Below are 80828 nucleotides of genomic sequence, written 5' to 3'. Positions count from 1 at the left end.
CAAAAAAAATTGAAAAGACCTGCAAGTAGATTTTGCAGGTCTTTTTTTTTCAATATAAAACGAATATATCTATAAGTTTGATCCTTGATTTAGTTCAACTATTGTATCTGCTTGAAAAATAGGTTTTTATGGTTTAAATTGAAGGTAATCTTTTTACTTTCAATCCATTTTTATGATACGATATTCTTTAGTTTTCTTATTCTTATTTGTAGGTTCTATAGAGTCTAATGGCCAATATTTACAATACCTTACAACTTGTAATTGTGCGAAAAAAGTGGATAATCCTGATTATTGGGATAAATCTATGGAGCTTATTTCTTCAAGCCTTCAATCCTTAAAGGAGAATGGAGATTTATACAATTACGAATTGGCGGCAATGCCCATGGAAAGCAAAGATTCTGTAGAACTGGGTATGGTGATATTTGCAAAAGATCGTGATGAATTCATGAAAGCTACCAATCATTGGGAAAGCGAGTATCCAGAAATCCTCATAAATATATCAGAGTTGTGTGTAAATCGAATGGATATTTTAATGAATTCTAGACCTAGTTATTATCCAGAGATCACATTATTTGGCTCTAATGTATATACTATCGAAGAGGTTGAATACATCCCTGATACTACAATAGAGTATAAGATAGTTTTTGATATGACTTCTTATACAACACAAAGAGTCAGAGGTGAGAAAACGGATAATTTTGATCCCTTTCCACCGAATCTTGGTTTAATGGAAATAGGAAGGATTTACAATCTACATGTGGGATCAGGTATTCCTTCAGACAAACTGAATATAGTAGTTGCAGTACATGGTAACGCGATCTACGCATTTTTAACGGAGGAGGCTTATTTTAGAAAATACGCTCACCATAATATGAACATTGAATACATACAAGAATTAAGTGTGGCAGGAGTACAATTTTTCCTTTGTGGTCAATCAAATTCAAGGCATTCTAGATCAGACTTTGTTTCGGAAGTTCAATTTGCCTTTTCTGCACAACCTATTTTAAATGAATATCAGATGAAAGGCTATGCACTTAAGTTTCTAAAAAATGAATAAATATAATTTCTGAGTTTTCTCAGGTATTTTTTGACCTAAAAGTCCACTTTCTATAAGAGAAATACAATTATCTAATTCTTATGATAGTAGTATATGTTTGAGAATCATTTTATAGATGATTTTTTATCAAATTCTGGAATTGGACAAACCCCTCTTTTGATAATCTGTTGGTATATAAAAACTATTTCACATGCTAAAAAAACTAACGGCCATCATTTTTATCCTTGCCAGTAATTACATTTTTGTTCCTGCTGTTTTAGCTCAGAAGTTCAGTGATGGTATAGGGGCAATGACAACTTTTTTTGACTTCACTTCTAATGGGAAGGAAAGAATTATTCATGATCAAATTATACTCAAGAGAGGAAATAGAACCTTGTTTCTTACTCATGATAATGGAGCGGGGCTAGGATATGAATCTTTTCATTTGGAATTAACAGTTGACAAGAAGTTTGAATCTGTGGTTTCAGAAGAAAAAAAAACTAGAAATCACTGGGAACTCATATTTTATAAAAAAAAGGGAGAAGTACTTTCAATAATTCATATTCCTGAAGATCAGGTGAAATACCTGAGTAATCCAGACAATTCAATGAGTTTTTACAGCATTGATTTGACTGATGTTCCAATTGTTATTTTCAATAGAACCAGTAGTATCGATATCAAACATCTCAGGAAAGAGTAGACAGTGATGCGGACCTTTTAAGGTTTATATCCAAAAAGGAAAAGGATTAAAGCCATTGGTTTTTTTCCAATAAAGTCTTTATATAAATTATTTAACCCTCATTCCTTGTTACCGTAGGAATAGATAAAACTTTAGTATGCTCAAAAAACTTACTGCAATTATTATTATCCTAAGTAGCAATTACATTTATTTTTCAAACGCCCTTGCTCAAAATCTCAGTGAAAAACTTGGTGCTATAGAAACAGGTTTTACCATGACATCTTATGGACAGGATAAGGAAATAGTTGAGCAGTTTATTATTAAACGAGCTGAAAAAATAGAAAATATGGGCACTTCACCTTTTTATGATAATGCCTATGGCCTTGCCTTGGGCTATGAATCTTTTCACTTGGAAGTGGTGGTCACGAAGAAACTTGAAACCGTAGAGTCTGACAATAAAGAAGACCTTTGGAGTTGGGAGTTGAGCCTATTCGACAAAGATGGGCAAAAAATATACACTACATTATTACCAAATAGGCAAGTTACATTTTCGAGCAATCCTGATGAATCGTTGACCTATTATAATATTGATTTGCAAGGCTTTCCGCTAGCTCCTTTAAATCAAGCTCATCATTTGGATTTGTTTTATTATGGAAAAATTGATTAGCAATGCCTGAAATCATTGATCTAAGTCAGGAGATTTTTGAAGGGATGCCTGTTTTTAAATCTCTTCCTCAAGTAAAAATGGAAATTCATGTCAGCCATGAAGATTGGGAAGGAATCGAAAATCCTGAAAACCCAACACCTAGTGTCCATCGATTGGAATTGGGAGAACATACAGGAACTCATGTGGATGCTAGAAATCATATGGCGAAGGAGTATGTTGGGCACTCTATCGATAAAATGCCTTTAACCATGTTTTATACTTCAGGTTTCTGTGTTGATTTTAGAAGAAAAGATCTTCAACAATTGATTACGAAAGATGAATTGAGATCTACCATTCAATCAACGGGTGAAAGTTTGAATAAGGGAGACACTTTATTGATTTGTACAGATCATTACAAAAAGCATTTCCAGACAGAAAACTGGTCAAATGGTCCAGGAATTGATGCTGAGGCAGCAGAATGGCTCGGGCAAATGGAAATTGCTGCGTTTGGGGTGGAAACCATGAACCCCGGCGTCAGTGGTGTTTCTAACCGCCAGGTTCATGAAATCTGTGGCAAATACAATTTTACCCATTATGAAAACCTGATCAACCTAGACCAATTGCTCGGTAGGGGTAGGTTTAGATTCATAGGGCTTCCATTGAAAATAAGAGGAGGTACGGGCTCTCCGGTTCGAGCTGTAGCAGTTTTTGAATGATCAGTCCACAAATTTTGGTGGATGCTTTTCATCAAAATCTGTCAATTCCTGGTAGACTTTCGCAAAAGCAATAATTGAACCTTCATCATACAAATTTCCAATCAATGTAATACTGGTAGGTCTACCATCCTTGTCAAACCCATTGGGAACCGAAACTACTGGATGTCCTGTCAAATTGGTCAAGAACAACTGACGTCCTCGGTTGGATGGAGCAATAATCACATCGTATTGCTGAAACAACTTGTTGGTTTCTTCAATCATTTGTCTTCGTTGACGATTGGCTTGAAGGTATTCCACTGCTGGAATAAATCGAGATTGTCTTAATGAATTAGCTCTCGATCCTCCATGCTGCTCAACCATAGTATCAACTTCACCAGATCTCACTAAGTCATCGAAGAATGTGCCTGCTTCTGCTCTTAAAATGATGTCAAATACGGAATAAGGATAGTTTGTAGGCAATTCAATAGAGTCCATTTGAACTCCCAAATCTTGATAAACTTTTAATGCGGCTCTGGTATTATCTCCATATTCAGTTGTGTCTGAATCAATGTCCTTTTTGAGGTAAGCTACTTTAAAGTCTTTCACATTTTTCTTTTGCATACTAAAGCCCACTTCATTGGTGGATGGATCTTGCCAATCTTTCCCATATATAGCTTCAAAAACGATAGCACAATCTTCGGCATTTCTCGCTAATGGTCCCACCTTGTCCATAGACCAGCTCAAAGCCATGACGCCATACCTGCTGACTCTTCCGTAGGTTGGTCTTAAGCCCGTTACACCATTTCTGGTAGCCGGAGCCGTGATGGACCCTAAGGTTTCTGTGCCCAAAGCAAATGGAACTAAACCAGCTGATGTAGCTGAACCTGAACCTGCAGATGAGCCACTTGCTCCCTGCGTCAAATCCCATGGGTTTTTAGTCTTACCACCAAACCAAACATCACCTCTAGCCAAGGATCCTGAAACTAATTTTGCAACCAAAACAGCACCTTGAGCCTCCAGTTTTTTAACTACCGTGGAAGTGTAATCAATCATCTGATCTTTGTAGGGTTCTGCTCCCCATGTCGTTGGATAGCCTTCCACTGCCATCAAATCTTTCACTCCATAGGGAATGCCATGAAGGATTCCTCTATAATTTCCAGATGCGATTTCCTGATCGGCTTTCTTGGCTTGAGCCATTGCCAGGTCTTCAGTCAGAGTAATTACTGCTTCCAATTGTGCATCGTATTTCTTGATTCTTTCAATAAAAAGTTGGGTTAAATCCTCTGAGCTAATCTTTTGATTTTTGATCAATGAAGCCAATTTGGGAATTGGATAGAATGCCAAATCTTGAAGGTTTTCTGGCAATTCTACATCTCCAGGTATTTCAAAAACTGGACTTGGACCTTTTTCTGGAAAAGTAAATCCGAGAGGATGGGGGTCAAAAGTAACTGCTGGAAATGTCTCATTGGAAGTTTCATAGGATCTCAAACTATCGTATCCACTTTTATTCCTTTCCAGATACCCATGCATGGTTTTAATGTTCTCCTTAGAAAACTCTAACCCAATTAACTTTTCACTTCTTTTGATATCCTTATCGCTAAATGTAGACTCCTTGGTTTTACAGGAGTCCGTGGCCCAAATGAGAGTAAATAAGCCAACTATGGGGTATATTTTCTTCATGATTAAGGAATAATAGTGTTTGTTTCTTAGCAATGCATTAAATTTTCGACCTCTGGAATTCAATCAACAAATTACTCCATTTCACTAGACTGGGAAATTATTTGGGGATGATTGCATTCATTTTTATATGAATAGAAAAAGGGATACTGTATCAGCATCCCTTTCAATTTATTGGTTTTCTAATTGGTCTTTTTTTAGTTCCAACCACCGCCAAGGGCTTTATATAGTCTTACATTGGCTTGAAGTCGAGAGGCCTTCAAATCCGCTAATTCAATCGCGGATTCCAAGGTTCTGCTTTGGGCATTGATTACCTCGAGATAGTTTGCATAACCTACCGAGAAGAGGGTATTGGAGTGCTCAATTGCTCTTTCAAGAACTGAAACCTCATATTGCTTCATCTTTAGCTGCTGATCGTAGGTGTCCATTTGATTGATCAAATCCAGCACTTCTAAATAAGCATTCAAGGTCTTCTTCTCGTATTCCAATAGAGCAATTTGCTGATCAGTTTTTGCAACTTCATAAAGAGATCTGATTTCTCTTCTGTTGAAAATTGGAGCTGTCAATCCAGCACCAAACTGATAGATTCCTGAACCAGGACTCAAGAAGAGTTTGCTGAAATCAAATGCATTGAACCCTGCCATTCCAAACAAGTTGAAAGAAGGGTAGAAGGCAGCTTTAGCGGCATGAACATCAGCTTTACTTGCTTCCAGTTGCATTTCTGCTTCCTTCAAATCAGGTCGGTTTTGAATCAATTCAGAAGGAAGTCCAGTTTCCAATTCATTCTGAATGGTAATTGCTTCATCCAGATCCATTCTCTGCAGAGAGAAATCCAAGGAACCTACTAGTCTTGCTAAATCGTATTCAGCACTTTTCAACTCCCTGTTTTTGGCCTGTAATTGAGCTTTTGTATTCAGCACCAAAGCTTCAAATTGATCAATCGCCAACTGATTGGCTTTTCCACCTTCTTTGAGTTCGGTAATCAATTGCAGAGCCAATTCCTGAAGGCTGATGTTTTCTTCCAATACTTCGATTTCCTGATCCAATGCCAAAAGGTGATAGTAATTAGATGCAACTTCGGATATCAACCAAGTCTGGATATTTCGACTCATTTCCTCAGAAGCCATCAATCTAGCTACTGCTGCTTTTTTGCGACTTCTTAATTTCCCCCAAACATCAATTTCCCAAGAAAACTCAGCTCCAACTAAGAAATCTTTGTAAGGTGACGGGATCTTTTTATCCGCAGGTACATTGTCAGAAAGATTGGTATCATCATTACCAACTCCATCCATGGTATATTCTCCAAACTTTCTTTTTGCCGCTCCAGCATTTAGTGAAAAAGCAGGAAGAATTCCTCTTTTAGCATTGAGCATGGAAGCTCTAGCAGCATTGATTTTCAATAAAGTCTGTTGATTGTCCTGATTGTTGGTTAGAGCTGCCTGAATGAGTGACTTCAGCTCCTCGTCTTGGAAAAACTCAGTCCAAATTATCTGGGAACTATTTGATGCACTATCTAAAACTGCTGTTTCATAGGTTTCTGGCAAATTTAAACTTGATTCAGGTAATGAATCTTGTTGTACTTTACATCCGGCCAGAAGGACGAAAGACAAGGCGATTTTTAAAGTCTTGGATCTCATAGTTCTAGTACCGGTTCTTGTTTTACTGTATTTTGTCTCTGTGCCTTTTTGGATTTCATTTTAGTATCAATGGTTTCAAAAACCACATACAATCCAGGAATCAAGAATACTCCGATCAAAGTCCCGATAAACATCCCACCAGCTGCAGCAGTACCAATGGTTCTGTTACCAATTGCACCTGCTCCAGAAGCGATGGTCAAAGGAATCAAACCACAGATAAAGGCGAATGATGTCATCAAAATAGGTCTTAGTCGCTCGACACCACCCTTGATGGCACTTTCCAATATGCCAAGTCCTTTATTTCTGTTTTGAATCGCGATCTCAATGATTAGGATGGCATTTTTACCCAATAAACCAATCAACATGACCAGGGAAACCTGAGCGTAGATATCATTTTGCAAGCCCACTAAATTCAAGAAGAAGTAGGAACCGAAAATCCCTGCAGGAAGAGAAAGGATTACAGAAAGAGGTAGCATATAACTCTCGTACTGTGCAGCCAAAAGCAAATACACAAATACTAAACAGATCAAGAAAATATAGACTGCCTGATTTCCAGAGGCGATTTGCTCTCTGGTAATACCGGACCAGTCAATCGAGAACCCTCTAGGCAAGGTTTGCAAAGCAACTTCCTCTACAGCTTTGATGGCATCCCCAGAAGAATAGCCTTCCGCTGCTTCACCGGAAACCATTGCCGAGCTAAACATATTATATCTCGTCAACTGCTCAGGCCCATAGACTCTTTCCAAACTTACGAAGTTGGAGTAAGGAACCATCTCGCCATCCTTGTTTTTGGCAAACATGGTCAAGAGTGATTCTGGTGATGTTCTGTATTCTGGAGAAGCCTGAATCATCACTTTATACATTTGGCCGTATCGAATGAAGTTGGAGGCATAAAAACTACCAATGTAGCTTTGCAAAGTTGCCATTGCATCTTGAACAGACACTCCAAGCTTGGCCGCTTTATCATGATCCACACTGATCATAAACTGAGGGAAAGTTGGGTCAAAGTTGGTGAAAACAGCATCCAATTCTGGTCTGTCATTCAATGCCTGAACAAACTCTTCAGTCACCAAGGCCATATTGTCCAAATCACCTCCAGACTTGTCCTGAAGTCTCATTTCAAAACCAGAAGCATTACCAAATCCAGGTACTGGGGGAGGAGCAAAGAATTGAATATCAGCTCCTTTGATATGGGCAGTTCTTTCAGAGTAATCAAGGATCAATTCATTGACACTCATTTCTCTCTGATCCCATGATTTCAAATTGATCATACCCATTCCGTAGGAAGCACCAGCAGTTTCTGTCAAAAGCGAATATCCAGCTAGGGTAGAAACTGTCTCTACTTCGTCCAAAGGTAAAAGAGCTGCCTGAACCTGATCCATGATTTCTGTTGTTCGATCTACCGTTGCTCCTGGAGGTGTGGTGACATTCACATAAATCATCCCTTGGTCTTCATTCGGGATAAAGCCGGTAGGTACGATTGAAATCATGCCATATGTCAAAGCAAAGAAGATAAACAATGCACCAAAAGTTACCGCTCTTCTTCCCGCAGTACCTGAGATGATATTAGTGTATTTGCCTGCCAAAGCATCGTATTTCGCATTGAATCCATCAAAGAAACGTTGCATGGCACCTTTCTTCTTGTTTGGATCATGGGACATTGGCTTCAGCATCATCGCACACAGGGCAGGTGATAAAGTCAAAGCATTGATACCTGAAATCACAATGGCTATAGCAAGAGTTAAAGAGAACTGCCTATAGAAAATCCCAACCGGTCCAGAAAGGAAACTTACTGGGATAAATACTGCAGACATTACCAAAGTAATTGCGACGATTGCACCACCGATTTCCTTCATTGCTTCGATCGTTGCATCAAAAGCATTGAGGTGGAGATCATGCATTTTCACGTGCACTGCTTCCACAACAACGATTGCATTATCCACTACAATACCAATCGCCAATACCAATGCAAATAGCGTCAACAAGTTGATAGAGAAGCCAAACATCTGCATGAAAAACAGGGTTCCGACCAAGGAAACTGGCACTGCAATCGCAGGAATCAAAGTAGATCTAAAGTCCTGAAGGAATAGGAAAACGACAATAAATACGAGGATAAATGCTTCGATCAAAGTCTTGATTACCTCATGAATCGAAGCATCTAGGAAACGACTGACATCATAGGAAACATTGTAAGACATTCCTGGAGGGAAGGATGTGCCTTCCAATTCCTCCATTTTGATTTTGATGTTTTCAATCACCTCACTTGCATTGGAGCCAGGTCTTTGCTTTAGCATGATGGATGCTGAAGGTCTACCATCAGTCATAGACATCATGTTATAGTCTAATGCATCAAATTCGATGTCGGCAACATCCTTCAATTTCAATAAGGAACCATCAGGCAGGGCTTTTAAAGTAATATTTTCAAACTCACTTTCTTGGTTAAACTTACCGGTGTATTTCAAGACATATTGCAAAGCTTGAGGATCCCGATCAGATGAGATCCCTGATTTACCAGGAGCTGCTTCCACATTTTGGTTTTGGATCGCATCAGTCACATCCTGAGGGGAAATATCATAGGCAGCTAAACGATCTGGCTTCAGCCAAACTCGCATTGCATAATCCTTCATACCCATGATTTCAGCGAAACCAACTCCATCAATACGCTTCAATTCAGGAAGAATATTGATATCAGCAAAGTTGTAAACGAACTTCTCATCCTGCGCAGGATCGGAGGTGATCAGGTTGAGGTAAAGCAACATACTGTTTACCTCTTTTTCGGTCATAACACCTGCACGGATTACTTCTTCTGGTAATTCATCGACTACAGTCGCGACTCTGTTTTGGACGTTTACAGCAGCCTGATCTGGATCAGTTCCTACCTGGAAAATAATAGTGATCAATGTGATCCCTTCATTGGTATTCACCGAATACATATACTCCATACCCGGCACCCCGTTTATCGCTCGTTCTAGTGGGGTTGCTACTGCTTTTGCCAAAACTTCAGCGTTCGCTCCAGTGTATTTTGCAGTTACTGTTACGGATGGAGGAACGATGTCTGGGAACTGTGTGATTGGCAATGAGGTCAGCGCCAGTATTCCCAAAAGGGTAATAAAAACCGAGATGACCGTCGATAAAATCGGTCTTCTGATAAATAATTCAAACATAGTGGGTACTAAATGTGGTTTGGCCTAATCAGCGAACAGTTACAAAATCTTGGTAAACATCAGCAGCCGCAATGGATTTTGGTTCAACCAAACTTCCGTCTTGAACCTGCTGGATACCCTCATAGACAATCTTATCACCTGGGTTGAATCCTTCAGCCAAGTAATAATTGCCATATCGCTGGATTGGCTTAAAGCTTCTCACTTTTACCACATTTTCCTCATCCACCATGTACACATAGGTAAAGTCTTGAATTTCAAAAGTTGACTTTTGAGGAATCAAATACACATCTTCTAGCTTGGAAAGCATCTGGATTTTACCGGAAGCACCATGCTTGATCAACTGATTTGGATTGGGGAATCTCACTCGGAAACCAATGGAGCCGGTACCTGATTCAATATCACCTTCGGTAGTTTCTAAAATACCTTTATCAGGATAAATCTGTCCATCGGAAAGAATCAGAGTCAATTGCTCATTCAAATCATCAGCTGAACCATCTTCAATTTTGGTTCTCATGAAGTTCAAATATTCGTTCTCATTGACTTTGTAGTAAGCGAAAACGGAAGAAATATCAGTGATAGATGTCAATAAATCGTTTTCAGCCACCAAGCTTCCGATTTTATGAGGGATTCTATCCACGATTCCATCAAAAGGAGCTTTGACAGTAGTATAAGAAAGCCCAGTTCTTGCTGCTTTTAGCTGAGATTCAGCCTGAGCAATTTCCGAATCAGTCACTGCCTTTTTGGATTTTGCCAATTCCAATTCAGAAGGGGAGATGATTTTTTTGTCTACTAGGATTTGAAGTCTTTCGACTTCAACCAATGCTGCTTTTTGCTCAGCTTTTGCTCTCATCAGATTGGCACGAGCAGAATTGACCATTTCATTAAATTCCTCACTGGAAAGCTGAAAAAGAGACTGGCCTTTTTTTACGAACTGACCTTCATCGACATAGATGTTGTCAACAAATCCTGAAACTTTAGAGCGGACATCCACAAACTGAACAGCTTGAATATCACAGATATATGTTTGAGGAACTTCTACATCGGTTGGCTCCAAGGCCAGCACTGGGATTTCCAATGCCTTCTTATTTTTTTTGGACTTATTGGGATTGGATTGACAAGAAACAACTGTCAAAAAAGCCAATACTAAGATTGGGATAGATAAATAGGATTCAAGGCTTTTCCTACTGGAAAAACCAAGGGGCTTACTAGTTTTCATTTATAGGGTATTTAAGATAGAATTTGAATTAATCGCGGGCTGAAAAACCCGGTTAATCAAGGAGCATTTGCCTTAATGGCAGTTTTTATCCTTTTGGAAAACTCATCAATTTCTTCTACAGGAGAGTAGCTTGAACTGATTTTGCACTGAAAGAATGTGAGACCCAAATCTTTGAATGTATCCAAAGGATCTTGGAATCGCTCACTTGATCTGTTCTTTTGAGTCGCCCTAAAAATTTTGACTAGAGCAGAAATGCTTTCTGAAGATGGTTGGAGAACTTCTATCACGTTCTCCTGAACGCATGGTTCAAATACGAACTCTGTCGATAACTCATCGGCAGATAATGGGGTGATCCCTACTGTAAAAAGAAAAATCAGAAAGAGAAACCTCATAATTATTACTCCGAATTTGTGTCTTGTAATCTGAACGTTTAATGGAGGGTTTTTTGTCTATTGAATGCTTTAAATTAATACAGGATGTTTAAATTCTTTTTATAAAAATTCAAAAAAGTGTCTATTTTTTTGTTGAGTGGTAGGAAGATTGAGTCATTGGTTAACGAATAGATAAATAACTGGCCAAATGTTTACATTTTGTCATTTTGAAAAAATAGCTTTTTACAGCGAAACCTGTTTCTTTATTCATATTTATTCTTCCTTAAAATTTAAGTAAAATTGATTCAATATACTTATAATGATTAATCTGGATTTTTATTGAATAAGATTATCCGCAATCTCACCTGTTTAATCAGGTATCGGCTAAAAAGTAGCTTTGAAGTACTAGTCTTGCAAACTTCGGTCACCCGTCATCCCCGCCTGCAGCTGGGCTGGGGTCATCCGTCACTTGTAAACAAAGGGAATTTAACCAGTTGTGCAAAAACGGATATTCATATTATTGAAAATGAAAAATTAGATATCTATAATCTTAAGAGAAAATTAAGAGAAATGATTTAGTTCGCTAATTTTGAATAGCTACTTTTCAAATTGTTTCTCTAAGAGCATCATGTCAGATTTAACAATTCTAATCCCTATTTTCAATGAGGAAGAGGGAATAGATAGAATACCCCAAGCATTCGAATCCTATCTCAATGAAACTGATCTTGAGGTTGAAATTTTATTGGTCAATGATGGTTCGACTGATAATAGCCTAGAAAAAATTATCGAAATCTGTAGAGATAATCCACAGTTTAATTTTATTTCTTTTTCCAAAAATTGTGGCTTAAGTGCAGCATTGTATACTGGTTTTCAATATGTAAATTCCAAATGGGTAGGCTATATTGATGGAGATTTGCAGACAGATCCTATGGATTTTTTGAAATTGGAAGCTTTTAGGTTGGACTATGAATTGGTGACAGGTTATCGAGCTAATCGAAAGGACACTTGGGTAAAAAGGCAAACATCTTCCTTTGCAAATGGCTTTCGAAATTGGGTTTTGAAGGACGGAGTAAGAGATTCTGGATGTCCACTCAAGATCCTTCAAACAAAGTCAGCTAAAAAATTAAGTCCTTTTAAAGGAATGCACCGCTTTTTTCCGGCTTTAATCCAGATCCAGGGTGGAAAAGTCAAAGAAATTGCTGTTAATCATTTTCCTAGGATTTCTGGCGAGAGTAAGTTTGGTTTCAATAATCGTCTATTTGGACCTATTATGGATATGTTTGCAGTCAGGTGGATGAAAAAACGGAGACTTTCTCTTCCTAAAAGCTCTGAAATTAGTCATGAACAAAGGCCCCTTATTTCATGAATCCAATGGTATTATTGGGACTTGGTTTTTTGGCTCAGGGAATGTTCTCTGCCAGATTCTTGATCCAATTTGTCAAAACCGAGAAGTCAGGAAAAGTAGCCAACCCGCTTATTTTTTGGCAACTGAGTTTATTTGCATCCTTGCTTTTGATGGTTTATGGGACTTTCAGACATGATATGATTATTGTTGTTGGTCAGCTCATAGGTTACTATATCTACATCAGGAATCTACAGCTGAAAAACTCATGGAAACTCTTCCCAAGTCCCTTTAGAGTTTTGTTTTTGATTCTTCCGGTGTTCTTTTTCACCTATTTGATTGGCTTCAGGGAAAATGATTTTTTCAGACTATTAAACAATCCGGAAATGGATGTAATCCTGCTGACTTGGGGAAGCATTGGGCAGGTGATATTTACAGCTAGATTTGTGATTCAATGGCTTGTTTCAGAAAAGGAAAAAGAGTCTGTCTTCCCAAATTCATTTTGGATCGTTTCAATAATCGGAGCTTTGATCATTGCGATCTATGCAATCGTAAGAAAGGATGCAGTTTTATTTATAGGTCAATCATTTGGTTTGGTAGTATACTTAAGAAACTTGTGGCTAGCTTACCTGCCAGGAAAAAAAGAGAAGGGAGATTTGATATTGAAACTAAAAGATAGCGGAATTTACATTCTTTTGATTTTAATGGCCATGGTCTTATTTTTTAATTTGGGAGCTTGGTCCGTTACTGAAAGTAGTGAGGCCAGATACGCTCAAATTGGCAAGGAAATGTTTGAATCCGGAGACTGGATTCATCCAAAATTGATGGAGATTCATCATTATCATAAACCTCCTTTTACTTATTGGCTGACTGCATTATCCTATAAAATCTTCGGGATTTCTCCTTTTTCAGCCAGATTTTTCTTACAGATATCTGCTCTGATTCAGATCGTATTGGCTTATTTTTTGGCTCAGCTTGCCTTTAAAGACAAACGAAAGGCTCTCTTGTCTGCTATACTGTATGCAGCTTGTCCATTGCTAATAATTGGAGCACGTGGATTGACCACAGATATGTTTTTGACCACTTGGGTATTGGCAGGTATTTATTTCAATTGGAAATATCGCGATGAAAAAAGACCACTTTTTGCTCTGTTAAGTTTCATTTGCTACGGCTTTGGTTTTTTGACCAAAGGACCTGTAGTTTGGATTGTTCCTTTCACCTTAGAATTAGCTTGGTGGATCAGGGCGAGGAAAAAGCCTCAATTCAAGTGGCCACAAATAATTGGCTGGCTAGTTATGCTAGGTATCGGCTTCAGTTGGTTTATTTATCTCTATATCGAGGATCAAAGATTTTTGGATTACTTCCTGTTTAAACACACTGTGCAGAGATTTGCTTCTGATACATTTAAGAGAGGACAGCCTTTTTATTTCTATTGGGTGATCCTTTTGATTTTGAGTTTCCCTTGGTTTTTGTTGATTTTGACTCGGGTAAAAAAGCTTTGGAAATCCAATACAGAAACCGCCGTTTTAATGTTTGGCTTTTTGGTTTCTTTGGTTTTCTTTTCGATAAGTCAATCAAAATTGATCTTGTATATTCTTCCATTGATGGCTGGGATGATTCTGGTTGCCGTGGACTCTTGGGAAGAGCTTTCTACCAACTCTAAGATGAAATGGGAAAAAGCACAATTAATACTTCATTTGTTGATTTGGGGAGGTTTCTGTTTGGTTCCTTGGATCGAACCAAGAGCAGTTTTGTCTATGAAGTTTTGGTTGATTTGGTTTTTGACGATCTCGATTTTGTTGGCTTTATGGAAAACAGGAATCCAGGTTAAAAACCGGGCTATTTTTTCCTCATTGGTATTTACTGTTGGCTTGACCCTGATTGCCTCCTATTTTTTCTCTGCTAACCCAGGCTTGGTCAATGATACCAAAAGGGTAGTAGAGCTAATCGATGAAGTATCTCCTTCAGATGAGAGAGTTGTCATCTTTGACAAAAGACTTCCATCCATTTTGTTCAATTCTGATAGGGATGTTATATCTATTTACGATGGGGATGATGGCTTGAATCGAGAAGTTCAATTTGAACCGGATGAAAGATGGAAAGAGTACTTGATCAATCTCAAAGAAGATCCTAATTGGATTCAAGATCCAAGTCATCAAAAAGGAATTTGGCTTGCGAAAGAAAGGAGGGAAATGCCTGAATTACAGAGTGGAAAAATTTGGAAAGAGCTGGGAAGAATTGATGGTTATAAGCTGTTGAGGATAGAATAAAAAACGCAGACCTAGACCTGCGTTTTTTACTCTTATTCGAATGACTCTAATCAATCCACTCTAAAGGACACTTTACAAATAGCTCCATAGGAAATTACTTTTCCATCCTTTACATGGGCTTTGATATCTTTGACATATACTGAATCAATATTTCTGACAGTTTTGGAAACCTCAGTTACTGCTTTTTGAATAGAATCCTCAATGCTTTTTTCCGATGAGGCAATTACCTCGATTACTTTTACAATTGACATAAAATTTTGGGTTGTTAGTGAAACATAATCCTAACAATTCAAATCCGAAGCCAATTGAAGAAACTTCAATTAGCGGATGTTTTAAAGAATTAGGATTACTAAAAAGTAAGAAAATTTACCCAAAATGTGGAATATGTTGCCGATAAATACTTAAAGGAAAGGATATTAGTATATAAGTTCTTATTATTCCAAAACATCTATTGTATAGCATTTAACCTCTGTTTGGTTTGGAGAAAGCTTTCTGATTCCGTCTTTTTCTGATAGGATTCCAGAATGATCAGCAGCATCACCAACGCCAAGCCAGGGTTCAATACATACAAAAGCCGCTCCAGGCTTTGCCCAAATTCCCAAATAGTCAAAGTCATTGAATTCCATGGCTACTAAAGGTCCTCGATCTTTATGGTTCAGGGTAATGCTTCTGGATTTTAGATGTTTGAATATCAAAGCATCTCCATCAAAAATATGTTCGTGAAGCTGAATTGTCGAACTATTGTCCAAGACTTTGTCGCTTTTATCTCCAATCAATCCTCCTGGAAGAATATGATAAGTGCAATCATTTTCCACCTCCGGAAACCCCAGGGAATATTCGCTTAAAGTGGTTTCACCCTCGATAGGACAAATGAATGCCGGATGTGCTCCAATTGAATAATACATATCCTCACTTCCGGAATTTGTGACAGAATGGGATACTTTCAGGCATTTATGCTTCAGCTCAAAACTTACTTCAAAAATGAATTCGAAAGGATAAACAGCTAAGGTTTCATTATCTGATTTCAATTGGAAAACAATGGAATTCTTATCCTGCTTGACAACTTTCGCTTTTTCATTGTTTCGGATAAATCCATGTTTGTCAAGATGATATTCTTTACCCAAATGGCTGGTTTTACCATCTTTTAGAGCTCCGACTATCGGAAAAAGTATTGGGGCTTGACCAGCCCAAACTGCAGGATCTCCCTGCCATAGATACTCGAATTCGTTTTCTTTGTTTTTGATGGAGCTTATCTCCATTCCGCGATGATTGATTTGTATTTGAAGAGAATCTGATTCTAGTGTATAGGTCATAGGTTAATTAATAAAGCCCCGAAAATAATGGAGAATTGAGAAATTCGAAAAGAGAAATTAGAATTTGGAAAACGATCAATCCCGATGATTATCGTGGATCAGGATTCAATATTGAAGGAGATAAGTAAGTCTTGGTTTATGTCAGGCCTTTTTCGCATTTATATTCGAAATTTTATATCTTGATTCTCAGATATTTTTAGAACAGGTTTCGTTCAAAATCTTGATATATGCGATCATTTTTAATTCTTAAAAACCTACTATTTCTATTAGCGCCTTTTTCAATATTCTCTTGTGTCAATTTGAAAACAGTTCAGGGTTTCTCAAACACCTCATCCACGGGTCTTCAGCAGTTTGAAGAAATTCACTATACCTTTTTGGATCACTGTCAGGATAGATGCTTTGAAATTGCCGTACATGAATTTCAGTTAGAACGTGAATTGGAATGCGAGTGTGGAGATTTCATTTCAGCGGATAGTGTGACTCAGGTGATTTATTCTACCATCAATGGCTACCTATTGGGTTTAGGTGAATTGGCTCAGAATAATCTGACCACTTATCGAACCAATGATTTGACTGGGGCCCTGACAGCTCAACAGCTAGGGCCTGTATCCATTGATGAATCTGTTGTAGGCGCTTTTTCAGCCCTTTCAAACACACTACTTCGCTCCACAACGGACTTTTACCGTCGTCGGAAAATTGCCTCCTATATTGAGAAGGCCAATGATCCTCTTCAAGTTTTATTGAAGAAGTTTGAACAGATTGTTCAGGCTAATTTGAAAGGAGAACTGCAGTTCAAAAAAGAGCGACTTTATGGAAATTTCATTGAGTTGAAATTGAACAATACCCTGGAATCAGACTTTGAAAAGCGAAAAGCAGGGGAGGATTATTACAATGCTCTTTTGGAAATAAACCGACTAGAAAAGATGATTGATATCTACGCAAAAAGCCTTCATGAAATAGCTGATGGTCATCAGGTTTTGTATGATAAAAGAGATAAACTTTCTCTCAAAGACCTTGCGGTAGATCTGATGGATTATTCCTCAGAAATTCAAGTTTTGAACACTGAGTTTAATAAACTAAATCAATGAAAGTATGGCTAATTTGACATCAGAACAGGCTAAACAACTTTCGGATAACTTTTTCATGCTTTCCACGGCTTTGCTGGATTTTAGAGTTGCCAATTGGGATTCTTTAAGTAAGGAAAATCACCAGGTTTTAAGTGATGCAAGGTCCAAAAGTTTGGAGTTCGGGGAGCAAATCCTGGCCTTTGCCACAAGTCTGATCATGAATGAAGTTACCGAATCGTTAGATACCATCAATCAGGTAACAAGTGATATAAAGGGGACGATCAAAAACCTCAAGAATATCCAGAAAGGCCTCAATATTGCTGCAGCTATTTTGGTTTTGGGAATAGCGGTCTTGGAAAAGGATCCTGGAAAAATAGGAGAATCCATCAAAGGAATGGTAGTTACTTGGGGAGAAGGGTGAAATGATCAATGACCAATGATCAATAGACAATCCCGATGAATATCGTGGATCAATCATGAATATCTCTAGGGTCTCTGCGGCAAAAACGGATTTAGGATTTACGATATCCGATCTACGAGCAAGAATACCTTTGTGAAACCTCCGAGTTCTCTGTGGCTCTGTGGTAAAAATGGATTTACGTTTTGCAAATTCCGATTTAAGGGCATCAAATCTCCTGACTACAATAAAATTATCAGAATCTCTAATCCTTAGATTTAAAGATCCGTGAGGACAGGGATCGGGCGGGAAATTATCAGAATCTCGAATCTCTCCCGGTATTCTTATCGGGATCTCTATTCACTGTTATTCGCATATTTGAATTTGGGGCAGAATTCCTTCTTGCTAAAAATTTGGACTAACCATCAATCCAAATGATATTAGCTTCCCATTTGAAAATTAAAGTCCATGAACCCAACTTTTACTGTTAAGTCCTTTTCTGAATTGAGCAATGTGGAACTATATGAATTGCTTCGATTGAGATCAGAAGTCTTTGTGGTGGAACAAAACTGCGTTTTCCTGGATCAGGATAATAAGGACCAGAAATGCCATCATTTGATGCTTTGGGAAGGAGAAGAAATGGTCGGTTATACCCGTTTGGTGCCAACAGGTTTATCTTATCAAGAAATTGCGATAGGAAGAGTAGTGACTTCTCCGGCTGCAAGAGGAAAAGGGTATGGTAGAGTTTTGATGGAAAAATCCATTGAACAATGTCAAGCTATTTTTGGATCTGGCCCCATTCGAATTGGAGCTCAAACCTATGCCTTAGGCTTTTATTCTTCCTTGGGTTTTGTGGCAGAGGGAGACACATATGATGAGGATGGGATTGAGCATATTGAGATGGTCTGGAAGCCTTAAAACTCTTTCAAATAGCCTGCAAAAATGAATACTCAGGCAATTCATCTAGTAGATTGTAGATATATCCCTTTCCTGTAGAAGTCAGGTAATATTCGGAATCATAAAGGGAAGCGAGACGGACAGGAATTTCTAGTTGATTTTCTACGATAAAGAAATTCCAATTATCATTTTGGATCTTTTCAATTGCTTGGTCTAAGGACAAATTCCAAATCTCGCCTGAAGGAGTTACTCCCCCAAAGGATTTCAGCTCACCATGATTCTTTCCTCCTTTATATCTCATTGCCCAAAAAATCTGATATCTTTTCATAGCTTGGTTTAGTTTTATTTTTAACTCTTAAAACAATATTTTATTGTGAAATTGGATAAATCACAAAATAAATTCTGAACTGAATATCTACAAAGGTTAAGTAACTTCAAATTTCGTTAAGAAGATTTAAGGAAAGGAGAATGTTGGAAGTGGGATGTCTGGCAGTAGGATGATATAGAGATTGAGAGAACGAAGATTTAGAGATTTGGCGGAAGACGAAAATCTGAAATCAGAAAGCTAAAGTCAGAATGTCAATCCCTAATATCAAATCTCCAATTCCGACCATCATAAACAGCCGAAAGAAAACTATTTTCGAAGACCTCCTGTTTTAAAATCATTAAATCAACTTTTCTAATCAAAAACAACCCTAAAAATGAAGTACAATTATGTTGGAGATACGGGGCTTCGTGTTTCCGAGCTTTGCTTTGGTACCATGACTTTTGGAGGCCAAAATGGTGGCATCTGGGAAAACATTGGAAAACTGCAGCAGCAAGAAGTCAATGAGATGCTTTCCGCCGTAATAGAATCCGGGATCAACTTTATAGATACGGCAAATGTCTATTCCTTTGGACAATCTGAAATGCTGTTGGGACAAGGACTTCAAGATTTGCAAGTCCCAAGAGATGAACTAGTCATTGCAACCAAAGTCTTGGCGAAGATGAATGATAAACCCAATAGTACAGGCCTCTCTCGATATCATATTTTCAATTCCGTAGAAGCTAGTTTAAAGCGTCTTCAGCTCGATTACATCGATATTCTGTATGTGCATGGAGTAGATCCTGCAACTTCCCTGGAGGAGATCGTCCGTTCGCTAAATGATATAGTGGAGTCCGGAAAGGTTCGCTATATCTCTATTTGCAACTGGCCTGCTTGGATGGTGGCAAAGGCTCAGGCGATTGCACAATACAAAGGCTATCATAAGTTTATCGGCCTGCAATATTACTACTCTGCAGTAAGCCGAGATATCGAGCATGAGCTCGTTCCTATGGCACAGGATCACAAATTGGCTATCTTCCCATGGAGTCCATTGGCAGGAGGATTTTTGACAGGTAAGTTTACCAGAGAAGGAGAGGATTCTGGTTCCAGGAGAGCCAATTTCGATTTCCCACCGATCAATAAGGACAAGGCTTATGATCTAGTAGAGGAGATGGGTAGAATGGCCAAAGATCATGATGCCACAATCGCTCAGGTGGCATTGGCATGGGTGAGGCAGCAGCCGGGAGTTACAAGTACGATTATCGGTGCGAAAAACCTGGATCAGCTACATGCCAATATTGCTTCTACTGAACTGGTATTAAATCCTCATGATCTGGCTATGATCGATGATATCAGCCCTTTGCCTAAACAATATCCAGGCTGGATGGTCGAGAGACAGGCTTTGTATAGGAAATAAATTATTCGATAACGATTGGAATAGCCTTTAGCTTTAGCTAGAGGCTTTTTTGTTTTTTAATTCCCTCCAATGGGCTAGCTTGTAATGAGTAGCGATAATATACCTGGACTCCCCACTAAACTGCTCGTTAATCTGGTTGAACTTTTTATACTTTAAACAAAGTATATTATTAATCTAAAAGCTCCTTTATTAAATTATCCAGAACTTTAACTTCTTCAATTCTATCTTCCATATTTTCTTTTGAATCTGTTTCCCTAAGCCAACTCCCTTAAATCCACAGGAACTACTCTAGAAACTCCTGCTTCGATCATGGTAATACCATAGATAATATCGGTGCTGGCCATGGTTCGCTTGTTATGGGTCACGATAATAAACTGGGACTCTCCACTAAAGCGCTGGATAATTGTATTGAACTTATCAATATTGGCATCATCCAAAGGTGCATCCACCTCATCAAAAATACAGAATGGGGCAGGCTTCAGCAGGTAGATGGAGAAGAGTAGGGAAGTGGCTGTCAAGGTCTTCTCACCACCGGAAAGCTGATTGATCGTCAAAGGTCTTTTGCCCTTCGGCTTGGCCATAATCTCAATGGTAGATTCCAAAGGATTGTCCGGATCGGTCAGTTTGAGATCACAATCATCCTGCTCGGTAAAGAGGGAACGGAATACCTTCACAAAATTCTCCTTAATCTGATCGAATGCCGATAGGAAGGTCTCCTTAGCCACATCATCGATCTCCTGAATCGTAGTCAATAGAGATTGCTTGGCCTTTTCCAGGTCTTCTTTCTGTCCCTGGATAAAGTCATGTCTCTCCTTTATCTCATCGTAGGCTTCCATAGCCATCGGATTGATCGGGCCGATCTTTTCCAGTTTCTCCTTCTGCTTATTGACCATATGGCGAAGATCCTCTTCGGAGAACTCCAAGAATGGTTCGTCCAGCCCCGGATTTTCCTCCATCAGCTGATCCAGATCCAATTCAAACTCCACACTAAGGCGTTCCTTCATGGAAGTCATCTTCAGCTTGATCTCATTGATCGCATTCTGGAGCTCATGCACCAAGGTATCATGGCTTTCTTTGGATTTTTGAAGGGAACGGATCTTCTGATCAGTCTCATCGATTAGCCCACGACTTCCATAATAATCCTTTTCCGCCTCTGTAACGCCTACTTCTATGGTTTCCTTCTCCGAATACAACTCAATCAATTCATCATCCTTGACCTCATTGTTTTCTAACAAAGACTTGATCTCCGAATCCAGAGAAGCTAATTCTGCTTGGGATTTTTCAATTCTCTCTTTGGAACCCTCATATGCATTCTGCTTGAATTCAATTTCCTGCTCCAGGCTATTGACCCTGTTGAGCTGCTGATGATATAGAATGTTTTCCTGATTGAAGGCCTGGGATTTCTCTGTTAAAAGTGCCGATTCCGTTTCCAAAACCTCATTCAATACTTCCAAATCCTGAGCTGCGGATTCATACTCTCCACGATTGTCCAAGAGTTCCGGCTGGATATAAGCCAGGCTTTCTTCCAGCTCTGCAATTCGATCCAGAATATCCTCCCGCTTATTGGCATTGGAGGAAAGCAATTCTGCCAGCTGCTCCTTTTTGGTTCGGATGGAAACGTATTGTTGATTGATCTCAGAAATCTGTGCCTGCTTTTCTTCCAGAGATTTTTTGTAGGAAATCTCCCTCAGCTTCATCAGGTCAGAAAGCTTCTGATCCAAGTTGGAACGAGTAGCTGAAACCTTCTTGTTTAAGTCTTTAATTTCCTTATCAAGCTTTTCCAGGTTTTTGGCTCTACCGATTCTTTTTCCTTCGAAAAGCCCCACAGAACCCCCGGAAATAGAGAATTTACGCTTGGTATACTTTCCACTTTCAGAAATAAAGATGGCATCGGTATCCTCTGGAAACTCCTTGTAATCTCCCTGCACGATGTAGACATTGTCCAGGATATGATTGATCAGTCGGGAGTATTTGACATCAAATTCGATGATCTCCGTTGCCGCAATGGCATTGGCAAATAACTTGGATTGACTGGATTTGAAGCGCTCAAAATGCTCCAACACGAAGAAATTGGCCTTGCCTCGGGAAGCATCAGAAAGCAGAGAAATAGCAGCGATGGCCTGGGCTTCTGTTTCTACCACATAGTAGTTCATATATCCCTCCAGATAATTCTCAATTGTCACCCGGTATTTCTCATCCGTAGTCAAAAGATCCGAAAGGAGAGGAGTGTCCTTTCCCCAGGAATTATTCTTTTTCAGGAATTTGATAGCCTCTGGGAAACCTTCCAGATTCTCCACCAAAGACTTGGTTAGGTTGTATTCGTTTTGCTTGGAATCCAACTTTCTGGCAGACTGAGTCAGTTCCTCCCGGATCATCTCAATCACCCGGTTGGATTCTTCGATCTTTTGATCCAAGTCTTCCTGTTTCTTTTTCAGGTTTTCATATTCAGCGGTCGCATCATCCAGCTCTGTTTTGAAATCAATAATCTTCGCCTCAAAATCCACCAAAGAAGCTTCCTGATGGGAATCATCAGAGGAGGTTCTTTCCAGTTCCTGTTTCAAAGTAGAAAGCTGAATCTGCTTCACTTCCAGATCTTTGGTCAATTGATAGACCTTTTCTTTCAGGGATTCAAAAGCCTGATGCTGGCTTTTTTGTTGAAGCTGCTTATCGGATTGGATTTGTTTTTGGGATTCATAAGCTTCCCTCAAATCAGTGATGATATGTTCCTTTTCTGCCAAAATCTTGGCGGCTGATTCCATTTCCTGTTGAAGGGAACGAATGGAAAAACCAGCCCTATCATTGGATTTGCGGTCTGCATCGATCTGCTCCCTTAGTTTTTGGGAACGGTCCTCCAAAAAGCGAAGGCGCTCGTTTTTTATCTTTTTCTCCGATTCAAAAGATCGGATTTTATTCACATGTTCGTTGAGAGTCTTCTGACGGGATGCCAGGAGTTTTTCCTTCGAAATCAAATCCGTCTTCAGCTGAGTCAACAAAGCCTCTTGGTCGGTAATCTGAGTTTGGAAGGAAAGCTTTCGATCCGATTCATCCTGGATTTTCTGGTTGGTTTGCAGGAGAGAATTGGTGTATTTCTCTATGCTTTTCTTCGCCAAATTGATGGAAGCGGCCTTGTATTCCTTTTTGATATCAAAATATTTGGCTGCCTGCTTGGCTTGCTTTTCCAGCGATTTAAGGTTTTTCTCGATCTCAAAAAGCAAGTCTTCCACACGATCCAGATCTGCATCGGTATCTTCCAGCTTTCGAAGGGTTTCTTTCTTTCGGGTCTTGAACTTGGAGATCCCCGCAGCTTCCTCAAATAGATCTCTTCTGGAGTTATTTTTATCATTGAGCAACTCATCGATCATCTTCAACTCAATGATGGCGTAGGAATTGGAATTAATCCCCGTGTCCATAAAGAGGTTGGTGATGTCTTTTAGCCGACATGTCACACCATTGATCTGATATTCACTTTCCCCGGAACGATAATACCGGCGAGTGATGGTCACATGGGTGTATTCGGTAGGAAGGAGGTTTTTAGTGTTTTCAAAGGTCAGGGAAACCTCAGCAAGGTTGGAAGGCTTCCGGTTTTTGGTACCATTGAAGATCACATTCTCCATCTTGTCGGAGCGCAGCATACGGGTTTTTTGCTCTCCCAGCACCCATCGGATGGCATCGACTACATTTGACTTTCCACAACCATTTGGCCCAACTACTCCGGTAATCCCCTTGTCAAAGTTGATCACCATTTTATCTCCAAAACTCTTAAAGCCCTTGATCTCCAGTTTACTAAGCAGCATGCGTTTTTATCTCCTTCTAAAAGGAAACAAAATAGTACCATTATTGGAAAATTGAAAGATTTGGAAGATTGAAAAATTGCTCACCTTGAATTATTAACTCCCCATTACCCCCTTTTAGAAAGGGAGATTTGTAGCAATCTAATATTCAATTTTCTATTTCAAATTTGATTTCCACGGATTCGAAAAATATGATTCTTAGGTGAGGTTTGAATATTTCAAGAGACAATTCCCCCTTGGTCCGCGTGGTTATCGGGAGGGGGGGGAGGGGGATTGAATTAATTAATTCAACATTCGTTATTCAAAATATTTCCTACTTAATTCTCTTTTTTCCCTTAACTTAAAGTCATGGATATCGGAAATATCATTTACATCGTCGCATTGATCGCCTATTTCATTTATCAGGCAACTAAGAAGAAGAAAGGTGCAGAGGATATGGATATGCCTGATTCTGAACCGTCTCAACCTGAGAAAGGGGTGTCTTTTGAAGATCTATTGAAGGAAATACGAGATGCTCAACAAGGTAAAAGAAGACCTTCACAACCTGTTCCAGCTCCTCCTGTTCAGGAGAAAAGAAGAGAAGAACAATTTGAGCCAGTAAAAGCTGAGCCCATCAAAAGAACTCGGTATAGAAGCCTAGAAGAGCAAGATGATGAGATCAGCTATTACGAAGGAGCATTTGAAAAGACCGAATCTGAACTTCTGAAAACCTCCAAAGGAATGCCGGCTATTCCATCTGTGGTGGAGAAGGAATATGAAAAAAAGCCAAAAGCAAAGAATCCCTATGCCTCCTTACTCAAAGATCCCAAAACCGTCAAAGACGCGGTAGTTTTGAAGGAGATCTTGGATAGGAAACATTTTTAAAAATAGGAAATACGAGTTTCGAAATACGCCTTTGGAGAAATACTTTTTGATTATAAAATTCAATAAATCTGTGTTAATCTGTGGGAAAAATTTAATGGATATAAGCCTTCGGAGAAATAGATCAAATAGATGAGTAAGTTTTCTGAATATTTCACGACCGAAGGGAGTGTATTTCAAATTATTTCCACTGTATTTCAATTTCTAATTGAATGTATTTCTCATATGGTAGAAAAGAAATATTGATTCTACTTTTTCCTAAACTCCCTTATCATCACCAATCCCTTTTCTCTTTCCTCTTCCAACTCATATTTGCTCTTTAACAAACCTTCCATGTTATCAATATCTTCTTGTTCTTGAGGATAGGCATGTTGGTAATAGTTGTAGATCAGAACTCGGATTTTGTTTGGATTAGACTGTAGAATAGAATCAGCTTTCTCAATGGGAATCAATAAGTTCTTGGTATTCTGACTTTCATTCAAAAGCACATCCTTGCTGAAATAAACAAAGTTATTGACCAGAATAGGAGAGTCCGCAGCTTCTTCCACTTCTGTTTCTAGGCTATGAGTAAAAGAACTGTATCGCTTCGTTTCCAAATGGTATATAGCTGAAGCAATGGCCGGAATGAACAGCAGGATTGCAAAGTATTTTAACTGGTGATTTCTCTGGAAATTCGACCAAATCAAGTAAATAAATGCCACTGAAAAGCTAACCATTTTTCTATCCCCTATAACCAGGGAATATATGGCTCCTATGCCCAAAAGAATGCTTAATATCCATTTCCAATTTTTTGATTCATTCCAGGTTTTCCAGCCCTTTGCTATCAAACATGCCATTATCGGAACCAAGATGATCAAATGTCTTGGATTCAGATAAATAGGGTTGTAAAACTCCAATGTCGAAGTCATAAACCAAAAGCCAATCAATAGGCATAAGAAGGAGATGGAAAACTCAAAAATAACATCCTCCCTCTTCTTAAATCCACGGTAAATCCCCGGTAATGCAAAAACCAACCAAGGCCAATAGGCTCTTTCAATAAAAGTCAAAATAGGGGTGATCGTAATCCTTTTTAGAATAGATGAGATTCCTTTATCCGCATAGGTGAATTCTGAAACATAATGTCCTGCATTGATGCTGGATATGCGGTATAGAGGATCTCCAAACTTTGCCCAGAAATATCCCAAATAGAGCAATCCTGCCAAAATGGAGAATATGAAAAATGTGAGGTAAAATGACTTTTGGAGTTTGTTTGACTTCCAGTCAATCCACATCAGAATGAAAGGTAAAGGAAATAGGAAAATGATTGTTTCCTTGGTGATAAAGCCCAAAGTAAGCCCGACCATCATTAGTTTTCCTCCTCCAACTGGATGGGTTTTTCTAATACTTGCCCCAAATACTCCCAAGACCACACAAAAGACCAAGAGGCTATCCGGGTAAACTTTGGTCAAGAAGTGAAGGAGATAAACCTGCGTCAAAAACCATAAAGAGAAAATGATCTTTTGCTTTTGATCTGTAATTAATTTGAGAATCAATAAATAGGAGCCAATGTAGGCTAGCAGAGAAATCAAAGAAAACCATCGGGCGTCAAACCCGAAAATCATACCCATCAAACCTGCTGGAATATAAGCTCCCCAACGACTGGAAAAATGATAGGAATTGACTTCCATTTCACCATTCCAAAAATCCCTTCCTGCTAAAATATAATAGACATCATCGCTAAAAGTTATCCCATCAAATGCGAATAGCCAGAATAGAACCAAAAACAGGATTCCAAATAGTGGGATATGTTGATTGAATTTAGAGTTGGCTTGAAAAATCTCAGTCATGGGCTGGATAAAAATAGGGAATTAATCAGGACCTATTGTTACCAAATTGATATGAATGGTTAGGGAAATAAATTCATGGATTTTTTTTTTACCTACTTCCTGATTTGAGACTTCACTTAGGCTAGTTTCATCGCATAAAAAGAGGTTTAAGTCGCCCTAAACCTCCTTCAATTATTTTCAAATTGATTAGAATACCTCATTTACGCTAAGGTAGAAGCCGCTTGCTCCATAGTTGCCCCAAGCATAATCCAGTGCCAGATTTTGTCTTTTTTGCTTATCCAACATAAATCTAACTCCAAGTCCAACTCCTGTGTTGATATAGTCCAGCATTTTTATCTCGGCATCTTTGTTGGTTGCTGAGGTGAAGTTTGCAAAAACTACGCCTCCCCAGCGATCATTATTTTGTTGTAAAGGAAATCTCCATTCCAATTCAGAATAGACCATGGACTGACCTCTGAATCTTCCTTGAGGATATGCTCTTCCAGATCTACCGAATTGGTCCCAACCCAATGCCGGCAAATCCAAATAAGGAAGAGCTCCGCCTGTTTGGAAATTTCCATAAGCCCAAAAAGCGATCAAATTTCTAGGACGATTAGGATTGAGAGTGAAGTAATCTCTGTATTCTGCCCATAGTGAAGAAGAACCTACCGTACTTCCCAACCAAGTTGGATTTCCTTTCAATGAAAGAAAAGCATAGCGGCCGTGATAGGCATTGACTGTATTGTCACGCGTATCGTAGATTACATTTCCGGATATTCCCGATAAAGTATATTTCTCAGGGTTTATATCGTATTTAGTACTGTATGCATAGTGGCTTGTGATCACAGCTGGTTCGGCTTCCAAATCAAACAATTGATCTTCGATCTTGGAATGAATATCTAAATGGTAACCGATACCGGCATAAAGCCCATTAGAATTCACTTTTTTCAATAAGGTCTGATGCAATCTCAGAAAATTGAATTTCATGAATTGAGCCTCATCAATGGACTGGCTAGTCAATCCATCCTCATATTCGATCCCTGTACTAACCAATCTTGCTGATTGAGGCCCAGTACCCAATCCAAATGTCGGCTGGGAAGTGATAAAATATCTCCAATCATTCATCAATAGCCATTCATTGTTTTCAAAGAAAAGGTTTCCCTTAAAAGTCAATAAAAGTTGCTTTTGGGTAGTATATACTGCTGATCCTAAGTATGATGAAATTGCCGTTGTTTTAGGGTCTCCTTGGATAAAAGTAATCGCAGGAGCAACTCCAAACATAAAACCTGTTGCAGGAGAAGAGGCCAATACAGGGATGAGTAGCAACTTCATGTTTTTCTCTTCTTTCACTTTTACGCTATCAGAATCCTGAGCAAAAAGTGAAATGGATAAAAAGCAGATCAATCCCAAACTCAATATGATCTTTTTCATAATCTTTAGTTTTAAAAACTGAGGTTTAGTAATTAGAATAAATAAATCTACTATATAATTCATTAATCAATTTATGTTTTAGATAAATTTAAGCCAAACCTGATTTTATTCCTGTGACAAATAGTGTCATAAGAGTACGTTTTGTAAGGGATTGTCTCTATTTTTGAACTGTTATAAATTTTGAAATCATGGCTCAGGCAGGTAAAGTAGAACAGCAAAAAATCCTTCGCGTATTTAAATTGATTAACCTTCTTCAGGGAAATATCGGGAAGCCTGTGCACCGACTGGCCGAGCTATTAGAAACAGATGAACGCACGATCTACCGCTATTTCAAATTGCTGGAAGCATTGGGATTTGAGGTCATCAAAGAGTTTAGCAAGTACAAGCTGAAAGAACCTGCTGGTCAAGATCCAACGATGAATTACAGTACTTTTTCTGCAGAGGAAAGTCAGTGGCTTCAGTCAATGATTGAATCTCAAGGGAAAAAGAACTTGTTGAAGGACTCAGTATTGCAAAAGCTTCAGCTTCGATCCGAATTGAAGCAGGGAACTGCTGAGTTGTTTAAAGCTAATTTAGGAAGATTGGTGGATGAGATTGGAAAGGCTATCCAAGACCGGAAGCAAATTTTGCTCAGAGACTATTATTCTTTGAGTAGTGATACGACTAGCGATCGCTTGGTTGAGCCCGTGGCTTTTTCAAGTAATTACGAGTCTATCCATGCTTTTGAAGTGGAAAGCAAATCCATGAAGATTTTTAAAATCGAACGAATTGGTGAGGTTTTGATTACTTCTGATTCCTGGAAATATGCTAGCAAACATGAATTGCCACAAGAATCACTTTTTGGATTTACTGGTAAGAATCGTTTCAAGATAAAATTGAAATTGAGTAAGAAGGCTTATCAATTGATGTTGGAGGAGCATCCTAATGCGAAGCCTTTCCTTTTCATTAAAAATAGAAATCAATACTTTTTTGAAGGAGAGGTACCACATCTCCCAGGGATAGGAAGGTTTATCATGGGACTACCAGGCGAAATCAAAGTGGAAGAAGGAGAGGAGATCAAAGCCTATTTGCAGGAGCAATTGGAGAAGGCAGTGTTTTGATTATAGGTTTGAAATACGATTGAATTACAATAGGAATACGGGAAATATAGTAGAAACACTCCCCCCTTCGTTCCTGAAATTTTCTAATTCTCATCACCTTTTAAATCCATTTATTTAGCGAAGCAAATTTCTCTTTTTTATTTCGACGAAGTGTATATCCAACTTATTTAATCAGGCACTGTCCTCCTGAATTTTTAATTAATTGTATTTTTTAAGGAAATCACGTAAATTCCTCATTATCATTAACCTAAACCCATTTTTACGATGAAGATTACTTTTAAAGTTCTTTCAATGCTATTTTTTCTAGCGTTGATATTTCAAGCTTGTAAAGAAGACGAGCAGCCAATGGTATCTGATCAGGATCAGATGAAGACTCAAGATTCCATCATTCCCCAGGATGAAATCAACCAATTGATTTTGAAGTCTCTTAATGAAACAGGAGATTTTATCTGGGCAGATCAATCTGACCGCTTGGTTTGGTCAGCTCTGATGCATTCTGACTCAACTTTGACAATCGGGTATCAACCTTCGGATGAAACCTCCGCAAGTTCAAGGATTGGATTAGAGGAAGTTTCTGATCCACGTTGGCAAAATGCTGCTAGCAAAGTTTTGGAGATGGTGGAGCAAATCCAAACGCAAAATCAGAGTCCTAGATTTAGGATAGCAGGAGAAGCAGCTGTGGTACATGAAGATTTGCCATTCATTGAAGTCAAAATCACAGATATAGAAGTATTGGCCAATCTCCGTCAGATGGGAGAGGTGAGATATCTTGAGCCTAGAGCTTATGAATTTAATTATGCCTTATTGGATACAGCGGATCCTGATGCTCGGTATCTCAGTGATTCTGGTTGTGAAAATGCCCCGGAAAATGTTTCCTCTTCTGATTATGTTGTGATTAATCCTTCCGCTAAGTCATCTTGGAACTATGAGGATATGGGAATCCAAAATGCTTGGTCCCAAAGTACTGGACAAGGAATCACTGTAGGCTTGATTGATACAGGTCTGTCACCAGATCAGCCATTATTGAATGCTTCATTTAATTCAGGTTATTCTTCAGGAAGAACTGTTCAAAAATATGGCACTTATCAAACTGGTTATTGGTGGTGGAAGAAATATGATGGTCCCAATGATCAATGCGGTCATGGAACAGCTATGGCAGGTGTAATTGCCTCTCCACGAAATGCCGTGGGCAATGCTGTAGGGGTGGCATACAACTCTAATTTGGTTTCAGTACGTGGCACAAGCGATGTGATCGTGAATAGTGGGAATGAAAAAGATGGTGTTTCTGAGGCATTGGTATTATTAGGAAAGAGATCAGATGTTAAAATTATTTCCATGTCTATTGGAGATGTGTTTTCCAACTCCAAAGTTGCTGATGCAGTACGCTATGCTTATAACCGTGGAAAATTGATTTTTGCAGCAGCAGGTACATCCACTTCCTTTACCAATTGGTTTGGAGTGATTTTTCCTGCAACAATGGCTGAAACAGTCGCTGTAACAGGGGTGAAAGAAGGAACTGGATATCAGAGATGTGATACTTGTCATTCTGGTTCCAAAGTTGAGTTTACTGTGGTGATGGAACGGTCTGGTACAAATACCAAACCTTTGACAACGGCCTTGTATAGCAATACTCCATCAACCGTGGGAGGTTCTTCGGTAGCTACTTCTACAGCCTCCGGGATTGCTGCTTTGGTTTGGTCTAAAAATCCCGGTTGGAGCAGGGATCAGGTTTTGCAAAAGATGAAAGAAACCTCAGATTTATATCCTTCTAAAAGTTCTGAATATGGCTATGGAAATCTAAATGCAGCTGCAGCTGTGAATTGAGAAATTTCTCCTAATAAATAAAAGAGGTCCAATTCTGCATTGAATTGGACCTCTTTTTCAATTTCTTCTAGCCTTTGTTCGTGTCTTCACGAACAAAACATTCCTTACATAAATCTGGGAGTGAAGACACTCATAGATCTCACCTGCTAATACAAAAAAAATGCCCATTTGAATAATTCAACTGGGCTTTTTTTGTTCTCTGAAGAATCAGGCTTCGACTTCGCTCAGCCTGACACTAAAAGAATTTTTTTAAAGTTGCTTTGTGATTTGTTCGATTTTCTTTGCTAAAGAAGAAATAGCTTTAGCATATCTGCCATCCCATTCTTCTAGTTTTTCTGTTCGATTGATTGCCACTTCATATTGGATACCAGGAAGGATCCAAGATGCATATCCTGAGAATGGATCATTACAAACGTAAAGTGATTTGTACCATTCTCCATAATACATTCCCTTCGGATCGATCCAGCTTTTTTCCAATCCAATCAATTCTTCATTGATCTTCTTCAAGGTTTTATCAGAGATGGAACCACTCTTCAATGCCGCATCCAAAGCTGTTTGGTAAGCTGTAGAGCTTGCTTCTAGTTGAGCCAAAGCGGCATTTGATTGATCAAACTCCGTGAAACCTGGAGCAATTGTTTTTACATTCTTCACAGCGTTTTCAAAGTGACCTTTCAAATCTTGAGCATAGCGAGGAACATCGTATGGAATCACGTCACCATTGGCCATTCGCAAAGCTACCAAACCAAATACCTGAGCAACCATTCCGCCCATTTTGAAGCTTGGGTCAACGAATTTGCTGTAATAATGGAAGTTGTCATAGTTGGAATGATACGGCGTCAAACCGCCTGTTCCACCACCTAAACTTGGTACACCTACATGCATATAGAATGCAATGTGATCAGATCCACCACCTAGATTTCCCATTCTTGGCTCAGCATTTTTACCTGCCCAAACTTGATAAACAGATTTAGCAGAATCAGGATAGGAAACATCCTTAGCAGCATCCATGATGATTTTTTTCAAGGAAGGAGCAGCAGAAGCACCAAAGTTTCTACCATTCACACCACCGTCAAAGTTCATATAAGCTATGGCATTGGCTTTCAATTGATCTCTCATTTCTTCTACCCATTCAGTAGAACCAATTACACCTTGCTCTTCAGCATCCCAATGTCCAATCATAATGGATCTTTCTGGTCCTTTTCCGTCTTTCACCAATTCTCCTATTGCTTCAGCCAATGTTAAAAGCATGGCAGTTCCTGAGTTAGGATCAGTTGCACCAAAGCTCCAGGCATCAAAGTGAGCTCCCAAAATGATCCACTCATCAGGGTATTTCGAGCCTTTAAAAGTACCCACCACATTGTTTGCACGGATGAAGTCAACCGGCTGCTCCACCATTACACGAACTTTCAAATCCGCTCCTCCTTCGATTTTGTAATCGAAAGGAAGGCCTCCTTGCCAAGCTTCAGGAACAGCCTGTCCAGTCATTCTAGAAAGGATTTCTTTTGCAGCTCCATATCCAACAGGAGTCACTGGAATTTTGTGTAGAGCTACATCTTTTGGATCTAGTCTTTTTACCTTTTTATCCCCATCTAGTGGCAAAGCAGGTTCATTTGGAGTCAATGGGTCACCAGTCCAATCCAAGGTCAACATAGAGCCTCTTTGGATGGTGGTTTCATTGTAGTATGGTCCATCAGGATAAACATCTCCTTTTGTGAATCCATTGTCTTTAGGATCTGTATAAACTACCAAGCCAATCGCTCCTGCTTGTTCTGCATATTTTGCTTTGTAGCCTCTGAAATTTCCTCCATATCTGGCAATAACTACTTTTCCTGTCAAGTCAATGCCCATTTCTTTGAGCTTCGCAAAGTCTTCACGAGTTCCATAGTTCGCATAAACCACTTCTGCAGTGACATCTCCAGAACCAGAGAAAGCATTAAAGCCAAGGTACAATCGATCATCAGCTGTAAATGGATCTTCATCCAAAATCGCCTCTTGTTGGGAAAGGGTCATTTTAACAGGAGAAACGATCTCTAAATGTGACTCACCTGGGTGATTAGGAAGGAACACATCGTAAGGATACAATTTCACATCCATTCCTGCATCGGACATGACTTTTGCCATGTATTGCTGTACCAATTCGTTTTCTGGAGTACCAGCAATGTGTGGGTTTTTGGTGATTTCTTTCAAATGAACTTTGAAACTTCCAAAGTCTACGGCATCAAGGTATTCTTTCTCAATAGCCTTTTGTTTTGCGAGATGGCTTTGGAAGAAACCATCCTGAGCCTGGGCAGATAATGCCAAAGCCAAAGTCCCTAAAACAAGGGATTTCCTGGGATTGAAATTTAGTTTACTCATTTGTTAAAAGTTCGGAGACGGAAATTACTCCGTCAGATTGTTTGTTGATGATTCGTTTGGTTCTTAGGTATCGATTGAGTTCATACTCATCGAAATTAGGGCTATCCGGGTCAAAACTTGATATTCTTACTCTTCCTCTGGAGTGGATAAATTCATTGTTTCCGATCCACATTCCAACATGGACTACACGCTCTTTTTTCTCATCCGTGGCTTTTTCACCAAAGAAAAGAAGATCTCCAACTTCCAGGTTGTCCCAGTTTTTATCTACATCCACTTGTTCTCCTTCATTGATTTGCTGAGAGGCATCCCGAGGAATTACTTTTCCATTGAGATAATAGATGGTTTTGGTAAATCCGCTACAGTCCACACCTTTGATAGATGTGCCTCCCCATAAATAGGGGATTCCCATCATGGATTTGGCGGTGGTGATTAATTTATCTGCACTGGTTTCTCTGGTAGCTATCCATTGTTCCCAAGGCATTAGGGTTTCATCCTCAACCCATCCTGTTCTGCCATCTGGAAGACTTACTTTCACCCATTTTCCATTGCTTTCTTCAGCTACAAGGATATTTCCAGCTACCAAGTCAGAAACCATCATTTCTTCTTTAGGGCTATCCCAAATATGGCCAGAAAGGGAAGTGAAGACTACCTTTGGTTTGGTAAACCAAGAAGCCAATTCCTCATCGGTCATCAACTGGATTCCAGCTGCATCTACCCATGAAAGGTAGCCATCTGGTGTTTGTACCAAGAACCATGAGCCTTCTTTTTTCAAAACTTTCAATGGGGTGCCCAAAAGAGCTTGGGTAGCTAATTCTGCTGAATGTCTTGGATTGCTTCTGATGTTTGCTACTGAAATGGTTACCAAAGCACGGGTTTGATCTCCTAAGGAGGCCTGAGGTAATTCTTCGACTGCATTGATATAGTCAATTCCATCAGCTTTTAAACTTGAAGTTAAAGTCTCTAAAGCTTGAGGCTGGTCAGTTTCACCTTTTAATGAATCATTTTCGAAGGAAATATTCCAAAGTGCTACTCTTTTATCAGGAGCAACTTCCAGTCTTAATTCTTCGATTTTTTGAGTAATCCGTGGATCCTCAGATTTTTCTGAGCATCCAAAAATCAGAGGTAGTAATAGGAGAGGGTAATAGTTAAATCTGAGTTTCATGTTCTCAATATAATCAAGACAAAAACCACAAGAAACCCTTCCCGAGAGAAGGATTTACTTGTGGTCATTTTAATTTGGGTTAGGAAAGATTAGTTTTTGTTTAATCCAGGAGATCTTTCCAAAAATTCCTGATACAATCTGATATGTCTGTTACTCAAAGGTATTCTGTATCCATTGATGAATACATGCATTACCTGAGAACTAGTTTCAAATGGATCTTTTGTAGCTACGATCAAATTGGCAACTTTTCCTTGCTCAACAGATCCCAATTGATCAGCTAAACCAAAGATTTCAGCAGGAGTGATAGTTACTGCTTTCCATGCTTCTTCTTTACCCATTCCATAAGCCGCAGCAAATGCAGCATGGAAAGGAAGGTTTCTTACGTTTTCTTGGTCATCTGTACGGATTGCTACTTTCACACCAGCTTTGGACATTTTACCAGCATTGGAATAGGCTGCATCATAGCGGTCAGATTGACGAGTTGGAAGGGCCTGAACAGGTCCAGTGATCACTGGTACACCTGCTTTGGCAATCTCATCAGCAACTCTCCAGCCTTCAGAAACTCCACTCAAAATGAATTTGGCATTTTTACCTTCAATCCATTTCAGAGCTCCTTGAATATCAGAAGCAGTATTTACTTCGATCATCAAAGGAAGTTCACCTGAGATTACTTTAGCCAATTGAGCCATTTCTGGATAGTACTCCAATTCTGCTCCTTTTTCAGTTAGTTCGTAATAGGATTTTGCATTGTCCCAAAGCTCATTCGCTTCTTTCAAAGCTTTTTCACTTTCCTTTTTGATGTCATCATCACTACGGCGATCCCATCTTCCTCTTCTTCCAGAGCTAGGAAAGTTCATTACCACAGCTTTGGCACCTGCATACATTTGATCAGGAGTATAACCGACCAAATTAATCAATGCGGCCGTTCCGGGGAAAAGTCCTCCCTGAGGAACTGTAAGTACTGTTGTCACACCAGATACTCTTGTTACAGGCACTGCTTCCGAATTAGGATTCACCGCAGTCAATGCCTGCATGTTAGGAGTGAAGTTTCCGATTTCCTGAGAATCAACAGTTTCTGGAACAGAATTCACTTCTACCAGACCCAGGGTAGTTCCTCCATCAATCATTCCTGGATAGATTACTAGTCCAGTGCAATCAAAAACTTCTGCATCTCCTGCAGAAATACCAGAACCGATCTGAGCGATTTTACCATTTTCAATCAATACAGAAGTGTTTTCCAACACTCCTTTGGTGATCGTATGTACTGTTGCATTTTGCAACAAAAACTTTCCTGAACGAGGTTTAACAAATTCCCCGTCGATCTGAGCCATTGCAAACATAGGTAGCAAAGTCAGTAGGAAGGCGAAAAAGCTTTTATTCAATCTTTTCATGTCTTCTTTTTTTCGGGGTTATTAATGTTGGTTCAAAGAGAATAATGCCTCTGCAGTTTCGAACAAATATTCGGTATCCTGCATACACTTATGAGCTGTCTCTTCATGTAAATAAATTGGCTCTACCATTTCAGTTGCAGAAACCAATTGCCTTTGATCATCTTCGTCGGAATTGATATCAAAGTACTTTACTCCATCCACAAAAGTCATCTGTGGGATAGCATAGGAGGAGAGAGGATGACCTTCGAAAATCACCAAATCAGCCTGTTTGCCTTCTTCAATAGATCCAACTTTGTCAGATACCCCCAATTGTTTAGCTGGATTGATAGTGATCATAGCCAAAGCTTCATCATCAGTCATTCCACCATATCTCTGAGTCTTAGCGGCTTCATGATACAAGTGTCTGATCAATTCTGCATCATCAGAATTGATGGAAGTGATTACACCATTTTTCTGAAGAATTGCTGCGTTGAAGGCTGTTGAATAATATACTTCAAACTTGTATGCCCACCAGTCAGCAAAAACAGATGCACCCATAGTGTATTCTGCGATTTCTGGAGCTACTTTGAAACCTTCATTGGTATGTTGGAATACCAATTTTTTGATTCCAAAATCTTTAGCAACATTGATCAGCATGTAAATTTCATCTGCCCTGTAAGAGTGACAATGGATGATGATCTTTCCATCCAAAATATCCGCCAAAGTCTGTAGCCTTTCATTGTATTGAGGAGCTACAGCTGTGCTTCCTTTTTGAGAGCTAGCAGCATTGAAATCAGCCCAAGCTTTTTTGTATTGAAGAGCTTCATTGAACCCATTTCTCAAAATAGCCTCAACACCCATTCTACTTCTAGGCTGGATACCGCGACCACGACCATGAACACGAGTAGGGTTTTCACCCAAAGCGAATTTGATGGTACGAGGTGCATCTTGCATAATGATGTCAGCAGGATCAGTAGATCCCCATCTGTGTTTCAGTGTCGCATTTTGTCCACCCACCACGTTTGCAGAACCGTGCATTGCATGAGACATGGTCACTCCACCAGCCAATGCTCTGTAGATTCCGATTTCGTATGGATTAACCACATCTTTCATCCTCACTTCAGCAACAATAGGAGCAGTCGCTTCATTGACAACATCCAATGCAATGTGAGAGTGAGCATCGATGATGCCCGGCATTAGATATTTGCCACTAGCATCGATAGTTTCCACTCCATTTGGAGCCTTTATATCCGGTGCGATTTTCTTAACGATACCATCCTGAACCAAAACATCGGTGTTTTCATGAGTTCCGTTGGTAACCGTAATCACAGTCGCATTTTTTATCAAAACACTGCCCTTAGGGGTCTGAGCCATAGCATATTGCATACTCAGTCCTACCAGTGCAGCAAGAAAATAGCTTAATTTTTTCATGGCTTACTTGTTTGCGATTAAGGATGGATTGAGTGTGCCTGAGATAGGGAATGATCCAAAATCTCCTATGACCATGCTACCATCCATGGTATTGCCTGAAATCTCAGTATTCACATTTACTTTTAAATTCATTCCACCGGCACTAACACCAAATGAAAATGTCAAGGAAGAGCCCTCATAAGAAATTTCTTCCAAATCAGATGCAGCAGAACCGGATCCTGATGGATCGTCATAGGTGATAGTTCCGTTATATGAACTGCCATCTTTTGCGATAGTAATTTTTCCGCCTGAAGAGCCTGCAGGAGTTTCAGAAGTGTAATCCCAAGTTCCAGCTATTGCTCCACCTGATCCTTCAGTACCTTCTTTTTTCTTTTTAGTTTTTGTCTCGTATTCGAAGATTTTTCCATCTACAACTACATGTTTGATTTGACTGTCTTCTTCGAAAATAGGTCCTGTTGCAAGTACCAAATTTGCCATTTTACCAGATTCTATAGAGCCAGCAAATTTTGAAACTCCAAGAATGTCAGCTGCATTGGTAGTCAAAGCCGCTAGCGCTGCTTCTTCGCTTAATCCAGCTTCAATCATCGTTTTCAATGATTTCATCAAATCATTTGGTTTTGCACCTATAGTTGTAAATGCGAAAGGAACACCGGCAGCTTCTAGTTTTCCAGCTTGAGCTATAGCTTTATCATAAGATGCTTTTACTCTAGCTTTCAAAGCTTTTACCTCTTCACTTTCATCTTCACCTTCTTTGGCTTTGATTGCTTTGTCATCTGGAACAGCCAATTGAATAAGGACTTTAGTTCCGCTTGACTTTAGAAGATCGATTACATTTTCATACTCTTCCAATCCTGTCAAAATCAATTGGAAACCCAATTCATTTTTAAGGCTTAGAGCTCTTCTAACTTCTAGATCATTACCAACTTCAAATAGAACTGGTACTTGTCCACTGATCACATCCATCATCGCTTGATAGGTAGGAGTGATTTCAGGTCTCACTACTCCATTATTGGAGGCAAAAGTTGCTGTTCTATTTTTGGTTAATTCGGTGTTCTTATATACATCTCTGAATTTGGCCATGACACCAACTGTGGTGCCAGGGTACATACCTCTTGCTCCATTTAGATTTGAAGAAAGAGAAGTGTTTTCCTTAACCACATTGGTAGACTTATCATCTCCAAGAATTACCAATGCAGATTTTCCAGCAATCATTCCACCTTCAGGAACAATTTGGATCAATGTGAATCCAGCCTGTCTCATGGCATCGACTTGAGATCCATCTATACTAAACTGATCTACAGCAGATCTCCAGGGAGTAATTCCAGCTATTTCATCAGATGGCTTTGATGAATCAAAATTGTCAGGTCTTTTAGGATCTTCAGGTCTGGTGATACCTGCTTGGCTGGCGCCGTCGATAAATCCTGGGTAGATAAACAAGGAATCACCAGCAATAACTTTCGCTTCAACTGGAAGAGACAAATTGGAGCCAACTCCTTTGATCACTCCATCTTTGATCAAAATAGTAGCCTTACTTCCTTCACTTCCTGGTTTTGCGAATACTGTGGCATTGGTAATTGCAAATGTTGAAGTAATTGGTTTTTTACCAGTAGGATCACTTTGTGCAAATAGACTCGCTCTACTAATAAACCCACTCAACAATAAGCAAAGAACACTTGCCTTCAGAAGTGTTTTTCTCATAGGGTTTGATGGTTTGTTATGATTGAGCAAGCTAATAAAAGCTTCTTCGGAATCCATTTAGATTTATTTTTTGAATATTTTTTTTTGATCAGTGGCAAAGTATTAACTATGAAATGCGATTTTCCTTGATCAATCAGCACAGTAAAAAAAACAGATTTCCTTGAATGGCTTTTTACTAACAATTTATTATTTGATACTGTTATATTTAAAGCCAGAATCACCCACATTATGAAAAAAATCCTGATTATCGAGGATGATTTATTAATCTCTAGTCTTGTCCAGTTCCGTCTAAAAAAGGATGGTTATGAGACAGTTCTGGTAAAAGATGGCAATGAAGGTATTGATGCAATAGATCATCAAAATCCAGATTTGATCATTACAGATGTTATGATGCCTTTCAGAAGTGGAATTGAGATTATCCACCATGCAAAAAAGAATCATCCAGATGTTCCGATTATTGTTTTGAGCTCATTGGGAGAAGAGGAGGAAGTGGTTTTAGAGGCGTTTAATTTAGGAGTGGTGGACTTCATTCCTAAACCCTTTAACCCCAACGAGCTAGCCATTCGGGTGAAGCGCGTTCTCCGTTAATTTTATGCTCAAAAAAACAATTATTTCCTGGTGCATTTGTCTTCTAGTTTTTGAAGGTTTCGGCCAAGGAATTTCTGTACGGTTTCAGGATTCAACATCTTTGATTAATGAAATCAAAGAGCAGGAGTCCATCCCTAATTTGTTCTTTCGATTCGAATTTCCTTTTACTGAAGCAAGAGGTTTATTTCTTAGTGATTCTTCTTTCTCTTGGAGCAAAACCGATAGTAGTTATATATCTAAACCATTTACAAATGGGAAGGAAATTGATTCTTTGTTTTTGACACTTCCTGCGGATAGTATTGATCTTAAGTTTTTTGTTTTTGAAGAAAAGTCTGATATCAAGGGAGTAGCTTCCTATTTGGAAACATTACATGATACAGGTGATTTTATTTTGTCAGAAGATCAACAAAGACCTGAAAAGGATTTGGTCTTGATGGCGTCGAGAAATCATTATGAGCCTCTGGATGAATATCGAAATAAATTAATGTCTGATAAGGGATTATTTAGCGTGACATTAATTAATATCTTATTTATCATCCTCTCTATTTTCATGATCATTTTTATGGTGATCTTCAAAAAGAAGAGAAACCAAAGAGAGTACAATATTAAAGCTTTTGAGAATGAAATAATTGAACCATTAACCACTATTTTATTTGAGAAATCATTGGATGAAATCAAAGAAATGACCCCTGAAATGATTTCTTCGATTTACCCAAAACAGATTTTCCAAAAGAGACTTTTTAAGAAAGTCCTGATTGATAAAATCATCGGCCTCAACAAGAAGATGAAGGGTGACTTTAAGGATAAATTGAAAGTTTTATATAAAAAGTTTGGCCTAGTTGAAATCACCAAATCCAATTTGAAACATAGACATTGGGACAATGTTGTTTCGGGGTTGGTACAGGTTAATGAAATGGATTTGACGGACTTACTTCCATTAGTTAAAGAACATTCTCAATCATCCAATTTTCATGTTCGTTCTCAGGCTGGTGCCACCTTATTAAATCTTTCTGAAAAGGTTGATTTGAAGTTTTTGAGAGATCAATCTTATCCGCTATCGGATTGGCAACAGATGCATTATTTGAGGATAATCAAGTTCGTTTCTTCTAGTAAGTCTCTGAATATTCCAATTTTATTTTCCTCAGAAAACCAATCTGTTAGAGAATTTGGGATAAAGCTTGTTCGAATGCTTGGGAGAGTGGATTTGATTGAAGAGTTACATAAAATAAATAAGCAGGTTTTAGAGGAGGAAAAGGCTGAATTAATTAAGACCTATGATGTCCTTGGGGCTCATATGGAGGTTGATTTTATCAATCAATGTATGACTTCTGATAATTCTGAATTGCAAAAAGAAGCTATAAAATCTGCTGGTAATTTAGGAAACGAAGAGTCAGAGAAAATAATCTTGGATTTACTCAATCAAGATCCAGATTTCCCAACGAGAAAGATTCTATTGAGGAGTCTTTTTAAGTTGAACAAGCAAACGTTTGAAGAGTATATTTTGACTCATGCTAGCCATGAAAACCTAAGCATTCAAGCTCACCTTTTAGACCCGGTATTGAATCATGTATAATTTTCTGTTTTACTTTCTGATTGAGCTTTTCGGAGTCGCATTTATGATTCTGAGTTTTTCTGTGGTGATCATTTACCTCACTATCATGGTGCTTAGTGCTTTGGAAATGAGAGATTTTCGGAAGAAAAACCAATATGCTGACTATCAGGACATCATTACTTCTCCTATAGCACCGGGGGTTTCGATTATCGCCCCAGCTTTTAATGAAGGATCCAACATTGTTCAGAATGCCAAAAGTTTACTTTCACTGCATTATGGGAGGTTTGAGGTGATCATTGTCAATGATGGATCTAAAGATGATACTCTCCAAAAGTTGATTGATGCATTTGAGCTCAAGAAAACTGATTATGCTTTTCATCCAGAAATCGAAAGTCAGCCAGTAAGGGGCATCTATAAGTCTCCAAATAAATCTTATAGAAGGTTAGTGGTAGTAGATAAGGAAAATGGAGGAAAAGCAGATGCGTTGAATGCGGGAATAAATATTTCTCAAATGGAAATATTGGCTTGTATTGATGTGGATTGTATTCTTTCTAGTGATTCCATTACACGAATGGTTCGCCCATTTATGGAGGAAACCAATCGTAAAGTGATTGCGGTTGGCGGTGCTATTGGTATTGCCAATAACTGCGATGTAAAAGATGGAACAGTTACCAAATATCGTGCTCCAGAAACAACCCTTGGGAGATTTCAGGTAATAGAGTATTGTCGGGCTTTTCTTATGGGGAGAATGGCTTGGAGCAGAATCAACGGTTTAATGCTAATATCAGGAGCTTTTGGGTTCTTTAAAAGAGACTTAGTAATGGCCGTGGGTGGATATTTCCCCAAAACAGTAGGAGAGGATATGGAACTGGTAGTAAGAATGAGGCGATATATGGAAGAGAAAAGGATTCCATATAAAGTAAGTTTTATTCCAGATCCCCTTTGTTGGACGGAGGTACCGGAAGATCAGGATGTCTTGGCAAGGCAGAGAAACCGATGGATGCGAGGAACAATAGAAACGCTTCAACTCCATCGAAAAATCGGATTTAATCCTCGTTATGGGATTTTAGGAATGATCTCTTATCCATTTTGGGCACTTTTCGAAAAATTTGCTCCAATTATAGAAATCATTGGTCTCATATATACTTTGATCTTGATGATAATAGGAGATTTCTCTGCGATTTATTTCTTAGGGCTATTGCTGATGGTTTACCTATTATCCCTCATGGTTTCATCATTTAGTTTGCTATATGAGCAAATAGCTTTTAATAATTACAAGGATAAAAAAGATCTCAATCGACTGATTTGGATTATCCTTTTAGAACCTATTTTGATTCACCCTAAAGTCGTTTTATGGGCCATCAAAGGTCATATTGACTTCATCATTGGAAAAGGTGGCTGGGGTAAAATGATCCGCACTGGTTTTAAAACTGCTGAGGATCGAAAAAACATTGAAACTCAATCCAATAGTATATGAGAAAGTCTTTGTTCATTCTTTTATTTTCTGCAATTACCATTGGAAAATTGGCTGCCCAGGACAATTTCGATCCCGATGAATTGTTTTATGAAGCTCGAGAATTGATTTTGGATGGAAAATATCAACAAGGTAGAAAAATAGCCTTTCGAGCTTTGGATAAATACCCAGAGTATGCGGATATCCTGATTTTGGTTGGAAGAAGCTATGCTTGGGAAGGCAAAAATGATTCTGCTAGTATATATTTGGACCGCGCGATCTTAGCATCTCCAACTTATGCGGATGCTTATTCTGCAAACTTGGACAACCTTTTTTGGTCTGAACAATATTCAAAAGCAGGAGAAGTTTTGGCCAAAGCAAAAGCAAATTTTGAGGATCAGCTTCCACCAGTTATAAAATATAAAGAGTCAAGGCTGCTGTATTATCAAGAATCCTATGACGAAGCTTATGAAATTGCAGAGAAGCTATTCGACAATGGATATAAGCAAGAAGGCTTTTTAGGCTATTTGCAGAACCTTCAACGATTGAGGAGGAATTCGGCAGTAGGAGTTACCTATGATTACGATAATTTCCGTGGAGAAATAGATCCCTGGCATACTTGGTCATTCTACGGAAGAACTCGAACCAATTTAACAGGCTCTTTAATTGCCAGAGTCACTCAAAGTTCAAGATTTGACAGTTTTGGAACCTTGTATGAATTGGATGCCTATCCTTCTTTGGGGAAAAATTCATATGCCTATCTTAATATTGGTGGTTCAGGAGCATCATTTTTCCCTAAACTAAGAATGGGAGCTTCGGTCTATTTCAACTTACCTAAAGCCTGGGAAATCGAAGGAGGATATCGCTATCTCGGATTTACTGAAGTCACACACATAGCCACTGCTTCTTTGGGAAAATATGTGGGAAATTGGTGGTTTAATTTCAGGCTGAATTTCATTCCTTCGGCAAATGATGGAACAAGTACTTCGGGAAATATTCAGGCTAGATACTATTTTAAAACTGCTGAGGATTTCTTCTCTTTTCAGTTGAGTTCAGGAGTTTCTCCTGATGAAGAAAACCGGGATCAATCCCAATTATTGAATTCCTACAGATTTAGATTGGGCTATCAGCAATTGGTAAGTCCTCGGTTTATGATTTATGGTTATACTGGATACAGCTGGGACGAACTGTCCTCAACCAATACAAGAAATGATCTGAATATTTCAATTGGTACAGAATACCGCTTTTGAAGACTATGGGACAAGAATTAAAAGTTTTCATCAGCAAATTATGGCCTTTATTGGTTGTGCTTTTTGTGATTCCTGCCTTAAGTTTTGGGATCTGGTGGATTTCACCTGATCAGTCTTTGGATGTTCTGATATTGGATAAAACTGTTCCAAGAACTAATTATAGGGAGCATTCAGGGATTTTTTGGGCATTGGATTATGATAAGTTTATCAAAACAAATGGGGAAGAATATTTTAAGGAAAAAGATTATTTAGGCTTCTTCCCCTCAGAAGACAAAAAAGAAAATGGAACGATTGATGATTTTTCGACTTTAGATCCAAAAGATCTGGATCAGTTAGCTTCAGGAGCCGATCTTATTTATGTTGCTGACACCTACGGTGTATATGAAAGGGATTTCACAGGAGGGGAAAATGAAATAGAGATCAATGAGAAAATTTATGGAGGACTAAGTCAAACGGATATTGATTTTCTCACTTTGGCAAAAGAAAAAGAGAAAACTATCATCGCCGAATACAATACTATGGCTTCCCCAACACCTAAATCAATTCGTACCCAATTTGAGATGTTGATGGGTTTGAAATGGACTGGATGGATTGCTCGCTTTTTTGATGAGCTGGATCCTGTGAAAAATGGTGACTTACCTCAGTGGCTAATTCAGAATTATCTATCACAAAATCCTGGAGAATGGGCTTTTTGGGGTCCAGGCTTGGTTTTCATTCATGAATCAGGAGAGATTCAAATCATGAAATATGATGAAGATTTCAATAATGAAACGCCATTAATCAGGACTCCCAGATTCAATAAATTAGGCTATGATCTGCCAGAAGTAGTACCCTATCCCGATTGGTTTGATATAGTTCTAATCGAGCGAGAATATGAAGTTATATCCTATTTTGATATAGGAGTCACCAGCCAAGGTTTAGAACGCCTTCGGGCAATGGGATTACCTAGATTTTTCCCTGCTGCTGTTGTTAAAAATAATGGAGATGGTAAAATGTTCTATTTTTCTGGAGATTTCTCCGATATGAGAGGCAATCTAGGTTCAGCAAAATTCAAAGGTTTACCATTTCTTTATCGAGGGCTTTATGTTCCTTCAAATTATCGAGATAGACAAAGCTTTTTCTGGAACTATTACCTTCCATTGACTAGACAGCTTCTGGCAAATACTTATCAGGAAAAAAATTAATCTATCTTGGATTTGGGTTCAGGGTATAGTTTCCTCGTTTGCACCATGTAGTTGTTTTTGTTTTTAAAGTCTTCGAATTCTCCTTTCAATTGAGTCAAATCATCAGGTGAATTGATTGGGTCAATACTCAAATTATCAGAAACTTTAAAAAGCTGACCATCAGAATAAAATAAATCACCATGGATATAATCAATCAATTGATTTTTGTTTCTCATTAAAGGCATTGCAATCCTAGACTGAAAAGTTCTCGCAGTATCCAAAACCTGCCCTAACCAAGTCTTTTGTTCAGGTAGCTGGATTCCTGCCTGATTTTTCAAAAATGACAAAAGACTAGGAGTGATTTCAAAGTGGCTGCTTACACCTCTGAAATATTCCTGCTTTTTCAATAAAGGAGAATAAATAATAAGAGGTACATGAAAACGATCTAACCTGTCTGACATTGGTATTTCGGGAAGTCTATGATCGCCGGTTATTATGAAAATTGTATTCTCAAATTCTGGCCTTTCCTTGTATTTGGTTATGAATTCTTTGACAGCATCATCTGCATACAAGACCGTCATATAGATATCCTCATAGGCCATGTAATCTGGAATTTCAGAACTTGGAATTTTGAGTGTTTGCTCCAAATGGTTCTTTAATTTTTCCTCATAAAAAGGCCTTTCAGGTACAATATAAGGGTCATGAGAGGTTTGAGTCTGAAAAGTAATTACCTGTGGCTTTGAATAACTCTGAGGCAATTTTTCTAGTCCATTTCTAAAAAGCTCTTTATCTGCAAATCCCCAAGTAAAATTGCCAGAAGCTGAAGGAGCCTTGGAATATTTGGAGTCAAAATCTTTTTCATCCACCAATTGAACAGGATTCTGATATTCAATAAAATCCCCAACATGGTCAAAGTTTTTATCTGAACCAATGAAATAACGGATCTCATACTCATTATCTCTGAGAATACTTAAAAAGGACTTATGATAGGGGAAGTTTTGATATAATTCCAGAAATCCCTTTTCACCAAAAGGGAATCCTCCAAATACTCCTGGTTGAAGACCAAAAGTTCTACCAGTAGATGAGATAGCATTCAACCAAACGAGGCTGTGCTGCTCTAATGAATCCAAAAAAGGCGTAAAGCTTCCTAAATAAGCATCTTTCCCAGAATAGGCTTTCCCAAAACTTTCCAAGAAGATGAAAACAATATCTGGAGCCTGTTGAAGACTGTCAAAATAGGGGCTTAAAACATCTGGATATTCGGCAGTATGGAGAAAGGGATATGCATCACTGGTGTAAGTTTTCTGCACCACCATATCATCATTTCCGGATCGTAAGTAAAAATCAAAATAATACTCTCCTCCATACATGAAATAATCAAAGGATTGCTCAGTTAGAAACCTTGATTTATTGGTGATAATATTTTCTTCAGTTTCATTAAGAACTCTTGGTTTTCCCCATCCAAAATATGAAAAAGACAAAATTCCAATGACTAAGAAACCTGACATAATTCCATAGGTGGTCAATGAAAATCGAAAAAGTCTTGTTCCAAGATGAAGAAGAAAATTAAGGAGAATAAACAAAAATATTACACCCATTAAATTGAAAATATTCCATTGACCTGAGGCTTTTACTGTCAATAATAAGTCATCTACACTGTAGGCAAATAGGTCTTTACCTAAGGGTAATAATGTTTTGTAAAAATAAAATACCAGACCAGTATGAATGAGAATCAAAATTGTTAAAACAGCCTGAAAAGTGATTTTAGCAACTTTTCTCGATAGGAGAGATATTAAAATAAAAAGGATTAATAATATGCCCAAAAGATATAAATGCCATCCAAAGTCCGACAAAAAACTATCCCAAAGAATCTCCTTGAAAGAGAAATTTAAGGCGTGATTTTTAAAGACTAAATATATCTCCACCAATCTAATGCAACTCATTAAAATCATAAAAATCAGGGATATACCCCAGAAGCTATTGAGTAAAGAGCGTAATCTAAATGGTAATGTGGAGCGTATCGCTGCCTTTTGGGACATAATTTATTAGTAAGTTTTAAGGATGAAGCGGAAAATATAGGTTAAAATCGGGTATCTTCAAGTATCAAAGATTGATATATGAGTAAATCCAACCTGTTGATCGAGTTGTATTCGAATTTAAGTACAACCGGAGCACTGACTTTTAGTTCAAAAGCCCTTGTTAAAAAAATGATATCCCAAGCTGATCTTTCTCACGCCAAATTGTTGGTGGAAATGGGAGGAGGAGATGGAAGTATTACACAGGGAATTATTAACAAAATGCAACCTGATGCTGAATTGTTAGTTTTTGAAATCAATGAATCTTTCTGCGAAGCCATGAGACTTCAATTCTCCCAAAAAAACATTAAAATAATCAACGATTCCGCAGGAAATTTGGAGAATTATTTAGAGGGCAGAAAGGTAGATTATATATTCTCCTCATTACCTTTTTCTTTCCTCTCTAAAGAAGTGACTGATGCCATTCTTTCACAGTCTAAGAAGGCTTTGGGAACCAGTGGGGCTTTTATCCAAATCTGCTATTCCTACCTTTTGAAAAATCTATTTAAAAAGTATTTTGCTCAGGTAGACGCCAGTTTTACCCTTAAAAACCTACCACCCGCATTCGTAATGGTTTGTAAATAAGGGTTCACAAAAATATCGGGATAAATCGAATCTTTTTTCCGTGACTTTTGGTTTCTAATTCATATTAAAACCTATTCTCTTGGATATTTTAGAAACAGCCATTTTAGAGATGTGTAGAAAATATCAAGCAAAAAGATTTTCTCCTTCAGAGGTAGTCCAATCGATGTATCCTGTGGATTGGAAATACTTTATTGAGGATGTGAATCAAAAAGCTTGGGAACTATACCAAAAAGGGGTTGTTTGTCTAACTCAAGATGGCAAGGCTGTGGATAAAAACCATTTCCCAAAAGCTGAGTTTTTGATTTACAAACCCAAGGATTCGAAGAAATGAATGAATTGAAATTTCCCAAGACAAAGGTGGAAATCCCACAAGGATTGGATTTGATCACTTTAGGTGCAGGATGCTTTTGGTGTACTGAAGCTGTTTTTCAGAGATTGAAAGGAGTGGAGAAAGTAGTTTCCGGATATGCAGGTGGTCATATTGATTATCCAAGCTACGAGGCTATTTGTACAGGTACTACTGGACATGCAGAGGTCATTCAAGTGTATTATGATCCTAAAAGGATCAATTTGGTAGAGCTATTGGAAGTGTTTTGGATGACTCATGATCCTACTACCATCAATAGACAGGGAGCTGATGTAGGACCACAATACAGATCAGTGATATTTTATAATTCTGATATCCAGAAAGAAATTTCATCTGATCTCAAGAAAAAATTAAATGATGCTCAAGTATTTCCCAATCCAATCGTGACGGAAATTACTGAGTTCAGCAATTTCTATCCTGCTGAGAATTTCCATCAAGATTACTACAATTTGAATGGTCACCAACCCTATTGTCAAATAGTAATCAAACCGAAAGTAGATAAGCTTAAGAAATTTTTTGGGGAGAAATTAAAATAAAATACGATAAAAATAGTTCTAAGTTTTAAAATGTAATTTTTCTAAAATTTTATTTTAAAACTCATGAAAAAATTTTGTAGGCTTTTCACTGTAATTGCAACGGTTCTTTTTGTTTTTACTTTCCGATTGGAAACCATAGCCCAATCAGCCCCAGTAAATAAACTTGGGCTTAGTTTGTTAGGGGAATCATTTTCATATAAAAATGGAATTTCACCCTCGATTGGATTTATATGGGATAGAAAAGTGAAGGGACACAATGGATTCGAGACTGGTTTGTTTTTCAGGACTTCATTAGATAGAGAAAGGTTATTTACCAATTGGGATTATAACAATACTACAATCTATGATGTAAGAGAGAATTATATTACCATTCCAATTTTGTATAAATATTCTTCAGATATCCTCAATGTTTCTGGAGGGTTGAGTATGGAGTATTATCTAGGTTGGAAACAAACTGGTGGTGAGCCTATTGGATTTATGAGATTTTCGGATGCTATTTTTGATTTGGGTCCTATAATCAAAATAGGTAGAACCATTTCGATGGGAGGTAATTTGGTAATAGAACCTGAAATTCGATTAGGAAATTACGCTGTAGATGGAGGGTTTTTCTATGGAGCTGGTCTCCAAATAAAAAATATTCTGACCAATTAATCCAAATCTATTTACATTTTCAAAATCCACAATAGTCCACTCCAATGTGGACTTTTTTTATTGGTTTATAGGCTATAATTCATGTTTTGATATTGATTCTATAACTATAATCTGAATATTTTTTAGAAACTTTCGACGAGAATATAGTTTCAGATCCAGAGAAAAGAGGTAATTTTGCTGAATTTAACCTATTCCAAATAGCATGATAAGAACCAGAGCACAAGAGTCCAGAGCAGCGATTGAACGCTTGTACATCACCATGAGACACCTATTTACCAGAGGTAGTTATAAGCCAATGGGAGTCTCAGGAGAGAGTCTAGTACAGGCATTGATGGTATTGAGCCCAGAGATTTATGGGACGATCACAGATACTGAAAAAGTAGAATTGGATGGACTGTTGTATGTGATGGAAAGATTGCCAAAAGGGATTGAAGAATGCCGGTTTGTAAGGCTAATCAGTCGAGAAGGCTATGAAACCTCACATTTGACTCCATTGGTTCCACCGAAGAGAAAGAGGAACTGCTACCGATTGGATGAGCAAGTGATGTATGTGGAGATGACAAGAGGAAGATCTGATATCTATGATATTTTGACTCACTTGACATTTTTGTACATTGAATCAAACAAAATCTACCACAATAGTACCGACCCAAAAAGCAAGATTTCTTTGAATTGGACCATGCTGGAAGAAGTTGTGCTGAAAGAAGCTCGAGGTGAAGAATTTGACAAAGAAGCTGCATCAGCTTATTTGAGCCACCTTATCGGCAGAACTTATGAAGAAACAATTCGTGCTGTAGACAAATTCGAAAAAAGCAGTAATTCCAATAGCTTGTTTTCAATTGTTTACAACATGGGGAAATTGGCTCTAGAAGAAGCCAAACACCATATGGATCGGGAGATTTCATTTTCAGCCACCTTGCGAGAGAGGATAGGCCACCACGTTTATGGGGAACTTTGGGCCAAAAGAATCAAATCAACTTTGGATGAATTGGGACTGATCAAACGACCAATTCATATCATTTCGGCTAATCTCCACTCTGTCCTGAACACGATTTACGCGCCTCAAAAATTAGGTTCAAATACCTATGAAGAAATTGAGCAAGTGGCCATGGATATATCTGTAAAGTCCAAAGGAAATCATGGAAAAGGAATTTATGATTATGCCTTGAAACATGGCTTTGTGGATCTTCCGGATGAGTCCGGGACCAATATTGGAGCACAGATCATTGATACCGCCAAATTGGAAAAGAATGAAATTCTCCCTGGAATGATCCTTCCAAAAGAAGATGAAAAGAAGCCAGTTTTTGTGGTAATGGATTATGCATTTGGGGAGCAAGCATACGAATGCTTTGACGAGTTGCTAAAGCCTTATAAAAAAGATGGCAAATCAATTCCATTGAATGTGGTATCTACTTCCATTATGGGGAAAGCAGGGATTCTTTATGGTGGAAAAGGAGATTTGATGATTCCGGATGCCCATGTCTTTGAAGGAACAGCAGATAATTATCCTTTCAAAAATGAACTGAAGAAATCTGACTTCGAAGGGTTTGGATTAGGAGTTTATTCGGGAAGTATGGTGACCGTTTTGGGTACCTCACTTCAAAATAAAGACATCCTGAGTTATTTCATGGAATCTTCCTGGAACGCAATAGGGTTGGAAATGGAGGGGGCTCATTATCAAAAAGCCATCCAATCTGCTTCAAAAATCAGAAAGAGCATCAGATCCAATGTAAAAGTCTTATATGCTTACTATGCTTCCGATAATCCACTGGAAACAGGAAGCACTCTTGCTTCTGGTGCTTTGGGAATGGATGGAGTAAGACCTACTTACCTAATTACCTATAAAATTCTGGAGAAGCTCTTCAAAAAAGCCTAATTCAAGATGAAAAAGACTGGTTGTAGCAGCCGGTCTTTTTTTTTCGTTTTCGGAGAAAGTTGTTTTATGAAAAAGAAGTTAATTCTCGGTCTTTCTCTGTTGGTGATTGGATTTATTTGGTCTTGCCAAGACAATGAAAACCCTAATGTTATTGAATTCTATTGGGAGCAAACTGGATGTGCTGACCCTTGGGCTGTCAATTCAAACCTTTCTAATAAAACCTTGAAATCGGCGGTTGAAGAATACCTTCGAAATGAAGGAGTGGTTGGTGCTAGATTTACATCCATTGATGTTGAATGGTCAGGTGCCGTTTGTTTAGCTTGTCATTGTAAAACAGGGCGCTGGATCTATATATCCGCACCATTGAGCCAGAAAGAGAAGTTGTTGGAACTTGGATTTCAGCAAAAGTAAAATCCAAGTTCAATTTATTCTTTCACAATCCGTGTGGAATGAAGCATATCCAATCTCCATCCAACTGGAGTTTTGATAGCGGTGGCACTTTCAAGCCAATGAATTTCTCGAATTACTTCACCATTTCTTGATATGGTAGCAAAGTTATGATAGGCCACCCATCCTCGATTTCCTTCTACTTTCGTTTCAATAAATTCAAATCTATTCGTTCTGGTTGGCCTGTTTTCATTTTGTAAAGCCTTTTCGAAATACCCTCGGATAATTTCATTGTCCCAGACCTCTCCGTTTTCTAAAAGGATAAAATCTTCAGTATAAAAATCTGATAATTTTCCAGAATCAAAATTGGAAAAAAGGTGATCAAATGAGTTTTGTATAAGTTCCTGAATAGCTTTTTCATCAGATTTGTTTTGGGAAAAAGCACCAAAAGAAATCGACATCAAGATTGTAAGAAAAAAGGTTGATTTAATTGGGTTCATATTTTCTAGTTTATTAAAAAAGCGCATGGTTAAAGATACCATGCGCTTCCAGTTTATTGCAAATTAGATTTCAATGGGGGAGGTCCATCAGGAACCATTCCTTCATAGACATAATCACCCAAATGTTCTTTAAAGTCAGCTTTTACTGCTTCAACCAATTCTGGATTTTTAAATAGATCAACCATGGTCATGGATAATGCTTTTGCTGCATAAGCCATTCCTTTATGTCCAATTGACATACCACCGGCAGCAACTACCGCCCAGGAGTGCCAAGGAGTACCATTTGGAGCAGTTGTGGCAGAAAGTCTAATAGTAGGAACGACATAACTTACATCACCCACATCGGTACTTCCACCCATACTGTGCTCAGCAGTTTCTTCCATTGGCTCGATTACTGAAACCAGTCCAATTTGAGGTTTTCCAGTAGCTTCTTGGATCTTTTTAGCAAAATCTTGCTCTTCCTCTGTGTAGGAAATGGCTCCTAAAGTTTCTAGGTTTTTCTGAAGGGCAGCGGAGCCGGTTCTATTCACCAATACTTCATGAATCCCTGAAATCAAGCTTACCTTATAATCTACATTGGCCAAAATAGCAGCTCCTTCTGCCATCGCTTTGACTCTTTCATATACTGGCATCAAGCCTTCACGACTACTATCTCTTACTCGAACCCAAATTCTACTGTAATCAGGAACTACGTTTACAACTTGCCCAGCATCTTGGATATGATAGTGAATCCTAACAGTTGGTTTGATATGTTCTCTGTAGTAGTTGATCCCATTAGAATACAATTCCAAAGCATCACTAGCGCTTCTACCGTTCCAAGGATCAGCAGCCGCATGCGCAGCCTGACCAAAGAATTCAACTTGGAAATCAACCAAAGCCAATCCTTTTTGAACCGCAGCTTTGGTTTCAGCAGCTGGATGCCAGTCCATCACCACATCCACATCATCAAATAATCCTGCACGAATCATCCAAAGCTTTCCAAAGAACTTCTCTTCAGCTGGTGTGCCATAAAAACGAACTGTTCCTTGAATTTTACCTTCATCGATTAAGTCTTTGATAGAAGCTGCCGCTCCTAAAGAAGCTACACCAAATAGGTTGTGACCGCATCCGTGGCCAGGTGAACCTTCATGTAGTGGGCTTTTGAAAGGCACTTTATTTTGTGAAAGACCTGGCAATGCATCAAACTCGCCTAATATCCCGATTACGGGTTTTCCGGATCCATATTCAGCTACAAAGGCAGTAGGGATTTCGCCAACTCCTCTAGTCACTTTGAAACCCAAAGATTCAGCATAATCAGATAATGCAGCTGCAGATTGAGTTTCTTGGAATGCAATTTCTTCAAAAGACCAGATTTGATCACTCAAATTGGTCAGTTCAGCAAAGCGTTTATCAACCGATGCTTGAACCACTTCCTTAAGTGGATCAGGTTTTGATTTTTTTTGAGCATGTAGGGGCAATACAGCTCCAAGTCCTAGGGCCATTCCTAGGATAGATAAGTAAATTTTTCTCATTTGGTTGGTTGTTTTTACTGCCTTTAAAGTAAGAAAAAGACTTGGGTTTTGTCGAAGGAATTTGAAGTATTGGTTCTAAATCAAACAGTATCTTTTGAAAATTCATAGGAAATCAAAAAAGGCAGCTCTAAAGCTGCCTTTTATATAGATTTCTTCGTCTTGATTTCGAAAATTGGTTTTACCAAGCTATTCCGTAATCATCTCCATAATCGCTGGATCCACCCCAGAAACTTCCATGCTTCCAGTCAAACCAAATGGCATTCAAGGGGCCAGATGTTTTGTTCCATAACTCAATTTTATAGCCTCTTCCTGCCAATTCCTTGGAGATCCAAGATGGTGTATCCTCTCTCAAAACGATAGCACCTGGACGAATTTCATGGTCACCAAATGAACTTTGCATTTGATATGAATTGAAATTGGCTGCTTCAGTAGCTTCTTGAATATCCATCCCAAATTCTACCACATTTAAGAATAATTGCAATAGATTCTGATCTTGGGAATCCCCACCCTGTACAGCGAATGCCAAGAATGGTTTTCCATCTTTCATCGCTAAGCTTGGAGTTAATGTCACTCTAGGTCTTTTTCCAGGTTCAGGTAAGTTGTAAGGGTTTAGGTTTTCGTCCAAAACGAAACTTTGCATTCTTTGAGAAAGTCCAACTCCGGTATTTCCCGCAACAACAGCTGGGGTCCATCCTCCGCTTGGAGTCACAGATACCACCCAACCTTCTGCATCTGCAGTTTCCACTGAAGTAGTTCCACTCTGAAAGTCTTGAATGAATTTTGGATCCAATGTTTGATTGAAATCTTCAGGATTTAAAGCTGCGATTTCCTGTTGATTCTTTTTTAGAATATCCAAATAAGGGTTGGTTCCATTTTGATAGGGATAGGGATCACCTGGACCGATTTTGGGATCATTCTTTTCACTGATCAGTTTTGCCCTGTCTTTCGCATAGGCTTTTGAAAGCAATCCTTCCATGGGTGAATCAACGTAGGCAGGATCACCATAATAAAAATCCCTGTCTGCAAATGCCAAACTCATGGCTTGATAGACAGTATGGATATAATTGGCAGAATTGTAACCCATTGACTTAAGGTCAAAATTTTCAAGAATATTCAGAGACTGTAAAAGGGCAGGACCTTGAGTCCATTCCTGAAGTTTATATACATCAATCCCTTTGTAGTTGACATGAAGTGGTTCTTCGATCTTCACTTTCCAGTTAGCCAAATCTGATTCCGTAAATAATCCCCCTTGTTCACGGGTTCCTCTTACTATTTCTTTTGCAATATCACCTTTGTAGAAGCGATCATATGCTGCATAAATGGCCTCTTTTCTAGTTTTTCCAGCTGCTAAAGCATCCTTTTCAGCTTGTACCATTTTGGAAAGTGTCTGATACAAATCTTCCTGAACAAAGATTTCACCAGCCTCAGGAGCTTCTCTTTCCTCTCCTAAATGCGGTAGAAATATTTTTTTGGAATAGGGCCACTGTTTGATTCTAGCCTTTTGAGCTTCCATTGCATTGGCCGTTTGGGCCTCCATGGGATAACCTTTCGCCAAATCCATAGATGGCTTCAGAACTTGCTCTAAGCTTAAGGTTCCATACTCTGCAAGCATGGTCATTATCCCTCCTGGTGTTCCTGGAGTGGTCGCTGCCAAAGGTCCAAATTGAGGAGGATAATCCATTCCTTCCGACTTGTAGAATTCCACTGTGGCACCGGTAGGAGCATAGCCCAAAGCATTGATCGCGATGACCTTTTTAGTATGTGGGTTATATATCAATGCTTGTGTTTCACCTCCCCAAGAAAGGACGTCCCACATGGTACTTGTAGCTGCTATCATGGCACAAGCTGCATCGACTGCATTGCCTCCCTGTTGGAATATTGCTGCTCCTGCGGTGGCGGCTAATGGTTTTCCTGTGATGGCAACCCAATTTTTACCATGGAGAATAGGTTTGTTGTTGGGGGTTGTTCCTGCTCCTAATCCTGGTAAACCTTGGCCATATAAATTCCAGGAAACGAAAAAGGTAGCAATCAAGTAAAGTTTTTTCATAATGGGGTAATGGTTTAATTGGTGGTTTCATCAAGTAATTGGCTCATGATAGGTTCAAAGCCCGGAAACTGTGAATTATAATAGGTGAAAACCTTGAAGATATCGCTGGGTTGTTTGACATCTAGGTTATTATTATCAGCATAATCCTCCATTTCTTGGGCTTTTTCTCCAAAAATCAAGTGAAATTTCTTCCTGTTTTTCGGGATTTCTATCAGATCTTTTCCAATAAGGTAATAATAATAATTCCTTTTGATGATTTGATCATTTCTTTCACCAACCATTAATGCAGCATTATAATTGGATTCTTTTAGGACAGCCATCGTCCTTCTCATCAATGGAAGCTCTCCCTCAACCAATACTTCGAAAAATCCCGAAATAGGCACTCCTTCATCCAAAAAGTCCATTCCATTGACAAAATAACGAGGCACTTTGTATGTGGAATCCACCCAGACGATGTTTTGACTTCGGAGACCAGGCATCACTGATACCAGATTGTTTTCAGGCTCCATCAACTCAAACATATTGGAAACAATATTATATCGTACTCTGAAACCTTCCAGCATTTGTTGATCACGATAAAGTAGGATAGAGGCTGCGTTCCATTTTGTGTCTAAATAGTTATTCCCTTCAACTTTTTTAGGCTCTGGCGGAATACCCATGATCATATTTCCTCCAACGAAATTGGGACGATCATTCATCAAGGCCACTATGTTATTGGAGCGAATGGATTTTTGCAGAGCAGATCCGGATCCCTCAGCACCAAATCGAGTCAGGATGACTTCTCCTAACTCTATATCTTCTTTTATGTCAATTACTTTTTCCAGCTTATTATATCCGTCCAAATTGAAGCTAATGGTGTACCTACCTTCTGGAATTTCTGAAAACTGAAACAAACCTCCTGCAGCGCTGATTCGGCCATAGGGAGTCCCCTTTAATGTGATAGAGACCTCATCCAAAAAATTTCTTGACTCTGAGTCAATCACTTTCCCAGAGAGATTGTGAACCTGTCCAAATAATTGAATTGAAGCTAAAAAGAAGCCAAAACAAAATAAAAAACGAATTGAGAGTCCAGATTGCATAGGAGGATGTATTTGGGTATAAAGAAAAGCTCTTTAAAAGTTACATAGATAATCCTGTGAAAGCAATGCTCGTAAAATCTAGAATTCGCAGACTAAACTTTTGCAAATTCGCTTTGTGAACGAATTCCCACTATATTTGAAAAGGCTGATGCCGTAAGCTTTTCATTTTAAAATTATCCCAATTTGGATTTCTCTTCATTTAACTTTGAATCTGCTCTTCAAGAAGGACTTGATGCTATGGGATTCGAACAACCTACACCTATTCAGGAAAAGGCTATCCCAGTAATCCTTCAAAACAAAGATTTGATTGCATGTGCTCAAACAGGAACAGGTAAGACAGCTGCCTTTATACTTCCTGTTTTGAATAAGATCTGTCAATCCGGATCAAGTTCTCTCAATACCTTGATACTAGCACCTACAAGAGAATTGGCTATTCAAATTGATCAGCAAATTCAAGGTTTTGCTTATTTCTTAGGTATTAGTTCAATTCCAGTTTATGGAGGTGGTGATGGTGTAGTTTGGGAGCAACAAAAAAGAGCTTTGGAGACAGGTGCTGAAATTGTAGTAGCCACACCGGGTAGATTAATTGCCTTATTGGCTGGAGGAAAGATCAATTTGAAAAGCTTAAAACATCTTATTTTGGATGAGGCTGATAGGATGATGGATATGGGATTCTCAGACGATATTTTGAAAATCGTCAATTACCTACCCAAAAACCGCCAAACCATTTTGTTTTCAGCTACAATGCCACCTAAAATCAGGCAGTTTAGTATGAAGATATTAAATCAGCCTGAAGAGATTTCTATTGCAATTGGGAAGACTGCTGAAGGGGTTACACAATCTTTCTATTCGGTTTATGATACTCAGAAGGAGGATTTGGTTGCTAATATTCTTTCGCAAAAACCTTATGAAGCAGTTATCATTTTTGCTTCAACAAAGGAAAAAGTCAAGAACCTCTATAGGGCTTTAAGGAAGAAATTTGATATTGAGGCATTTCACTCAGATTTGGACCAGGTAGAGCGTGAAAAGATCATGTCTGCTTTCAAAAATAAATCTGTAAAAATTCTGATAGGAACTGATATCATTTCAAGAGGAATCGATGTGGTGGGTATAGAGTTGGTCATCAATTTTGACACACCAAGTGATCCTGAGGATTATGTACATAGAGTGGGTAGAACAGCCAGAGCTGATAAAGAAGGAGAGGCTATTACTTTTGTAAATCCTAAAGACCAGCATAAGTTTAGCAGGATTGAAAATCTAATCGGAATGGAAGTGAATCAATTGCCATTGCCAGAAGGATTTGAAACTGGGCCTTCCTATAGTCGTGAAGCCAAAAAATCAAAATCTGGAAATAAGGGGAATTTCAAAAAGAAGCCTTTTAACCAAAAGAATAAAGGTAACTTCAAGAAAAGAAGTAACGAACAAGGCCTTTCCCAAAACAAGCAACCCAAGCCTGTTCAAGAGCAGAAGCCAAGTGGAACATCCAAAAAATCAGGTAGGTTTGGTCCCAGAAAGAATGTCGTAGACAAAGGGGAATAAGGTTCAATTATTGGAAATGTCCAAGGCTTGAGGTAACTTTTAGAAGAATACTAAAATTTTTCATGTCATGGACTTTATCAAGTATCGTAGCCGTGGCTCCAGCGTTGCATTTTTACAGGAGCTCCTGGCAAAATTAGGCTATCAAATCACAGCTTCAGGTTATTTTGGAAAAAACACAGAATCAGCTGTCATCGACTTTCAGACTAAAAGTCATCTTGTCGTAGATGGAAAGGTTGGGATAAAAACCTGGACAGTAATCATTGAAAGAACCAATCCTGCTGATGCCTTTGGAGGCAAATTTTTGGAAGAGCAAGATTTGATCAACTTCGCAAATCAGCATGGCCTTGAGCTGGCAGCAGTGAAAGCTGTCAATGAGGTAGAAAGTAGTGGCAAAGGTTTTTTAATAGATGGAAGACCCAAGATTCTTTTTGAAGGCCATATTTTTTGGAAAGAATTGAAAAAAAGGGGAGTGGACCCAATCACTCTATCCAATTTTAACAATGCTGACATTCTCTATCCAAAATGGACAAAACAACATTATTTAGGTGGAACCAGAGAATATGAAAGACTTGAAAAAGCTCTTTCCCTAGGTGGCAATCCAATGATCAAAGATGCGGCTTTAGCTTCCTGCTCCTGGGGAAGCTACCAAATTATGGGGTTTCATTATGAATCTTTAGGTTATGAATCCATTTCAGAGTTCGTTGATGAAATGGAAAAACATGAGAGAAATCACCTGGAGGCCTTTGGGAAATATTTAGTAAAATTCGGATGTTTAGTTCACCTAAAATCTTTGAATTGGACTAAGTTTGCTCTTTGCTATAATGGACCTTCTCAAGCGCAAAACAAATACGATGAGAAAATGGCAAAAGCTTATCAACATTATTCATAATAAAAACCCAAATTTAAAGTTTATCACCAATCATGTTAAAATCATTAATTGAACTTTTTGAACGCGATCTACAACGCTTGCAAAAGGAATTGGAATCTTTTCAATCCGAAGAAAATCTTTGGAAAACCACAGGTGTAATCACCAATTCATCTGGCAATTTGGCACTTCATTTAATAGGTAACATCAGGACTTTTGTATGCAACGATATGGGCGGATTCGATTATACCAGAGATCGTGACTTTGAATTTAATGGCAAAGGAGTCAGTCGAGATAAAATGCTGGAAGAAATCGATTTGGTCATCAAGCAAGTGACCAGTAGCTTGGAAGGGTTATCTGATCAAAAATTGGATGAATTGTATCCAGATGAAAAATTTGGAAGGCCTATGACATATGCCTTCTTTTTAAATCATCTTTATGGTCATTTTAATTATCATTTGGGGCAGATCAACTATCTGAGAAGAGCATTGGAGGCTTAATGATTAAGGCTTCCAAGAATCAAAAAAAAAGCTCCAATTGGAGCTTTTTCTATTAATAAAGAATTCTAAATCTTATCGTACCCGGTATAGCTTTTAAAGCTTCGATTGCTTCTTCAGTATAGGCCTTATCAATATCTGTAATTACGTAACCGATTTTCTCATTGGTCTTCAGATACTGACCATTGATATTGATTTCATAATTAGCTAAAACCTGATTGATTTTTGCCAAAACGCCTGGTTCATTCTGGTGAATATGAATCAATCTATGGGCATCTTTCAAGAATGGAAGTTGAATGTTAGGGAAGTTCACGGAGTTGAACGTGTTTCCTGTATTTACATATTCCATGATCTTACCTGGAACAAATCGAGCAATATTTTGCTGTGCTTCCAAGGTACTTCCTCCGATGTGTGGGGTTAGGATTGTATTTGGAAGACCGATCAATTCTGAAACAAATGGTTCTGAATTGTTTTTAGGCTCTTCTGGGAATACATCCACAGCACAACCCGCCAAATGACCAGAAAGGATCGCTTCTTTCAATGCTGGGATTTCTACCACATGCCCACGGCTTAAGTTTACTAAGTAAGCACCCTTTTTCATTTTATTGATCTTGTCAGCATCAATCAGGCACTTATTGTCTTTCCTACCATCCACGTGGAGTGAAATAACATCACATGTACTTAATAGCTCATCCAAAGAATCTAGCTTCGTCGCATTTCCAAGAGCTAACTTTTCAACTACATCGTAGTAGAAAACATTCATCCCCATGTTTTCAGCCAAAACTGAAAGTTGAGCACCAATATTTCCGTATCCTATGATTCCTAGTTTTTTACCTCGGATTTCAAAACTTCCAGTAGCTGATTTATCCCATTTGGTCTGGTGCATACTCAAAGACTTATCATGGAAGTTCCTCATCAAGAAAATGATTTCCGCGATTGCCATTTCCACCACAGATCTAGTGTTGCTAAAAGGAGCATTGAATACCGCAATTCCTTTTTCCTGACAGGTCTCTAAGTCAATTTGATTCGTTCCAATACAAAATGCACCAATTGAGATCAATCGATTCGCATTATCAAGTACCTTCTTGGTCACATTGGTTTTGGAACGGATACCAAGAATCGAAACATTCTTGATCTTTTCACAAAGCTCATCTTCGTTCATGGCAGAAGCCACTACTTCAACTTGATACCCTTCCTCTTTCAACAGTTCAACCCCAATTGGATGAACATTTTCAAGGAGAAGAACTTTGATTCGGCTTTTTGGGTAAGAGAATTTCTTGTTCAAATTATTGATATATAATATTTCGTCTAAACTAAGAGCTACATGGTCTGCTTTGGAAGTTACTTTCGGTCTGTGAATATTTTCTGTGAAAGCATAAAATTTATTAGCAAGACCTGAAGCCTTGATTTCATAATCTGTGTATCCGTCTCCAATTACATAAATGTCACCATCTAAATTGATTTGTTTGATGGTTTCAGCTTTTCCGTTGTTTTTAGAAAGAGGGTTTTCTCGATTGAAATCTACAATATTGCCAGCTTCGTCGTAGACAAAGTCATTAGCAAAAACATTTTCTTTCTTGATGCCAAATTCACCGACAATAGGAATGATGAAATCTTTAAATCCATTGGAAACAATAAATATATCTTCAGCATTCTCTTGAAGAAACTCTTTATTTCTCTCAAATGATTTGGATACTTTTTGCTTCAACGCACTTATCAAATCAGAAATCTGAGCCTGAGTAGCTTGTAGAATTTCCAATCGTTGCTCTAGACTTTCACGAAATGTCAGCGAGCCTTCCATTCCCTTATCGGTAATATCCTTTATGGCTTGAAGTTTTTCACTTGCTTTAGGGTCACCTTGAAGGGAAATCTCTCCGAGGATATCCAAAGCTTCTACCTGAGTAAAGGTACTGTCAAAATCAATGATGAACTTTTTGGTTTGAGGCATGAGTAGGGTCTATTTATAAGAATCTCCTGTAAAATTACAGCATTGTTAAAGAATTGGAAGATTTGTTAGCAAAATTGTTTCAAATAGTTTTCTAAGCCTAAATTTTCGCAATCGATTGTGTGGTCTATCTTAAAAATTAGGCCTATTTTTGATTTAAGAAACTTCGGTGAAAATTACTTCAGTTAATTCCTATTACATTATTTTTAAGAAAAAAATCACAATGAAAAAGGCACTTTCGATATACACGCTATTACTTTCAGGATTTATTCTGTTTTCTTGTTCTTCTAAATCACAAGATCCTTTTGCAGATTTAGAAACCCATAAAATGGGAAAAGTAGTAGGTGAAATAGAAACAGTTCCAGGCAAGTATGGTGAAGATTTTGCTGAGCCAAAGATTCTTTTAACCCAAATTCCAAATTTAATTAAAGAAGTAGAGGAGAAAGGTTCTGTTGAAGCAACGATTCAGGGAGAAATCCAGGAAGTCTGCACCAACAAGGGTTGTTGGTTTACTATGGATTTGCCAAATGGTGAAAGTATGAGAGTGACTTTCAAGGATTATGGATTTTTTGTTCCTACCAATAGCCAAGGATTCCCAATCATTTTGAAAGGTGTGGCTACTATGACTGAGACAGATGTTGATACCCAACGTCATTATGCAGAAGATCAAGGTAAGTCTAAGGAAGAAATTGAAATGATTACTGAGCCAAAAAGAGAAATCACTTTTGAGGCTACGGGAGTTATCATTGAAGGAAAAGAAGCTTAATCTATGGCAATAGCTCTTGACAATCTCCGTGTAGGTAGGAGGTATTTACTCGTCAATCAGGGAGAGGTTCGTAAATTGGAAATCATGTCTAGACTCAGTGGAGACAATTTCAAAGTAAAAGACCTAGAGACTCTGGAATATTATACAATCGAAGAGCTTTTGAGATGGGGGAAAGGGAAAGATTACGAGTTGGATGAATTGGGATCTTAAGTCAGTTTCCAAACCTTGCCTTAAGGAGTTTTAAAATCATTTTCATTTGTGAATAAAGTCACTTTCGAAGGAATGGATTATCTATACTTTCGGAAAAAAAATTAAGATATGGCCAAAGGAATCGTTTCGTCTATATTAGGCGCTAAATGTCCACAATGTAGAAAAGGGAATTTGTTTCCGGTTTCAGTTTTTAGTTTCAACAAGCTCACAGAGATGAACAAATCCTGTGATTGTTGCAATGCAAACTTCCAACCAGAACCTCGGTTTTATGATGGAGCCATGTACATCAGTTATGGGTTTTCAGTGGCTTTGGTAATTACTGTCTTTGTTGCCATCAATATCTTAGTGGCTGATCCGGAACTCTGGATGTATCTCACGACAATAGTGGTGATCAATTTATTTTTACTTCCTGTAATGCTCCGATACTCCAAGGTCCTTTATCTCTATGGAATGGGAAAATTGAAATTCAAAGAGGAAAATTCAATCTAAATATTTCGAAGGATTGATTGAAAGTAATATTAAGCTCAAAGTGATTAGGATTAGGAATAAAAATGCAGGAAAACCTCCGATAGCAGATAAAATTCTTACTCCATCTATTCCCGAGTAAAAAATCATTACAAAAGCTATAGCACCAACCAAAAGTCCCCAGATTATTTTGATTCCAGATGGTACTTTAAAAACATCTTTCGTTTTACCTTTCATAGATAAACTTGCCATAGCTTCAGTACTGGAATCTGCAGCAGTCACATAAGAAATAAACATTCCTACAAGGAATAGGAATGTCAATAGATTTTCAAAACCTATATCCTGAAAAAGAAGATATATAATTGATTCAGGGCCATTTTCAGTAAAACTTTTTTCATAGGCTGATGGATTCAGACTTGCAAATTCCAGAGTACTTCCTCCAAAAACCGCCATCCAAATCAAACAAAAAATCGCGGGTAGAACGCAATTCACCAAAATGAATTCCCGGACAGTTCTTCCTTTGGCTATTTTCCCTAAAAATAAAGCTGCCATAGGTGCCCAAGCCATCCACATTGCAAAATTAAAAACTGACCAGTCATAGGTCCATTGATTACCTTTCCCAGATAATTGAAGACTCAGATCTAGAAACTCTTTTCCATAATTTTCAATTCCAAGAAATATCGATTGGATGAAATTCCCGCCTTTTGAAAGTATTAAGAAGATTAGAACAAAGACCAAGAAAAAGAATAAGTTGAAAAGGGATAACCTTTTGATTCCTTTTTCAATTCCTGTACTGGCAGAAAGGATAAACGTGGAAACAATTCCGAAGGTCACAAAAACCTGTACTAAAACTTGCGATAAATTGGGAATTAAATGAAGAATACCTCCTGAAAGACTTAAAATTCCTGCTCCTAGAGCTCCAGCCATTCCTGAAACCATTGCAAAAAGGCTAAACATATCCAATCCATTATTCAATTCCCTTGGCAATTTTTGCCCAAAAAGAGGCCGAAGCATCAAGCCCAATTCAAAAGAGTTTTTGCCATTATAATAAAGCAAACCAAATGCGAGGGCCGGAATCGTATAAATTGCATAAGGGGTAAATCCCCAATGGAAAAACAAAGCTCCTAATGCAAAAGCTTGGGATTCAGAACTGGCAGATTCTATATTTTTAAAAGAAGGTGGAAATAGAAAATGGGATAAAGGTTCGGCACTTCCCCAAAACAATATTCCTACAGCAATGGTGGTACATAATACGATTGCAAACCAAGAAAGAAAGCTTAACCTAGGTTGGGTATTTTTACCTCCAATTTTATAATTCCCAAGAGGTGAAATAATAACCCATAAAACCAGAATAAGCATGAAAAATGAAAGCCAGCTATACCCAAGGGAAAAGTGTTGGAGCAGCCAAGCTTGAATACCTTTCATTTTTTCTTCGAAAATTCCCGAATATAAAATGGAAGCAAAAAGTGTAAGAACCAATATTAATATTGGTGGCCAAAAAACTGATTTTCGGATGGGTAATCGGAAATTCTGAATAAAATTCATGGAATTGAAAAAACTTTTATACTCGATACAAACTCAAAGTGATGAGTTAATAATATAGGTATTAAATATTAATAATGAGGATTTTATGAATTTCTATTCTTGTTTTTTCCAATAAATAAAAACCTTTATTTTATTTATTTGTTAATAATACTAACAATAAAAGAAGCTATACTAAACCTATCAGCTGAAAATCCGTAAAAAATCAAAACCAAAAAAGACAATGGAGGCAATTTTGAGCAAAATCAAAGTTGACGTCAGTAATAGTTTATATCAAAAGGAACCCTTCAGTTCAGAACTTGGCACTTCAATAGTGCAAGAGGGATCCAAAATGATTCTAGAACTAGGACTGGAACACTTTACTTTTAAAAAGCTATCTCAGGTAATTGGTAGTACAGAAGCGGCTATTTACAGGTATTTTGATAATAAACATAAACTATTGCTCTATTTATCCGCGTGGTATTGGGGATGGATGGAGCACAATCTGGTTTATGGAACAGCCAATATGATTGACCCGGGGGAAAGACTTTCCATGGCTATTAGATTAATGTCAGATGGCCCCATATTTCTTAAAAATGAATACCTAAACCCGGAAACATTAAGAGATATCGTAGTGAATGAAGCATTGAAAGGGTTTCTTACAAAAGAAGTAGATTTAGAACATGAAACCGGGCTTTTTACTCAAGTTTATAAATTCAGTGACAGGATAGCCAATATTATTTCCGAAATTAATCCTGGATACAATTACCCAAAGACCTTAGTTTCAACAGTTTTAGAATCCAGTCTAATGCAGGCATTTCATTCTCAACATTTACCTGGAATGACTGAGAATGGGCTGGAATCAGCCTCTAGGTATCAATTCTTTCATCAATTGGTTGCTAACACCATTCAACATGACTAATAATTCTGGTATCACGCCTCTCAAACGCTTTTTTAGGCTTTTGAGGGAAGAAAAAAGCCAAGTATATTCCATTTACTTTTACGCTATCCTGAATGGATTGATTACCCTGACACTGCCTTTGGGAATTCAGGCCATTTTGAATTTCATCTTGGGAGGGAGAATTTCAACCTCTTGGATCATTTTGGTATTGATTGTAGCTGCAGGCGTAGCATTTGGAGGCTTTCTTCAAATTTCCCAGCTCCAAATCATGGAGAAATTGCAACAAAGGATTTTCACTAAATCTGGCTTATCCATTGCTTACCGTCTTCCAAGGGTAAAAGCAGAAATCCTTCATGGAAAATACGGTCCCGAAATCGTCAATAGATTTTTCGACACGGTCAATCTACAAAAGGGACTTTCTAAAATTCTGATAGATTTTTCCACGGCATTACTCCAAGTAGTATTCGGATTGCTTTTACTTTCAATTTATCATCCGACATTTATTCTATTCGGGTTAGGCTTAGTGTTTATCCTTGGGTTGATTTTTTATATCACAGGTCCCAAAGGAATGGAAACTGCCTTGAAAGAGTCTTCCTATAAATATGACACCGCTTATTGGTTGGAAGAAATCGGCAGAACTCTCAATACATTCAAACTGGTTGGGAATAGTCGTTTGCCGATCCTAAGAGCCGATAAGTTGCTACAGTATTACGTTGATTTCAGATCCAAGCACTTTGCCGTCCTGATTTTTCAATACAAAATCATGATTGTTTTTAAAGTCCTGATAGTTTCTAGTCTCTTAGTAGCAGGGAGTTTATTATTGATCAATGATCAAATCAGTATCGGCCAGTTCGTAGCGGCTGAGGTAATTATTGTTTTGGTAGTAAACTCTGTAGAAAAACTGATTCTTTCACTAGAAACAGTTTATGACACCTTGGTGGCAACTGAGAAATTGGGTCATATTATGGATTTGGAATTGGAAAACCCGAAAGGAAATGAAAAGGTAATTACTTCTGAACCTAAAGGGCTAAAGTTTGGAATGGAAAACGTGACCTTCCAGCCTTTAGATGCTAAAAAACCAATTCTAAAGGATATTTCTATACAAATTAATCCAGGTCAAAAAGTCGTGGTAACAGGCAAAAGCGGAAGTGGTAAATCAGCATTTTTGGCTCTTTTATCAGGCCTCTATGAGGAATACAAGGGGAAAATCCTGGTAAACGATCTTTCAATTGACATGATTCAATTGGATAAGTTTAGATCTATGGTTGGAGATTGTTTGGAAATGGAGCAGATTTTCCATGGAACCATCCAAGAAAATATCATTGTAGGAAGAGAATTTGATGAAAAGCAATTGGAATTCATTTTGGATTTGGTGGATTTGAAAGACTACATCTACCAATTGCCAGATGATCTGAATACCGAACTTCAGCCAGAAGGGAAGGGACTTTCCAAACGCCTAGTCCAGAGTATCTTAGTTGCTAGATCATTGATGGGTAAACCAAAAGCGATGATAATGGAAAATGCCCTTTTGCACCTGTATGAAGATGTCAAATTGCGTATCCTAAGTTACCTCATGGCAGGAGATTGGACCTTGATTGTGGTTACCAAAGATGAAAATGCCATTTCAATGGCAGATGAAATTATCGTATTGGATGAAGGAAATCTAGCCTTCAAAGGAGATCAGGCATCCTATCAATCTTTTCAAAATAAAGGGCAATAAGTCATGCTGAATATTTCCAGAACAAAAATAAAGGAATCAATTCCATTTAGTGGAGCCAAAAGTTTGGTTATGACACTTCCTGTCAAGGAGGCACAGAAAAGAGTAAGGATTTTAACCGCTGTTGTTTTAGTCTTTTTCTTAATCTTGTTCCTCCCTTGGACTCAAAACATTAGATCTAAGGGATATGTCACTGCTTTAAGACCAGATCAAAGACCTCAGACCATTCATTCTATCATAGCTGGTAGAATAGAAAAATGGTATGTGAGTGAAGGAGCTTTTGTGGCAAAAGGAGATACAATCCTGCGTATATCTGAAATCAAAGATGAATATTTTGATTCTTTGCTTTTGCCAAGAACGCAACAACAGGTTAATTCGAAAGCCTTATCTGCACAATCTTATAGTGGAAAAGTAGATGCTCTAAAAACCCAAATCGAGGCTTTAAAGAGAAATAATATACTTAAGATCCAGCAAGCTGAAAACAAGCTTAGGATGTCGGAGCTAAAAGTTGAGTCAGATAGCATCAAATACCAACAGGCTCAGATCAATTATGATATCGGAGCACAACGATTGGCAAGATGGGAAGCTTTGTATAAGGAAGGCTTACGTTCATTGTCAGATTTAGAAAGCAGAAGATTGACATTTCAAGATGTGCAAACCAAAGTCATTGCTGCAGAAAATGAATATCTAAGCAGTCAAAATGCTTTGATTTCCGCCAAGATTGAGTTGGAAACGATAGACAATGAATTCAAGGATAAATTAGCAAAGGCAGAATCAGATATGTATTCCGCGATGTCCTCCCAATTTGATGCTGAAGCGACAGTTTCGAAGTTGGAGAACCAGTATTCCAATTATGAGGCTAGAACTGGCTTCCGGTATATTCTAGCTCCACAAGATGGATACTTGGCTAGAGCATTACAAGTTGGTATTGGAGAGACAATCAAAGAAGGAGATGCCATATTGAATATTGTTCCTGCCGATGCTTCGTTGGCGGTAGAAATGTATGTACAACCTGTTGATTTGCCTTTAATCAAGGTTGGAAATAAAGTCAGATTTATATTCGATGGCTGGCCTGCGATTGTATTTTCAGGTTGGCCTCAGATTTCGAATGGAACATTTGGGGGAGTTGTTGTAGCTATGGATCAATTTGCAGGATCCAATAATCAATACCGCGTCTTGGTAATTGAAGATCCTGAAGAAGAACCATGGCCAGAAATGCTTAGAATGGGTTCTGGAGCGGATGGAATTGCTCTGTTAAATGATGTGCCTGTCTGGTATGAAATCTGGAGACAACTCAATGGTTTCCCGGCTGATTACTATACACAGGAACAAAAAGATCAATTGGCAAAAGAGAAAAAATGAAATACCTATTAACCCTTATTTTTTCTGTTTTTCTGATCTTCAACATTCATGGCCAGGGGACAGACACTTTGCAATTTGAGGTGTTTATGGAGTGGATTCAAAATTACCACCCCTTGGCCAGACAAGCGGATATCCAGTTGAGGCTGGGAGATATGCAGGTTAGAACTGCTCGAGGCGGTTTTGACCCATTGCTTTATGGAAACTTAGATAAGAAAGACTATAAGGAGACCCTTTATTATGATAAAAGAGAAGCCGGCTTAACTATTCCAACTTGGGCTGGAATCGAACTTAATGGGACTTTTGAACAAAATTCAGGATATTATTTAAACCCTGAAAGCACAGTTCCCAATGGGGGCTTATTTGCTGCTGGGGCTTCTGTCAATGTGGGGCAAGGGTTGATTATGGATGAAAGAAGGGCAGCTTTGAGACAGGCCCAAATTTATCAAGACGCAACTCAGGTAGAGCGCCAGAAGATGCTGAATGAGCTTTATTTGAAGGGATTTGAAGCATATTGGAATTGGTCCTTGACCTATGCAAACCTCATAGCTATTCAGGAAGCAGTTGAATTGACCCAATTTCGATATGAGGGAATTATCAAAAGCTTTGAACAAGGTGATGTTGCAGCTATTGATACAGTAGAAGCATATACTCAGTTATTAAATCGTCAGTATAGACTTGAAAATGCTCAAAACCAGTATTTTTCAGCTGGGCAAATTCTGAATTCATTTTTGTGGAATGAAGAAGAAGAACCCATGATTTTGGATCCACTTCTGATCCCTTCAGAACTAACAGAAGATATCGATCATACCATAGATCCTGAAGAATTAAGAAATGCTGTCGGCTCTCATCCAGACTTGCAATTGGTGAATTATGAGATTGCGGGATTGGAAATAGATAAAAAACTCAAGGGACAATCCATCTTACCGGTTGTCAAGCTGAAATATAATTTCTTGGTGGAAAGTATGGATGGATTTGAACAATCCCAGTTTTTTGAAAATAATTACAAATTTGGAGTTTCTGTTTACACACCACTTCTCTGGAGAAAAGCAAGAGGTTCATTGGGGATGACTAAAGCAAAAATTGATTTAAAGGAAAATAGCAGAGAATTGAAAGAATTGCAATTGCGAACCAAATTGGAATCTGAAATCAATAACTTAAGGACAGTTGGAAATCAGGTTTCAATTTATGATACTAATGTTGAAAGCTTGGAAAGACTTCTAGCAGGAGAAATGAGAAAATTTGAAATTGGAGAAAGTAGTCTTTTCCTTGTGAATGCCAGAGAGGTTTCTGTATTTGATTCCAGATTGACTTTAAATGAACTTTTAGCCAAATATCAGATTGCCATAGCCAAGACTAGAGTTGCAGCTGGTTTGGGCTTTCAAAATTAAATCCAAAATCCGATGCCAGCATTTGTTATAGTTGAAGTAGATATCCAAGATCCAGTTGCCTATGAAGAATACAAAAAACACACTCCAGCAACAGTCGAAAAGTATGGTGGTAAATTTATTTTAAGAGGAAACCCTGTGGAAGCTTTAGAAGGGGAATGGAATCACGATCGTTTGGTTATGCTAGAGTTCCCAGATAAAAATAGTGCAAGGGATTGGTATTATTCCAAGGATTATCAAAAAGCTAAAGAAATAAGAGCAAAAGGTAGTAATGCAAAATTTTTATTGATTGAATTTTAATTTTTTGGCATTTTTATTGGTTTGAAATACAAATTATAGAATTTTAGAATATTGTATTCTGAAATTAAGAATTTAGTATTTTTAAATCAAATCACCATTTAATTCAATCACCCTTAAAATTATTAAAATGAGAAAAAATCACTTTATGGGTAGGACAGGTTTATTTTTATCTGTCTTATCGATTCTGGTATCTTCCTGTATATCAGAAAACGAAGGTCCTCTAATCGAGGAGGTTTCCATTGAGAAAGAGCTGTCAGGAGGGATAGTATCTGGAGGTGAGAATCTAAGAAAGGGCGACTTCTATCGCTATCAGGAGAAGTTTTCTAATTCAATTTTCCAAGTCGATTCTCCGAATGGATTTATGCTTCCTGGTACAGGTGTTGGAAATGCCACATTTATGGGAAAGTCAATTTCATTTATCAATCAAGTAGTAACAGGTGAAACAACAACTGAAGGAGTACCTGTTACTTTGATTTTTGGAGATGCGCTTGCCGAAATGGGTTTAATAGGCATCCCAGACTACGTTCATTCAATTACGATGGATAAGAAAGGGAACGCGCTTTTCTTTTCTTCAGGAACCAATTACGCAACCCCAATATCAGAAACAAGAACTGAATTTGAAGCTGAAGTAACCATCGTAGGTGGAATTGGTCTTTTTGAAAATGCCTCAGGAACTGGTAAGGTTACTGGCTTCTATAATCCCACAAATGGAAAAGGAAAATCAGCAATCGTAGCAGACCTGATGTTTAAATAATCCGAATCCTAATTCGATATAATAGGGAATGATTGATCGTTCCCTTTTCTTTTTGCATTCGATTCCGCTAATTTTTTCTCACATTATTTCTAAGATTCTACCTTGATTTTCTAATTTGAGAACAATTAGAATCAATGGAATTATCATGAAGAAAATTATCACCCTTGGAGAGGTGATGTTGAGACTTTCTCCTCCTGGAAATAGCCGGTTTGCACAAACAGATGAGTTTCATGTTGAATTTGGTGGATCTGAGGCAAATGTTGGAGCTGCTTTGGCCTATTGGGGAAAAGCGGTAAGTCATATAACAGCGTTCCCAGATCATGAACTTGGTAAACGAGCCGATGCTCAACTTCGTCAAAATGGCATTTCAACAGAATTCGTAAAGTTTATCCCAGGCAGACTCGGTGTTTATTTTCTGGAAAATGGGGCATTACAAAGAAGTTCCAAGATTATTTACGATAGATTTGATTCTAGTTTTTCCATGTATGATGGGAATGATACAGATTGGGATGAAGCCATGAGGTCAGTTTCATGGGTACATTGGTCAGGTATATCTCCAGCTATTTCCCAACAATCTGCAGATCTTACTAAGCGAATCTTAAAAGCAGCAAGGGGTCAAAATATCCCCGTTTCGGGTGATTTGAATTATAGAAGTAATCTTTGGCAATATGGGAAGAAGGCCCATGAAATTATGCCAGAGTTAATGGAATTGACCACAGTCATGATAGCTGGAGCTAGAGATTTTAGTCAATGTCTAAACAAGGATTTCGATAATTTTGAGGTAGCCAAAACCTATGCTTTTGAAACTTTCAAAGATTTGAAATATATCAGCAAGACCAATCGGATTACGAGAAGCGCAACAGACAATACTATGTCAGGTGAACTTTATTCTAAAAATGAAGTCTTTTCCAGTCAGTCCTATGATGTCAACCCAATCATTGACCGGGTCGGAACAGGAGACGCTTATGCTGCTGGTTTGATCTATGGATTACAACATTTGGAGCCACAAGAAGCAATAGAATTTGCTTTGGCTTCAGGTGTTTTAAAACATTCAGTTCCAGGAGATATCCTATTATCAAGTAAAGAAGAAGTAGAAGAAGTTGCTGCGGGAACTTCCGGAAAAATCAAACGATAAAATGAGAAACCCATCAAGTCCTTTTATACAAAAAATGAACGCCGCTGGCGTCATGCCGATTTTTTTTAACCCAGATGAAAGTCTATGCCTAAAAATGCTTGAGACTGCCTATGAGGGAGGAATCAGGGTCATAGAGATGGTGAACAGAGGAAAAGAAGCTCCTGGAATTTTTCCTGCCCTAAGGAAAATGGCCGATCAAATGCCTGGTTTAAGCTTAGGTATTGGAACCATTTATCATCCAAGAGAAGCGGAAGAGTTTTTGGATATGGGAGCTGAATTCATTGTAGCGCCTGTTATGAATCCGAAACTGGGAGAGTACTGTGCTAGTAATGATGTTCCTTGGATCCCGGGATGTGGAAGTGTAACAGAGGTTTGGAATGCCCAAGAATTGGGAGCTGAATTGGTAAAAATCTATCCAGCAAATATCTTAACCCCAGCTTTTGTAAAAGCAATTCATGCAGTATTGCCAAAAATAGAAATCATCCCAACTGGTGGAGTTGAGCCAAGTTTGGAAAGTATTAAACCTTGGTTTGATGCTGGAGTTCTTTGTGTGGGTATGGGATCACAGCTTTTCAGAAAAGACCTCGTCCAAGAAGGCAAATTCAAAGAAATTGCCGAATCTATTAAGGTGGTGATGGAAACTGTAAAGCAGTTAAAAGGGAATTAAAAAAAGGGGCCTTAAAAAGCCCCTTTTTTTTATAAATCCGGTTGTGGAGTAGTTCTTAAATAAGGCTTGATCACCTTATGTCCTTTTGGAAACTTCGTAGGTATGTCTTCATTTTTGATGGCCGGAGCGATTACCACATCCTCACCTTTTTTCCAGTTTGCCGGCGTAGCTACAGAATAGTTTGCTGTTAATTGAAGCGAATCGATTACACGGAGCAATTCATCAAAGTTTCTACCTGTACTTGCTGGATAGGTAATGATCAATTTGATTTTCTTGTCATTCCCAATCACAAAAACAGATCTTACTGTGAAGTTTTCATTGGAGTTAGGATGAATCATATCATAGAGTTGTGAAATCTTCTTGTCTTCATCAGCTATGATTGGAAAATTCACTTCAGTTTGCTGAGTTTCATTAATATCCGAAATCCAGCCTTTGTGACTTTCTAATCCATCCACGGACAGAGCCATTACTTTTGTATTCCTTTTCGCGAATTCATCCTTTAGTTTCGCAACAGTACCTAATTCTGTGGTGCAGACCGGAGTATAATCGGCAGGGTGGGAGAAAAGAACTCCCCAACCGTCTCCTAAATACTCATAAAAATCAATTTTTCCTTCTGTTGTTTCCGCTTGAAAATTTGGTGCAAGGTCACCTAATCTTAGTGTCATAATTTAAATAGTTAAAGTCTATAGGGATAATAGGAAATAAAGTAGAATTGTTCCCAAAATCTTAGATTTTATTTTTAATAATTCATTCATTATTTAGATTCAACTACCTTTCGAATAATCAATTCGCCCCAAACTATTCATTAATCCTTGAATCAGAATAAATACGCAATCATTGTTTTTGAAAAGAATCCAAGACTAGGGAAAGTTAAAACTAGATTGGCTGAAACAATCGGAGATCAGAAAGCCTTAGAAATCTATCAATTCCTTTTAGGCTTGACACACTCTGTGGTAGATATCACTCCTTTTCATAAAGTCATTTATTATTCGGATTTCATTCCTAAAGAAGTCAAAAAAGGAAATTATAGCTTTGGATTACAGGAAGACGGGGATTTAGGAAATAAAATGAGCCATTCATTCTTGGAAACCTTTGAAAAAGGATTTGAAAAAGTCCTAATCATTGGAACAGATTGTCCTGAAATTACTCCAGAATTACTGCATGAAGCATTTGAAGTATTAGAAGAAAATGATGCTGTAATTGGCCCAGCTTTAGATGGAGGTTATTATTTGTTGGGAATGAAGTCCTATCACCCGGAACTATTCCTGAACATGAAATGGAGTACCTCAAGCGTTTATGAAGAAACAATTAAAAAGCTTTTAGAGTCCGATATAAGCTATGGTGTTTTGCATGTTTTAAATGATATTGACACAGAAGAGGATTGGAAAGACTATTTAAATAAAAATTCCAAAGAAGGTTTTTCAAAATAATTTAAAACAAGAATTTTAAAAAAATGAATAACCCAAAACTGATCATATCCATAATTCTAATAGGTTTTTTTGTCTTTTTTCAAAAGGAATCATTTGGTCAATCAATGGATTCTGCAGCTTTTTCAATTAAAGTTCTGGGGATATCGATTGGGGAAATGAAAGTTTCAAAAACTAGCTCCTTAGATCAAAAAGAGATTTATAACCTTCATAGCCAGGTAAGTTTCTGGTTTTTTGGAAAAATCTATCTAGATCATCAGATCAATTGCATTTTTCAAGAGGGTCAATATGTTTTTTCAACAGTAGATTCCAAAACCAACAAAGGGGATTTTTTATCGAAAATCGAATGGAAGGAGGACCATTACCAAGTGAACGCAAACACCTACAAATATGAAAATCAAAAGCCTATTGATTACTCTATTTATAGCAGTATAAGTGAATTATATTTTCAGAAACCCAAAGTTGGAGATGTGATCATTTCGGAAACTTATGGGCTGACGAGCCCAGTGAAAGAAATCGAACCTGATGTCTTCGAAATCACCATTAATGGTCACAAAAACCACTTCTATTACCTCGATGGAGTTCTTGACAAAGTCATGATAGAAAACCCTATCAAGAATTTCATCATGCAAAGGATTTATTAATTCTTAACCTAAATGACTTGCCAATAAACCTGCTAATTGAACTAGACGGTTTGCATATCCTGCTTCATTATCATACCAGCCTACAATCTTCACCATATTTCCTTTTGAAGAGGTCAAAGAAGAATCAATTATGCAAGAGTAGGGGTTGCCAATAATATCCATAGAAACGATCGGATCATTTTCTACCTGGATAATGCCCTTTAATTCATTTTCTGATGCATCGATATAGGCTTGATTGATTTGTTCAACTGAAGCCTCTGTTTTTAGCTCAATGATCAAATCGGTCAAGGAACCGTCAGGAACGGGTACACGCATTGCAGAGGCTTCAATCTTCCCTTCGATTTCAGGCATAACTCTATCCAATGCTTTACCCGCATTGGTTGTGGTCGGAATGATGGAATAAGCAGCCGCTCTAGCCCTTCTCAGATCTCTGTGGGGTGCATCATGAAGGTTTTGATCATTCGTGTAAGAATGGACTGTGGAAGCGTATCCTTTTTCAATCCCAAAGTGCTTTTCCAAGACCTGAATCATAGGCGCCAGGCAATTGGTCGTACAGGAGGCATTGGAAACTATTTTTTCATCTCCATTTAAGATTTCTTCATTTACCCCCAGAACAACCATTTTGATACTTGGATCTTGAGAAGGGGCAGAGATGATTACTTTTTTGGCTCCTGCGGTGATATGTTTTTCTGAACCGGTACGATCAGTAAACCTTCCTGTGCTTTCTATCACTACATCGATATCCAATTCTTTCCAAGGAAGCTTTTCAGGATCTGATTGACTCAAAAGCTGGATCGTGTTTTTACCAACATTCAATTTTCCTTCCGAAACAGAAATACTTGCATCCATCTTTCCATGGATAGAATCATATTTCAAAAGATGAGCAATTGCATGATCATCCGCAAGATCATTGATGGCTACCAATTCAAATTCTGGATGCTCCAAAATTAACTTAGTAGTGAATCTTCCAATTCTTCCAAATCCATTGATGGCAATGCGTGTCGGTTGGTTCATATTCGGGCTTTTCAATGAGTAAACAAAAGTAGGAAAAAGGAATTCAAGTCCAGAAAAGAAATTTTAATTGCTTTGGTTCAGCTTTTTAGCTCTCAAACCAAATAAATTTTTGTGACCATTTTGTTATTGTAAAATGAACCCTCTATATTTGCACAACCTTACGGAAAAGCACGTTTTCTGAGGCAAATAATGGTCCGTTCGTCTAGGGGTTAGGACGCATCCCTTTCACGGATGAAACACGGGTTCGATTCCCGTACGGACTACCATTATATTGATTTTCAAGGGGTTATAATTCCTCATTATAACTCTCTTGAAATCAGAAAAAGTACTTCTAAGTAAAATACCCCATGGTCCGTTCGTCTAGGGGTTAGGACGCATCCCTTTCACGGATGAAACACGGGTTCGATTCCCGTACGGACTACAAGACGTAAGCTCAATCACCGAGCGTCACCCAATTTTTGTTTTATGGTTGTTAGTGGTTAAAGTGAACAAAATCCCGATTTCTGATCGGGATTTTTGTTTTATAGACCTTTTTGATCAACGGAAATTTCACCTCAGATCATTTTTCTTAATTTGCATTTGTCAAACGAATAAATTGCCAAAATGCACCAAACCCGTAACCTATTTTCCAAGTCGCTATTTGCGATTATGTTTGGGGGAATTCTAATCACCACTTCTTGTAAAAAAGAAGAACCTGTAGATCCCCGAATCCAAACTTTTACAGCTGAAGAACTACAACCCCAAGCTACTGCTGCCAATTCCCAAGTCAACCCTGTGCTTAAAGAAGGATTGAAACTTGCAGTCTGGGGGGTCGACTCTTTGGTTTTTGATCCAATCTCAATCAATATCACCAATGAAGGAGATCTTTATTATACCCGAACCAACCGCCAGAAAAACTCAGAATTTGATATCCGAGGTCATCAGGACTGGGAAATCAGGTCAATAGGACTTCAATCTATTGAAGATAAAAGGGCTTTCCTTCATTCTGAGCTTTCTCCAGAGAGAAGTGATGTCAATACTTGGTTGACGGATGTCAACGGAGACGGTTCTCATGATTGGAAGGATATGACTGTTGAAAAAGAGCAAATCTATAAGTTAAAAGATACCGATGGAGATGGCTTGGCTGACTTCTTACAGCTAGTGGTGGAAGACTTTAATGATGAAGTCACCGATGTAGCAGGAGCAGTGATGAAGGGTGAAGATGCTCTTTATGTTGGGGTAGGTCCAGATATGTGGAGAATGGTAGACAAGAATGGGGATGGGATCATGGATGAGAAAACCTCCATATCTCACGGCTACGGTGTTCATATTGGTTTTGGAGGTCATGGGATGTCTGGCTTGGAAATGGGCCCTGATGGACGTGTTTATTGGGGAATTGGGGATATTGGTTTTCATGGCAAAGGTCCTGATGGAAAGGATTGGAATTATCCGAACAGAGGAGTAATTGCCAGAGCTAATCCTGATGGATCGGATTTTGAAATCTTTGCTATGGGTGTGAGAAATACCCATGAGTTTGTTTTTGATGCACATACCAACCTAATTTCTGCAGACAATGATGGAGATCACGCAGGTGAAAAAGAACGATTGGTTTACATCACCAATGGATCTGATTCGGGATGGAGAACCAACTGGCAGTTTGGTAAGTATCGTGATCCGGATAACAATACCTATAAGGTTTGGATGGATGAACTTTATTTCAAACCACGTTGGGATAAGCAAGCTGCATTTATTACGCCTCCAATCATGAATTATGTTTCTGGTCCAACAGGTATGCTGTATAACCCAGGAACAGCCTTAGGAGATCGATGGAAAGAAAATTTCTTCTTAGTTGAGTTTGTAGGAAATCCTACTAATTCAGGGATTCATGCTTTCACTTTGGAGCCTAAAGGGGCAAGTTTTGAATTGAAGTCAACTGAGAAAATCTTATCAGGAGTATTAGCAACAGGGATGGATTTTGGACCTGATGGAGCTCTTTATTTCGCAGATTGGATCAATGGATGGGATACCAAAAACTATGGTAGAATCTGGAAATTGACAGACCCAGAAACTGAAAATAAAGCAGCTCAAGCAGACACAGAAAAAGAATTAAAGGCTGATTATAAGATACTTTCAGAAACTGACCTTCAGTCAAAATTATATCATGATGATATGAGGGTTAGGAGGAAAGCTCAATTTGAATTGGCTAAAAGGGGAGATAAAGGAACTGTGGTGTTCCAAAAAGTCCTGGCAGACCCTTCCAATCAATATGCAAGAGTTCATGCTATTGTAGGAATAAGTCAGCAAGCCAGAATGGAGTCTATGGAAATTGCCGATGCTTTGATTCCTTTCCTAAAAGATTCAGATCCTGAAATCCGTGCACTTTCTGCCAAATGGTTGGGAGATATCAAATTCAAAAATGCGAGTGTAGACTTAATTGCTAATCTGAAAGATGAAAATTCCCGTGTAAGATTTTTTGCAGCAGAAGCCTTGGGAAGAGCTGAAGACAAAAATGCTACTCAACCATTAATTGACCTTTTAGAAGCCAACAATGATGAAGATGCTTATATCCGTCATGCCGCAAGTTTGGCTTTGTCAAGAATTGGAGATGAGAAAACTTTAGCTGGATTAAATACCAATCCATCTGATGCAGTAAGAATGGGAGCTGTACTAGCTTTAAGAAGACTTTCTAGCCCTTTATTGTCTGGTTTCCTAAATGATTCCAATGAATTGATCGTGACGGAAGCAGCCAGAGCTATTCATGATGATTATTCTGTTCCAGAAGCATTACCCGCTTTGGCAGGTATCCTGAATTCAACCACTTTCAGCAATGAGCCTTTGATCCGTCGAATTCTAAGTGCAAATCAGCGCGTAGGAGGAGAGGAGCAATTGAATCAGGTTTTGGCTTACATTTCCAAAAACAGTGCTCCAGAAGCCCTCAAATTGGAAGCAATTGCCATAATTGGAACCTGGGCTAAACCATCATTAGTGGATCGTGTAGATGGAAGATTCAGGGGAGAAGTAACTAGAGAAGCAGGGTTAATTAAGGAAAGAAGTAAATCCGCTTTGGTTTCCGCTTTGAACAACTCTAATGCAGCTGTGAGGGAGGAAGCAGCAAAAGCTATAGGAAAATTAGGCATGGAAGAAGGTGGAGACGCATTATTAGCTCATGTGAAGACAGATCCTTCAGCAGAAGTGAAAGTTGAATCTTTGAGAGCTTTGGATAGAATGAAAGCGACTCAACTTCCCGATGCAATTTCATCAGCCCTGAATGATGCAAGCCAAGAAGTTCGTGTTGGCGGTTTGGCTTTACTTTCAGAAACCTCAATTCCAACAGAGCAAAAGGTAAGTCTTTTGATGGATATTATTCAAAAGAGAACCAATCCTGAAAAGCAAACAGCATTGTTGACTTTGGGAGGAATTGAAAACAGTGCTTCTCTGACTGAATGGAATACCATTTTAGAGGATTTTGAAGCGAATAAGCTTCCAACTGCCACTTGGGTGGAATTGGAAGAAGCAATAGATGGAACAGGTTCAGAAGACTTAAAAACACGCTTCAACGCTTTGCTAGATGCAAAAGCAGGTAATGAACCTTGGAAAAAATTCTCCGGGGCATTGGCAGAAGGAAGTGTAAGAGCAGGAAGAGGAACTTTCTTCCAAAATCAAACTGCTCAATGTATCAGATGTCATGCCTATGATGATATGGGTGGAAATGCAGGGCCAAGATTGAATGGAATTGCTAATAAACTTAGTCGTGAGGATTTATTAATTGCTTTGGTAGATCCAAGTCAGCGATTGTCTCCAGGTTTTGGGTTTGTGACTCTTGAGTTGAATAATGGAGAAACGATCACTGGAACTGTGATGGCTAATTCGGATGAAAGAGTCACCGTCAAAGTCGGTTCGAATCCAGAAAAAACTTATCAAGCTTCCGAAATCAAATCCAAGAAATTGGCCCCTTCCAGCATGCCAAATATGGGTGATATTTTAAGTAAAAGGGAGATCAGGAATTTGGTAAGTTTCTTAAGTACATTGAATAGGGACGAATAATGAAAACATTCCTTTGGGTGATAGGAGTGCTACTTTTGTTGGTACTCTTATCACCCTTTTTTTTGATTCAGATTGGAAAAGGAACTCTGCACAATCCTGAGATTCCAAGTAGGGATTTGCCTTTTTCTTCAGAATCTAAATTGAAAGTTTTAGCATTTTTTCCTCATCCAGATGATGAAGTCACTGTCTCTGGAACCTTGATGAAATTAATTGAGGAAGGACATGAGGTTCATCTTCTTTGTTTGACAAGGGGAGAAGCTGGTAATTCTGGAGAAGGATATTCGAAAAATGAACTTGCAGAAATCAGAACCTTGGAAATGACCCAAGCTGCCGATCTGATTGGCGCTAAGCAATTACATTTGCTTGAATATGCAGATAGTGGATTAAGTGAATTGGGTTTGGATAGTCTTAAATCCATTGCCTTAGATCGAATCAATGCCATTCAACCTGACATTCTATTTTCTTATGATTCAAAAGTAGGTCTTTATGGCCATCCTGATCATCAGCTGAGTGGTTTGGCGGTTGAGCAGGTATTTCAAGAGAATAAAGGAAATACCTTTTTTAAGCCTCAGCAGCTATTTCAGGTAACCCTCTCACCCAATCAAATAGAAATCGCTTTGGAACTTTCAGAAGGCTTTAAAAACAACTATCCAAAAGAGGAAGGAGAGGGCTTACCCCTTCCTGATTTTTCTATCAAAACTCAAGCTTATTTTTCTCGGGTACTTGAAGTAATGCAAGCCCACCAAAGTCAACAAGCAGTTTTAAAGGATTTAATGCCATACCATGATCAAGTTCCAGCTTGGATTTATTCAAGGATTTTTGATAGAGAATATTTTCATGAAGTGAAATAAAAAATGAGGCCGTCTCAAAACAAGAGTTAAAAAAGAGAGACAGCCGATTTTAGCCAATAGAGGTCGATTTTCATAAATCGACCTCTATTTTTTTTGACTACAGGTCAGTTTATCTCTAGATACTTTGCTTTGAAGGAGTTGATAGAATATGAGTGATCTGGAGGGTTCTGACCTTGAAAGCAGCCCAAACCACTTCTTATCCTGCCATTTTTGCCAGGTAGTGGGCAATGGCTATCAATCCGGTTTCAATGGCTACTTTTTCGG

67 protein-coding genes and 2 tRNA genes are annotated in these 80828 nt (G+C 38.4%); 44 read left to right on the top strand and 25 right to left on the bottom strand.

All coding sequences use genetic code 11. The features are described from left to right. Positions 1 to 172: 172 nt before the first annotated feature. The 4 genes from O0V13_RS18340 to O0V13_RS18325 all read left to right on the top strand — a co-directional run bounded on the left by O0V13_RS18340 (position 173) and on the right by O0V13_RS18325 (position 3077). Positions 173 to 1057, top strand: coding sequence for a DsrE family protein (locus O0V13_RS18340; RefSeq protein ID WP_268036443.1), 885 nt, complete (start codon positions 173 to 175; stop codon positions 1055 to 1057). A gap of 190 nt (positions 1058 to 1247) precedes the next feature. Further along, entirely contained in the window at positions 1248 to 1736 is a 489-nt protein-coding gene (locus O0V13_RS18335) for a hypothetical protein (protein WP_268036442.1), read from the top strand. Positions 1737 to 1872: 136 nt separating this feature from the next. Then, positions 1873 to 2382: a hypothetical protein gene (locus tag O0V13_RS18330; protein ID WP_268036441.1), complete on the top strand. Its 510-nt coding sequence runs from the start codon at positions 1873 to 1875 to the stop codon at positions 2380 to 2382. 2 nt (positions 2383 to 2384) lie between these two features. Continuing rightward, complete coding sequence (locus O0V13_RS18325) at positions 2385 to 3077, top strand: cyclase family protein (RefSeq protein ID WP_268036440.1); 693 nt, start codon at positions 2385 to 2387, stop codon at positions 3075 to 3077. Here O0V13_RS18325 and O0V13_RS18320 read toward each other — a convergent pair whose 3' ends face one another. The 5 genes from O0V13_RS18320 to O0V13_RS18300 form a co-directional block, all read right to left on the bottom strand. Continuing rightward, positions 3078 to 4736: an amidase gene (locus O0V13_RS18320; RefSeq protein WP_268036439.1), complete on the bottom strand. Its 1659-nt coding sequence runs from the start codon at positions 4734 to 4736 to the stop codon at positions 3078 to 3080. Positions 4737 to 4930: 194 nt separating this feature from the next. Continuing rightward, positions 4931 to 6370 carry an efflux transporter outer membrane subunit gene (locus O0V13_RS18315; RefSeq protein ID WP_268036438.1) on the bottom strand — a complete coding sequence of 480 codons (1440 nt, stop codon included), beginning with the start codon at positions 6368 to 6370 and terminating at the stop codon, positions 4931 to 4933. Next, on the bottom strand, positions 6367 to 9534 hold the full coding sequence (locus O0V13_RS18310) for an efflux RND transporter permease subunit (RefSeq protein ID WP_268036437.1): 3168 nt from the start codon (positions 9532 to 9534) through the stop codon (positions 6367 to 6369). The genes O0V13_RS18315 and O0V13_RS18310 overlap by 4 nt, the downstream gene beginning before the upstream one ends. Before the next feature lie 28 nt (positions 9535 to 9562). Continuing rightward, positions 9563 to 10750 carry an efflux RND transporter periplasmic adaptor subunit gene (locus O0V13_RS18305; protein ID WP_268036436.1) on the bottom strand — a complete coding sequence of 396 codons (1188 nt, stop codon included), beginning with the start codon at positions 10748 to 10750 and terminating at the stop codon, positions 9563 to 9565. A 56-nt stretch (positions 10751 to 10806) separates the two neighbouring features. Continuing rightward, positions 10807 to 11142: a hypothetical protein gene (locus O0V13_RS18300; RefSeq protein ID WP_268036435.1), complete on the bottom strand. Its 336-nt coding sequence runs from the start codon at positions 11140 to 11142 to the stop codon at positions 10807 to 10809. Between the two features lie 607 nt (positions 11143 to 11749). Between O0V13_RS18300 and O0V13_RS18295 the strand changes: the two genes are divergently transcribed. Beyond that, positions 11750 to 12487 (top strand): glycosyltransferase, encoded by a 738-nt coding sequence (locus O0V13_RS18295; protein ID WP_268036434.1) that lies wholly within the window; start codon positions 11750 to 11752, stop codon positions 12485 to 12487. Continuing rightward, entirely contained in the window at positions 12484 to 14733 is a 2250-nt protein-coding gene (locus O0V13_RS18290; RefSeq protein WP_268036433.1) for a lipid-A-disaccharide synthase N-terminal domain-containing protein, read from the top strand. Before O0V13_RS18295 ends, O0V13_RS18290 begins: the two co-directional genes overlap by 4 nt. A 50-nt stretch (positions 14734 to 14783) precedes the next feature. On the opposite strand, the gene O0V13_RS18285 is transcribed toward O0V13_RS18290, so the two are convergent. Both O0V13_RS18285 and O0V13_RS18280 read right to left on the bottom strand, forming a co-directional pair. Next, positions 14784 to 14984 carry a dodecin family protein gene (locus tag O0V13_RS18285; protein WP_268036432.1) on the bottom strand — a complete coding sequence of 67 codons (201 nt, stop codon included), beginning with the start codon at positions 14982 to 14984 and terminating at the stop codon, positions 14784 to 14786. Positions 14985 to 15167: 183 nt separating this feature from the next. After that, entirely contained in the window at positions 15168 to 16046 is an 879-nt protein-coding gene (locus O0V13_RS18280) for an aldose 1-epimerase family protein (RefSeq protein ID WP_268036431.1), read from the bottom strand. Between the two features lie 227 nt (positions 16047 to 16273). Here O0V13_RS18280 and O0V13_RS18275 point away from each other — a divergent pair, with 227 nt between their 5' ends. The 3 genes from O0V13_RS18275 (at position 16274) to O0V13_RS18265 (ending at position 18428) form a co-directional block, all read left to right on the top strand. After that, positions 16274 to 17134 (top strand): hypothetical protein, encoded by an 861-nt coding sequence (locus O0V13_RS18275; RefSeq protein WP_268036430.1) that lies wholly within the window; start codon positions 16274 to 16276, stop codon positions 17132 to 17134. A 4-nt stretch (positions 17135 to 17138) separates the two neighbouring features. Further along, positions 17139 to 17534 (top strand): hypothetical protein, encoded by a 396-nt coding sequence (locus O0V13_RS18270; RefSeq protein ID WP_268036429.1) that lies wholly within the window; start codon positions 17139 to 17141, stop codon positions 17532 to 17534. A gap of 444 nt (positions 17535 to 17978) precedes the next feature. Beyond that, a complete protein-coding gene (locus O0V13_RS18265) occupies positions 17979 to 18428 on the top strand; it encodes a GNAT family N-acetyltransferase (protein ID WP_268036428.1) in 450 nt (149 codons plus the stop codon). 7 nt (positions 18429 to 18435) lie between these two features. Here the strand turns inward: O0V13_RS18265 and O0V13_RS18260 are convergent, their stop codons facing one another. Next, positions 18436 to 18735: a DUF3892 domain-containing protein gene (locus O0V13_RS18260; RefSeq protein ID WP_268036427.1), complete on the bottom strand. Its 300-nt coding sequence runs from the start codon at positions 18733 to 18735 to the stop codon at positions 18436 to 18438. 373 nt (positions 18736 to 19108) lie between these two features. Here O0V13_RS18260 and O0V13_RS18255 point away from each other — a divergent pair, with 373 nt between their 5' ends. Beyond that, a complete protein-coding gene (locus tag O0V13_RS18255; protein WP_268036426.1) occupies positions 19109 to 20128 on the top strand; it encodes an aldo/keto reductase in 1020 nt (339 codons plus the stop codon). Between the two features lie 254 nt (positions 20129 to 20382). Here the strand turns inward: O0V13_RS18255 and smc are convergent, their stop codons facing one another. After that, on the bottom strand, positions 20383 to 23922 hold the full coding sequence (gene smc, locus O0V13_RS18250; protein ID WP_268036425.1) for a chromosome segregation protein SMC: 3540 nt from the start codon (positions 23920 to 23922) through the stop codon (positions 20383 to 20385). A gap of 345 nt (positions 23923 to 24267) precedes the next feature. On the opposite strand from smc, the gene O0V13_RS18245 reads away from it, so the two are divergent. After that, entirely contained in the window at positions 24268 to 24783 is a 516-nt protein-coding gene (locus O0V13_RS18245) for a hypothetical protein (protein ID WP_268036424.1), read from the top strand. Positions 24784 to 25028: 245 nt separating this feature from the next. On the opposite strand, the gene O0V13_RS18240 is transcribed toward O0V13_RS18245, so the two are convergent. Both O0V13_RS18240 and O0V13_RS18235 read right to left on the bottom strand, forming a co-directional pair. Further along, complete coding sequence (locus tag O0V13_RS18240; RefSeq protein WP_268036423.1) at positions 25029 to 26606, bottom strand: ArnT family glycosyltransferase; 1578 nt, start codon at positions 26604 to 26606, stop codon at positions 25029 to 25031. Between the two features lie 186 nt (positions 26607 to 26792). Next, positions 26793 to 28016 (bottom strand): BamA/TamA family outer membrane protein, encoded by a 1224-nt coding sequence (locus O0V13_RS18235; RefSeq protein WP_268036422.1) that lies wholly within the window; start codon positions 28014 to 28016, stop codon positions 26793 to 26795. A gap of 188 nt (positions 28017 to 28204) precedes the next feature. Between O0V13_RS18235 and O0V13_RS18230 the strand changes: the two genes are divergently transcribed. Beyond that, positions 28205 to 29116 carry a helix-turn-helix transcriptional regulator gene (locus tag O0V13_RS18230; RefSeq protein ID WP_268036421.1) on the top strand — a complete coding sequence of 304 codons (912 nt, stop codon included), beginning with the start codon at positions 28205 to 28207 and terminating at the stop codon, positions 29114 to 29116. Positions 29117 to 29380: 264 nt separating this feature from the next. After that, the gene (locus O0V13_RS18225) at positions 29381 to 30940 is read left to right on the top strand and encodes a S8 family peptidase (RefSeq protein ID WP_268036420.1); all 1560 of its coding nucleotides are present in this window, start codon (positions 29381 to 29383) and stop codon (positions 30938 to 30940) included. Between the two features lie 249 nt (positions 30941 to 31189). On the opposite strand, the gene O0V13_RS18220 is transcribed toward O0V13_RS18225, so the two are convergent. The 5 genes from O0V13_RS18220 to O0V13_RS18200 form a co-directional block, all read right to left on the bottom strand. Next, on the bottom strand, positions 31190 to 33295 hold the full coding sequence (locus O0V13_RS18220) for a M28 family peptidase (RefSeq protein ID WP_268036419.1): 2106 nt from the start codon (positions 33293 to 33295) through the stop codon (positions 31190 to 31192). Next, positions 33288 to 34457, bottom strand: a complete 1170-nt coding sequence (locus tag O0V13_RS18215; RefSeq protein ID WP_268036418.1) for a C40 family peptidase — start codon at positions 34455 to 34457, stop codon at positions 33288 to 33290. Before O0V13_RS18215 ends, O0V13_RS18220 begins: the two co-directional genes overlap by 8 nt. 89 nt (positions 34458 to 34546) lie before the next feature. Further along, positions 34547 to 35848 (bottom strand): amidohydrolase family protein, encoded by a 1302-nt coding sequence (locus tag O0V13_RS18210; protein ID WP_268036417.1) that lies wholly within the window; start codon positions 35846 to 35848, stop codon positions 34547 to 34549. Between the two features lie 21 nt (positions 35849 to 35869). Next, entirely contained in the window at positions 35870 to 37258 is a 1389-nt protein-coding gene (locus O0V13_RS18205) for an amidohydrolase family protein (RefSeq protein WP_268036416.1), read from the bottom strand. A 3-nt stretch (positions 37259 to 37261) separates the two neighbouring features. Continuing rightward, the gene (locus O0V13_RS18200) at positions 37262 to 38956 is read right to left on the bottom strand and encodes an amidohydrolase family protein (protein ID WP_268036415.1); all 1695 of its coding nucleotides are present in this window, start codon (positions 38954 to 38956) and stop codon (positions 37262 to 37264) included. A 228-nt stretch (positions 38957 to 39184) separates the two neighbouring features. On the opposite strand from O0V13_RS18200, the gene O0V13_RS18195 reads away from it, so the two are divergent. Genes O0V13_RS18195 through O0V13_RS18175 form a run of 5 tightly spaced genes read left to right on the top strand, consistent with a single transcriptional unit; the run spans position 39185 to position 44983 of the window. Beyond that, a complete protein-coding gene (locus tag O0V13_RS18195; RefSeq protein ID WP_268036414.1) occupies positions 39185 to 39544 on the top strand; it encodes a response regulator transcription factor in 360 nt (119 codons plus the stop codon). Between the two features lie 4 nt (positions 39545 to 39548). Beyond that, positions 39549 to 41117, top strand: a complete 1569-nt coding sequence (locus tag O0V13_RS18190) for a HEAT repeat domain-containing protein (RefSeq protein ID WP_268036413.1) — start codon at positions 39549 to 39551, stop codon at positions 41115 to 41117. Beyond that, entirely contained in the window at positions 41110 to 42573 is a 1464-nt protein-coding gene (locus tag O0V13_RS18185; protein WP_268036412.1) for a glycosyltransferase family 2 protein, read from the top strand. Before O0V13_RS18190 ends, O0V13_RS18185 begins: the two co-directional genes overlap by 8 nt. Further along, on the top strand, positions 42570 to 43799 hold the full coding sequence (locus tag O0V13_RS18180; RefSeq protein ID WP_268036411.1) for a YaiO family outer membrane beta-barrel protein: 1230 nt from the start codon (positions 42570 to 42572) through the stop codon (positions 43797 to 43799). The genes O0V13_RS18185 and O0V13_RS18180 overlap by 4 nt, the downstream gene beginning before the upstream one ends. A gap of 5 nt (positions 43800 to 43804) precedes the next feature. Next, a complete protein-coding gene (locus O0V13_RS18175; RefSeq protein ID WP_268036410.1) occupies positions 43805 to 44983 on the top strand; it encodes a hypothetical protein in 1179 nt (392 codons plus the stop codon). Here O0V13_RS18175 and O0V13_RS18170 read toward each other — a convergent pair. After that, positions 44980 to 46470: an LTA synthase family protein gene (locus O0V13_RS18170; RefSeq protein WP_268036409.1), complete on the bottom strand. Its 1491-nt coding sequence runs from the start codon at positions 46468 to 46470 to the stop codon at positions 44980 to 44982. The genes O0V13_RS18175 and O0V13_RS18170 overlap by 4 nt on opposite strands. A 609-nt stretch (positions 46471 to 47079) precedes the next feature. Here O0V13_RS18170 and O0V13_RS18165 point away from each other — a divergent pair. From O0V13_RS18165 to O0V13_RS18140, 6 genes are all read left to right on the top strand, one after another. Then, positions 47080 to 47622: a class I SAM-dependent methyltransferase gene (locus tag O0V13_RS18165; RefSeq protein ID WP_268036408.1), complete on the top strand. Its 543-nt coding sequence runs from the start codon at positions 47080 to 47082 to the stop codon at positions 47620 to 47622. A gap of 79 nt (positions 47623 to 47701) precedes the next feature. After that, complete coding sequence (locus tag O0V13_RS18160; protein WP_268036407.1) at positions 47702 to 47953, top strand: DUF3253 domain-containing protein; 252 nt, start codon at positions 47702 to 47704, stop codon at positions 47951 to 47953. Beyond that, the gene (msrA, locus tag O0V13_RS18155; protein ID WP_268036406.1) at positions 47950 to 48525 is read left to right on the top strand and encodes a peptide-methionine (S)-S-oxide reductase MsrA; all 576 of its coding nucleotides are present in this window, start codon (positions 47950 to 47952) and stop codon (positions 48523 to 48525) included. The genes O0V13_RS18160 and msrA overlap by 4 nt, the downstream gene beginning before the upstream one ends. Positions 48526 to 48588: 63 nt before the next feature. Further along, complete coding sequence (locus tag O0V13_RS18150) at positions 48589 to 49176, top strand: hypothetical protein (protein ID WP_268036405.1); 588 nt, start codon at positions 48589 to 48591, stop codon at positions 49174 to 49176. A 202-nt stretch (positions 49177 to 49378) separates the two neighbouring features. Next, entirely contained in the window at positions 49379 to 51052 is a 1674-nt protein-coding gene (locus O0V13_RS18145) for a DUF6909 family protein (RefSeq protein ID WP_268036404.1), read from the top strand. A gap of 66 nt (positions 51053 to 51118) precedes the next feature. Continuing rightward, the gene (locus O0V13_RS18140; RefSeq protein ID WP_268036403.1) at positions 51119 to 51463 is read left to right on the top strand and encodes a hypothetical protein; all 345 of its coding nucleotides are present in this window, start codon (positions 51119 to 51121) and stop codon (positions 51461 to 51463) included. 14 nt (positions 51464 to 51477) lie between these two features. Here O0V13_RS18140 and O0V13_RS18135 read toward each other — a convergent pair whose 3' ends face one another. The 4 genes from O0V13_RS18135 to O0V13_RS18120 form a co-directional block, all read right to left on the bottom strand. Beyond that, complete coding sequence (locus O0V13_RS18135) at positions 51478 to 51939, bottom strand: DUF4440 domain-containing protein (RefSeq protein ID WP_268036402.1); 462 nt, start codon at positions 51937 to 51939, stop codon at positions 51478 to 51480. Between the two features lie 53 nt (positions 51940 to 51992). After that, positions 51993 to 53450 (bottom strand): amidohydrolase, encoded by a 1458-nt coding sequence (locus tag O0V13_RS18130; RefSeq protein ID WP_268036401.1) that lies wholly within the window; start codon positions 53448 to 53450, stop codon positions 51993 to 51995. A 178-nt stretch (positions 53451 to 53628) separates the two neighbouring features. Further along, entirely contained in the window at positions 53629 to 55497 is a 1869-nt protein-coding gene (locus O0V13_RS18125; protein ID WP_268036400.1) for a gamma-glutamyltransferase family protein, read from the bottom strand. A gap of 14 nt (positions 55498 to 55511) precedes the next feature. Continuing rightward, positions 55512 to 56576, bottom strand: a complete 1065-nt coding sequence (locus tag O0V13_RS18120) for a carboxypeptidase-like regulatory domain-containing protein (protein ID WP_268036399.1) — start codon at positions 56574 to 56576, stop codon at positions 55512 to 55514. A gap of 183 nt (positions 56577 to 56759) precedes the next feature. Between O0V13_RS18120 and O0V13_RS18115 the strand changes: the two genes are divergently transcribed. From O0V13_RS18115 to O0V13_RS18105, 3 genes are all read left to right on the top strand, one after another. Then, positions 56760 to 58115 (top strand): DEAD/DEAH box helicase, encoded by a 1356-nt coding sequence (locus O0V13_RS18115; protein ID WP_268036398.1) that lies wholly within the window; start codon positions 56760 to 56762, stop codon positions 58113 to 58115. A 67-nt stretch (positions 58116 to 58182) separates the two neighbouring features. Further along, the gene (locus tag O0V13_RS18110; protein WP_268036397.1) at positions 58183 to 59004 is read left to right on the top strand and encodes an N-acetylmuramidase family protein; all 822 of its coding nucleotides are present in this window, start codon (positions 58183 to 58185) and stop codon (positions 59002 to 59004) included. A gap of 32 nt (positions 59005 to 59036) precedes the next feature. Beyond that, entirely contained in the window at positions 59037 to 59480 is a 444-nt protein-coding gene (locus O0V13_RS18105) for a DinB family protein (RefSeq protein WP_268036396.1), read from the top strand. 52 nt (positions 59481 to 59532) lie between these two features. On the opposite strand, the gene serA is transcribed toward O0V13_RS18105, so the two are convergent. Next, entirely contained in the window at positions 59533 to 61425 is a 1893-nt protein-coding gene (gene serA / locus O0V13_RS18100) for a phosphoglycerate dehydrogenase (RefSeq protein WP_268036395.1), read from the bottom strand. Positions 61426 to 61645: 220 nt separating this feature from the next. Between serA and O0V13_RS18095 the strand changes: the two genes are divergently transcribed. The 3 genes from O0V13_RS18095 to O0V13_RS18085 all read left to right on the top strand — a co-directional run bounded on the left by O0V13_RS18095 (position 61646) and on the right by O0V13_RS18085 (position 62887). Beyond that, the gene (locus O0V13_RS18095; RefSeq protein ID WP_268036394.1) at positions 61646 to 62188 is read left to right on the top strand and encodes a DUF4920 domain-containing protein; all 543 of its coding nucleotides are present in this window, start codon (positions 61646 to 61648) and stop codon (positions 62186 to 62188) included. A gap of 3 nt (positions 62189 to 62191) precedes the next feature. Beyond that, on the top strand, positions 62192 to 62398 hold the full coding sequence (locus tag O0V13_RS18090) for a hypothetical protein (protein WP_073570264.1): 207 nt from the start codon (positions 62192 to 62194) through the stop codon (positions 62396 to 62398). A 171-nt stretch (positions 62399 to 62569) separates the two neighbouring features. After that, entirely contained in the window at positions 62570 to 62887 is a 318-nt protein-coding gene (locus O0V13_RS18085) for a DUF983 domain-containing protein (RefSeq protein ID WP_268036444.1), read from the top strand. On the opposite strand, the gene O0V13_RS18080 is transcribed toward O0V13_RS18085, so the two are convergent. Further along, the gene (locus O0V13_RS18080) at positions 62879 to 64408 is read right to left on the bottom strand and encodes a BCCT family transporter (RefSeq protein ID WP_268036393.1); all 1530 of its coding nucleotides are present in this window, start codon (positions 64406 to 64408) and stop codon (positions 62879 to 62881) included. The genes O0V13_RS18085 and O0V13_RS18080 overlap by 9 nt on opposite strands. A 220-nt stretch (positions 64409 to 64628) precedes the next feature. Here O0V13_RS18080 and O0V13_RS18075 point away from each other — a divergent pair, with 220 nt between their 5' ends. The 8 genes from O0V13_RS18075 (at position 64629) to O0V13_RS18040 (ending at position 72605) form a co-directional block, all read left to right on the top strand. Next, a complete protein-coding gene (locus O0V13_RS18075) occupies positions 64629 to 65306 on the top strand; it encodes a TetR/AcrR family transcriptional regulator (RefSeq protein WP_268036392.1) in 678 nt (225 codons plus the stop codon). After that, positions 65299 to 67005 (top strand): peptidase domain-containing ABC transporter, encoded by a 1707-nt coding sequence (locus O0V13_RS18070; RefSeq protein ID WP_268036391.1) that lies wholly within the window; start codon positions 65299 to 65301, stop codon positions 67003 to 67005. The genes O0V13_RS18075 and O0V13_RS18070 overlap by 8 nt, the downstream gene beginning before the upstream one ends. A gap of 3 nt (positions 67006 to 67008) precedes the next feature. Continuing rightward, positions 67009 to 68364, top strand: coding sequence for an HlyD family secretion protein (locus O0V13_RS18065; RefSeq protein ID WP_268036390.1), 1356 nt, complete (start codon positions 67009 to 67011; stop codon positions 68362 to 68364). After that, positions 68361 to 69752: a TolC family protein gene (locus tag O0V13_RS18060; RefSeq protein ID WP_268036388.1), complete on the top strand. Its 1392-nt coding sequence runs from the start codon at positions 68361 to 68363 to the stop codon at positions 69750 to 69752. Before O0V13_RS18065 ends, O0V13_RS18060 begins: the two co-directional genes overlap by 4 nt. Positions 69753 to 69764: 12 nt before the next feature. Continuing rightward, positions 69765 to 70049: a DUF1330 domain-containing protein gene (locus tag O0V13_RS18055; protein WP_268036387.1), complete on the top strand. Its 285-nt coding sequence runs from the start codon at positions 69765 to 69767 to the stop codon at positions 70047 to 70049. A 127-nt stretch (positions 70050 to 70176) separates the two neighbouring features. Next, positions 70177 to 70803, top strand: coding sequence for a hypothetical protein (locus O0V13_RS18050; RefSeq protein WP_268036386.1), 627 nt, complete (start codon positions 70177 to 70179; stop codon positions 70801 to 70803). A gap of 145 nt (positions 70804 to 70948) precedes the next feature. Continuing rightward, entirely contained in the window at positions 70949 to 71938 is a 990-nt protein-coding gene (locus O0V13_RS18045; protein WP_268036385.1) for a sugar kinase, read from the top strand. 1 nt (position 71939) lies between these two features. Continuing rightward, positions 71940 to 72605 carry a bifunctional 4-hydroxy-2-oxoglutarate aldolase/2-dehydro-3-deoxy-phosphogluconate aldolase gene (locus O0V13_RS18040; protein ID WP_268036384.1) on the top strand — a complete coding sequence of 222 codons (666 nt, stop codon included), beginning with the start codon at positions 71940 to 71942 and terminating at the stop codon, positions 72603 to 72605. 29 nt (positions 72606 to 72634) lie between these two features. Here the strand turns inward: O0V13_RS18040 and O0V13_RS18035 are convergent, their stop codons facing one another. After that, positions 72635 to 73270: a peroxiredoxin gene (locus tag O0V13_RS18035; protein WP_268036383.1), complete on the bottom strand. Its 636-nt coding sequence runs from the start codon at positions 73268 to 73270 to the stop codon at positions 72635 to 72637. Positions 73271 to 73417: 147 nt separating this feature from the next. Here O0V13_RS18035 and O0V13_RS18030 point away from each other — a divergent pair, with 147 nt between their 5' ends. Beyond that, a complete protein-coding gene (locus tag O0V13_RS18030) occupies positions 73418 to 74035 on the top strand; it encodes a TIGR04282 family arsenosugar biosynthesis glycosyltransferase (protein WP_268036382.1) in 618 nt (205 codons plus the stop codon). Positions 74036 to 74058: 23 nt separating this feature from the next. Then, the gene (locus O0V13_RS18025) at positions 74059 to 74676 is read left to right on the top strand and encodes a DUF6134 family protein (protein ID WP_268036381.1); all 618 of its coding nucleotides are present in this window, start codon (positions 74059 to 74061) and stop codon (positions 74674 to 74676) included. Between the two features lie 3 nt (positions 74677 to 74679). On the opposite strand, the gene gap is transcribed toward O0V13_RS18025, so the two are convergent. After that, a complete protein-coding gene (gene gap, locus O0V13_RS18020; RefSeq protein WP_268036380.1) occupies positions 74680 to 75690 on the bottom strand; it encodes a type I glyceraldehyde-3-phosphate dehydrogenase in 1011 nt (336 codons plus the stop codon). Between the two features lie 191 nt (positions 75691 to 75881). Here gap and O0V13_RS18015 point away from each other — a divergent pair. The 4 genes from O0V13_RS18015 (at position 75882) to O0V13_RS18000 (ending at position 80564) form a co-directional block, all read left to right on the top strand. Then, positions 75882 to 75956 (top strand) — tRNA-Glu (locus tag O0V13_RS18015). Positions 75957 to 76039: 83 nt separating this feature from the next. Continuing rightward, positions 76040 to 76111, top strand: a tRNA-Glu gene (locus O0V13_RS18010). 182 nt (positions 76112 to 76293) lie between these two features. After that, complete coding sequence (locus O0V13_RS18005; RefSeq protein ID WP_268036379.1) at positions 76294 to 79713, top strand: HEAT repeat domain-containing protein; 3420 nt, start codon at positions 76294 to 76296, stop codon at positions 79711 to 79713. Further along, positions 79713 to 80564 (top strand): PIG-L deacetylase family protein, encoded by an 852-nt coding sequence (locus O0V13_RS18000; protein ID WP_268036378.1) that lies wholly within the window; start codon positions 79713 to 79715, stop codon positions 80562 to 80564. Before O0V13_RS18005 ends, O0V13_RS18000 begins: the two co-directional genes overlap by 1 nt. The last annotated feature ends 264 nt before the right edge of the window (positions 80565 to 80828 follow it).

Source organism: Algoriphagus sp. PAP.12 (assembly GCF_026652115.1).
Classification (GTDB): domain Bacteria; phylum Bacteroidota; class Bacteroidia; order Cytophagales; family Cyclobacteriaceae; genus Algoriphagus.
This window is presented reverse-complemented; position numbering and strand designations above follow the sequence as displayed.

Excerpts from the sequence above, each read along its gene's own strand:
- O0V13_RS18340 (WP_268036443.1), top strand. The coding sequence starts at position 173 with ATGATACGATATTCTTTAGTTTTCTTATTCTTATTTGTAGGTTCTATA.
- O0V13_RS18335 (WP_268036442.1), top strand. The coding sequence starts at position 1,248 with ATGCTAAAAAAACTAACGGCCATCATTTTTATCCTTGCCAGTAATTAC.
- O0V13_RS18330 (WP_268036441.1), top strand. The coding sequence starts at position 1,873 with ATGCTCAAAAAACTTACTGCAATTATTATTATCCTAAGTAGCAATTAC.
- O0V13_RS18325 (WP_268036440.1), top strand. The coding sequence starts at position 2,385 with ATGCCTGAAATCATTGATCTAAGTCAGGAGATTTTTGAAGGGATGCCT.
- O0V13_RS18320 (WP_268036439.1), bottom strand. The coding sequence starts at position 4,736 with ATGAAGAAAATATACCCCATAGTTGGCTTATTTACTCTCATTTGGGCC.
- O0V13_RS18315 (WP_268036438.1), bottom strand. The coding sequence starts at position 6,370 with ATGAGATCCAAGACTTTAAAAATCGCCTTGTCTTTCGTCCTTCTGGCC.
- O0V13_RS18310 (WP_268036437.1), bottom strand. The coding sequence starts at position 9,534 with ATGTTTGAATTATTTATCAGAAGACCGATTTTATCGACGGTCATCTCG.
- O0V13_RS18305 (WP_268036436.1), bottom strand. The coding sequence starts at position 10,750 with ATGAAAACTAGTAAGCCCCTTGGTTTTTCCAGTAGGAAAAGCCTTGAA.
- O0V13_RS18300 (WP_268036435.1), bottom strand. The coding sequence starts at position 11,142 with ATGAGGTTTCTCTTTCTGATTTTTCTTTTTACAGTAGGGATCACCCCA.
- O0V13_RS18295 (WP_268036434.1), top strand. The coding sequence starts at position 11,750 with ATGTCAGATTTAACAATTCTAATCCCTATTTTCAATGAGGAAGAGGGA.
- O0V13_RS18290 (WP_268036433.1), top strand. The coding sequence starts at position 12,484 with ATGAATCCAATGGTATTATTGGGACTTGGTTTTTTGGCTCAGGGAATG.
- O0V13_RS18285 (WP_268036432.1), bottom strand. The coding sequence starts at position 14,984 with ATGTCAATTGTAAAAGTAATCGAGGTAATTGCCTCATCGGAAAAAAGC.
- O0V13_RS18280 (WP_268036431.1), bottom strand. The coding sequence starts at position 16,046 with ATGACCTATACACTAGAATCAGATTCTCTTCAAATACAAATCAATCAT.
- O0V13_RS18275 (WP_268036430.1), top strand. The coding sequence starts at position 16,274 with ATGCGATCATTTTTAATTCTTAAAAACCTACTATTTCTATTAGCGCCT.
- O0V13_RS18270 (WP_268036429.1), top strand. The coding sequence starts at position 17,139 with ATGGCTAATTTGACATCAGAACAGGCTAAACAACTTTCGGATAACTTT.
- O0V13_RS18265 (WP_268036428.1), top strand. The coding sequence starts at position 17,979 with ATGAACCCAACTTTTACTGTTAAGTCCTTTTCTGAATTGAGCAATGTG.
- O0V13_RS18260 (WP_268036427.1), bottom strand. The coding sequence starts at position 18,735 with ATGAAAAGATATCAGATTTTTTGGGCAATGAGATATAAAGGAGGAAAG.
- O0V13_RS18255 (WP_268036426.1), top strand. The coding sequence starts at position 19,109 with ATGAAGTACAATTATGTTGGAGATACGGGGCTTCGTGTTTCCGAGCTT.
- smc (WP_268036425.1), bottom strand. The coding sequence starts at position 23,922 with ATGCTGCTTAGTAAACTGGAGATCAAGGGCTTTAAGAGTTTTGGAGAT.
- O0V13_RS18245 (WP_268036424.1), top strand. The coding sequence starts at position 24,268 with ATGGATATCGGAAATATCATTTACATCGTCGCATTGATCGCCTATTTC.
- O0V13_RS18240 (WP_268036423.1), bottom strand. The coding sequence starts at position 26,606 with ATGACTGAGATTTTTCAAGCCAACTCTAAATTCAATCAACATATCCCA.
- O0V13_RS18235 (WP_268036422.1), bottom strand. The coding sequence starts at position 28,016 with ATGAAAAAGATCATATTGAGTTTGGGATTGATCTGCTTTTTATCCATT.
- O0V13_RS18230 (WP_268036421.1), top strand. The coding sequence starts at position 28,205 with ATGGCTCAGGCAGGTAAAGTAGAACAGCAAAAAATCCTTCGCGTATTT.
- O0V13_RS18225 (WP_268036420.1), top strand. The coding sequence starts at position 29,381 with ATGAAGATTACTTTTAAAGTTCTTTCAATGCTATTTTTTCTAGCGTTG.
- O0V13_RS18220 (WP_268036419.1), bottom strand. The coding sequence starts at position 33,295 with ATGAGTAAACTAAATTTCAATCCCAGGAAATCCCTTGTTTTAGGGACT.
- O0V13_RS18215 (WP_268036418.1), bottom strand. The coding sequence starts at position 34,457 with ATGAAACTCAGATTTAACTATTACCCTCTCCTATTACTACCTCTGATT.
- O0V13_RS18210 (WP_268036417.1), bottom strand. The coding sequence starts at position 35,848 with ATGAAAAGATTGAATAAAAGCTTTTTCGCCTTCCTACTGACTTTGCTA.
- O0V13_RS18205 (WP_268036416.1), bottom strand. The coding sequence starts at position 37,258 with ATGAAAAAATTAAGCTATTTTCTTGCTGCACTGGTAGGACTGAGTATG.
- O0V13_RS18200 (WP_268036415.1), bottom strand. The coding sequence starts at position 38,956 with ATGAGAAAAACACTTCTGAAGGCAAGTGTTCTTTGCTTATTGTTGAGT.
- O0V13_RS18195 (WP_268036414.1), top strand. The coding sequence starts at position 39,185 with ATGAAAAAAATCCTGATTATCGAGGATGATTTATTAATCTCTAGTCTT.
- O0V13_RS18190 (WP_268036413.1), top strand. The coding sequence starts at position 39,549 with ATGCTCAAAAAAACAATTATTTCCTGGTGCATTTGTCTTCTAGTTTTT.
- O0V13_RS18185 (WP_268036412.1), top strand. The coding sequence starts at position 41,110 with ATGTATAATTTTCTGTTTTACTTTCTGATTGAGCTTTTCGGAGTCGCA.
- O0V13_RS18180 (WP_268036411.1), top strand. The coding sequence starts at position 42,570 with ATGAGAAAGTCTTTGTTCATTCTTTTATTTTCTGCAATTACCATTGGA.
- O0V13_RS18175 (WP_268036410.1), top strand. The coding sequence starts at position 43,805 with ATGGGACAAGAATTAAAAGTTTTCATCAGCAAATTATGGCCTTTATTG.
- O0V13_RS18170 (WP_268036409.1), bottom strand. The coding sequence starts at position 46,470 with ATGTCAGGTTTCTTAGTCATTGGAATTTTGTCTTTTTCATATTTTGGA.
- O0V13_RS18165 (WP_268036408.1), top strand. The coding sequence starts at position 47,080 with ATGAGTAAATCCAACCTGTTGATCGAGTTGTATTCGAATTTAAGTACA.
- msrA (WP_268036406.1), top strand. The coding sequence starts at position 47,950 with ATGAATGAATTGAAATTTCCCAAGACAAAGGTGGAAATCCCACAAGGA.
- O0V13_RS18150 (WP_268036405.1), top strand. The coding sequence starts at position 48,589 with ATGAAAAAATTTTGTAGGCTTTTCACTGTAATTGCAACGGTTCTTTTT.
- O0V13_RS18145 (WP_268036404.1), top strand. The coding sequence starts at position 49,379 with ATGATAAGAACCAGAGCACAAGAGTCCAGAGCAGCGATTGAACGCTTG.
- O0V13_RS18140 (WP_268036403.1), top strand. The coding sequence starts at position 51,119 with ATGAAAAAGAAGTTAATTCTCGGTCTTTCTCTGTTGGTGATTGGATTT.
- O0V13_RS18135 (WP_268036402.1), bottom strand. The coding sequence starts at position 51,939 with ATGAACCCAATTAAATCAACCTTTTTTCTTACAATCTTGATGTCGATT.
- O0V13_RS18130 (WP_268036401.1), bottom strand. The coding sequence starts at position 53,450 with ATGAGAAAAATTTACTTATCTATCCTAGGAATGGCCCTAGGACTTGGA.
- O0V13_RS18125 (WP_268036400.1), bottom strand. The coding sequence starts at position 55,497 with ATGAAAAAACTTTACTTGATTGCTACCTTTTTCGTTTCCTGGAATTTA.
- O0V13_RS18120 (WP_268036399.1), bottom strand. The coding sequence starts at position 56,576 with ATGCAATCTGGACTCTCAATTCGTTTTTTATTTTGTTTTGGCTTCTTT.
- O0V13_RS18110 (WP_268036397.1), top strand. The coding sequence starts at position 58,183 with ATGGACTTTATCAAGTATCGTAGCCGTGGCTCCAGCGTTGCATTTTTA.
- O0V13_RS18105 (WP_268036396.1), top strand. The coding sequence starts at position 59,037 with ATGTTAAAATCATTAATTGAACTTTTTGAACGCGATCTACAACGCTTG.
- serA (WP_268036395.1), bottom strand. The coding sequence starts at position 61,425 with ATGCCTCAAACCAAAAAGTTCATCATTGATTTTGACAGTACCTTTACT.
- O0V13_RS18095 (WP_268036394.1), top strand. The coding sequence starts at position 61,646 with ATGAAAAAGGCACTTTCGATATACACGCTATTACTTTCAGGATTTATT.
- O0V13_RS18090 (WP_073570264.1), top strand. The coding sequence starts at position 62,192 with ATGGCAATAGCTCTTGACAATCTCCGTGTAGGTAGGAGGTATTTACTC.
- O0V13_RS18080 (WP_268036393.1), bottom strand. The coding sequence starts at position 64,408 with ATGAATTTTATTCAGAATTTCCGATTACCCATCCGAAAATCAGTTTTT.
- O0V13_RS18075 (WP_268036392.1), top strand. The coding sequence starts at position 64,629 with ATGGAGGCAATTTTGAGCAAAATCAAAGTTGACGTCAGTAATAGTTTA.
- O0V13_RS18070 (WP_268036391.1), top strand. The coding sequence starts at position 65,299 with ATGACTAATAATTCTGGTATCACGCCTCTCAAACGCTTTTTTAGGCTT.
- O0V13_RS18065 (WP_268036390.1), top strand. The coding sequence starts at position 67,009 with ATGCTGAATATTTCCAGAACAAAAATAAAGGAATCAATTCCATTTAGT.
- O0V13_RS18060 (WP_268036388.1), top strand. The coding sequence starts at position 68,361 with ATGAAATACCTATTAACCCTTATTTTTTCTGTTTTTCTGATCTTCAAC.
- O0V13_RS18055 (WP_268036387.1), top strand. The coding sequence starts at position 69,765 with ATGCCAGCATTTGTTATAGTTGAAGTAGATATCCAAGATCCAGTTGCC.
- O0V13_RS18050 (WP_268036386.1), top strand. The coding sequence starts at position 70,177 with ATGAGAAAAAATCACTTTATGGGTAGGACAGGTTTATTTTTATCTGTC.
- O0V13_RS18045 (WP_268036385.1), top strand. The coding sequence starts at position 70,949 with ATGAAGAAAATTATCACCCTTGGAGAGGTGATGTTGAGACTTTCTCCT.
- O0V13_RS18040 (WP_268036384.1), top strand. The coding sequence starts at position 71,940 with ATGAGAAACCCATCAAGTCCTTTTATACAAAAAATGAACGCCGCTGGC.
- O0V13_RS18035 (WP_268036383.1), bottom strand. The coding sequence starts at position 73,270 with ATGACACTAAGATTAGGTGACCTTGCACCAAATTTTCAAGCGGAAACA.
- O0V13_RS18025 (WP_268036381.1), top strand. The coding sequence starts at position 74,059 with ATGAATAACCCAAAACTGATCATATCCATAATTCTAATAGGTTTTTTT.
- gap (WP_268036380.1), bottom strand. The coding sequence starts at position 75,690 with ATGAACCAACCGACACGCATTGCCATCAATGGATTTGGAAGAATTGGA.
- O0V13_RS18005 (WP_268036379.1), top strand. The coding sequence starts at position 76,294 with ATGCACCAAACCCGTAACCTATTTTCCAAGTCGCTATTTGCGATTATG.
- O0V13_RS18000 (WP_268036378.1), top strand. The coding sequence starts at position 79,713 with ATGAAAACATTCCTTTGGGTGATAGGAGTGCTACTTTTGTTGGTACTC.